Below are 113,149 nucleotides of genomic sequence, written 5' to 3' on the forward strand. Positions count from 1 at the left end.
TTGATGGTGTGGGTGTGCCACTATTCGATATGCCTCGTCATCCGCATGGCGCCGAAAAAAGTGTAGTCGCTCGGCATTGAGCGCGTCGACGCGGCGAAACGAACGGTCGATCATCAAGACGACATCGTGCGCATAGCTCACATCGGTCGCGGCGCGCACATGCTGCAGGTACTCCCGAAATCCGATGCGCTGGCAAATTTCAAAGGGCTTGATGGCGAGCGCAACACGGCGTGTGTCACTGAACCGAACGAGATAATCATAGAAATGCAGATGGACGCGCCCTTGACCATCGCGAAACGTGATGCCCGGCGGCTGATCTCAGATATCATGGACGTCCCGGCGAGCGAGAAGCAGATACAGGATGTGGTGTTCGAGCTTGCTCTCATACTGAATCCGGCGTGGGTGACTGTCTGCTGGCAACTGCGCCACGACGATGCCGCGGCTGCTCGCCTTCGAACGTACAGGTATTTTCCGCGTGGCTCTGCTAACCTGGGGCGGGCTGAAAGGTTTGTTCTTAGGGCTCATTTATCCAATGCCCATAGCGTCCGGCCGCAACAGGCCGTTCGCCCAAGGGCGCTCCTTTGCTGATGGAAACATGCGCGACAAGCCGTCCCAAGAGGGCGGTCAGTCTTGACACGCGGTGAAGGTTGGAGGACAAAGGAGCATCGACCGGCAAAATCGATATTCCCGACGGCCGCGAAAGTTCCAGCTTTCGTGGCTCTCCTCGTTTATGGGAATGGTCTATGTCATTTTTCATCCTCCTCTTCGTCGTAGCGGTCAGGCCAGAGGGCTTCGGGCGAAGTGCCCAGCTTACCAGCGATAGCCTCTTCCACACGTCGCGATTTGCAGCGACCAAGCGATGCGGTCACCACGGTCGTTGGGGTGATTGCCAATTCACGTGCGATTTTCAAGAACGATGACCCCGAAGCACGCAGTCGCCGTCGAATTTCTCTATGCTGCGTTTGATCAACAACCACACTCACGGATATTGATTCCCCATGCCCGACAATTATCGATATCTCAGGCGCGCCCGTGCGTCAAATTTTAGCCTAATAAAACAGTTGGTTATGCGGAATTCATTCCTAAACCTTGGAGATTTGAAAGTTATCACAGAATTGAATTTTGGGATGCCTAGGACCGGATGCACCGATGCGCGTTGAGGGAGATGGAATCTGGGTTGAATCCAAGTCTGTTGGCTATTGGTTATCGAAACCCAGGCTCCAGGCCCTATTCGATAGCAAGGAATGGCTCTCGGAAATGCGCCAGGTGCATGACCTCAGCCCGCGCCTCATGATTAAAGCACTTACGGCTGCCGGTTGCGATTTCGACGCGCGCGTTGCCGAGCAATATCAGGCAGGGGCCTTGGTATCGGAACTAATGCGCAAGCACGGCTTGTCGCACGGACGCGTTCAAAAGGCGCTTAAGGGCCACGGAATAAAAATCTCTCCTGGTAACCATCTGCGCAGAGCAACCGATGAGGAGTTCGTGGCGGCATTCGGGACAGGCAAGAACGACGTTCAGATCGCTAGGGAGATGAACATAGACCGCGGAACGGTGAGCAAGCGTCGTGCAAGGTTAACGGCAAGAAGATGAGAACAGCACCCCAAGGGCGGGGAGCTGCCGTTCGCGGCGCGCTGGATCAAAGTCTCCTTTGGAAGAACCCACCTATTTTACCGCGTCGGAAAAAGTTTGCTTTCAGAGAACTTTTTTCCTTGAAAGCTGACAATGCCATTCCCACATCCCTCCTGTGTAACAACGGAAGAAGTTCCTCATACCCAGCTTGGACTTGTTCAAGCGCGGAGGGGTTTTCCCCTCTACCACTTCTACCGCACACGGCCCGGAGGCCCCGGAGGGGGACGAGGGGACGGCGGCGGGCGAAGCAGACGCGATAGCAAGGACAGCTATCGCGTCTAGGCAAAGGGTTTAGTCGTCGGTTTCCGTTTTCTGTTGGGTGAGGACCCTTGTTTAGTGGCATCCGCTGTGGATGTTGCGCCGGGGCCAACAGAAAGGAGGAGCAATATGGCTCTCTCTGAAGATACACACCGACGGCGGCGGCGACGTCGGTTTTGGAGGAAACTCCGGAACCCTCGCACCGTGATGGTCATCCTTAGGGTGGCTATCTTCATCTACCGGCTTGTCCGGTGGTTGATGGCGATTTTCGGATCGCCCGGCTAATCGCCGCCCGCCTAATGTCTAAGCGGGAAAGGCAAACGGGATGAAACGATGATCCATGAAGCACTAAGGTTGATCCGAGTGTTCCATGACTTGAAACAGGTCGAATTGGCGGAAAAACTCGGCATCTCGAAGTCCCATATTTCAGAGATCGAAAAGGGTAACAAATCTCCCTCTCTCGATCTGATCCAGAGATATGCGACAGAGTTCAAAATTCCGGTTTCGTCTATCATGTTCTTTGCGGAAGAGCTGCCGAACGCCAAGTCTGGCGACAAAATCCGTTCAAAAATTGCGGGCAAAGTCATCGACATTCTGCGTTTCGTTGAAAGGAAAGCAGATGCCGAAGACGCAACCTGAAGAGGGTTACCAACTCAAGGACAGCCCGTTTTTCCGCCTCAGAAGCCGGAAGCAACTGGCCAAGATTCTCAGAGTGTCCGCCGACACGTTGGACGAGATCAGCCACCGCAATGACCTCTACGTCCGCCGCTGGAAGCACAAGAGGCTAAAGGATAATGAAAAAGGCGCGTGGCTGAAGCAGCCTCCAACGCCGGAACAGGCTGAGAACTACCGCCCTATCGACATTCCCGACCCGCAGCTCAAAGCGATGCAAGGCCGAATTGGTGATCTTCTGGGGCGTGTCAAAGCCCCAGAGTTCCTTTTCAGCCCGGTAAAAGGCCGCTCATACGTCGAAAACGCAGCGCACCACAAAGAGGCCAAGGCGTTCTGGCTACTGGACGTCGCGGACTACTTCCCAAGTTGTTCAGCCAACAACGTCGCCCGATTTTTCCATCGGGAGCTTGAATGCTCTCCGGACGTAACCGCCGTTTTGGTTCACGTCGCAACTCTGGGAGGATGCCTGCCTCAAGGCTCGCCATGTAGCCCGATCCTAGCTTACTACAGCAACAGCCATATTTGGCTTGCCGTCGAAAAACTGGTGAAGGCGAGAGGGTGCAAACTAAGTCTCTATGCTGACGACATAACGATTTCCGGCGACATCGTGCCCAAAGCGCTAATCTGGGAGATCAAAAAGATCGTCATTGGCAACGGGCTACGGCTCAAGGCGTCGAAGGAAGTCAGCTTGATAAACGCTCCTGCTGATATCACAGGAGTCATTGTAAAGGATGGGGCTACACACCTTCCTAATCGCCAACTGAAGCGACTTGCCGAGCTAAAGCAAGAGCGCGCTAGGACGACGAACCCAAAGCTCCAGCAGCGGATCGACAATCAAATCGCGGGGCGCCTTTCTCAGCGAAAACAAGTTGAAAACCCGAAGACTTGAACAACGTAAAGCCGACCGTTGTTTGGCGCCGATTGAATGACCGATAAGGGCCGAAATTTCCGCGACAGTGCAGCAAAGGGTAGGCTCGTTTTGTCAGCTATTAGCCTTGTCGGCAACCTTAGGGTTCCAGGCAGATCCCACGTTTTCATGAAGCGGCGCACCCGCGCTGCGGGTGCAAATGAGATGTTTGCCCTCTAGCGGCGGGCAAACCGAGCCAGGGCGCAGCGGCACCCAAAGGGCATTTCGTGACCCGAAAGGGCAAATGCCCTGACTATCGACAATTGGGAAATGGTCGGAGCGAGAGGATTCGAACCTCCGACCCCCTGCTCCCGAAGCAGGTGCGCTACCAGGCTGCGCTACGCTCCGACCGTGGAGGGGCAGGTAGCGCGGGGCGGGGGTGAATGCAAGGGGATTCTTGGAGAGAGGCGTTTTCAGTGATGCGAATTGCCGCGCTGGAACAGGATTCGGCCCAGAAGCGTGGATTTCGGCGTGGTCACGCCATCCATCCGCATCCGTGCCGCGATCACCGGACGGTTCGACGCCCCGCCCCGGGTGCGCTCTCGCCAGACGATGTAAAGGCCCGACAGGATGATCACGCCCGCGCCGATCACCGTCGGCAGGTCCAGCCTTTCGCGGAAGATGAACCAGCCATAGATCGTCGCCCAGATCATCTGCGAATATTGCATCGGCGCGACGATGGCGGCCTCGCCCGCGCGATAGGCCAGGATCGACAGGAAGCCGCCGATCAGCCCCAGGACCGAGATCATCCCCGCCAGGGCAAGATCGGGAAGCTGCATTGGAACATAGGCCAGGCTCAGCGCCGATCCGGTCAGCAGCAGATTGCCCAACATCGGCCACATCAGCAGAACCAGCGGACGCTCGGATCCGCCGATCTTGCGGGTGACCACGGCGGCTGTGGCGCTGCACAGCGAGGCACACAGCGCCGAGAGATGGCCCAGCGACAGTGCCTGCCCGGCCCCCGGACGCAGCACGATCAGCACGCCACACAGGCCAAGTACGACCGCCAGCCACCTGTGAAAGCCCACGCGCTCTCCCAGGATCGGGATGGACAGCAGGGTGATCAGCAGCGGCGTCGCGAACAGGATCGCATAGACCTGCGCCAGCGGCAGGACCGAAAAGGCATAGAAGGCGCAGACCCCGGACATCATCGCGCAGACCGAACGCAGGGCGACCCATCCCGGCTGATGGGGGCGCAGGGTGCCGGGTGTCTTTTCCTGCATCAGGATCAGGGACACCAGCGGGAAGGACATCAGCGAGGAAAAGAACAGAATCTGCAGCGACGGATATGTAGCGCCAAGCAATTTGATGATGGTGTCATGGGTCGCAAAGACGCCCATCGACGCCAATGCGAAACCGATACCCTTCAGATTGCCCGGCGCGGCCACGCTCAGCCCGCTGCCAGGGCGGCAACGATCCTGTCGCCCATGTCGGAGGTCGAGACGGGCGTGCCGCCTTCCGGTCCCATCAGGTCGGCGGTGCGGACGCCATCGGCCAGCACCTTCTCGACCGCGGCTTCCAGATCGCCGGCGGCCTGACCTTCGTTGAAGGAATAGCGCAGGGCCATCGCGAATGAGAGGATGCAGGCGATCGGGTTGGCCTTGCCCTGACCGGCGATATCGGGGGCAGAGCCATGCACGGGCTCATACAGCGCTTTGGGGCGGCCATTCGCCATCGGGGCGCCCAGGCTGGCCGAAGGCAGCATCCCAAGGCTGCCGGTCAGCATTGCGGCCGCATCCGACAGGATGTCGCCGAACAGGTTGTCGGTCACGATGACGTCGAATTGCTGCGGCTTGCGGACCAGCTGCATGGCGCCGTTATCGGCATACATATGGGTCAGTTCGACATCTGGATATTCGTTGTCATGCACCCATTGCACCTCTTCGCGCCAGAGGATGCCGGATTCCATCACATTGGCCTTTTCCATCGAACAGACCTTGTTCTGACGCTTGCGGGCCAGTTCAAAGGCCGAGCGCGCAACGCGGCGGATCTCTCCGCTGGTATAGCGCTGCGTGTTGATGCCGACGCGGCCTCCCTCGTTATCGGGGTTGTTGTTATCCTCATGGATGCCGCGCGGCTCACCGAAATAGACGCCGCTGGTCAGTTCGCGCACGATCAGAATGTCCAGCCCGGCCACGACCTCGCGCTTCAGCGAGGAAAAATCCGCCAGCGCGTCAAAGCATTGCGCTGGGCGCAGGTTGGCGTAGAGGTCCATTTCCTTGCGCAGGCGCAGCAGGCCACGCTCGGGTTTGACGCTGAAATCCAGATCGTCATATTTCGGCCCGCCGACCGCGCCCAGCAGCACCGCATCAACCGCCTGCGCCTTTGCCATCGTCTCATCCGCCAGCGGCGTTCCGTGCTTGTCATAGGCCGAGCCGCCTACCAGATCGTGGCTGACCTTGAAGGACATGCCGCGATTGGCCTGGAACCAGTCGATGACCTTGACCACCTCGGCCATGACCTCGGGGCCGATCCCGTCGCCGGGCAGGATAAGAAGCGAATAGCTGTCGGACATGTCTTTCCTCCTTGGGGCGGCGGCCAGCGCGCCGCGCGCGTTGCGTTCGGGTTAGACGCCACGGGACCAAGGGTCAAGTTGGGCTGTGACAGATCCCGGCGGGGTGATAGTTTGGCCGGGTTTTGGATCGGGCGGATGCGGCGATTGCGTGCATGGCGCAGGCGGCGGCACCCCGGCACAGCGAGGTATTTCGATGACCAATGAAAACGCCACCCCGGATGTTGCCATCAAGCGGGCCTATGCCCCTGCCTCACCGGATGACGGGATGCGCATCCTTGTCGACCGGCTGTGGCCGCGTGGGGTCAGCAAGGAACGGGCCGCGCTGGACGACTGGATGAAGGATGTCGCGCCCAGCACCGAATTGCGCAAATGGTTCGGCCATGATCCGTCCCGCTGGTCCGAATTCCAGCAGTGCTACAAGGCAGAGCTTGAACAGCACCCCGAGGCGCTGGACAAGCTGCGCGCCCTGGCGCGCGATCACAAGCTGACGCTGATTTATGGCGCCCGCGATACCGCGCATAACGAGGCGGTCGTGTTGCAGGAATTGCTGACTGCGGGGTGATCCGAGGCCGTATTGCGGATGGAATGACCGCGCATGGGCGACGCAGGGTCCCGAGAGCGTGATCTTCTTTTCGGGCATCTTGTCTTGTTTGCAGGGGGAACATCAAGGATACCCTTAATCTATCCTATCCAGTGCAGACGTGATCATCCGATGACCCTAGAACCGACCCCCTCCGCCGCAGACTATCTGCGATTCGTGGCTGAATGTTCGGCGCTTGAGCCGTGTTGGCAGCAGCTTTGTACGGACTTGGCCTCTTTCGGCTTTACCCGGATGCTGTATGGCCGCAAGGCGGATGCAAGTGCCGAGAACTTCTTCGAGCTTTGGGATACGCTGATCCTGTCGACTCTAGGGCCCGAGATCGAGGCCTTTTTCGTCAATGATCGCGGCTATGCCACCACGAAAACCGTCAGCTGGGTGGTCGATAATGCCGGGCCGCTCAGCTGGGGACATGCGCAGGAAATGCATCGGCTGGGCAGGCTGACGCCGGCCGAAAGCCGGATGCACCTTGCGGCGCGGGCATTTGGGCTGCACGCAGGCTATAATTTCGGCATGCCCATCAGGCCATGCGGGCTGCGGTCGGGTTTTGCAATCTGGTGTCACGGTGCACAGGAACAAACCGTCGCGGATGAGGCCTGGGCGACCGCGCATGATCAGATTATCCCGCGCCTCTATGCCTTTGATATTGCGGCCTCACGCTATCGCTACACACCCAAGGGGCAGGAGCTGACGCAGCGAGAGCGCGACGTGCTGCAATTCGCGGCCAAGGGCAAGACGATCCTTGAGATCGCGCAGGTGTTGGAGTTGCACCGCCGGACCGTCGAAGACGCGATGAGCCGGGCTCGCGATAAACTAGAGGTTGCAACGACCCTGCAGGCCGTTCTCCGTGCGGAACAGCAAGGTCAGCTATAACTTAGGCTGATACGTGTAACCTCACATTTGACGGCATGACTTTGCCGAAATTAACATTAATTCGACTTCCAGAGATCAGAAACTCAGTGTCAGTTTTGGGTTTCATTTCGGCCTGCATGTTGTGTCTTAAATTGCGTGCTGGATATTTCTGAGTGGCAGATCGAAATGTGTTTAGTTCTCGATTTCTGGAAGTCACAATTCCCCTTCTTTAACCGCGCTTTAACCCCTCTAACCCGTTGAATACAGGTGATATCTAGCCTTGAAATTCTTAAGAAAGCGTTAACGTCAGCCGACCTTTCGAGATGTAAGGTTTTCTGACCAATATTATTTTTTCTAACATGTTATCTGATAGCTGAAACGGCAGGTAATTTCCAGAAGAAATTTACCTTACGTAAACGTTATAAATATCGCTGTATTTTGCATGCATTCGTAAAGGCTTGACCGCATTTCCGCGCCCGGCGCGCCTGTCTGACGATCACGATCCCGTGCATGCCTCCCCCGGAATCACCCGCGACAAGTCCCGCCTACCCTTGGACCATGGCCTTCGTTATGCTGCGCATGTTCTTCCTGATCCCGCTGGCGGTCGGGGTCCCGATCTACCTTTTGACGCCCGAGGTCGAACATGGCTGAGACACCGCTGGTCATCGCCCCCAACCTGAAGCGCCGCCTGTCGGGCGTGACGGCCACCGTGGTCCGTCTGATCCCGATTCAGGCGCGCATGATCGCGATCCGCGCGACCGGTCCCGGCCTGCCGCCCGAGGTGCCGCATATCCCGCTGATCCAGGCGGCGACGCTGCCGCGGGATCGCTGGCGGGTCTGGCACGCCCGGCGCAATACGGAGATGGCGCTTGGGCTGATCCTGCGGCATCTGCTGCGGCGCAAATACCGGCTGCTGTTCACCTCGGCCGCGCAGCGTCGCCATACCGGCTTTACCCGCTGGCTGATCCGGCAGCAGGATGCGCTGGTCGCGACCTCGCAGAAGGCGGCCAGCTATCTGGAGCGTCCGGCCACGGTCGTCATGCATGGCGTCGATACCGATATCTTTCAGCCCGCCGCCGACAAAACCGCGCTGCGGCGCGAATTGGGCCTTGATCCCGATGCCGTTCTGATCGGCTGTTTCGGCCGCGTCCGCGAACAGAAGGGTGTCGATCTGCTGGTCCGCGCGGGTCTGCGGCTGCTGCCTGACCGACCCCGCGCACAGATCATCTTTACCGGGCGCATCACCGCCGACAATCAGGCATTCGCCGATGGTCTGCTGGCCGAGATCAGGGCGGCCGGGCTTCAGGACCGCATCCGCTTTCTGGGCGAATTGCCCTGGGATCAGGTGGTCAGGCATTATCAGGCGCTGGATCTGTTCGCCGCGCCCGCCCGGTGGGAGGGTTTCGGCCTGACCCCGCTGGAGGCGATGGCCTGCGCGGTGCCCGCCATTGGCGCCCATGTCGGCGCCTATGAAACGCTGATCAGGGATGGCGTGACCGGTAGTCTGGTCGAAACCGGCGATCTGGATTCGCTGACCGACGCGCTGCGCCATTGGCTGGACGATGATGCCGCCCGTCAGGCCGCAGGCATCGCCGCGCGCCAGCATGTGCTGGCCAATCACGCCATCGAAGGCGAGGCGCGGGCGCTGGTCGGGATCTATAACCAGCTGTTGGCCCGCCCATGAACAAGCTGCAATTCTATACCGCCCGCGCGTTTCGGGATGAGGCGACCATCGCCAGCCTCTCGGCGCCGCAAAGCGATCTGCTGGATGCGCTGAACGGCAAATCCGTGGCGCTGGTCGGCAATGCGCGGGCGCTGGCGCAATCGGATCAGGGCGCCGATATCGACGCCGCCGACGTCGTGATCCGGATCAATCGCGCGCCCATGCCGGAAGCCCGCAGCCATGGCACGCGCACCGATTGGCTGGCGCTTGCGGTCCGGTTGTCGGATGAGGATCTGGACAAGATCGCCCCCCGCAGCACCCTGTGGATGTCACCCAAGCGCAAGCGGCTGCGCCACCGGATCGCCACCGGCGACGGTTTCTACCTGCATCCGCTGGCCGATTACGAGGCGCTGAGGGACCGGCTGGCCGCGCCGCCCACGACCGGTGCGATGATGATCGACCTGCTGCTGCGCTCGGATCTCAGCAGCCTGACGCTTTACGGTTTCGATTTCTTCGCCAGCCAAAGCCTGTCAGGCAGCCGCACCGCCCAGCAGGTGCCACATGATTTCAGCGCCGAGGCAGCCTGGGTCGCCGATATGCAGCGCCGCGATCCGCGCCTGCGCGTGATCCGGCCCGGCTCTGACTGATGACGGGGCCGAAACCAGCCGCCGCTTTCTCCACGGACGAAAAGCAGGCCGTCTATCGCGCCATCCGTACCCGCCGCGATGTGCGCAGCAACTTCCTGCCCGACCCGATTGCGGATGACATGTTGAATCGCCTGCTGCTGGCGGCGCACCACGCGCCCTCGGTCGGGTTCATGCAGCCGTGGAATTTCATCATCATCCGCAGCCCTGCGGTCAAGACGCAGATCAAATCCGCCTTCCTGCGCGCCAATGCCGAGGCCGCGCAGATGTTCCCCGAACGTGAACGCGCGCTTTATTCCAAGCTGAAACTGGAAGGCATCACCGAGGCGCCGGTCAATCTGTGTATCACCTGCGACCGCCAGCGGGGCGGGCCTGTGGTGCTGGGGCGCACGCAGAATAGGGATATGGATCTGTATTCCACGGTCTGCGCGGTGCAGAATCTGTGGCTGGCCGCCCGGGCCGAGGGGATCGGCGTCGGCTGGGTCAGCATCTTTCATGACGAAGATCTGCGGCGGATCCTGAGCCTGCCCGATCACGTCACCCCGGTGGCCTATCTGTGCCTTGGCCATGTCGATGAGCTGTGGTCGGAACCGGAACTGCAGGCCAAGGGGTGGCGGGACCGCCTGCCGCTGCAGGATCTGATCTTTACCGATGGCTGGGATCAGAAATCCGGGGACGACAGCCAGTCACCGGCTGAGGCTGACTGAAAACACGTCATTTCGGGCCACGCGATGCCATCCCCCCTTACATCGCGCGGCTCCGGCCGAGGCGACGGCCCTGTCGGCGCCATGCATCACATTGCCGGGGCAATCTGCCGCCCCTCTTTCATTTGTCCCATGCCTGCGCTAAAGGCCTGTGACCGCAAAAAAGGAGTCCTCCCGAAATGGGTTACAAAGTCGTCGTCGCAGGCGCTACGGGTAACGTGGGCCGCGAAATGCTGAACATCCTGGCCGAGCGCCAGTTCCCGGTGGACGAGATTGCCGCTTTGGCTTCGCGTCGCTCGCAAGGCACCGAAGTCAGCTTTGGCGACAAGACCATTAAGGTGAAGGACATTGAGCAGTTCGATTTCACCGGCTGGGACTTCGCGCTTTTCGCCATCGGCTCGGACGCGACCAAGAAATATGCGCCCATCGCGGCGGCGGCGGGTTGCGTGGTGATCGATAACAGCTCGCTCTATCGCTATGACCCGCAGATCCCGCTGATCGTGCCCGAGGTGAACCCGGACGCGATCGAGGAATACAAGAACAAGAACATCATCGCCAACCCGAACTGCTCGACCGCGCAGATGGTGGTGGCGCTGAAGCCGCTGCATGATCGCGCCCGCATCAAGCGCGTCGTCGTCTCGACCTATCAATCGGTCAGCGGCGCGGGCAAGGATGGCATGGATGAGCTTTGGGACCAGACCAAGGGCATGTACGTGCCCGGCCAAGAGGTCGCGCCGAAGAAATTCCAGAAGCAGATCGCCTTCAACGTGATTCCGCAGATCGACGTCTTCATGGAAGACGGTCAGACCAAGGAAGAATGGAAGATGGTCGCCGAGACGAAGAAAATCGTCGATCCGTCGATCAAGGTCACCGCCACCTGTGTGCGCGTGCCGGTCTTTGTCGGCCATTCCGAGGCGATCAATATCGAATTCGAGGATTTCCTGGACGAGGACGAGGCCCGCGATATCCTGCGCGAGGCCCCGGGCATTCTGGTCGTCGATAAGCGCGAGCCGGGCGGCTATGTCACCCCGGTCGAAAGCGCGGGCGATTTCGCCACCTTCATCAGCCGCATCCGTCAGGATTCGACCATCGAGAATGGCATCAACCTGTGGTGCGTCAGCGACAATCTGCGCAAGGGCGCGGCGCTGAACGCGGTTCAGATCGCCGAATTGCTGGGCAATCGCGTGCTGAAAAAAGGCTGAGGCTGACCTCGTGTTCGACTGGATCACCGGTATTTTAGAGAGCGGCGGGGCCTGGGCCATCGCCGCGCTCATGTTTCTGGAAAACGTGTTTCCGCCGATTCCGTCGGAACTGATCATGCCGCTTGCGGGGTTCAACGCCGCGCGCGGCGGTACGCCGATCTGGCTGGCCATTCTGGCCGGCGGTCTGGGATCGCTTGCCGGGGCCTATTTCTGGTATCTGATCGGCCGCGCCTTCGGCCCCATCCGCATGCGCATGCTGGTCATGCGGCATGGCCGCTGGCTGACCATGAACCTGTCGGAACTGGATCGGGCCGAGGCCTGGTTTCAGCGTCACGGCGCTGCCATCGTGTTCTTTGGCCGCTTCATCCCGACGGTGCGGACGCTGATCTCGATCCCCGCCGGGATCGAGCGGATGCCGCAGATCCCTTTTCTGATCTTTACCGGGCTTGGCAGCATGATCTGGTCCGGGGCGCTGGCGCTGGCCGGTTACGTGCTGGAAGACCGCTATGAGCAGGTCGAGCAATGGGTCAATCCCGTCTCGACCGCCGTGGTTCTGATCATCGTGGCAGTCTATATCTACCGCGTCATCCGCTGGAAACCCGATGCCTGAGGCGTGATTGCGCCCAAGGGCACAAGTGACTTGCCATCATATGCCGCCTCGTTGATCCTCTGACCAAACCCTGGTCGGAGGCCCTCCCATGCGCCCTGTTCTTCCCGCGATCCTCTTCGGACTGATCGCCGCGCCCGCCCTGGCGGACCGGATTGAGGCGGATCTGGTCGCGGATCGTGTGACGCTTTATCCCCGTGGGGCGCAGATCGGCTGGCAGGTCAGCCTGCCCGTCATGACCGGCAGTCATCAGATCGTGCTGCCCGGCCTGCCCGCCGATATGGCCGACGGCCTGCGCATCAGCTCCGATGCGGCGACCATCGGTGCCATCAGCACCCAGTCGCAGGATCCCGCCGCACCCGATGCCGTCGAATCCCCCGCCATCATCACGGCCCGCGAGCGGCTGGAGGAGGCGCGCACCGCCCTGCGCGCGCTGGAGGGCCAGATTGGCGGCAGGCGCGCCGAAGCCGCCGCCTGGCAAGAGCGTGCGGACATGGTTCGCGACCTGATGCGCGGGGACAGCCGGGTCGATGCCGAAACCCTGCCCGCCACGGTCGAGGCTGCGGGTCAGCTGATCGCAAGCTATCTTCAGAATGAGGCGCTGGCCATTGCCGCGGCCGCGCAGATGACCGGCCAGCTAGAGGCGCAGAACCGCAAGGTCCAACTGGCCGAAACCGATCTGGCGCGGGAGATCGAACAGGCCGGGTCGCTGGACAGTCTGACCGTGACCGTCGAGATGTCCGGCCAGCCCGCGACCCTGCAGATCAGCGGCTTTACCGATGCGGCCGGCTGGCGACCGGTCTATGATCTGATGCTGGATCGCGACAGCGGCCAGATCCGCATGGATCGCGCAGTGATGGTGTCGCAATCCAGCGGCCTGGACTGGCGCAATGTCAGCCTGACCCTCTCGACCGCCCAGACCCACGGCCAGACAGAGGCGTCTGAGGTGACATCCTGGTTCCCCTATCTGGACGACCCCTCGGCCAAGACGACCAGCCGCAGCCGCGGCATCGGTGCCGGGGCAATGGGGATGATGGCGCAGGATGCGCCGATGATGGAAGCGGCACCCGTCATGATCGCCCAGGCCGCGCGGCAGGGGATTACCGTGGTCTATGATTATCCGCAGCGGGTCGATCTGCCCGACAGTCGCGGCAGCCTGCGCCTGTCGCTGGATCAGAAGACCGTCGAAACCACCGTCTTTGCCGAGGCCGCCCCGCGCTATGACAGCACGGCCTTTGTCATGGCCGAGGGTGACAATACGCTGGGCGAACCGATCCTGCCCGGACAGGCCAGCCTGCGGCTGGACGGTGCGCTGATCGGAACCACCCATCTGCCGTTGATCGCGGCGGGGGACAAACTGCGCCTTGGCTTCGGACCGATTCTTGGCATGACCGCCGAACTGCGCCTGCCCGATGATACCCTGGGCGAACGCGGGCTGATCAGCCGCAGCAATCAGCAGACCCGGACCTATCAGTTGATCGTCGAAAACCTGACCTCAGAGGACTGGCCGCTGCGCGTTGTGGACCGGGTGCCGGTGTCGCGCCAGAAGGATCTGGAAATCGCCTATGATGCCGAACCAGAGCCGACGACCACCGATCCCGACGGTCGCCGCGGCGTCCTGTATTGGGAAGCTCCGCTACCTGCCGGTCAATCACGAGAGATCGCGGTTTCGACCGACCTGCGCTGGCCGGAGGGCAAATATCTGCAAGGCGCCGATCCGCGCTGACGCCGGATCCCGCCGCTTAGACCTCGATCCAGCCCGCGCCGCCGGTGTCGGCCTGAACCAGCGTGCCTTCGCTGATATCATTGACCAGCCCGTGCAGGGTCATGGTGCCTGCCTCGACCGCCGCGCGGACGAAGGGGAAGGTCAGCAGGTTCTCGATCGAGACCAGAACCGCCTGACGTTCCAGCGCGGGGATCTGTTCATCCTCGGGCAGATCCTTGATGCGTTCATAGCCGGGGCGCAGAATATCCATCCAGCGGCCGACAAAGCTGGTCTTTTCCTCAAGCGCGGGGGCCTTGCCCGAACACATTGCATGGCAGCCTGCAACGCCGCCACAATTGGTATGGCCGACCACGATCAGATGCGCGACCTTCAGCGAATTCACCGCATATTCAATCGCGGCCGAGGTGCCGTGCTGCTGCCCGTCCGGCGCGTAGGGCGGCACCAGATTGGCGATATTGCGGTGGATGAAGAACTCGCCCGTATCCGCGCCAAAGATGCCGGTCACGTGAACCCGGCTGTCGCAGCAAGAGATGACCATGGCGCGGGGGTGCTGCCCTTCCTGCGCCAGACGACGATACCAGGCACTGTTGTCTTCATAGGATGTTGCCCGCCAGCCATGAAAACGGCTGACCAGATATTGCGGCAATGGGCGCACATTATGCATCGTTGACCTCGTGCTTTTCCGGCCCCTGATAGGCGGTAATTTCAGAAAATTCGAGGGGTTTCTTTCGCTTGGGTCAAGCAAATATTCATGGCTTGCGCCCATTTTCGGCCCTCAACGAAATGCAAAGGTGAGAGGTGCGACTTGGCAGAAATAAAGGCTTTGGCGATCTCCGAAGCCGTAAGGGTCGACGCAAAACGTGTCGGCGACATTGTCAGGGAGCTAGGAGAAACCGCTGCTCAAAATGTCATCGGAGTAGCTTTGGAACAGCTTGCGGGTGCTTTGACCGCAACGGATGAGGCCTATCGGGCAGAGGATCTTGGCGGTGCTGCGACACATGCCGAGAAACTGTCGCGGCTGGCATGGCAGATCGGGCTGCTGTCATTTGCGGGCGTGGCGATGGATCTGGGCGCCTGTATCGAGCGTCGGGACAGGGTCGCCACAATGGCCGTACATGCGCGGCTGATGCGGGTGGGCAACCGCTCATTGACGGTGATCTGGGATCGCACGCAAATGGCCTGATGGCTGGACTTGCAGGCTGCGCTGTAACGCGTAGTCTGCCGCCAGTCACAGACAGGAGCCGCGATATGTCCGCCAGTTTCGCCACCGATGCCACAGATGCCCTGCCGCTCTGGCCCCTCTGGTCGGGCGATGCGCTGCCCGATCAGGCGGGCACATGGCCTGACACTGCGGGGTTTGGCGCGAAGCTGGGCGAAATCTGCCTGCTGCCCGATGGGGATGGCGGGCTGAAAGGGGCGCTGATCGGCTTGGGTGACAAGGCTTCCGCGTCGCGGCGACGCTTTACGCTGGCCGCCGCGACCTCTTTGCCCAATGGCGTCTGGCAGGTCCGGGATCTGCCAGAGGGTATTGACGCCAATGAGGCTGCGCTGGCGCTGCTTCTGGGTCAGTATCGTTTTACCCGCTATAAGGGCAAAGCCTATGAAGGCCCGCAATTCCTCTGTCCCGAAGGTGCCGATTCCGACCGCGTTCAGGCTGCAGCGGCCGGCGAATTCATGACTCGTGACCTGATCAACACGCCGGCGGGCGACATGGGGCCTGCGCAACTGGAAGCCGCCGCCCGCGATCTGGCAGAGCAGATCGGCGCGTCGATCCGGGTGACATCTGGCGATGATCTGCTTGCGGCGAATTTTCCGATGATCCACGCGGTCGGTCGTGCCGCCGCCGATGCGCCGCGCCTGCTGGATATCCGGCTGGGCGAGGCCGGACCGATGCTGACCATCGTCGGCAAGGGGGTCTGCTTCGACACTGGCGGGCTGGATCTGAAACCGGCCTCTTCCATGGCGCTGATGAAAAAGGATATGGGCGGTGCCGCGACCTCGCTGGGCCTGTTGAAGATGCTGGCTCTGTCCGGCGCCGCCGAAGGCTATCGCCTGCGGGTGCTGATCCCGGCGGTGGAAAACAGCGTGGCGGGCAATGCCTTTCGCCCCGGCGATGTGCTGACCAGCCGCAAGGGCCTGACGGTCGAGGTCAATAACACCGATGCCGAAGGGCGGTTGGTTCTGGCCGATGCGCTGGCGCTGGCGGCCGAGGAAAGCCCGGATCTGGTGATCTCGCTGGCGACGCTGACCGGCGCGGCGCGGGTGGCGCTGGGCCCCGATGTGCCGCCCTTTTATTGCGATGACGATGCGACGGCGCAGGCGCTGGCCAAGGGTGCCGAGGAGGCCCGCGATCCGCTGTGGCGCATGCCCTTCTGGCAACCCTATGAGACCATGATCGAACCCAATATCGCGGATCTGGACAATGCGCCGTCGGGTGGGATGGCCGGGTCGATCACCGCGGCCCTGTTCCTGCGTCGCTTTGCTGAAGGGGCCGGGCGCTATGTCCATCTGGACATCTATGGCTGGCAGCCAAGCGCCGCCCCCGGTCGTCCCAAGGGTGGCGTCGGACAGGGCGCGCGCGCCATTCTGGCCGCCCTGCCGCAGATGCTGCCATGACGGCCATGGACCGCCGCCTGACCCCGGCCACGGATCGCGTCGCGCTGGACAGCCTGCGCGGCGTGGTCCAGCGGCCGGACTACACCCCCGGTCAGCCCGCGCGGCTGGCCGTTCCGCTGGCCGATCTGCGGGCCGCGCCTGATGGCGCGCGCGACCGGCAGCTGCTGTTCGGCGCCGACCTGACCGTGATAGAGCGGCGCGGCGACTGGGCCTTTGTGCAGGCTGCGCTGGACGGTTATTGCGGCTGGCTGCGGGCCGGGACGCTGACCGAAGAGATGCCCCGGATCACGCATCGCCTTTCCGCGCCGGCAAGCCATGTCTATGGCCAGCCCGATTTCAAGCGGGATGAACGCCAGCTTCTGTCGCTGGGCGCGCGGCTGTCGGTGCAGGGGACGGATGGCCGCTTCGCGCATCTGGCGACCGGCGGCTATGTGCCTCTGCAGCATATCAGCGACAGCCCCGCCACGGACCCGGTCGCCGTCGCCGAGACGCTGCTGGGCACGCCCTATCTGTGGGGAGGGAACAGCCGTTCCGGGATCGATTGCTCGGGTCTGGTGCAGGCGGCGCTGACGGCCTGCGATATCGCCTGTCCGGGCGATACGGATCTGCAGCGCAGGGCCTTTCCGCAGGTCGATCAGATCCAGCGCGGCGATCTGCTGTTCTGGCCGGGCCATGTGGCCATGGCGGCCTCGGCCGATCTGATGATCCATGCGACGGCCTGGCAGATGGCCGTCATCTGGGAGCCCATCGCGGATGCCATCGCCCGGATCGACGCGGCGGGCGAAGGGCCGCTGCTGGGCATCCACCGCCCGGATCAGAGGTTGAAGACGCGTTCCGGCTGAACCGTGCCGCCCTGATAGCGGCCAATGCAGACCGGCCCGTCGGCATCGGCGACCCAGACCAGTTCGCCCCATTCGGCCATGCCCGTCACCTCGCCCGGATTGCCGTTGCGGATGCGGCGCGCGCCCTCGGGCGTGGCGCGCAGCCCCGGCAGATCGGCCAGCGCGGTTTCCAGCGGCAGAAGATTGCTTTCGACCCAATCCTGCGTGTCGCGGTCGATGCGGGCGAATTCGACGGCATCCTCGACATCGAACGGCCCCGACCAGACGCGGCGCAGGTGATCGACATGGCCCAGACAGCGCAGTTGCCGCCCCAGATCGCGGGCAATCGCGCGGACATAGCCGCCCTTGCCGCAGACCATTTCGAACCGGGCCTGATCGGCATCGCTATGGGTCAGCATCAGGCTTTCAACGAAAAGAGGGCGGGCGGCCAGCTCCAGCTCTTCGCCCTCGCGCGCCAGATCATAGGCCCGTTCGCCATCGACCTTCACCGCCGAAAAGGCAGGCGGCACCTGCATGATATCGCCGATGAATTCCGGCAGGGCAGCGCGGATCTGATCGGCGGCCGGTCGTGTGTCAGACTGTTGCAAGACCTCGCCCGAGGCATCGTCGGTCGTCGTCTCGGCACCCCAATTGACGACGAAATCATAGCATTTCAGCGCATCGGTGATGGTCGAGACGGTCTTGGTCGCCTCGCCCAGAGCCACGGCCAGAACGCCGGTCGCGTCGGGATCCAGCGTGCCCGCATGCCCGGCCTTCTTTGCATCCAGCGCCCAGCGGACCTTGGCCACCACAGCGGTCGAGGTCACCCCGGCGGGTTTGTCCACCACCAGCCAGCCACTGATATCGCGACCCTTCTTGCGTCCCATCTGAACCTCTGTCTGCCTAGAAGGCCGGGGGCATAGCGGCCGCATCGTCACCCGTCAACAGCGGCGTTCAGCCGGCGCTGTCCACAAGCCCGATCATCGGTCCCAGACTGCGCCCGAAATCGGCCCGGTTGACCGAGGGCGCATAAAGCCGCGAAATGGATCCGTCGAAATACAGCGCGTCCCGGACGCCCAGGCCGTCGCGGAACAGGCGACCGAATTCATGGAAGGTGACGGGGCTGTCGGAAATCGCGAACCAGGCCGTCTGGCCGTCGGGCGACACGCCCACGCCGTTGCGGATATAGCGGCTGTCGCTATCGACCAGAAAGCGCGGATGCAGATTACCGTCGATCACCAGCATCGGGCCCGATTGCGTGGCCAGTCGGCATTCGGGGCGGGCCTGCGCAAAGGCGCGGCTTTCGATCACCTGAAACGGCCGCGCGCCGCCGGTGCAGAACACCCCATTCGGCAGCATGCCGAAATTGTCATTGCTGCCGCCGGTCACGATCCCGGATTGTTCGCGCCCCTCCACGACCAGCAGCCCGACCGGCTTGTAATCGGGGTGGAACATGCCGGCATTCATGGCAAAGCTTAGCCCCTCGCCCTGTTTCAGCACCTTGCGGATATTGCTGAAACTGCGCAGCGGCTGGCCCGCATCATCGTCCATCCAGATCCGCAAGGCGGGCTCTTGTGCCGCGCTGACCTCGCAGATGACATAGCCCTGACCATCGTGCTTGATCCGCCCGCAGCCATCGGCGGCGGCGGGGATCGCCATCGCCAGCAGCATGCCCACGGCAACGCCCAGATGGCGCCGCAGATCAATCCTCATCGCTATCCTCATCCGGCGCCTCGACATCGCGGCGCACACGCTCATCCGCGAACATGCGGCGGGTGTCGTCCAGACGGTCGAAGGTTTCGTCCAGCTGAAAGCGCAGTTGCGGCGCATATTTCAGCGTCATGCCCTTGGCGACCAGATGGCGGATTTCCGGCGCATTGCGGCGCAGCGCCTCTAACGCGCCCTCGGCATCATTGCCGCCCAAGGGCAGCACATAGGCCGTGGCGACCTTCAGATCGGGTGAGGTCCGCACCTCACCAACGGTGATCGAGTGGCGATTCAGGTCCGGGTCATGCACATCGCCGCGCAGCAGCACGTCGGAAAGCGTCCGGCGAATCAATTCCCCCACACGCAGCTGGCGCTGCGACGGGCCTTGTCCATGTGAAAAGCGGTTCTGAGCCATGTTCTCCGATGTAGGGGGTCGCGGGCCGCGCCGCAACGGGATATGACACGGCAATAACAGAGGTGACGCATGAGTGACTTTGAAATGACGCCAGAGGGTGATTTGCCGGGCATCGTCGTGACCGGCGCGTCGGGACGTATGGGCCAGATGCTGATGCGGCTGATCCTGCAAAGCGATAAGGCCCGGCTGGTCGGCGCTTTGGACCGCGAGGGCAGCGACTGGATCGGCCGCGATGTGGGCGAGGCGATGGGCGGCACGGCGGTCGGCGTGACGGTCAGCGACGATCCCGTGGCCACGATTGCGCGGGCGCAGGCGGTGATCGACTTCACCTCGCCCGCCGCAACGGTCGCCTATGCGGAACTGACGGCGCAGGCGCGGGCGGTGCATGTGATCGGCACGACTGGCATGGATCAGGCGCAGCTGGATTATCTGGCCGCCGCCGCCCGCCATGCCCCGATCATCCGCGCGGGCAATATGAGCCTGGGGGTCAATCTGCTGGTCGGGCTGACGCGCAAGGTCGCGGCGGCTTTGGGCGAGGATTGGGATATCGAGGTGGTCGAGGCGCATCACCGCCACAAGGTCGATGCCCCCTCGGGCACCGCGCTGATGCTGGGCGAGGCCGCGGCCGAGGGTCGGGGTCAGCCGCTTGCGGATCTACGCACGCCCGCGCGCGAGGGCATCACCGGCGCGCGAGAGCCGGGCAGCATCGGGTTTTCAGCCATTCGCGGCGGTGATGTGGTGGGCGAACATGACGTGATCTTCGCGGGCGAGGGCGAGCGTCTGGTGCTGCGTCATCTGGCCACCGATCGCGCCATCTTCGCCCGCGGCGCCATCCGCGCGGCGCTTTGGGGTCAGGACAAGGGGCCGGGCGAATATGACATGGCCGACGTTCTGGGCCTGACCTGATCGGGATTGCCGTAGTTGACATCCTGGACGGTCGGCCATTCGCTGGACAGGATAACCATTTAGAGAGTTCCCAACGAAATTAACACGTGAGGTGTGGGCGAGCTTTTCCGCTTCGGCTCAGAAGGAAGCGGACGCAGATATCGCGGCAACCTTCAGAGAGCGCAACGCAATTGAGGTTGCGCATCTGAGCGATGACGAACTGATGGCCGCAATCAAGGAGGCCCGCGGAACTGCCGTAAGCCTCGGGATCACCGCATCAAACCTGCGGATGCGCTTCATCATGCTCGGCGTGTTCCGGCTTCCGGGCTTCTGGAAGGAAGCGGAAATCTGGCAAATGCTGACGGCCAATACCGGAACCCCGGACATGCGATTTGGCGATGTCTGCGCCCTTTTGAAAGTTGGGGCGGGACGTGAGGCAAAAGCAAATTATGTGTGGTGGTGATGAGCAAACTCAAACCTGTTGCTGAATTATTGAAAGCCACCGGACAGGCCATCGGAAACGCTTTCCGCGGCCCGTTGCCACAGCCGCGCCCGGCTCCGCCCAGCATTCCGCGACCTGAACCTTCGGCACCCCGGCCCGCGCCACCCGGACCCCAGCCACAACCGCCACGCCAAGAACCGCCCTCGCCTCAGCCGCGCCGCCCCATCTTCTAACCTGAGGCGCATGCTGGGCCGCGAGCGGAACCAGAGCCGCTGGCAGAGCCCGATCCTGAGGCAGAAGGCCAGACTGAAACAGACAATGCCTCGAAGGCCAAAGACGAACAGCAGTGTGAGCCCTGCACAGAATGCGTGGCAAGGGATATCGGAACACTGGCAGATCGCCCGGCACCTCAGGCACCTCCAGCAACCAAACGCGGCTATGATTACCAGCATTTCGTTTGCCCATGGCATTAGTATACCCCTACGACGGCCCGCATCGGGGAATGGAATTTCATGGGGGTGGACTTCGACGGCCTGCACATGGCGGAATGCCACCTTTACGAGGCCAAGCACGGTTATGATGGATTTCTCAGGCAGGACGACTGGTCTGCTGGGGGCAGGCCGGAGCCTCACTTATGGGCCAGAGGCGCTTTCGATTCGATGTTCGATCAGGCAAGACGCCAACAAATCTTGGTCTTACCCAATTACCCTGATGTGCGCCTGACATGGGTATTTAGCAATATGATGACCAAACTCTACGTTTTCCAACGCTTCATTGACGAGGCTTGGGTTCCACCAATCGATGCCGAAGTCAGGCCATTCGTGAAAAGGGGATATGATGAGTAGGATTGATTTGGCTTTGAGTGTGAAGCTCACTCCACAGAATTACGAATTTGAAAAAGGCGCGGAGGATTTTCTTGCCCTTCTTATGGACCTTCGCCGGGTTCCCGGATTTGAAGTCGATTGGAATGCGCAGTGGGCGGAAGCCGGGCCGTCCTATAGCGCTTGGAATGACAAGGCAGACTACCTAAAAAAAATCCGAGAACATAACGGAAATCGCAGAGATGGATTCAGCATATGGGCCGACGAGGCAAGCAATCAAAGACTTTTTTACCTCGATTACAGTTGGAACAATCAGGCCCTATCATCCATCGATCGGCTATTAGGTGAAATCTACCATCCGCATCCGCAATACGGCACGCAGGCGCAGCTTTACATCGACCTGATCGAGGCGGTGACGACATGGAAGCGTCCGCAGCATCTGGCCTTCGGTCCGATGGTCTACATGCGCGATCATCACCCGCTCGACCGCGCCCGCGTGGGCATCCGCTGGATGGGCTGGCTGCCCTTTGCGCTGAATCCCTCTGACGTGCCGGAAGCCGAACTGGTGCGCCCGATGAATGGCGGCACGCTGGTGGTGACGCAATCGCAGTTCTGGCAGGCGTGGGAAGCCAACCCGGACCATTCCCGCGCAGCTATCGAGCGCGCCCAGGAGGTGGAAATCCGCCTCAACCTGCTTGGCGTCCTGCCCACAAATATCGAACTGGTGCGGGGCGACTGGGGGCAGCAGCCATGAACTTCTACCCTATGCCTCGATGTACGAGTGACATGGGATTTCAGCAGCACGATGATCAAGCTCTATGTGTTCCAACGCTTCATTGACGGAGTTTGGCTTCTATCAATGGATGCCGAAGTGAGAGCATTCGCACAAAGGGAATATGATGAGTAGGATTGATCTGGCTTTGAGTGCGAAGCTCGCTCCACAAAACTATGGCTTTGAGGAAGGCGCGGAGGATTTTCTTGCCCTTCTTATGGACCTTCGCCGGGTTCGCGGGTTCGATGTCAATTGGGATTCTCAGTGGGAAGAGAATGGGCCGCTTTTTGATGTGAGAGAAAATCGTGAGGGCTATCTGAAGAAGTTTCGTGAATACAATTCTCTAGACATAGATGTCTTCAGCATGTGGGCCTTCGAAAACAGCGAACATAAATTGTACGAATTAACATACCGCTGGAACAACTGGCGGCCTGATCACCTTTCCGGCGAAATCTACCGCCCACACCCGCAATACGGAACGCAGGCGCAGCTTTACATCGACCTGATCGAGGCGGTGACGACATGGAAGCGTCCGCAGCATCTGGCCTTCGGTCCGGGGATCTACATGCGCGATCATCACCCGCTCGACCGCGCCCGCGTGGGCATCCGCTGGATGGGCTGGCTGCCCTTTGCGCTGAATCCCTCTGACGTGCCGGAAGCCGAACTGGTGCGCCCGATGAATGGCGGCACGCTGGTGGTGACGCAGTCGCAGTTCTGGCAGGCGTGGGAGGCCAACCCGGACTATTCCCGCGCCGCTATCGAGCGCGCCCAGGAGGTGGAAATCCGCCTCAACCTGCTCGGCGTCCTGCCCACAAATATCGAACTGGCGCGGGGCGACTGGGGGAGCAGGTAATGTTTGTCGACATGGCTCTGTTTCTGCCAAATCATCTTTTTTGAGATTGTCTCAAAACGACCAGGATCGAGACCGTCATGATGCGTCGTTTCGGACCGGCCGCTACCGTTTTCGCGCCATCTGCGCCGTCGTAACGGCGCCTTTTCCCTGTGCTGTCGGGCGCGGCCGTTTTGGGTGTCAGGCCCCACAACCTGCACTTGCATTAGGCAGAAATAGGGCAAATAAAGGGAATCATAAAATTTTACTTGATTCTTACAAAATATTTATCTTTATAAATTCGCCCTTTTCCAAGGATATAAACCATGTCGACGACCACAACCACGGCTGTAGCCTTGAATGTAAGGGACTTCCAATATTGGGACGGAGGTAAATGGGTCAATGCCACGACTTGGGGTTCTGTACAGACAAAAGAATATATCCGGCTGAATCCCGCGTTTGATTATGCCACAGATACTTATACGGCTCAGATCACCGATGATGATCCCTCTCTGAATGACGTCAGCAATGGTGGCTCAAGCCCGGCAGGCGATGAGGAAACGGGAACTGCCTATAAACAGACGATTGTGATCCATGACAGCGCAGGTCGGCGGGTACTGGGCGGACCTAACAGCATCTTTTCGGCGGATTCCGGCACCATGAACTGGCTGAAAGCGGATCAGACGGCTGTGACGGATCCCTCTGATGCCAGCTATACCTATACGCCAAGCGGGATGGATACATTTACCGTCGCGCTTTATGGGGGGTGGACATATGGATCATATCAGGGTGTCAGCAACTATATTCTCGTCGGTGATTATCTGCCTCAACCGGGAGAGATTTTCCATAATCCCAATGGCCGGGTCAATGACGCTTCGGAAAATGATACGACAGGTTATGATCCCTCATTGGGCGACGGATATTCGTTATCGCGCCTGATCTGTTTCGCTGCGGGCACGTTGATCGAGACGGCGGACGGTCCCCGTTCGGTTGAAAAACTTGGTCAGGGTGATCTGGTGCGCACCAAGGATAACGGCCTGAAGCCCATCCAATGGATTGGCGTCAGGACCCACAGGCTTGATGCGACCGCCGAAAAGCAGCGGTTCCTGCCCGTGCGGATCAGGGCCGGCGCTTTGGGCAAGGGCATGCCCGCGCGCGATCTTTACGTGTCGCAACAGCATCGGATCCTGGTGAAATCAAAGATTGCCGCGCGGATGACCGGTCTGGATGAGGTTTTGGTTCCGGCCAAGAAGCTGGTCGATATGGATGGCATTGCGCTGGTGATCGATTGCGATGAGGTCACCTATGTCCACTTCCTTCTGGACCAGCATGAGATCGTCTATTCGAACGGGGCCGAAACGGAATCGCTGTTTGCCGGGCCAGAGGCGCTGAAATCCGTCCCTGCCGAGGCGCGTGACGAGATCCTGACGATCTTTCCCGAACTGAGCGATGTGAACTATCTGCCGAAACCGGCACGGACGATCCCGTCAGGCAAGATCGTCAAGCAGTTGGTCAGCCGCATCAAGAAGAACCAGAAGCCGCTTTACATGCACTGACCGCGCGGCACGGCAGACCAGTTACCCTTGTGACGGGGCCGTCACGCCCCCTTTTCCTTCAGCCAGTCTTTGATGATCTCGGTCAGCCTTGGGCCAGCGAAGGACGGGAAATGCCCGCCGTGAACCACCCGCACCGGCAGGCGCAGCAGACGTTCCATCGAGCGGATGTAATCGCCCATATCGGAATGATAGGTATCTTCGATCAGCGGTCCGTCATAGACGATATCGCCGGAAATCAGCACGCCGGTTGCGGCCTCCCACAGGGCGATCCCGCCGGGGCTGTGTCCGGGTGTGTGGATCACCTCGAAATGTCGATCGCCCAGTTCGATGACATCGCCATCCTCAAGCAGGCGCGTGGCGGGTGCGGCTGTGACGCTGTAGGTGGTCGAGCTATAGGGCACATCCGGCAGCGCCTCGAAGATCTCATCGGTGACATAGGGATCGGCCAGGGTGCTGGTGCGGCTTGGCCGGGCGAGGATGTCGGCCTCGGCGCTGTGACACAGGCGGCAGGGGAATTCGTGATGGCTGCCGATATGGTCGAAATGCGTATGGCTGGCCACCGCGTCCAGCGGTCGTTCACTGACCAGCGGCACCCATTCCCGCAATGAGACCACGCCCATGCCGCTATCGACCATCAGGTCGCGATCGCGCCCGCGCACATGCCAGATATTGCAGCGATAGAATTCGCGGATATGGGGTTCGTCGATCCAGGTGATCCCGTCGCCCGCCGGGCGCTGGCGATACCAATCCTGTGGCGGGATGCGGGTCATGCCGCCCCCTCATTCAGGACGACGGGGTGCGAGGCGAACAGTTCGACCTCTGCGCCCGGTTCCGGCTGGGTGCCTTGCGGCAGGTGGGCGACAAGCACCATCTGGGGCGCGGCGCTTGGCGAAAAATGGCAGCGGTGATGCGAGCCGAAAAAGACCGCATCGCGCAGCCGCGCCGGACCAAGGCTGAAATCCCCTGCCAGACCTATGCTTTCCGGGCGCAGGCATAACAGCCCCTCGGCAGGCGGAATGGCCAGCGCGCCCAGAGGTGAGGTCACGCCCGTCCCGTCAGGGCGGACCGGAATGCGGTTCATCTCGCCCATGAAATCGGCGGTGAACAGGGATCCGGGTTGCAGATAGACCTGTTCCGGGGTGCCGCAATCCTCGATCCGGCCCTGATTCATCACCACGATACGATCGGCGATGGCCATGGCCTCTTCCTGATCATGGGTCACGTGAACGAAGGTGGTGCCCACGCGGCGCTGGATCGCCTTCAATTCGTCCTGCATCTGGCGCCGCAGCTTCAGGTCCAGCGCGCCAAGCGGTTCATCCAGCAGCAACACGTCAGGTTCGACCGCCAGCGCGCGGGCCAGGGCTACCCGCTGACGTTGTCCCCCCGAAAGCTCATGCGGCTTGCGACCGGCCTTGTCGGCAAGCCCGACCATATCCAGCATCGCTTCGGCCCTGACATGGCGCATCCCGCGGCGTATCCCGCGCATGCGCAGCCCGAAGCCCACATTGTCGCGCAGGCTCATATGCGGAAACAGCGCGTAATCCTGAAACATCGTGGTGGTGGGGCGGTTCTTTGGGGCGACATGGGTCACATCCGCCCCGCCGATCAGAACCTCGCCGCTGGTCGGGGTCAGAAATCCGCCAATGATCGACAGCAAGGTGCTTTTGCCGCAGCCCGAGGGGCCAAGCAGCACGATGAATTCGCCCGCCGCAATCGCAAGGTCAATGTCGCGCAGGGCGACGAAATTGGCAAAGCGGTGTTCGGCAAGCTTGATATGCACATCGGCGGTCATTTCGATCCCTTTCGGAACAGCGTCAGTTCCAGCGCGACGACGATGAAGACGGAGACAAGGAAGACCAGCGACCCGACGGCGTTCGTCTCGGGCGAGAGGCCGGATCGCAGCATCGACCAGATCTCGACCGGCAGCGTCACGTCAAAGCGGGTCAGCAGGAAGGCGATGATGAATTCGTCCCAGGAGAAGGTGAAGGCCAGGAAAAACGCCGCTGCCAGCGCCGGAAACAGCATGGGCGCGGCCACGTGCCACAGCACCTGTATCTCGCCCGCGCCCAGATCGCGCGCAGCCTTCAGCGCGTTTTTCTGATGCTCGCCGATGGCGGCATAGATGATGGCAAAGCACAGGGGCAGGTTGATGACCACATGGCCAATCCCCGTCGCCAGAAGCGAAGGCCGTATCCCCAGCTTGCCGAACATCTGCAGCAGCCCAAGCGCGATGATCAGATAGCTGACGGTCATTGGCGCGATCAGAACGCCGCGCAGCAGCGCCGAGCCCGGCAAAACCACACGGGCAAGCCCGGATGCCGCCAGAAAGCCCAGCGTCAGCGCAACCAGCGATGACAGCGTCGCCACGATCAGCGAATTGACCAGCGCCTCCATCATGGCCCGGTCCGAGATGACCTTGCCATACCAGTCCAGCGTCAGCCCCTTCAGCGGCGGCACCGGCAGCCGCCCGTCCTGAAAGGAAAACACCACCAGCACCACCACAGGCAGCAGGATGAAGGCGAACATGGCGATCAGGTAGATCCAGGACAGGTAGCGCATCACATCCGGTCCATCTTCAGCCAGCGCGCCGAGGCCGCATAGGCCAGCGTCACAATGGCCATCAGCACCACCGACAGCGCCGAGGCCATGGGGTAATCGCCGCGCCGCCCCAGTTGCAGCATGATCAGCTGCGGCATGGTCAGCTCGTTATTTCCGCCCAGGATCTGCGGCGTGATGTAATCGCCGATGCACAGCACAAAGGTCAGAAACGCCCCCGTCATCACGCCGGGCAGCGTCAGCGGCAGCACCACCAGCCGGATCACCTGCCATCTTGACGCACCCAGATCCTCGGCCGCGCGGGTATAGTTCGGCGATAGTTGCACAAGGTTCGAATAGATCGTCAGCGTCAGCAGCATGACAAAGAAATGCACGAAGCCGATCACGGTCGCGGCGCGGGTGGCCATGATCTGCACCGGCTCGGCCAGGATGCCCAGCCCTGTCAGCGCCTTCATCACCACGCCCTGTTCGCCCAGCACCAGCGCCCAGGAATAGGACCGCACCACGTAAGAGGTCCAGAAGGGCAGGACGGCCAGCAAAAGCGTCATCCGGCGCCAGCGGGCAGGGACGCGGGTGGCGATGATCCAGGCCAGCGGCCAGGCCAGCAGGACCGAGATCACGGTGACTGTCGCCGTAATCTGCAGCGATACGACGATGGCGCGCCGAAAGGACGGATCGGTAAAGATCTTGCGGTAATTGCCCAGATCGTAATCCTGAACGACCGCGCGCCCTTCCAGATGGGCAAGGCTCATCAGCGCCATGGCCCCGAAAGGCAGGATGAAGAAGATTAGCGTCCAGATCAGCGCCGGCGCAACCAGCGCCGCCGCCTGCCGTCTTGCCGGGGCCTCGATGCTCATGCCGATCTCAGTTCTGCAGCATATCGGTCCAAAGGTCCTGCATCGCCGCATCCGTATCACCATCGGGGACCGGGTAAAGCTGGGCGCGCGACAGGTAGTTGGGCTGATCATCCCACCGCAGGATCGCCTTTTGCGCGTCGCTCAAGACGTCGCCTGCGGCCTTGTTCGCGGGCATGCCCCAATAACAGGACGAGGTCGCAAGCCGGGCCTGACCCTCGGGCGAGGTGATATATCTGATGAATTCCAGCGCCAGTTCCGGCTTTTCGGTGCCCTCGACAATGGCCAGCGATTGCGCCCATAACAGGCCGCCCTGCTGCGGCAGGGTCCAGGTCAGGTCGGGGTTTTCGGCATTCAGCACGGCGGTCAGCCATTCGCCGCCGCCGATCAGGATATCCACCTCTCCGGTGGCAAGGGCGGTCTGGCTGCCGACCACATCGGACACCTGCTTGGACGCCGATTTCAGCTTCATCAGCGGGCCGCGCAGATCCGTCAGCGCCTCTGCATTCAGATCTTTGGTCGCCACCCCGGCCTGAAGCCCGACAAGCCCCAGAACCGGCAGGTAGTAATCATAGATCGCGATGCGGCCGTCATATTTTCCCGACCACAGGGTCGAAAGATCATCCATATCCGCCGGATCGACCGCCGCCTTGTTGAAGGCCACGGTGTTATAGCCGAATTTCTCGGTCACGGCATAGGTCTTGCCATCGACGGTGGTGTGATCGGCCAGCACGGCCTCGGGGAAGAAATCATCGGTCGAAATCGCGCCTTCGGGCAGCGGCTGCAGCAGCCCGCGTTCCACCGCACGGCCGACATCCACAGCATCGATCACCATGACGTCCCAATCGCCGGGGCGCGACTGTTCCAGCAGGGTCAGCCCGGCGGCCGTGCCCTCGTATTCCTTGACGTTGACGCGGACATCATTCGCCGTCTCGAACGGCTCCAGCAATTCCCGATCCGCATGGTCACACCAGATCAGGGCATTAAGGTCTTCGGCCTGAACCGCAGGGGCGAAGCCTGTCAGAAAAGCTGCGACGGCGCAGCCATGCTTGAAGGTCATAAGTCTCTCCTGTCGTGTTTGAGCGCGTTTTTCCGCTTCGTATTAAAAAAACTTGAATGCGTTCAATTTTAAAGTCAATAATAATATTAGAGTTGCTTTGGGGCGTATATGGCCGGACTCCGGGAAAAGCAGAAAGCAAGGCGCAACCGCGCGATTATCCAGGCTGGCAGCGCGCTGCTGAAACAGTCCGGTTATGAAGCCGCGCGAATCGAGACGATTGCCGAAATGGCCGAAGTCTCGGTCGGGACTTTCTACAATTACTTTGAAAGCAAGGCGGATCTGCTGCTTGCCATCGTCTCGATGGAGGTCGAAGAGGTGCTGCATCAGGGCGAGGCTGTGCTGACCGCGCGCTTCGACACCGCCGCCGAGGCGATCCGTCAGCTTGTCTTCACCTATTACGATCATTCGCTGGTCTATCTGACCAAAGAGATGTGGCGTACCGCGATGTCACTGACGATCCGCGGGCCTGACACGCCCTTTTCGCGTCGCTATCGCGCCTTGGATGCGGCGCTGTCCAATCAGGTCGTGGCCCTTGTCAATCGGTTGGCAAGGGAAGGGCTGCTGCCCAGGGATATCGATTCGAAAAGCCTTGGACAGGTGATCTTCCTGACCCTGAACGGTCTTTTTGTCGAATTCACGACCGATGAGGCCATGACCTCGGAAGAGCTGAATGAAAAGGCCTCGGCCTGCGTGGATGTCCTGGCGCCCCCCGCCAGATCGAGGGCCAGACGGCAGGCAGCCTCCGGGGCGTGACGGGGCGGGGGGTTTTCGTATCCGGGGCAGGTTTCCCATCGCCCTGCTCTCCGGTCGGGGAGGCCGGGATCACCAGCGCCGTCTGCCCCGCCCGTCTGACGCCGCCCGGTTACAGATCCAGATCGACCAGCGTTTGCCGCATGATCTGGGGATCGACGTCAACACCGGTCCACAGCTTGATCGCGATCACGCCCTGATTGACCAGCATCCCCAGCCCATCTGCCGTCTGGCATCCGGCCTGCTGCGCGGCGCGCAGGAATTTTGTCAGCGGCGGGTTTGGAATCCCATCGGCCACCACCATCCCGTCCTGCAGGGTCGAAAACTCGATATCGGGCATGTCGTCAACATTCGGAAACAGCCCGATAGAGGTCGCGTTGATCACGATATCCGTGCCCTCGGGGATCGCATATGTGCCGTTCCAGCGGTGATAATCCGCGCGGGCGGGCGTCTGATCCGTGATCAGGCGGGCCAGATCCTCTCCCCGCTGGGCCGAGCGGTTGACGACCGTGATCTGCGCAGCGCCTGCCAGCGCCATCTCGACCCCAACAGCACGGGCTGCACCGCCCGCGCCCAGCAGGACGACGCGCTTTCCCTGCGGATCGGTGATCCGCTGCAGCGCGGTGACAAAGCCCTTGCCGTCGGTATTCTCTCCGATCAGCTTGTCGCCTTGCCGTCGCACGGTATTCACCGCGCCGATGATCCGCGCGGAATCGGCCAGCCCATCCAGATGCGCGATCACCGCGACCTTATGCGGGATCGAGCAGTTGAACCCCGCCCAGTTCATCGCCCGCGCGCCCTGCACGGCCGCGCCCAGATCATCCGGGGCGACCTCGCAATTGATATAGCGCCAATGCAGGCCATGATGGCGATAGGCGGCCTCGACCATGGCGACGGTCGGGTTTTCGGCCGCCGGCTGTGCGAACGAACCGGTCAGGCGGGGAAGGAAGTCATGGGCCATGGTCTCTCCTGTCATGGGGCTGTCTGGTCATGCCGCCAGGCGTCGCGCAGATGCGCGCCGACCCGCAGCGCCTGCGCGCAGACGGTCAGGGCGGGATTGAGCGCGGCAGAGGACGGGAAAAACCCCGCATCCACCACGTAAAGATTCGGATGATCATGCGCGCGGCACATCGCGTTCAGGGCCGAGCTGTCAGGATCCTGACCCATCCGCACGGTGCCGCATTGATGCGATGGCGCCTCGATCCCGAAATCATGGCGCAGCACCAGGGGGAAGATCCGCCGCAGCCGCGTGCGGACGTGGCGGACAAAGCGGTCATGGGCCGGGCGGGCACCGGGGCGATAGTCGATCCGGACGCCGCCATCGTGCAGGGCGGTGACCCGGCTGTCGCGGTTCGGCAGATCCTCGGACATGCACAGCCAGTCGACACTGTGCCGCGCCAGCAGATTGGCCAGCGGGCGGGGCATGACGGGATAGGCGGCGCGGATCATCGGGCCCTGGATCTTGCCCAGCATCTGGATATTGCCGCGCGCGCCGCTATCCTGCGGCAGCCCGTGGTAGAAGTCATTGACCGACAGTGTCTTGGGGAATTTCGTGTCATTCCTGCCGGGCATCAGGCCCATCAGCCCAGTCAGGTGGTGGTTCATCAGATGGCGCCCCACCACGCCGGACCGGTTCGCCAGACCCTGCGGATGCGCCGCATCGGCGGATCGCAGCAGGATCAGCGCCGAATTGATCGCGCCCGCCGAGAGCACGAAAGTCCTTGCCGAGACGCGCAGACGCTGATCGCCCCGCTGCAGTTCCACCGCCGTGATCCGGCCACCCTCGCCCGCGATCAGCCGCGTGACCCGCGCATTGGTCCACAGGGTCACATCGGGATGGTTCAGCACGGGCCGGATCAGCCGGGTTTCGCCATCGCCCTTGGCGCCGAAGCGGCAGATGAAGGCGTCGCAGGTGCCGCAACGGCGGCAGCTGCCGCCTGGACCGTAATCCACCGCAGAGGGCATGTGAAAGGGGCGCAAACCCTGCCTGCGCAGGGCATCTGCCATCCGCGCGATGACCGGCTCATGCGGGATTGGCGGATGCGGATAGGCGTCGCGCGGCGGATCGGTCGGGTCGTGCCCGGCCTGTCCGCGCACGCCAAAGATACGCTCTGCCTCGGCATAAAAGGGTGCGAGATCGCCGTAAGAGATCGGCCAGGCGGGCGCCGTGCCATCCTCGCGCCCCCGGAAATCGCTTTCACGAAAGCGGAACATGGCGGTGCCGTAGAATTTCGTATGCCCGCCGACATAGTAATATTGCCCCGGACGATAGCGGCGGCCGGTGGGGTCCTGATATTCCTCGGTGGTCTTGTAGCGGGCTTGCACGAAAACCGCCTCGGCATCGGCGTTTTGCGGCTCTTCGGGCAGGAAATCCCCGCGTTCAAGGATCAGAATGCGCGCGCCCGTGCCCGCAAGCTGCCGGGCAATCGTGCCGCCTCCGACGCCTGATCCGATGATCACCACATCGGGATTGAGTGTTTCCATCGCGCAATGTCCCTGCTGTTCGTCGGATCAGCATATCGGCGAGCGTCGGTTTCCTCATTCTCAGAAGCCGCATCTTCTTGTATGATTGCCGCATCCTTCAGGCGATATCAGCAGATGCAACCCTGGTTCGAGACCGTTTCCATCCCCGCCGACCGATCCTGGCTGCTGTTTGACCGGCAATTGCCGGAATTCCCCTTCAACTGGCATTATCACCCGGAATTCGAACTGACCCTGACCGTCAACAGCCGTGGCATGCGGGTGGTGGGCGATCATGTCGAACAATATGGCGATGGCGATCTGGTGCTGTTGGGGCCTGACCTGCCCCATGCCTGGCAATCGCGCGAATTGCTGGGGCCGGGCCTGCATCGCGCCATCGTCTGCTGGTTCACGCGCGATTGGGCCGAGGCGCTGTTGGCGCTGATCCCGGAATTTTCTCCGGTCGGGACTTTGCTGGCAGAATCGGGGCGCGGGCTGGTTTTTGACCGCGAGACGGTCGCGCAGCTGCGACCGAAGATGCTGGCGCTTGGCACGCTGCCCCCGGCACGGCAGGCGCTGCAGTTGCAGATGATCCTGCTGGATCTGGCCGGGGCCGCGCACAGGCCGCTATCCTCGGGTCAGGTGGCTGTCAGCGGCATGCCCCGCGATCAGGCGCGGATGCGGCGGGTGCTGGACTGGCTGCACGCGCATTACGATCAGCCCCTGCGACTGGCGCCGCTTTGCGCGCGGGCGCATCTGACGGCCAGCCAGTTGCAGCGTGTGTTCAAGCGCAGCACCGGCATGTCGATCAGCCGGTATGTGCTGCATTTGCGGATCGGCAGGGCGTGCCAGATGCTGGCCCAGACGGATCTGCCGCTGACCCGGATCGCGGTTGACTGCGGCTTCAGCGATGCCGCGCATTTTTCGCGTCAGTTCCGGGCGGTGCGCGGGATGCCTCCGTCACGGTTTCGAAGCGGTTTCCGGGGAATCAACGATCCTGCAGACGCGCAGGGCAGGGCCCATCGGGAAAATAAGTGAAGCTAATAAATTTCTGTCGCAATTGCGGCCGAAACATGAGGATCGCAAAAAATGCTACATCGGCGACAATTGCACGGCGGCCAAGCGCCGTTTGCGACTGAAAGCTGATTAAGGAAGCGTTAATGATTCCATGTTCCCAGAAGGAACAATCACTTTGCCCTGTCGGCAATAGCCCCCGGACGCAGCAGCGAGTTGCGATAATCTGAGGGGCTCTGGTTGTATTTCTTGCGGAACGCTTTCGAAAAATGCGCCGCATTCTGAAAGCCCCAGCCATAGGCGATATCCGCGATTCCCTGAAAGCGCCCCTCTTGCGACGCAAGCTCCGAGGCGCAGTTCTGCAGCCGCAGAGACTGGATGGTCTCGTGCACGCTTTCACCGTTCTGCTGAAAGATCCGGTCCAGATAGCGCCGCGAGATGCCCAGATGGTCGGCGACAAGCTCCGAGGACAGGTCCGAATCCGCGACATGCCTGTCAATGAAGGTCAGGGCGCGGGCATAGATCCCGCCAATATGGCCCGCCGCCGTGCCACTGCGGTTTTCCGCCATGTCCGAGACATGGCCGTTGAAGAGATCGAAGGCATTGTCGATGGCGCGCTCCAGCTGCGCGGGGGGCATTTCATTGGCAAGACCGGCCATCGCGCGAATATTGGCGCCCAGCAGCCGGGTCATCGGATCGGTGCCGGCTTTCAGGTGGAAAGAGCCCCTTTGTTCCAGCGACTGCCAGCGATCGCGCAGCTTATAGCGAGGCACGCGAATTGCGATATGGTTGAAATGGGATTCGAAGATCAGCTGATGGTTCTGCCGACCGTCATAGATATACAGGTCATTCGGCTGCAGTTCGAATTCGGTGTCGTTGAAACTGACGCCCATCGGGCCTTCCAGCTGATAGAACAGGACGAAGAAATCGTCGCCATGCTCTCGTCTGGCCTTTTCGGTGCGGATCGCGCGATGGCGGCTGCCGGACAGGCGGGCAATGATGTGATCCTCGGTCCGGTTGGCGACCAGGCGGGCATTGAAGGGCGTTTCATCCGGGCAGCGACAGGTGATCCCGTTCAGATTCCGGCAGACGGCATCGCGCCAATAGCTCAGACGATCCTTGGCGCGCAGGTGCGAGGTTTCGAATTTTTCGTGCATTTCTGCCTCTTCGAACAGGTTTTTTGCCCAGAATAACAAGCATAACAGGAAAAACCCCACCGACATTATATGCTTCCGGGGCAATGTCATGTAAAGCAGAACCCGGTAGTTCACTTTTTTTACATGAGGGTGCAGATTCGTGATTGCCCTGCCAGAGGTACGGCAAAATTGATTTTGCGGCTTTCTGCCCCCAAGGAATTTTCGATGACGAAATTATTTAATTACCCCGCTCATTTGATCCGCCGCCTTCACCAGATTTCAGTCGCCATTTTTGCGGCCGAAGCGCGGGCAACGGGATGTGATCTGACCCCGGTGCAATATGGCGTGCTGGTCACCCTGCGCGAACATCCGGGCGTCGATCAGGCAACGCTGGCAGGGCTGATCTCGCATGATCGGGTCACCATCGGCGGGGTCGTGGCGCGGCTGGAGGCGCGCGGATATGTGCGGCGCAAGGTTCGGGCCGATGACCGCCGCGCCCGCAGCCTGACCCTGACCAAGGCCGGCGAGGCGTTGCTGCAGAATGTCGAACCGGTGGTGATCTCGGCGCAGGATCGGCTGATGTCGCCCCTTGACGATGCCGATCAGCAAGAGTTCCTGCGCATGATCCGGATCATGACAGAGACCAGCGACAAATTCGGGCGCGGCGCGTTGCACCAGCAGATGCTGAGGGCCGAGGACTAAGGGCGCGCGGACGATCCGGGGCAGGGTTTCAGGATGACCGGCTGCCCTGCCCGGGCCGCCAATGTCACGCATTCCGTGCCGCATAGCCGCCAGCCGTCTCCGGTCGCGCCGGATGCGGCCAGAACCAGCTCTGGTATCGGCGGCAGTTGCGGTTCCCAGACCAGCCAGCCATCGACCAGCCTTGCATCCGGTCCCGGCTCCATCCCCGCGCCGGATCCCCTGACCGCCGCACCGGTCAATTGCAGCCCCTGCGGGGTCAGTTCCCAGCTTTCATGCCAGCCGATCTTTTCGACCGAATGGGTCCATGTCAGCGCGAAATCCTGGCCCGGGCCAAGCGCGATGGCCAGTGCCCCGGCCATCAGGCAACCGCTCATGCCTGGACCTGCGTGCGGCGGAACCACAGCACGGCGGCAAAGGCGGCAAAGAGGGCAAAGCCGATCTGATCGGTCATCGGCATGGCAACGACCAGCGTGAAGGCCGCGATCATCGCCAGCGCCCGTTCCCAGATCGCCAATGGCCGCCCCATCCAGCCAATCACCGCTGCGCCCCACAGCGACAATGCGATCAGCGCCTTGGTCACGATGTAGATCACCGCGGGAATATAGCCGATGGCGCCGGCCAATGGCCCGCCATCCTGCAGCATCAGCGCGGGCGTATAGACCGCCATGAAGGGCACCACAAAGCCCGCCGCCGCAACCTTGACCGCCTCGAAGCTGATCTTCAGGCCGCTTTCCTTCGCGATCGGGGCGGCCGCGAAACAGGCCAGCGCGACGGGCGGTGTCAGATCGGCGAGAATGCCGAAATAGAAGACGAACATATGGCTGACGATCAGCGGCACGCCCAGCGACAGCAGCGCCGGACCGGCAATGGATGAGGTGATGATATAGTTCGGGATCGTCGGTATCCCCATGCCCAGAACGATGCAGGTGATCATGGTCAGGACCAGCGACAGGAACAGGCTGTTCTGGCCCACGCCGACGATATACTGGCCGAAGGTATTGGCGATGCCGGTCAGGGTCATCACGCCGATGATCACGCCGACAAGGGCACAGGCGATACCGACGGGCAGCGCAGTGCGCGCGCCCTCGGCCAGGCTGTCGCGACAGATGGCCAGCGTGGCGCGCCCGCCCTGCGACAGGGCGCAGATCACCACCAGCACGATCAGCGCCGCCGCGATGACGCCGATCCCGTAGCGAAAGAAGGCGGCTGCGACGAAGCCCAGAATGATCCAGAAAATCGTGCGAATGACGCCGGACGGCAGGCCCAGCACGACCGAACTGCCCAGAATCAGCAGGACCGTCAGCGCCAGCCCCACGGTTCCCGCGAAAAGCGGCGTGTAGCCGGTGAACAGCAGATAGACCAGCACCGCCAACGGCAGCAGCAGATACCAACCCTGCTTCAGGGCCGCCCGGGCCGAGGGAAGCTGATCGCGGTCCAGACCGCGCAGGCCGCGTTTACCGGCCTCCAGATGGACCATCCAGAAGACACCCAGGAAATACAGCACCGCAGGGATGGCCGCAGCCTTGATCACTTCGGCATATTCGACATTCAGGGTCTCGGCCATGATGAAGGCCACGGCCCCCATGATCGGCGGCATGATCTGCCCGCCCATGGATGAGGTCGCCTCGACCCCGCCGGCAAAAGCCGGACGATAGCCGAAGCGCTTCATCAGCGGGATGGTCAGCTGCCCGGTCGTCACCACATTGGCCACGCCCGATCCCGAAATCGTGCCCATCATCCCCGAGGACAGCACCGACACCTTTGCCGCACCGCCGGTGAAGTGGCCGACCAATCGCAACGAGACATCTGTGAACAGGCGGATCATCCCGGCCTGTTCCAGGAACGAACCGAACAGGATGAACAGAAAGATATAGGTCGATGAGACATAGATCGGGATGCCATAGATCCCCTCGGTCCCATAGGTGATATGCTCGATCACCTGCGAAAAATCATAGCCTCGGTGATTGAAGGGCGATGGCAGGTACTGACCGAACAGCGCATAGGCCAGAAACAGCCCCGACAGGATCGGCAGGGCCGGACCCATCAGCATCCAGGCGGCGGCAAAGACACCGATCAGCGCGATGACGCCAAAGACGATATCGCGCGGCAGCGGCTCGCCCGCCCGCAAGAGCAGATCGTAATACTCGATCCACTGATAGGCCGCGACGGCCACGCCCCCGGCCGCCAGCGCCAGCGCCAATGCGCGACCAAGAGGCCCCATCCGCCGGGCATAGGCCAAGAGCGGAAAGCCCAGCGCCATCAGAAAGCCCACATGTACCGCCCGCGCGACCTGGCTGGGCAGGCTGATCAGATGCGCGGCCAGCGCGATCTGAAAGACCGAAAAGGCGACGGCCAGCCAGAACAGGAAGCGACCCCATTGGCCGGGTGGAAAGCCCGCGCCAAGCGGATCGTGCATATCCGGCGCGGCCGGGGCAGTGCGGGTGGTTTCTGCGGTCTCTGTCATGGTCGCCCCTTGCATAAGGTCAGCGCGCGGCCCGGATGCCGGACCGCGCCATGTCTGATTATTCGCTCAGCATGCCCTGCTCGCGATAGTATTTTTCTGCGCCGGGATGCAGCGGGACCGGCGAATCCTTGGCCGCGTTTTCCAGCTTGATATCAGCGGCGGCGCTGTGGGCGGCACGCAATGTGTCGAGGTTTTCGAAGATCAGCCTGGTCATCTGATAGGCTGTCTCGTCCGAGACATCCTCATGCGTGACCAGGAAATTGACCACGGCTGCGGTCGGCACATCCTTGTCCTGCCCCTTATAGGTGCCTGCCGGGATCACCCCTGCGATATAGGGCGCGCCAAGTCCCGTGACCACATCTTCCGGCACCGAGACGATGGTGATGTCCTGCGAGGATGCCAGATCCTTGATCGCGGCATTGCCCAGGCCAGAGGATTGCAGCGTCACCTCCAACTGGCGGTTCTTCATCAGTTCGACGGATTCGGCGAAGGGCAGATATTCGACCTTGCCCAGATCCTCATAGCTCAGGCCGACACCGCCCAGAATCGCGCGGGCGTTCAGTTCGGTCCCCGATTTCGGCGCGCCAACCGACAGCGATTTGCCCGCCAGATCCGCGGCAGTGGTCACGCCCGCTTCGGACAGCGCGGCGATCTGGACATAGTTGGGGTAGATCGCGGCAATCGCGCGCAGCTTGTCCAGCGGCTTTTTAAAGCCGACCTCTTCATTGCCTTCCCACGCATATTGCACGGAATCGCCCAGGGCAAAGCCCAGTTCGCCCTTGCCCTGCTGCAGCAGGTTCAGGTTCTCGACCGAGGCCTTGGTGGATTGCACCTGAACGCGGGCGCCTTCGATATTCTGGCCATAGATCTCGGACAGTGCGACGCCCATCGGGTAATAGACGCCCGAGGTGCCGCCGGTCAGGATGTTGATGAATTCCTGCGCCTTGGCGACAGGGGCTGCAAACACCATCGCACCGGCAATCGCCGCCGCACAGGTAAAGCGGATGGTCATGGGGTCTCCTCCGTTGTTTATACCCACATCATGGCAGGTCTGTGGCGATACTGTCGCAAGTTTCACAGCGACGACAACCTCCATCACAACGATCTTGCGGAAATTACGCCGATATCCGGGCCGCGACAGGCATGGCAGGAACCCCGGCCTGCGGGCCGCGTTATCACCGCGATTAAGAAAGGTTAATGATGCAGAAATTTTCCGACAAAGCCGCGGCGGTGCAGCCGGACGGGACTGCCGGTCGTCGCGCGCTGCTGAAGGCGCTGGTTGCCGCGCCTGTCGCCTTGCCTGCGCTGACCACCGGCGCCGCCCGGGCCGGGGCCGAGATTTCCCCCGATCTTGCGCTTGCCGCAGCAAGCATGGGCCTGATCAGCAGCAATGTCTGTGCCGTGATGCCCGAAACGACCGAGGGGCCCTATTATCTGGATCCCGAGCTGGTGCGGCAGGATATTACCGAGGGCAAGCCGGGCATTCCCTTGCGGATGCAGATCCAGGTCGTGACCGCCGATTGCCGCCCGGTGGGCGGTGCGCGCGTCGATCTGTGGCAATGCGATGCGCAGGGCGATTATTCGGGCTATGCGAATATGGGCTCTGACCGCGATGGCAATACGGTCGGGCAGACCTTTTTGCGCGGCACGCAAATGGCCGATGAAAACGGGGTCGTCACCTTCGACACGATCTATCCCGGCTGGTATCGCGGCCGCACGACCCATATCCATTACAAGGTCTTTCTTGATGACAGTACCGTGCTGACCAGCCAGACCTTCCTGCCCGACGCGCTCAGCGAATATGTCTATCTGCGCCACCCGGCCTATACCCGAGAAGGTCAGCGCGACACGGTGAACAGCGTCGATGGCATTGCTGCGCAGGCGGGCGAGGGCGCCTTTGCCGCGATCCGCGAACAGAAAGATCGCTACGTCGCCGCGCTGGTCGTCGGCGTCGATCCCGAGGCCGAATGGGACGAGGCCGGTCAAGGCATGGGCCGCCCGCCACGCCGCGACGGGCAAGAGGGTGGCCCGCCACCCCAAGGCGGCCCCAACGCCCAACGCGACGCCGATCCCGCGATGTTCCCCGGCCCGGCCGCGCCGACCGAATAATCCGATCAGCCCCCGCCGCGATCCCTGTCGCGGCGAGGGTGATTTCGGCGCGGATGCCTGTCCTGCAGGGCTGGTTGTCTGATCGAAGGCTGTGATGGCTGGTGCTTTCCCATGAATGGACACAAGCCCCCGTGGAGTAAGTTCGTCACGGCATCGCAACGACGACGCATGCCGACAGAAAGACAGCCCGGGAATTCCTCCAGCACATGCTTGAAGCCCTGTCCCGTCAAGCCTGCAACTTGCCGGTGACACTGAGATCCGGTTCGTAGAGCAACCGCGGAACCGTAGTACAGCCCGCTCCCGCCCAATGCGCTTCGAGATGATCTGCAAGGCAAACGGGTCCTGACCCAGGTAAATATATGGCTTGTTTGGTTAAACACAGAAGAAGATTGACCGGTCCTGAATGTTCACTCACCCAATCCCAGATAGGCCTTCAAACCGGCCGGAGGGTTCTGCAGCAGTAACTCTGTGGCAACCGGCTGATGGGCGACCCCTTTGTCTATCAGGATCGTACCTGGTGTCAGCGCGCGGGCGTCGTCGGGGTCATGGGTGACCATGAGAACCGTCGTCCCCATATCGTCTGCGATCTGGTGAAGCAGGGCCAGCATTTCTGATTTCAGGGCGGGGCCAAGTGCGGCGAAGGGCTCATCCAGCAATAACAGCGGACGGGCGCGCAGAAGCACCCTGGCCAGCGCGACGCGGCTTTGTTGACCGCCGGAAAGATTGGCGGGCCTCCGATCGGACAATCCGTCGAGTCCGACTTGTGACAGAACCTTCGCCACCCGCTCCTGCTGCAGATCGTCCAGCCGCAGGTCGGGTCTGAGTCCCAACCCGACATTCTGGGACGCGGTGAGGTGCGGAAACAGGTTCTGATCCTGAAACAGGATCGAGATCGGCCGCTTGCCGGGTGCGATATCGGTCAGATCGACGCCATTCCAAAGCACTCGGCCCGCTTTCGGGGCAAGGAACCCGGCGATGACGGATAGAAGCGTCGATTTTCCTGATCCCGATGCGCCGATAACAGCGTTGCGGGTGCCTGCTTCGACGGTGAGGTTGGCCTGGAGGGAAAAATCGCCTCGGGTGACCTGGATATTGCGAAGCTCAAGCAAGGCGGCCTCCTCGGTCGAACAGCCAGAACAGCCCGAAGCTGAGCGCCATCAGCAGAACGGCACAGGCCGAAGCATCGGCGATCCGGTAAGAATTCATCAATTGGTACAGCTTCAGTGGCAAGGTGGGAATGTCGGTGGGGAAAAGCGCGATCACGCCCAGATCGCCCATCGCCAGCGCGGCGGATAATCCCGCGGCAAAGCCCAGCGGACGGGCCAGTTGCGGCAGGATCAGAAGGCGCAGCCGTGCCGTTCCGTGCATGTCCAGTGAATCTGCCAGCCGACCGTAGTTCTGGCGAAGGTCGCGGGCGGCGGGGATCAGCGCGCGAAGGCCGAAAGGCAGCGCCATGATCGCGTTGATTGCGACGGTGACCGGCAGGGCCATTGCCTGCGGGCTGACGCTGCCGCGTAGCAGGATGAACAGGCCGGTGCCCAGAACCAGGGGGGACGCGACCAGGGGCAGCATGCCCGCGATCTCGATCAGCCGAGACCGGTTGGCCGCGATGCTCAGCGCCAGGGTCAGTGACAGCGTGACTGCCAGACAGGCGGAAATCAACGCCATGATGATCGAGCGCAGGGCCGCTGACCAGACCTCGGCGGGCAGTTGCGGGATCTGTGGCAGGCCGCGCAAGGTGACGGCCAGCATCGGCCACAGCAGAAACAGCGCCGCCAGGATGATTGCCGCATTATCCAGCATCCGCCGCCAGCCCGGCGGACCTGAAATCTGTCGGCCAAGGTCCAGACCCGATCCGAATTCCGAGGGGATCGCGATCCAGCGCGACAACAGCATCGCCAGAACACAGATCGCGATCTGCACCATGCCCAGTGTCGCCGCGCGCCCCAGATCGAAATCGAAGCGAAACGCCTGATAGATCGCAAGCTCGACCGTCGTGGCCTTCGGCCCGCCGCCAAGCGCCAGCGCGACGGTAAAGGATGTCAGGCAGATCAGGAAAACCGCCAGCCACGCACCGGGCAGGACCGCGCGCAGCATGGGCCGTTCCAGATGGCGGGCGATATCGCGGGGCCCGAAATCAAGGCTTTCGGCCAACCGGAACCGCTCGGCCGGGATGGATTGCCAGCCCTGCAGGATCAGGCGCACCGAGAGCGGCAGGTTGAAGAACACATGCGCCAGAATCACCCCTTGCCAGCCATAGATCGACAATTCCGGCAGGCCCAGGGCGCGGATCGCCTCATTCAGCAGACCATTGCGGCCAAAGACCGAGATCAGACCCATGATGGCAACGATCACCGGCAGGATAAAGGGCGCACCCAGCAGCGTGACCAGCAGCGCCCGGCCCGGAAAGCGCCGACGGGCCAGCGCGCGGGCCACCGGCACGGCCAGCAGCGCCGACAGGCTGGCCGAGACGATGGCCTGCCAGATCGTGAACCAGATCGCGCGCAAATCCCAGGGGCTCAGCGCCGAAAAGCCGCGCGCCTGCCAGGCGACGGCGGCCAATGTGCCAAGGATCAGCACAGCCAGCGCGGCGGCGATCAGCGCGCCGCCCGCCCCGCGCCTTATTGCGAGAACGCCCGCAGCCATTCGTCCAGCGCCGGTTGCCGCATCGCTTCGGCCTCATCCTCGGAATAGAACAGGGTCTTTTCGGGACGCGGCAGATCGCGCATGACCTGCGGCCAGTCCTCCTGCGGCAGATTGGCGGGCAGGGACCAGTTGGCCAGCGGGATCACCTGCTGGAAATCCGGCGTCAGCACCCAATCCATGAAGCTTTGCGCCAGCTCTGGCTGGTCGGTCGATGCGACCTGCGCGACCAGTTCGGCCATGAAATAGTGACCCTCAGGGAAAATCGCGGCCTTCTTGGTTTCATCACCCTCGGCGGCGATGTGGTAGGCGGGTGAGGTGGTGTAGGACAACACCATATCGGCCTCGCCCTCGGTGAACATGCCATAGGCTTCTGACCAGCCCTTCGTCACCGTCAGGACTTTCGGCGCCAAACGGGCCCAGGCTTCCGGCGCGTCGTCCCCGAAGGCCGCCTTGACCCACAGCAGCATGGCCAGACCCGACACCGAAGAGCGCGGATCCTGAATCACGATTTTCAGATCCTCGGGCGCGTCCAAGAGCGCCTGAAAGCTGTCGGGCGGGTTTTCCAGCCGGGTCGTGTCATAGACGAAGGCGGTTTCGCCCCAGTTATAGGGCAGGAAAATCTCATCATCCCAGCTTATCGGCAGCGAGAGGCCGGATGTATCCTGTCCATGCGGCGCGAACAGGCCCGAGGCGCGGGCCCGCGCCGTCACGTCCGTGTTCAGGCCAAGGACGATATCGGCCTGCGTGCCCGATCCCTCCATCAGGATGCGCGGCAGCAGATCGCCGGTCACGAATTGCAGATCGCAATTGCAGAAGGCCTCGAACCCCTCTTCGATCCGGGGGCCGGGGCCCCATTCGCTGGTCACGGAATCGCCCGCATAGACGGTCAGGACGGGCTTGTCCTGCGCCAGTGCGGGCGTGGCGGCCAGACAGGCCAGCGCAAACAGGCGGAATTTCATCGCTGCGGCTCCTTTCTGTTGGGTTTCGAAAGAAAGGACAGCGAAACCTTCCCTCCGCCGGGATCAACCGGTTCAGGTTCAACGGGTCCGCTTGCGCGTCTCAGCCCGGCTGGGCACCCCGAGGTAAGGGGAAACATAATCCCCCTGCCGCCCGCTGCAAGAAGAAACCGAGGTTTCCAAGGCGCGCGCGGGCCGCTAGAACTGCCGCTGCAGGACAGGCGAAGGACAGGCATGAGCGATCAGCCCACACCGATGATGGCGCAGTATCTGGCGATCCGGGATGCGAATCCGGGGGCGCTGCTGTTCTATCGTATGGGCGATTTCTACGAGATGTTCTTTGACGATGCGGTGCAGGCCGCCGCCGCGCTGGATATCGCGCTGACCAAGCGCGGAACGCATCAGGGCCAGCCGATCCCGATGTGCGGTGTGCCGGTCCATGCCGCCGAAAGCTATCTGCTGACGCTGATCCGCAAGGGGTTTCGCGTCGCCATTGCCGAGCAGATGGAAGATCCGGCCGAGGCCAGGAAACGCGGGTCGAAATCCGTGGTTGCCCGCGATGTGGTGCGGCTGGTCACCCCCGGCACGCTGACGGAAGAGGCGCTGCTGGAGGCGCGGCGGCACAATTTTCTGGCCGCCTTTGCGCAGGTTCGCGACGACGGGGCGCTGGCCTGGGTCGATATCTCGACCGGGGTGTTTCAGGTGATGGACTGTTCCGCCACGCGGCTGGCACCGGAACTGGCGCGTCTGGCACCGCGCGAATTGCTGGCGGTCGATGGATCCGGGCTGGACGATCTGGCGCTGGATGCGGGCACGGCGCTGACCGATCTGCCGCCCGGCGCCTTTGACAGTGGCGCGGGCGCACGACGTCTGGCCGTGCTTTACGGTGTGGAAACGCTGGACGGGTTCGGCAGTTTCACCCGGGCCGAGCTGTCGGCCATGGGCGCGATCGTCGATTATCTGGAACTGACCCAGAAGGGCAAACTGCCCCTGCTGCGCCCGCCGATGCGCGAACGCGCTGGCGGCGCGATGCAGATCGATGCCGCGACGCGGCGCAATCTGGAACTGACGCAGGCCCTGTCTGGTGGGCGAGAGGGCAGCCTGCTGGCCGCGATTGACCGCACGGTGACGGCGGCGGGTGCGCGCCTGCTGGAACGCCGGATCAGCGCGCCCTCCCGCGATCTTGAGGTGATCAAGGCCCGTCAGGACGCCGTCGCCCTGCTGGTCGAGGATCCGCGTCTGGCCGCCGATCTGCGCGAGGCTTTGGCCCGCGTGCCCGACATGGATCGCGCCTTGTCGCGGCTGGCGCTGGACCGTGGCGGGCCGCGCGATCTGGCCGCGATCCGGGCCGGGCTGACCCAAGGCGCCGCGATTGCCGAACGCCTGCCGCAGGATGCGCCCGCCGTGCTGCGCGACGCGGCGCGCGATCTGAACGGGCACGAGGATCTGATCGACCTGCTGGATCTGGCGCTGGTGGCAGAGCCGCCTTTGCTGGCGCGCGATGGCGGCTTTGTCGCGCCCGATTACGATGGCGATCTGGACGATACCCGTCGCCTGCGCGACGAAGGCCGGGGCGTGATAGCCGGCATGCAGGCCGATTATGCCGCCCGTGCCGGTGTGCAAAGCCTGAAGATCAAGCATAACAATGTGCTGGGCTATTTCATCGAAACCACGGCCACCCATGCCGAAAAGATGATGGCCCCGCCCCTGTCCGAGGTCTTTATCCATCGTCAGACCACGGCAAACCAGATCCGCTTTACCACGGTCGAACTGTCGGAACTGGAAACCCGGATCCTGAATGCCCGCGACCGCGCGCTGGAGATCGAGCGTGGGATCTTTGACCGCCTGCGCGCTGCGGTTCTGGACCATGCGGCGCCCATCGGGCAGGCCGCCCGCGCATTGGCCGAGATCGATCTGGCCAGCGCCTTTGCCGATATCGCCACGGGCGAAGGCTGGACCCGGCCCCGTGTCGATGCCAGCCGCGCCTTTCAGATCACCGGAGGCCGCCACCCGGTGGTAGAGCGCGCCCTGAAACGCAAATCCGAAGCTTTCGTCGCCAATGATTGCGACCTGACCAGCGGCGATACCCCGGCAATCTGGCTGCTGACCGGTCCGAATATGGCGGGGAAATCGACCTTTCTGCGCCAGAACGCCCTGATTGCCGTGCTGGCGCAGGCCGGGGCATTCGTTCCTGCGGCGTCGGCCCATATCGGCATGGTCAGCCAATTGTTCAGCCGTGTCGGTGCCGCCGACGATCTGGCGCGAGGCCGCTCGACCTTCATGGTCGAGATGGTGGAAACCGCAGCGATCCTCAATCAGGCCGACGATCACGCGCTGGTCATTCTGGACGAGATCGGGCGCGGCACGGCGACCTGGGACGGCCTGTCCATCGCCTGGGCGGTGATGGAGCATCTGCACGGCGTGAATCGCTGCCGCGCCCTCTTTGCCACGCATTATCACGAAATGACTGCGCTGACGGCCAAGCTGGACGGGGTAGACAATGCCACCGTCGCCGTGCGCGAATGGGAAGGCGACGTGATCTTTCTGCACGAGGTCCGCAAAGGTGCCGCAGATCGCAGCTATGGTGTGCAGGTGGCGCGTCTGGCCGGTCTGCCCGCCAGCGTCGTGGATCGCGCGCGCGCCGTTCTGGAAGCGCTGGAATCGGGCGAACGCGAGGGCGCCAGCCGCCCAGCCGCCCTGATCGACGATCTGCCGCTGTTTCGCGCAGTGCCGCCTGCGCCCGCGCCCGCCAAGCCACGCGACAGCGCGCTGGACCTGCGGATGAAAGACGTGCATCCCGATACCATGTCCCCGCGTGAGGCGCTGGACCTGATCTATGAATTGAAATCCCTGACCGGAGATCCCGCATGAGCTATAACACCTTTGGCCGCGAATTCCGGTTCACCACCTGGGGCGAAAGTCACGGTCCGGCCCTTGGCGCCACCGTAGACGGCGTCCCCCCCGGTGTGCCGCTGGACGAGGCATTTATCCAGCAATTCCTGGACCGTCGCCGTCCGGGCACCAGCAAGCACACCACGCAGCGGCGCGAGGCGGATCAGGTTCGCATCCTGTCGGGCGTGTTCGAGGGCAAGACCACCGGCACCCCGATCCAGCTGATGATCGAAAATACCGATCAGCGCAGCAAGGATTATGGCGAGATCGCCCACAGCTTTCGTCCGGGCCATGCCGATATCACCTATCACCTGAAATACGGCATCCGCGATTATCGCGGCGGCGGGCGCTCCAGCGCGCGTGAAACCGCGGCGCGGGTGGCGGCGGGCGGCGTGGCGCTGGCCGTGCTGAACCATCTGGTGCCCGATCTGCGCATCCTCAGCTATATGGTGCAGATGGGGCAGATGCATCTGGACCGCGCGCGGTTCGACAGTTCGGCCATCGCTGAAAACCCGTTCTTCCTGCCCGATGCGGGGGCGGTAGACGCCTGGTCGGATTATCTGGATGGCATCCGCAAGGATCAGAACAGCGTCGGCGCCGCGCTGGAGGTGCTGATCGAGGGCTGCCCGCCCGGTCTGGGCGCGCCGGTCTATGCCAAGCTGGACACCGATCTGGCCGCCGCGATGATGTCGATCAATGCCGTGAAGGGGGTCGAGATCGGCGAAGGCATGGCCGCCGCCGCCCTGACCGGCACGGAAAATGCCGATGAGATGCGGATGGGCAATGACGGGCCGATCTACAGCTCGAACCATGCCGGCGGAATTCTGGGCGGGATCTCGACCGGGCAGCCGATCGTGGTGCGTTTTTCGGTCAAGCCGACCAGTTCGATCACCACGCCGCGCAAGACCATCAATCAGATGGGGCAGGAGATCGACCTGATCACCAAGGGCCGTCACGACCCCTGCGTGGGCATTCGCGCCGTTCCCGTGGCCGAGGCGATGGCCGCCTGTGTCATCCTTGACCATCTGCTGATGGACCGCGCGCAGACCGGCGGCCTGCGCGGAAAAATCGGTTAGGCAATCAAAACACACATAATTTTGAACCAAAACCGCGCCCGATCTGTTGGCTTACCGTGATCGGGTGACGCAACGTCATCTCGTGGTCTGAACAACCAGGGGGCAAAATGACTGAGAACAGCAATAGCGAACAGGACGACCGAGTCCTGGATTTCGACACGGAATACGAGGTCGGCCAGGATAATATCCGACCCTGGGGGCTGGATATTCACAATCCGGTTTTCGTGATTTCGGCCAGTGTGATCATTCTGTTCGTGCTGGTCGCCCTGACCAATCAAGAGGCCGCTGCCGCCTTCTTTGGCTGGCTGCGCCCCTTCCTGACCAGCACCTTCGATTGGTATCTGATGATGTCGATCAATATCCTGCTGCTGTTCAGCTTTGCGCTGGCGATCTCTCCGCTGGGCAAGGTCAGGATCGGGGGCAAGGATGCGCGGCCCGATTACAGCTATGCGGGCTGGATCGCGATGCTGTTTTCGGCGGGGATCGGCATCGGTCTGCTGTTCTTCAGCGTGCTGGAGCCGATGTATTACACCCTGCCACAGCTTGATGCCTGGCCGCTGGGCAAGGATCCCTCGGTCCCGGGGAATGAGACGATGGGCATCGTCGGCACGGTGTTTCACTGGGGGCTGAACGGCTGGGCGGCCTATGTCGTGGTCGGGCTGGCGCTGGCGATCTTTCACTATAACCTGAAACTGCCGCTGACCCTGCGGTCGGCCTTTTATCCGATATTGGGCGAGCGGGTCTGGGGCTGGTGGGGCCATGTGATCGATATTCTGGCGGTGTTTTCGACGCTGTTCGGGCTGACCACGACGCTGGGCCTTGGGGCGCAGCAGGTGGCTGCGGGGCTGAACGATGTGTTTGGCATCCCGACCTCCGAAACGCTGGTCGTCGTGCTGATCGTGGCGATTACCGCCGTGGCGCTGGTCTCGGTCCTTCTGGGCATGGATGCGGGCGTCAAGCGCCTGTCCGAGATCAATATGATCATGGCCGTGATCCTGTTCCTTTTCGTCCTGCTGGCGGGGCCGACGCTGTATCTGCTGACGAATTTCGGCGCCGTGATGCGCGATTACATGATCGAGCTGGTGCCGCTGTCCAATCCCTTCGGTCGCAGCGATGATGGCTATATGCATGGCTGGACGACCTTCTACTGGGCGTGGTGGATCGCCTGGTCGCCCTTTGTCGGCATGTTCATCGCCCGGATCTCGCGCGGGCGGACGGTGCGGGAATTCATCCTGTGCGTGCTGATCGCGCCGTCCTTTGTCTGCGCCCTGTGGATGTCGGTCTTTGGCGGGCTGGTGCTGGAGCAGATGGCAAATGGCTATCAGGGCGTGGCGCAGGCCGTGGCCGATTACCGGCCCGAGATCGCGCTGTTCCGGATGCTGGATCAACTGCCGCTTTACAGCATTACCGCGCCGGTCTCGCTGGTGCTCATCGTGATCTTCTTCGTGACCTCATCCGACAGCGGATCGCTGGTGATCGACACGATCACGGCGGGCGGCAAGATGGATGCGCCGGTGGCGCAGCGGGTGTTCTGGGCCTCGTTCGAAGGGCTGGTCGCCATCGCGCTTTTGCTGGGTGGCGGGCTGAACGCGCTGCAGGGTGCGGTGGTGTCGCTGGGCATTCCCTTCACGCTTGTCGTGCTGGCAATGGCCTGGTGCCTGTATCTGGCGCTGCGATCCGAACGCTACAAATAACCGTCACAAAAGCGGGTTTTTCCTGGGCGGGGGCCGTGCGATTGCGCGGCCCTTTCGCATATCCTGACGCTTTTTCAGGCGCTTGCGCACTGTCACAAAACCGTCGCATAAATTTTGCATTGGTGTCACCTGATCCGTCTAGGTCTGCGGCAGCCCCCAGAGGGAACAGACCGACTCAGGAGAGATCCATGACCACTGTGAAATTTACCGTCTCGGCCCTTGCCATGATCGCCGCCACGGCCACTGCCGCTGCCGCCCGCGATCAGATCCAGGTGTCGGGCTCTTCGACCGTGTTGCCCTATGCCACCATCGTTGCCGAACTTTTCGGTGAAAACATGGACTTCCCCACGCCGGTGGTGGAATCGGGCGGATCATCGGCCGGATTGCAGAAATTCTGCGAAGGTGTCGGCGAAAACACCATCGACATCGCCAATGCCAGCCGCGCCATCAAGGACAGCGAGCGCGAGGCCTGCAACGCCGCAGGCGTCAGTGAGATCATCGAGGTCCGCATCGGTTACGACGGCATCGTTTTCGCCAATGCCGCCAGCGGCCCGGATTTCGTCTTTACCCCCGCCGACTGGTTCAACGCGCTGGCCGCCAAGGTCGTCAAGGACGGCAAGATGGCCGATAACACGGCGATGAACTGGACCGAGGTCAATGCCGACCTGCCCGACCAGGAAATCCTGGCCTTCATCCCGGGCACCAAGCATGGCACCCGCGAAGTGTTCGAGGAAAAGGTGATCCTGGCGGGATGCGAGGAATCGGGCGCGATGGAGGTGTTCAAGGCCGAACTGGGCGATGAAGATGCCGCCGAAGAGGCCTGCATGACCCTGCGTACCGACGGCAAGGCGGTCGATATCGACGGCGATTACACCGAAACGCTGGCCCGTATCGAAAGCGCGCCCAATGGCATCGGCGTCTTTGGTCTGTCCTTCTATGAAAACAATACCGACAAGCTGAAGGTCGGCACGATGAGCGGTGTCACCCCCTCGACCGAGACCATCGCCTCGGGCGAATACCCGGTGTCGCGCCCGCTGTTTTTCTATGTGAAGAAAGCGCATATCGGCCAGATCGACGGGCTGAAGGAATTCGTTGAATTCTTCGTCTCGGACGAACTGGCAGGCCCGGGCGGCCCGCTGGCGGAATACGGTCTGGTCTCGGATCCCGAACTGGCCTCGACGCAAGAGGCCGTCGCCAACGAAACCACCATGCAATAACGCCGGATCGGGCGGCGCGCCGGTCGTGCCGCCCGTCACCTGTTCGCCCTTTCCCGATGGAAGGAAGCTTCATGCCGCTGTCCTGGGCCTTTTTCGCCAGTATCCTGCTTGCCCTTGCGGGCTATCTTCTGGGCCGCAGCCGCGCCCTTGCCGCCGCGGGGTCCGACATTCGCCAATTGCACAGCCGCCCGATCTATCACGGCGCGATGGTGGGGCTGTCAGCCCTTCTGCCCGCGCTTCTGGTGATCATTCTGGCCTCGTTCCTGCGGATGACGGGCGCGATCCCGGCCGAGGCGGGGCCTGTCATCGGTCTGATCGCATTGGGCGCGGCCGTGGCCGGTCTTGGCTGGGCCGTGACCCGGATCGAGACCGGATATCAGGCCCGCAATATGGTCGAGCGGATCGTCATGGGGCTGCTGATCCTCTGTTCGCTGATCGCCATCGCCACCACCGCCGGGATCGTGCTGTCGATGCTGTTCGAAAGCGGGCGTTTCTTTCAGATGTATGACTGGACGCGCTTCTTCTTTGGCACCGAATGGACGCCGCGCTTTCAGGGGAATTCCGAACTGGGCATTCTGCCGCTGCTGTGGGGCACGCTTTATATCTCTTTGATCGCGCTGCTGGTTTCGGTTCCTATCGGCCTTTATGCCGCGATCTACATGTCGGAATATGCGGGCAAGCGCCTGCGCAGCATCGCCAAACCCGCCATCGAGATCCTGGCAGGCATCCCGACCATCGTTTACGGCCTTTTCGCGCTGGTGACGGTGGGGCCGATGCTGCGGGATTATTTTGCGCAGCCGATGGGGCTGGGCAATTCGGGATCCTCGGTGCTGACCGCCGGGCTGGTCATGGGCATCATGCTGATCCCCTTTGTCAGCTCGCTGTCCGATGACATTATCAACGCGGTGCCGCAAAGCCTGCGCGACGGTGCGCTTGGGCTGGGTTCGACGCAATCGGAGACCATTCGCAAGGTGGTCCTGCCCGCCGCGCTTCCCGGGATTGTCGGTGCGGTCCTGCTGGCCGCCAGCCGTGCCATCGGAGAGACGATGATCGTGGTTCTGGGCGCGGGCGCGGCTGCGCGCATGGGGCTGAACCCGTTCGAGGCGATGACCACCATCACCGTCAAGATCGTCAGCCAGTTGACCGGCGACAGCGATTTCAACTCTCCGGAAACGCTGGTTGCCTTTGCCCTTGGGCTGACGCTGTTCGTTATTACCCTGGGCCTGAATGTGGTCGCGCTCTACATCGTGCGCAAATATCGCGAGCAATACGAATGACCGATATGCCCCTGTCTCAATCCAATGCCGCGGCATCCTCGCTGCTGGTCGTGGATGAACATACCCGCCGCCGCAACGCCGCCGAGAAACGCTTTCGCCTCTATGGGGCGACGGCCATCGGGATTGCGCTGCTGGCGCTTGTGGTGCTGTTGTTCACCATCATCCGCGACGGATCGGGCGCCTTTCGCCAGACCTATCTGGCCATTCCCGTCGAACTGAACGCCCAGACGCTGGATCCCAAGGGCAACCGTAATCCAGAGGAAATGGCCAAGGTTCTGACCCTGTCCTATGGCAAGGTGCTGGACGCCGCCATCGCCGAAACCGTCGCGCGCGAGGATATCCGGATCGAGGGGCTGGAGGATGACGATATCGCGGGCCTCGTCTCTCGCGAGGCCTCGGCGCAGGTGCGCGACCGCGTGCTGGCCAGACCGGATCTGATCGGCCAGACCATTCAGGTAGACGTGCTGGCGAATGGCCGGGTGGATGGCTATTTCAAGGGCCGCGTCACCATGGACAGCGCGGCGAATGACAAGAATACCTCGCCCCAGCAATTGCAACTGGCCGAGGCGCTTCGTGACCGTGGCCTGCTGGTGACGCGGTTCAACTGGAAATTCCTGACCAATCCGGATGCATCCGACCAGCGCCCGGAAGCTGCCGGGGTCGGAATCGCGATCCTTGGTTCGCTGTACATGATGCTGGTGGTGCTGTTTCTGGCCGTGCCCATCGGCGTCGCCGCCAGCATCTATCTGGAAGAATTCGCCCCCAAGAACAAATGGACCGATATCATCGAGGTGAATATCTCGAACCTTGCGGCGGTGCCGTCGATCGTCTTCGGCATCCTTGGTCTGGCCGCCTTCATCAACTTTGCGGGCCTGCCGCAATCGGCGCCGATTGTCGGCGGTCTGGTGCTGACGCTGATGACCCTGCCGACGATCATCATCTCGACCCGCGCGGCGCTGAAGGCGGTGCCGCCCTCGATCCGCGATGCGGCGCTTGGGGTGGGGGCGTCACGGATGCAATCGGTCTTTCACCACGTGCTGCCGCTGGCCATGCCGGGGATCCTGACGGGCACGATCATCGGTCTGGCGCAGGCCCTGGGTGAAACCGCGCCGCTGCTGTTGATCGGCATGGTCGCATTCGTGAAAAACTACCCGGCCGCCCCGCCCGAGGGTCTGTTCGATCCGGCCTCGGCCCTGCCGGTCCAGATCTACAACTGGACGCAGCGTTCCGACCCCGCCTTTATCGAGCGCGCCTCGGGGGCGATCATCGTGCTGCTGATCTTTCTGTTCTGCATGAACCTGCTGGCCATCTTCCTGCGCCGCAAGTTCGAGCGCCGCTGGTAATCCGGCCCAAGGAGGCCAAGATGTACGATATGAATGTAGTGGAGAACGCCGTGACCCAAGGTGACATCAAGATCTCGGCCCGGGATGTTCAGGTCTATTACGGCGAAAAACATGCGATCAAGGATGTCAGCGTCGATATTCTGGACAAGACCGTGACCGCCTTTATCGGGCCGTCGGGCTGCGGAAAATCGACCTTCCTGCGTTGTATCAACCGGATGAACGACACCATTCCGATTGCCCGGATCGAAGGCGATATCCGGCTGGATGGCGACGATATCTATGATCGCCGCGTCGATCCGGTCCAACTGCGGGCCAAGGTCGGCATGGTGTTCCAAAAGCCGAACCCCTTCCCCAAATCCATCTATGACAATGTGGCCTATGGGCCGCGTATTCACGGGCTGACCCGCAACCGGGCCGAGCTGGATGAGATCGTCGAAAAGGCGCTGCAGGGCGCTGCGCTTTGGAATGAGGTCAAGGACCGCCTGCACGAACCCGGCACCGGCCTGTCGGGCGGGCAGCAACAGCGCCTGTGCATCGCCCGCGCCGTCGCGACCGAGCCAGAGGTTCTGTTGATGGACGAACCCTGCTCGGCGCTGGACCCCATTGCCACCAGCCAGGTCGAGGAACTGATCGACCAGCTGCGCACCAATTATTCCGTGGTCATCGTGACCCATTCAATGCAGCAGGCCGCCCGCGTCAGCCAGAAGACCGCCTTCTTCCATCTGGGCAATCTGGTCGAATATGGTGAAACCGAGGATATCTTTACCAAGCCGCAGGACAGCCGCACGGAAGCCTATATCTCGGGCCGTATCGGCTGACGATCCACGCAAGGAGTTGGACAGTGAACCGCGACAAACATATTGCATCGGCCTTTGACCGCGACCTTGAGACGATTCAGGCGCAGGTGGTGAAGATGGGCGGCATGGTCGAAACCGCGATTACAGATGCCGCCGCCGCGCTGGAAGGCCGGGACGAGGAGCTGGCCGAACAGGTGCGCCGCGGCGACAAGGCGATTGACGCGCTGGAGGCGCAGATCAACGAAGAGGCCGCCCGGCTGATCGCCCTGCGTGCGCCCACCGCGACCGATCTGCGCATGGTTCTGGCGGTGATGAAAATCGCGGCCTCTCTGGAACGGGTGGGCGATTACGCCAAGAATCTGGCCAAGCGCACCTCGGTCCTGTCGCAATTGCCGCAGATCAACGGATCCGGCATGGCGCTGCGGCGCATGGCGCAGGCGGTCAGCAAGATGCTGCAGGATGCGCTGGACAGCTATATCCGCCGCGACGCCGATCTGGCCGAGGATGTGCGTCAGCGCGATCTTGAAGTGGATCAGATGTATAACGCGCTGTTCCGCGAATTCCTGACCTTCATGATGGAGGATCCGCGCAATATCACCTCTTGCATGCATCTGCATTTCATCGCCAAGAATATCGAACGGATGGGCGATCACGCGACGACCATTGCCGAACAGGTGATCTATCTGGTGACCGGCGACATCCCCGACGATCCCCGACCGAAATCCAGCAGCGTTCAGGCCGAAGCCGACCTGACCGCAGGAGGGTAAGTCATGGTGCATCAGGCCCCTTGCGTTCTGGTCGTCGAGGATGAGGGCGCGCAGCGCGAGGTTCTGCAATATAACCTTGAGGCCGAGGGCTTTACGGTCGTGGTCGCGGATAATGGCGAAGACGCCCTGCTGCTGGTGCAGGAAGAGCAGCCCGATCTGCTGGTACTGGACTGGATGCTGCCCAAGGTTTCCGGGATCGAGGTGTGCCGTCAGGTGAAATCCGATCCGGCCACGCGGTCGATCCCGATCATCATGCTGTCGGCCCGCAGCGAAGAGGGCGACCGCGTGCGCGGCTTGGAAACCGGGGCGGATGATTACGTCGTCAAACCCTATTCCGTGGTCGAATTGATGGCGCGACTGCGCACGCAGCTGCGCCGGACCCGGCCCGCCACGATGGGCGAGCGGCTGAGCTTTGAGGATATCATCCTTGACGCCGCCGAACATCGCGTCTTTCGCGGCGGCCATCCGCTGCATCTGGGTCCGACCGAGTTCCGGCTGCTGTCGACGCTGATGGAAAAGCCGGGCCGCGTCTGGACCCGCGAACAGCTTCTGGACCGGGTCTGGGGGCGCGATATCTATGTGGATACGCGGACCATCGACGTCCATGTGGGCCGTTTGCGCAAGGCGCTGATGCAGCATGGCGGCGATAATCCCGTGCGCACCGTGCGCGGAACGGGCTACGCTCTGGGCTAAGGTGGATCAGGCCTGTTTGGCCAGAAAGCCGACAACCTCTTCCAGCATCGGGATGGCATCGCTGGCGCCATAGCGTGTCACCTGCAACGCGGCCGCGCCTGCCGCCAGACGCAGCGCATCTGGGATGGTATCGCCACGATCCAACGCGGCGGCGAAATAGCCCGCGAAGGTATCGCCCGCGCCGGTCGTATCAACCGCGCGAACCGGAAAGGCGGGCTGGCGATAGGTCTGACCCGTGCGCAGGTCGCGATATTCGGCCCCTTCGCCGCCCAGCGTGATCAGCAGACCCTCGACCGGAAGATCGCCGGGGATTTCCGCGAAAAGCTGCGCAGCCTCGCCCGCATTCATCGCCAGGATATCGGCATGGGGCATGATGGCGCGCAGCGGGCCTATCTCGAAAGGCGCGGCGGAATAGATCACCCGCGCGCCAACCCGTTTGGCGGCCTTGGCGGCCTCGACCTGACAATTGGTCTCGTTCTGGATCAGCAGGCTGTCCTGCGGCTTGATCCGGTCAAAACAGCTTTGCAGCGCCGCCTTGGTCAGCATCCGGTTGGCGCCCGGATGGATGATGATCGAGTTTTCGCCCTGCGCATCCAGCAGGATGATCGCATGGCCGGTCGCGGTCCGATCCAGCCGCAGGATATTTCCGGTGCAGATGCCAGAGGCGGCCAGCCGATCGATCACCCATTGATCGCCCGTTCCCATCGCGCCCAGATGGCAGGTCTGGGCGCCCGCGCGGGCCGTGGCGACGGATTGATTGGCCCCCTTGCCGCCCAGCCCCTGCGTGACCTCTTGTGCGCTGATGGTTTCGCCCGCATCCGGCAGATGATCCAGCCGGTAGATGTGGTCAATATTGATCGAGCCCAGATTCCAGATCGCCATGATGCCCCCGTCTTTACCCGGATTGTGCAGCGCCCGTCGGAATTGTCCAGCAACTGCCGCAAGCCGGAATGCAAAACGCGCCCCGGAGGGCGCGTTTCAAAGCCATTGGCAGGTCCGGATCACTGCTTGTGAAGATCCTTGCCCTTATAGGGCGCCCACAACCGCTTGTTGGTGTAGTAGAGCAGACCGCTCAGCACCAGCAGCATCAGAACCGAGACGAAGCCAACTTTCTTGCGTGCCATCATCTTCGGTTCGGCGGTCCACATCAGGAAGGCAGACAGATCGGTCGCCATCTGATCGACGGTCGCCTCGGTGCCATCCTCATAGGTGACCAGATCATCCGACAGCGGCGCCGGCATCGAGATCTTGCCGCCCGAGAATGCCGTATTCACGTAAAGGAAAGAGCCGGCCTGTTCGACCTCTTCCCCGGTATAGCTGGTCAGGATCGCATGGATATATTCCGGGCCGCCGATGCCGTTGATCAGCTGGCTGATCCCGGTGCCCACGGGACCGTGGAAGCCGGCACGCGCCTTGGCCATCAGCGACAGATCCGGGCCCATGCCTTCGCCGCTGACCGCCGGGAAGTGGTCGGTCGGAAGGCGCGGACGCTCTTCTCCGGTCTCGGGATCCACGACCGGGGCCAGATTGGCCGCATAGGCGCGGACCTGATCTTCGGGCAGGCCGGGGCCGCCGTCATCCGCCAGCGTGCGGATCGGCACGTAGCGCAGGCCGTGGCAGGCCGAGCAGACCTCGGTATAGACCTGCAGACCGCGCTGCAGCTGGAACTGGTCAAAGGTGCCAAAGGGGCCTTCGAAGCTGAAATCGACATCTTCGATATGGCCGTAGCCGCCTTCTTCTTCCTCGCCCTCTGCTTCGGCTTCAGCTTCGGGATCGCCTGCGGCGGCCTGTTCTTCCAGCGCCTCTTCGGGCGTGCCCTCGATCACGGTGACTTCGGGCGCGGCTTCGGCCTGAACGGCGGTTTCTTCCGCAGCATCGGCGGGCGCTGCCTGTTCGGCCTCGCTTTCCTCCACGGCGCTCTCCGCGGGTTCCGGCGTTGCCTGTTCGTCCAGCACTTCCTCGGTCGCGGTTTCAGCGGCCGGATCGTCCTGCGGCGTCGCATCCGATGCCGGAGCATCGGTCGCGGTTTCACCTTCGGCGGCGTCTTCGGCCACAGTCTCGGTCTCGGCTGCCGGATCGGTATCGGCGGCATCCGTGGCCGTGTCTACCGCGTCAGCCACCGCATCCTGGGCATCCTGCGCCGCGCCTTCCAGCGCGGCACCGGCATCCTCTGCCGCCTCTTCGACTGCCTCGGCGGCAGAGGATGCCGCTTCGGAAGCGCTGTCGGCTGCGGGGGCTTCCTGTGCCTGGACGGGCTGTTCGGCCTCGGCCTCTGGCGCGGCGGTTTGTGCGAAGGCAAAGCCTGCGGCAGAGATCGTCAGGGCCGCAACAGCCGTGAGCGTCTTGGTTCTCAGGGTCATTGATGGCTCTCCTTACTCGGCCGGATGCGCTTTTGCGCCGTAGTGCTCGTTGAAGTCTTCCTCGATGGTCTCGGGCATCGGCAGCGGCTTCTCGATCACGCCCAGCAGCGGCAGGATCACCAGGAAATAGCCGAACCAATAAGCTGTCGCGGCCAGCGAAATGGCGGGGACATAGCCGTTGAGGTCATCGGGGGCCAGACCGCCGGTCCACATCAGGATCATGAAGTCCAGCGCCAGCAACCAGAACCACCACTTGAACTGCGGACGGTACTTGCCCGAACGCACGCGCGAGGTGTCAAGCCAGGGCACAAGCGCCATGACCAGAATGGCGCCGAACATGGCCAGCACGCCGAAGAACTTGGCGTCGATGATGCCGAAGGACAGCCATTCCACCACCATCACGATCCACACATCGGAGGTGAAGGCGCGCAGGATCGCGTAGAAGGGCAGGAAGTACCATTCCGGAACGATATGCGCGGGCGTCACCAGCGGGTTTGCTTCGATATAGTTGTCGGGGTGGCCCATATAGTTGGGCATGAAGCCGACCACGGCAAAGAAGACCACCAGAATCACGGCCAGCGCGAACAGGTCCTTGATCACGAAATAGGGCCAGAAGGGCAGGGTGTCTTTCTGGGCCTCTTCCTTGCTTGTGCGGCGCACCTCGATCCCGGTCGGGTTGTTGTTGCCGGTGGTGTGGAAGGCCCAGATATGGACGATCACGAGCGCCGCGATGATGAAGGGCAGCAGATAGTGCAGCGAGAAGAAGCGGTTCAGCGTCGGGTTGCCGACCGCCGGGCCGCCCAGCAGCCAGGTCTGGATCGATTCGCCGATGCCGGGAATCGCGCCGAACAGGCCGGTGATCACGGTCGCGCCCCAGAAGGACATCTGACCCCAGGGCAGAACATAGCCCATGAAGGCCGTCGCCATCATCGCCAGATAGATCAGCATGCCGATGATCCAGGTCACCTCACGCGGGGCCTTGTAGCTGCCGTAATACAACCCGCGGAAGATGTGCAGATAGACGGCAAAGAAGAACAGCGACGCGCCGTTCGCGTGCAGATAGCGCAGCATATAGCCGCCATTCACGTTGCGCATGATATGTTCGACGCTGGCAAAGGCCATGTCGACATGCGGCGTGTAATGCATCACCAGAACGATGCCGGTGACGATCTGCAGCGCCAGGCAGAATGCCAGAACGATGCCCCAGATCCACATCCAGTTCAGGTTCTTTGGCGTGGGGATCATCAGCGTGTCATAGATGATGCTGACCACCGGAAGACGGCGGTCAAGCCACTTTTCGAAGCCCGTCTTGGGCTCGTAATGGTCGTGCGGAATACCGGCCATGTGCGAAGCCCTCCTCAGCCCAGCTTGATGGTGTTGTCGTCGACGAAGACGGCGACGGGAATATGCAGGTTTTGCGGTGCGGGACCGCGGCGGATACGCCCCGCCGTGTCGTAATGCGAACCGTGACAGGGGCAGAACCAGCCGCCGAAATCTCCGGCGCCATCGCCGATCGGCACGCAGCCCAGATGGGTGCAGACGCCGACCATGACCAGCCATTCACCGGCTTCGTCCAGCGTGCGGTTTTCATCGGTGGCGGGCTCACCCGGAATATTCTGGTTTTCGGCGTCCTGGTCGATCAGCTCGTTCAGCTGAACGGCGCGGCCTGCCTCGATCTCTTCGGCGGTCCGGCGGCGGATGAAGACCGGCTTGCCCAGCCATTGCACGGTCAGCTGCGTCCCGACCGTGACGCCGCTGATATCGACCCGGATCGAGGACAGCGCCTGAACGTCGGCCGAAGGGTTCATCTGGTTCACAAGCGTCCAGCCGGCGGCTCCGGCGGCCACCGCACCGGCGCCCGCTGTGGCGTAATAGAGGAAATCCCTCCGGGTGCCTACGTGATCATCTGCGTGGGACACGGGTCATACTCCAATTCAGGCCGAAAACTCGGCCGATACGACATTTCGGGCCGCGTTCCGCAACGCAGCCATGTGTCGCGGTTCTAGCGTTCAATTATCTGTCAGTCCAGACGATATGCCTTTGATGCAAGATGCAAGCCCCGAACGCTGTTGGATTTATGTCGCGCGCGTGCCATCCGGCGGCAGGTTCCCGGACCGGCGCAGGCTTGTTGCTGGCTGGCAAGGGGGCAAATGCCGCCCAATTGCGACCTTCCGTCGCAGGTAAAGATGAAAATGGGTGCCTTGCGGTCCTGGATCGGGCGCTGAGGGTCGCTTTACAGCAGCCCTTCTGACCTGAAACTAAGCTCTCGCGATTTCCCGATGATCAGGTGATCGTGAACCGTGATTCCCATGCAATCCGCCGCCTGCGTGATCCGCGCCGTCATCGTGATGTCCGAATCCGAGGGTGTGGGATCGCCGGACGGATGGTTATGGACCAGAATCAGGGCCGAGGCGTTCAGTTCAAGCGCGCGGCGAATGATCTCTCGCGGATAGACGGGCACGTGATCCACCGTGCCGCGGGCCTGTTCCTCATCCGCGATCAGCACGTTCTTGCGATCCAGATAGAGCACGCGGAACTGTTCGATTTCGCGATGCGCCATGCTGGTATGGCAGTAATCCAGCAGATCCTGCCAGCCCGACAGCGCCGGTCGGTGCAGCACCTTGGCGCGGGCCATGCGCTGTGCCGCCGCCTCGACGATCTTCAATTCCTGAACGACGGCTGGGCCCGCGCCCTTGACCTGCTGCAGGCGGGCGGGCGGGGCGGCCAAGACACGGTTGAAATCGCCAAAAGCCTCGATCAGCCGCCGTGCCAGCGGTTTGACATCCTGCCGGGGGATCGCGCGGAACAGCACCAGTTCCAGCAATTCATAATCCGGCATCGCGGTCGCCCCGCCCTGCATGAAACGGTCGCGCAGCCGTGCCCGGTGATCGGCCAGATAAGACGGGATGGCGCCTTTCCGAGGTGAGGGCAGCGGCGCAACGACATCATCAGCCGCAGGCTGAAATAGCGGCATGGGCATTTCGTTGAAGGCGCGATTCCGGTCCATGCGGCCAGCATGACAAAAAAGGAATGAACAAAAAATTAAGCGCCGCCCGAATTGGACGGCGCCTGATCAGAAATCCGCCATTGATCAGCTGGTCATGTCATCCCAGAAGGATTTGACCTTGCGGAAGAAACTGGTGGATTGCGGACTGTTATCGACCTTTTCGGCGGCAAATTCCTGCAACAGCTCTTTCTGGCGCGCGGTCAGGTTGACCGGCGTTTCGACGCTGAGTTCGATCAGCATATCGCCGTAATCGCCGGACGCCCCGGGACCGTGGCGCAGCGGCGGCATGCCCTTGCCGCGCAGACGCATCTGGCGGCCCGACTGGCTGCCTGCCGGAACCTTGACCCGGGCGCGGCCGCCGTCGATGGTCGGCACCTCGACCTCTCCGCCAAGCGCGGCCGAGGCCATGCTGACGGGCACCTGACAGGCCAGCATCTTGCCGTCGCGCAGGAAAATCTCGTGCTCCTTGACCTCGACGAAGATATAAAGATCGCCCGCAGGACCGCCGCGCATCCCGGCCTCACCCTCGCCCGCAAGGCGGATCCGGGTGCCGGTTTCGACGCCTGCCGGAATGTTCACCGACAGGGTGCGCTCGCGCTCCATCCGTCCGGCGCCGTGGCAGGATTTGCAGGGATTCTTGACGATCTGGCCCTGACCGCCACAGGTCGGGCAGGTGCGTTCCACGGTGAAAAAGCCCTGCTGCGCGCGGACCTTGCCCATGCCCGCACAGGTCGGGCAGTTCGACGGCTGCGCCGCCCCTTCGGCACCGGTGCCCTGACATTCCTCGCAGGCGACAGAGCCGGGCACCTTTATGGTCTTTTGCTGGCCGCTATAGGCCTCTTCCAGAGAGACGCGCAGATTATAGCGCAGGTCCTGACCGCGTTGGGCGCGGGACCGGGGGCCTCCGCCGCCACCGCGACGGCCCATCATATCGCCGAAAAGATCTTCGAAAACATCAGCAAAGGTTGCGCCGAAATCGCCCGATTGCCCGCCGCGACCGCCGCCGAAACCGCCCATTCCGCCGTCAAAGGCCGCATGCCCGAAGCGGTCATAGGCCGCTTTCTTCTGATCGTCCTTCAGGCAGTCATAGGCTTCGTTGACTTCCTTGAAGCGCGATTCGGCGCTGGCGTCATTCTTGTTGCGGTCGGGATGAAGCTCTTTCGCCTTCTGGCGATAGCTTTTCTTGATTTCATCCGGGGAAGCGCCGCGGGAAATCCCCAGAACTTCGTAGTAACAACGCTTTGCCATCATCGTAGTACCTGTTCAATTTCCCCCCAAAAGCAGTGGCCGACCCGCAGGTTATCGCGAGCCGGCCACAGGGGTACGGCTTCGCTTAGCCGCGTTTTTTGTCGTCGCCGAGATCTTCGAAATCGGCGTCCACGATATCGTCATCGACATCGCGCGGGGCATCGGCATCATCGCTGCCGCCGTCATCCGAGCCTTCCTGCTGCGATTTGTAGATCGCTTCGCCCAGCTTCATGGAGGCGTCCATGACGTTCTGGATGCCGGAACGGATCTTGCCCGCATCGTCGGATTTCAGCGCCTCTTCCAGGGCACCGATCGACAGTTCGATCGCCTCGACGGTCGAGCCGTCGACCTTGTCGCCATGTTCCTCCAGCGACTTCTTGGTCGAGTGGATCAGGCTTTCGCCCTGGTTCTTGGCCTCGATCACCTCGCGGCGCGCCTTGTCGGCATCGGCATTGGCTTCGGCATCCTTCACCATCCGGTCGATATCCTCGTCCGACAGACCGCCCGAGGCCTGAATGGTGATGTTCTGCTCTTTCCCGGTGCCCTTGTCCTTGGCGCTGACCGACACGATGCCGTTGGCGTCGATGTCGAAAGTCACCTCGATCTGCGGCAGGCCGCGCGGGGCCGGCGGGATGTCTTCAAGATTGAACTGGCCCAGCATCTTGTTATCTGCGGCCATTTCACGCTCGCCCTGGAAGACGCGGATGGTCACGGCGTTCTGATTGTCTTCCGCGGTCGAGAAGATCTGCGACTTCTTGGTCGGGATCGTCGTGTTGCGGTCGATCAGGCGGGTGAAGACACCGCCCAGCGTTTCGATGCCCAGCGACAGCGGGGTCACATCCAGCAGAACCACGTCCTTCACGTCGCCCTGCAGCACGCCGCCCTGAACCGCAGCACCCAGTGCCACGACTTCATCGGGGTTCACGCCCTTATGCGGCTCTTTGCCGAAGAATTTGGTGACTTCCTCGACCACCATGGGCATGCGGGTCTGACCGCCGACCAGGATAACCTCGTCGATTTCGTCCTTGGACACGCCGGCGTCTTTCAGGGCGTCCTGGCAGGGCTTCATGGTGCGCTTGACCAGATCGCCGACCAGGCTTTCCAGCTTGGCGCGGGTCAGCTTCATGACCATGTGCAGCGGGGTGCCGCTGTCCTTGTCCATGCTGATGAACGGCTGGTTGATCTCGGTCTGCGAGGACGAGGACAGCTCGATCTTGGCCTTTTCAGCGGCTTCCTTCAGGCGCTGCAGGGCCATCTTGTCCTTGGTCAGGTCGACACCGTTTTCCTTTTTGAACTCCTCGGCGAGGTAGTTCACGATGCGCATGTCGAAATCTTCGCCACCCAGGAAGGTGTCGCCATTGGTCGATTTGACCTCGAACAATCCGTCGTCGATTTCCAGAATGGTAATGTCGAAGGTGCCGCCGCCAAGGTCATAGACCGCGATGGTTTTCGATTCCTTCTTGTCCAGACCATAGGCCAGTGCGGCTGCGGTCGGCTCGTTGATGATGCGCAGGACTTCCAGACCGGCGATCTTGCCGGCGTCCTTGGTGGCCTGACGCTGGGCGTCGTTGAAATAGGCCGGAACCGTGATGACGGCCTGCGTCACCTCTTCGCCCAGATAGCTTTCCGCGGTTTCCTTCATCTTGCCAAGGATCATCGCGCTGATCTGAGCGGGGGAATAGTTTTCGCCACGCGCTTCGACCCAGGCATCGCCATTGCCGCCATCGACAATGGAATAGGGGACCAGCTTCTTGTCCTTTTCGACCTCGGGGTCGGTCAGGCGGCGGCCGATCAGGCGCTTGACGGCAAAAATGGTGTTGGTGGGGTTGGTCACGGCCTGACGCTTGGCGGGCTGCCCGACCAGACGCTCATTCTCGGTGAAGGCCACGATCGAGGGCGTGGTGCGCGCACCCTCGCTGTTTTCGACGACCTTCGGCTGGCTGCCATCCATCAGCGCAATACAGCTGTTGGTGGTGCCGAGGTCGATTCCGATGACTTTTGACATAGATAAACCCTTCTTAAGGCGATTTTTCAGGGCGACGGGTCCGTTATGGCCCCCGCAGCCAGATCCCATATCTTATTGACCGCCCCGGACAAAGCCGGGTGCTTCGAGGGTGTATATAGGGATGGTTTTCGGGGTCGCAAGCGCCCTGGCACCGCAATTTTGACGGCATCGGCACGGTTTTGCGACGAAATCTATTCGCTGGCCGTCCAGCTGATCGATTCGTATTTCCTTGTGGTGAAGTTGATCAGCAGCCCCACCACCATCATCGCCAGCGAGAACCAGAGCGCATAGTAGGGATCGGTCTTGTGCGGGCTGTAATTGATGAAGACGAAACCACGCATCTGATCGATGATATGGAACAGCGGGTTCCACAGGAACCATGCGATGAAGGCATTGGGGATCAGGTTGGCGACGAACATCTTGCCCGAGCCGAACATATTGATCCGCTGGAAGATCGTGGTCAGCAGCTTCGATCCGCGCGGGCTCCACGGGCGGATGCCCAGAAAGATCAGCCCCATGCACATGCCCGAAAACCAGGCCATCAGATACATGGCCAGCACCCCCGGCCAGCTTTCGATGCTGACCGGCGAGACCAACACGTGATAAAGCCACAGGATCGCGATGTAACTGATCGTCTGGCGATACAGCACCGCCAGCGCGGATGAGGCGATCAGGATCGCCGGGCTCAGTGGCTGATGCTTGTTCAGTGCGCCGCTGATGGAATGGCTGCCCGAGACCGCACCCGCCGTCTGCACATGGACCATGAACAGGAAGATCCCGCTCATCATATACAGCATGAAATCGCCGCGAATGGGCGAGTTTCGGATGCCAATGATGAAATAGATCAGCAGGAAGGCCATCAGGAAAATGGCCGTTTGCAGGATCGTCAGCAACAGACCGACAATCGGATTGCGATGCTCTGTTCGCAAATTATAGACGGTTTGGTGATAGATCAGCGACAGCGTGGCGCCGGCGGCCTGAACAAAATTCCGATTTTGGCGTTGATCGAACAAATGCCACGGCTCCGTGCGGGTTTCGCGGTCGGGTTCTTGCCGTCGCCGCTTTGCCCTAGCATAAAAGACCGAAATCTGTGCGACAATCGCGGTGATGCGACCTGGGGCCTGCGATGAAGGGAAAACTAGATGGAATTTGATCGATTGACCACCGAGATGCGCCGCCTGGCGTTGCAGGCCGGTGCGAAAATCATGGAGATTTACGAGGCCGACGATTTCGACGTCCGCTCAAAATCCGACGATTCTCCGGTCACCGCCGCAGATGAGGCCGCCGATGCGCTGATCTCTGCCGGTCTGCGCGCGGCGTTTCCCGATGTGACGCTGGTGACGGAAGAGCAATCGGCCACCCATGACATGACGGCCAGCACCTTTCTGATCGTGGATCCGCTGGACGGGACCAAGGAATTCGTTCAGCGCCGTGGCGATTTCACCGTGAATATCGCCTATGTCGAGGATGGCGTGCCGCTGCGTGGCGTCGTTTACGCGCCTGCCAAGGGTCGGCTGTTCTACACCACCGCCGATGGCCGCTCGGTCGAGGAAAAGGGGCCGTTTGGCGATCAGCCGGGCGAAACCAGCCCTATCGGCGTCAATCCGATGCCCGACAATCGCGGGCTGATGGTGGTGGCCTCGAAATCGCATCGTGATGCGGCGACCGACGATTATATCGGCCGCTATGCCGCGCGCGACATGACCAGTGCGGGCTCGTCGCTGAAATTCTGCCTGGTCGCGACGGGCGAGGCCGATCTTTATCCGCGCCTTGGCCGCACGATGGAATGGGACACGGCCGCGGGCGACGCGGTGCTGCGTGGCGCGGGGGGCGAGGTCGTTCGTTTCGACGATCACACGACCCTGAAATATGGCAAGCCCGGCTATGAAAACCCGTTCTTCATCGCCTTTGCGCCGGGCGTGCTGCTGGTGAAGAACTAGGATGTCGGTGCTGATCGCCATTCCCGCCCGCTTTGCCTCGACCCGCTATCCTGGCAAGCCGCTGGTGGAACTGCGCGGCGCCTCGGGTCAGGCGCTCAGCCTGATCCGGCGCAGTTGGGAGGCCGCAATGGCCGTCAAGGGCGCCGATCGCGTGGTGGTGGCAACCGATGACGACCGCATCCGCCAGCATGCCGAAGCCTTCGGGGCCGAGGTCGTGATGACCAGTCCCGAATGCCGCAATGGCACCGAACGCTGCGCCGAAACCGTGGCAAATCTGGGCATTACGCCGGAAATCGTGGTGAACCTGCAGGGCGACGCCCCACTGACCCCCGCCTGGTTTGTCGAGGATCTGGTGGCCGGTCTGCGCGCCGCACCGCAGGCCGAGGTCGCAACCCCGGTGCTGCGCTGCTCGGGCCGGATGCGGGCAGATCTGATCGCGGATCGCCGTGCGGGCCGCGTCGGCGGAACGACGGCGGTCTTTGGCCATGACAGGCAGGGGCTCTATTTCTCGAAAGAGGTGATCCCCTATGCGGCGGGCGATTATGCCGATGATGAACCAAGCCCGGTCTTTCACCATGTCGGTGTCTACGCCTATCGCCCCGACGCGCTGGCCGCCTATCCGACATGGCCGGAAGGCGTGCTGGAAAAGCTGGAGGGGCTGGAGCAGTTGCGCTTTCTGGAACGCGGCCGCCAGATCCTGTGTGTCGAGGTCGAATCACGGGGCCGCCAGTTCTGGGAATTGAATAATCCCGAGGATGTTCCCCGGCTTGAGGCCATGATGAAGCAGATGAATCTGGACTGAGGATGGCGCAAAAAGCGGCTTAATTCTGCTTTTTGTGCGCATTTTTAGGCGAATCTATTGCTTGGGGTTGGCGTGAACTTGCTGATCGCGGTATTTTATCCGCGAAACAATGCGGCTAAACCGCCACAGAAGAGTTAAGCCGTAACGATGCGAAGACGCGTCGTGTTTGTGATGTTGAACGAAAAGGTGTCTGCGAAATGACTCGTAAGGTGACTAAGGCCATTTTCCCGGTGGCCGGCTTGGGGACGCGCTTCCTTCCCGCGACCAAAAGTATTCCCAAGGAAATCATGACTCTCGTTGATCGTCCGCTGATCCAGTACGCGATTGACGAAGCACGGGCAGCCGGGATCACCGAGTTCATCTTCGTCACCTCTCGCGGCAAGGGTGCGCTGGAAGATTACTTCGATCATGCGCATGAACTGGAAGCCAGCCTGAAAAGGACCGGCAAGACCGAGCTTCTGGAAACGCTTCGCGGCACCAATATGGAATCCGGCGCCATCGCCTATATCCGTCAGCACAAGGCGCTGGGTCTGGGCCATGCCGTCTGGTGTGCCCGTCGCCTGCTGGCCGATGATGAGCCCTTCGCGGTCATCCTGACCGATGACGTCATCAAGGGCGAGCCGCCCTGCCTGCAACAGATGATCGAAGCGCATGCCGAAACCGGCGGCAGCATGGTCGCCACGATGGAAGTATCGCCGGAAAAGGCCTCGGCCTATGGTGTTCTGGACGTGGCCGAGGATATGGGCGCCGTGGTCAAGGCCAAGGGCATGGTCGAAAAGCCCGCCCCGGGGACCGAGCCGTCCAACCTGGCCGTGATCGGCCGCTATATCCTTGCGCCGACGGTGATGCAGAACCTGAACAAGCTGCGTGCCGGTTCGGGCGGGGAAATCCAGCTGACCGACGCGATTGCCGACGACATCGCGGCGGGTCAGAACGTGTTTGGCCTGCGCTTCCGTGGCCAGCGCTTTGATTGCGGTTCGAAAGCGGGCTTCCTGCAGGCCACCGTGGCCTTTGGTCTGGACCGTCCGGAACTGTCGCAGGAATTCGGCGACTATCTGCATAATCTGATGGCGGTGCCCCGGGCGGCTGAATAATCCATGACGGATAAGGTTCTGGTGACAGGCGGCGCGGGCTATATCGGCTCGCATGCCTGCAAGGCGCTGGCGGCTGCCGGTTATATCCCGGTAACGCTGGACAATCTGTCGACAGGCTGGCGCGATGCGGTCAAGTTCGGTCCTCTGGTGCAGGCCGATCTGCTGGACCGCGCGGCGCTGGACGCTGCATTTGCAGAGCATAAGCCGGTTGCCGTTCTGCATTTCGCCGCGCTGAGCCAGGTGGGTGAGGCGATGGCCGAACCCGGCAAATACTGGCGCAACAATGTCAGCGGCTCGCTGAACCTGATCGAGGCGGCGATCGATGCGGGCTGCCTGAATTTCGTCTTCAGCTCGACCTGCGCGACCTATGGCGACCGCGATGGCGAGGTGCTGGACGAAGACACGCCGCAGGCGCCGCTGAACGCCTATGGCGCCAGCAAGCGCGCCATCGAGGATATGCTGACCGATTTCCGCGCCTCGCACGGGCTGAACAGCGTGATCTTTCGCTATTTCAACGTGGCGGGCGCCGATCCCGAAGCTGAGGTCGGGGAATTCCATCGTCCCGAAACGCATCTGATCCCGCTGATTCTGGATGCCGTGGATGGCAAGCGCGCGGCGCTGACGATTCACGGCACCGATTACCCGACCCCGGACGGCACCTGCATCCGCGATTATGTCCATGTGATGGATCTGGTCGATGCCCATGTTAAGGGGCTGGAATGGCTGCGCGCGGATAAGGGCAGCTGCGTCTTTTGCCTTGGCACCGGGGATGGATTCTCGGTCCGCGAGGTGGTGGATGCCACCCGCTATGTCACCAATCGCGAAGTCCCGATGGAGGATGGGCCGCGCCGCGGTGGCGATGCGGTCAAGCTGGTCTGCGGCAGCACCCGCGCCAAGGCCGAACTGGGCTGGACGCCGGATCGTTCGACCATGAAGCAGATGATCGGCGACGCCTGGCGCTGGCATCAGAACGGCCATTATCAGGCGTGAGCCGGGGGCGCGACTGGCGGCAAAGCCCGGCAGGGCGCCTGTGGCTTGGCTATCGCCTGCGCTGGAAACGGCGAGAGCTTTTGTGGCGGGGCATCCGCGCCGGTCGCGCCATGTCGGCCCTGATCGACCGGACCGCCGCAATCGGGCCGAAATCGATCCTGTGTTTCGCGGTGGTTCGGAACGAACGGGCGTTGCTGCCTGCCTTTCTGGACCATTATCGCGGCCTTGGCGTCGATCATTTCCTGATCGTTGATAATGACAGCGAGGATGGTTCTGCCGAATTCATGGGCCAGCAGCCCGATCTGTCCCTGTGGCACCGGCCGGGCTGTTATCGCGATGCGCGCTTTGGCATGGACTGGCTGACTTTCCTGCAGATGCGCTATGGCCACGGGCATTGGTGCGTCACCGTCGATGCGGATGAGTTCCTGATCTATCCCGATTGGGACCGGCGCGGGTTGTGGGATCTGACCCGCTATCTGGACGGGAAGGGGATCGACGGCATGGGCGCGCTGATGCTGGACCTGTATCCCAAGGGGCCATTGGATCAGCCCGAGGCGCCCGAGGATGCGCCGATCACCACAAGACTGCCCTGGTTTGACGCAGGCCCCTATCGCAGCCGGACCATTGCACCGCGCCGGAACCGCCTGGTTCAGGGCGGCGTGCGGGAACGGGTGTTCTTTCAGGATGATCCGGCGCGCGGTCCGACCCTGAACAAGCTGCCGCTGATCCGATGGAACTGGCGGCATGTCTATGTGAACTCGACCCATTCCATGCTGCCGCCCGCGATGAACGATCTGTATGACGGTCCGGGTGACCCGCGCCTGTCCGGCGTGTTGCTGCATGCCAAATTCCTGCCGCAGATCGTCGCCCGTTCAGCCGATGAACTGTCGCGCCGACAGCATTTCAACGATCCGGACGCCTATCGCGATTATCACGAACGGCTGATGCGCGCGCCGGTTCTGTGGCATTCGCAGTCGCAGCGATATGAGGGTTGGCAGCAGCTGTGCAATCTGAAGTTGATGTTTGGCGGAGATTGGCTTGCAGATTCCGCGTGATCTGTGTGATTGTAAGGAAAACCCATAGCAGGCAACGTTCGTGACACGATGATGGAAATGCCGGTCGCCTGGCCAGATGCGGGTTGCCAATGCTGGGATTGAACCGCCTGCACTGGCCCGCTCAGATCCGCCGCCGGGCCATCCGGCAATGGCTGATCGGACGTGCGATCCGTCGGCGCAGGCTGTTGCGCGCGGTCGTCGACCGGACATCCGTGATCGGCAAGCGCGATATCCTGTGCTTCGTGACCCTGCGAAACGAGCGGGATCGGCTGCCCTTTTTCCTGGAATATTACCGCGAGCTGGGCGTCGATCATTTCCTGATGGTCGATAATGACAGCGATGATGGCAGCAGCAGCTTTCTGGCCCGGCAGGACGATGTTTCACTGTGGCACACCACGGCCAGTTACAAGAAATCGCGCTATGGGATGGATTGGCTGAACTGGCTGCTGTTCCGCTATGGGAACCGGCACTGGTGCCTGACGGTCGATCCTGATGAGTTTCTGATCTATCCGCATTGGGATACGCGACCGCTGCCCGCGCTGACGAAATGGCTGCATGCAACCGGAAAGCGATCTGTGCCTGCCATGCTGCTGGACATGTATCCACGCGGCGCGATCGAGGATCAGACCTATCGCGAGGGACAGAACCCGTTCGAGGTCGCCCGCTGGTTCGATCCCGCAAATTACATCATCCGGAAGAACCCCTTCTGGGGCAATCTGTGGATTCAGGGCGGGCCGCGCACGCGGGCTTTCTTCAGCGACAATCCGGTGAAAAGCCCGGCCCTGAACAAGATCCCGCTGGTCAAGTGGAGCAGGCGTTTCGCCTATGCCAGTTCAACCCATATGCTGCTGCCGCGCGGTCTGAATCAGGTCTATGACGAGGATGGGGGCGAGACGTTTTCAGGCTGCCTTCTGCATGCCAAGTTCCTGCCCGGCTTCGTCGAGAAATCGGCCGAGGAACTGGACCGGAAACAGCATTATGCCAACAGTCAGGAATACCGCGCCTATCACGCCTCGATGCGGACAGGCACGCAGCTGTGGTGCGATGAATCGCGGGAATATCGCGACTGGCGCCAATTGGAGGAACTTGGCCTTATCGCGCGGGGGAACTGGGCATGAGCGGTCAGGTCCGGCTGGGCGTCATCCTTTTGTGCCATTCCGAACTGGACATGGCGGCCCGCATGGCCCGCATCTGGGCCGAAGGCGGCGCGCGGGTGGCGATCCATGTGGATGCCAAGGTCTCGGGCAAGCTGATGAACCAGTTCAAGGCCGGGCTGGGTGATCTGGACGAGGTCATCTTTGCCCCGCGCACGCGTTGTTCCTGGGGACGTTTCAGTCTGGTCAAGGCGACGCAGGATGCGGCGACGGTGCTGCTGCAGAAATTTCCCGATCTGACCCATGTCTATCTGTGCTCGGGAACCTGCCTTCCCTTGCGCCCGATCTCGGACCTGCGCGCCTATCTGGCGCTGGATCCGGATTGCGATCACATCGAAAGCGTGACGGCCAGCGATGTCGGCTGGACGGTTGGGGGGCTGAACGAAGAGCGGTTCACCCTGTATTTCCCCTTTGACTGGCGCAAGCGCCGGAAGCTGTTTGACCGCTTTACCGCGCTGCAGCGGCGCTACAATGTCAATCGCAGGATCCCCAAGGGTGTCTGGCCGCATCTGGGATCGCAATGGTGGTGCCTGACGGCGCGCACGCTTCGCGCGATCCTTCAGGATCCGCGCAGGAAAGAGTTCGACCGCTATTTCCGGCTGAGCTGGATCCCCGATGAAAGCTATTTCCAGACGCTGGTGCGGCGGCATTCGACCCGGATCGAAAGCCGGTCGCTGACCCTGTCCCGCTTTGACCACCGGGGCCGACCCTATCAGCTTTACGACGATCATATTGCGGTCCTGACCAGCACCTACAGCTTTGTCGCGCGCAAGGTCTGGCCCGGCGCCACGAAGCTGCTGGCGCATTTCCCGCGCCCGGCTTCCGATCGGGTCGATCTCAGCGCGCCGCAAAGCAATCGCTTTGATGCGATGATCAATCGCGTGGTCACGCGCCGGACGCTGGGCCGACCGGGGCTGTATATGCAAAGCCGCTTTCCGCGCAAGGACGCCGAAAACGGCAAGACCTCTGACCCTTATGTGGTCTTTCAGGGGCTTGGCGACATCTATCCCCGCTTTGAAAGCTGGCTGGCCGATCATGTCCACGGCGATATTCACGGCCATCTTCTGGGGCCTGAACTGGTCGAGTTTCAGGGGCGGCCGAAGGTCGGTCCGGGCGGCTGGCCGGCGAACGCGCTGGTCCGCGATCTGGATACCAAGGGGTTTCTGGCCTCGCTGATCCGCATCACCGACCGGACACAGATCTTCCAATATGGTCCGCGCGACAACCAGTCGCTGAACTGGTTCATGGCGACAGATCCGAATGCCCGCATGCTGGTGGTGACAGGCGCCTGGGCGCTGCCGCTGCTGCATTCGGGCATGCCCTTCGACGATATCCGCCGCATCTTTGCCATGCTGCAGAGGACGGAACTGGCGCAGCTTTCCGTGTTGAACTCGGTCTGGGTCAAGGCGCAGGTCGAGATGTATGATCTGGGAGAGTTTCTGGTCAGCCCGCGCTCGATCCTGAATGATTTTCTCCGCCACATCGACCCGCAGGCGCGCCCCGCGATCAATCTGCCGGAAATGCGCAGCCTCAGCGGGCTGGCCGAACTGTTGCGCGAATTGCGCGATTCCGGTCTGCTGCCGCGTCTGACGGGCGATAATCTGCCCCCGGCCGAGGAATTCCAGATCACAAGGACCGCCGCCGAATGACCCCCGATTTCCGCAGTTTCGTCATTTTTGCCGAAATGCGTACCGGTTCGAACCTGCTGGAGGCGACGCTGAACGCGATCAAGCGCGTCACCTGTTTCGGTGAGGCGTTCAACCCCTATATGATGGGCTGGCCCAATACCGATGCCCTGCTGGGCGTCACCCAGGAGGAACGCGAGGCCGATCCCCTGCCGCTGTTGGAAAAGCTGACCGGCAAGGAAAACCATCTGCCCGGCTTTCGCTATTTCCACGACCATGATCCGCGGGTGTTGGAGGCGATCATGGCCAATCGCAGCTGTGCCAAGATCATCCTGACGCGGAACCCGCTGGAAAGCTATGTCTCGACCCGTCTGGCATGGGAAACGAACCAGTGGAAGCTGAACGAATCCGAGGTGCCGATCCAGACGCAGATTACCTATGATTCCGCCGAGTTTCGCGAAAACCTGTTCGCGACGCAGGAATTTCAGCAGCGCGTGGTGCATCAGTTGCAGGTCAGCGGGCAAAGCTATTTCGCGATCACCTATCAGGATCTGCGCGATGCCGATGTGCTGACGGGCCTGCTGCACTGGCTGGGCCGGACGGATCTGGAGCGCGTCGAGCCAGCCACCGATCAGGTGCCGCAGAATCCGCAGGACATGGCGCAGAAGGTCCGGAATTTTGACGAGATGCAGGCCGATCTGCATCAGCTGGACCCGTTCCTGCTGCATCACCTGCCCAATTTCGAGCCCCGCCGGGGTCCTGCCGTGCCGGGCTTTTCTGCCTCGGGTGCGGGGCGGGGGCTGATCCACATGCCGCTGCGGGGCGGGCCGGTCGCGGCGGTGCAGGACTGGTTGCAGCAGCTTGGCGCGGTGCAGGGCGATTTCACCCAATCCAGCCTGCGGCAATGGAAGCGCGCGCATCCCGGCCATCGCAGCTTTACCGTGCTGCGCCATCCGCTGCACCGTGCCTGGGACGCCTTCCGGCATCTGCTGACCGGCGCCCCGGAAGAGCAGCGGCGCCTGCTGCGACAGGTGCATCGGCTTGATCTGCCGCCCGTGGCCCAGGCGGCGGGGCTGACACCGGATCAAACCGCCGATCTGTTCCGCGATTTCCTGCAATTCCTGCGCCGCAATCTGAACGGCCAGACGACCCTGCCCACCCATCCCAACTGGGCCACGCAATCGGCGGTGGTGGCGGGCTTCGCGCGCTTTTCCTCGCCCGATCTTCTGGTGAGAGAGGACCAACTGGCCGAGGATCTGGATTTCCTCTGCCGCGCGGCAGGTGTGGAAAGCCCGCAGCTTCAGGCGCCCGGCCAGGCGCAATGGCCCGATCTGCTGTCGGACAAGAAGCTGCAACAGGCGGCGCAGGCCGCCTATCAGCGCGACTATATCGCCTTTGGTTTCGACCGGGCGCCGTGACGCCCGACCCTTAGCCCTGCAGCAGCGCGGCCAGTTCCGCCTGCTTTTCCTGCACCAGCGCCGCATCGCCGCGCGATTCGACATTCAGACGCACCAGCGGCTCGGTATTCGATTTGCGCAGGTTGAAGCGCCAGTCGTCGAAGCTGAGCGAAACCCCGTCCAGATCGTCGCGCTCATTGGCCTGACCGGCATAGGCGTCAACGACCCGCGCGATGGCGGCATCGGCATCCTCGATCACGTAATTCTTTTCGCCCGAGGACGGGTAAAGCCGGATCCGCTCGGACAGCAGTTCGGCCAGTGTCTGCCCCTTGCGGGACAGAAGCTCGACCATCAGCAGCCAGGGGATCATGCCGCTGTCGCAGAAATAGAAATCGCGGAAATAGTGATGCGCCGACATCTCGCCGCCATAGATCGCGCCGGAATCGCGCATCTTGCGCTTGATGAAGGCATGGCCGGTCTTGCTGACGACGGCCTCGCCCCCCGCCTCGGCAATCATCGCGCGGGTGTTCAGCACGACACGCGGATCGTGGACGATCTTTTCGCCGGGGGCCTTTTCCAGAAAGGCAGCGGCCAGCAGGCCGACGATATATTCGCCCGGAATGAAACGGCCATCCGCATCAAAGAAGAAGCAGCGGTCGAAATCGCCATCCCAGGCGATGCCAAGGGCGGCCTGTTCCTGTTGGACCCGCTGCGCGGTCACGGGCTGGTTTTCGTCCAGCAGCGGATTCGGGATACCATTGGGAAAGGTGGAATCGACCTGATGATGCATGCGGATAAAGGTCAGCGGCGCCCCGCGTTTGTCCAGTTCGGCGGCAATGGCATCAAAGGTCGGACCCGCCGTGCCATTCCCGGCATTCACCACGATCTTCATCGGGCGCAGTGCGCCGATATCGATGAAATCGGCCATCGCGGCGGCGTATTCCGCCCGCCCGTGGCTGAAATCGGTGATCTTGCCCTTGCTGGCCGGGGCGAAATCGCCCGATTCCGCCAGCGCAAGGATCGGCGGCACCTCGGTCGCAGGATCCAGCGGGGCAGAGCCCGCGCCGACGATCTTCATGCCATTGTAATTGATCGGATTATGCGAGGCGGTGACCTCGATCCCGCCATCGGTGCCCTGTTTGCCGGTGTGGAAATAGACCTCTTCCGTGCCCGCCAGACCCAGATCCAGAACATCGGCGCCGCCATCGGTCAGCCCCTCGATCAGCGCCGCCGCCAGCGCCGGAGAGCTGGCCCGGCTGTCGCGACCGACCACCACCGATTTCGCGGCCCGTGTCTGTGCAAAGGCGCGGCCGATGCGATAGGCGATGTCGGGATCAAGGTTCTTGTCCAGCTCTCCGCGCACGTCATAGGCCTTGAAGCAGGTGATGTCGCGATGGCCAAGCTGATCTGATCTGTTCATCGGCCGTTCCTTTCTGGGCTGATTGTGCCGTAGCGCTATCAATTTCCCGCGAAAATACAACCTTTGCCGCCATGACCATTGCGGAACCGGCGAAATTGCGAAAATCAGGATCGAAAGATGCGATTTCCGCGTCAAATTTACGATTTCATAAGTGATTTGGCTTTATTTGGGGGCGAAACGGTCCATATTTTGGGGTATGCTATACGTTACAGACAACATCGCTATTGAGGAGTGGGAGCTTTCCGAACAATTCACCCGCGCTCAGGGGCCGGGCGGGCAGAATGTGAACAAGGTCTCGTCGGCTGTGGAATTGCGCTTCGAGGCGGCGCGTTCCCCCAATCTGGCAGAGCCGGTGAAACGCCGCTTGCAGCGGTTGGCAGGACGGCGCTGGACCAGTGATGGGGCCATTGTAATCCTGTCGCAGGAAACGCGCAGTCAGGCCCGCAACCGCGAAATTGCGCGGGAAAGGCTGGCGGATCTGATCAGGCGGGCATCCGTGGCCCCCAAACGGCGCATTGCGACGCGCCCGACATTGGGAAGCCAGCGCCGAAGACTGAAGGCAAAAACAATACGCGGCGAAGTGAAGGCGCGAAGAGGCAGAGTGGAAGCCGAGGAATGAAGGCGTTTTACAGACTTGTCGGGATGCTGCTGGGGCGGCGCCCGATTTCATTACAGGTCGCGGCGCTGTGCCTTGACGAGCGGACGGGCAAGGTGCTGCTGATCACCAGCCGCGGCACCGGTCGCTGGGTGATCCCGAAAGGCTGGCCCATGGGCGGGCGCACGCTGGCCGGCGCGGCCGAGCAAGAGGCCTGGGAAGAGGCCGGCGCCAGGGGCCGTATCAGCCATGAAGAACTGGGGCGCTATCGCTATGACAAGGATCAGGACAGCGGCTTTTCCGTGCCGGTTGAGGTGCGGGTTTTCGCGCTGACTGTCGATTCCCTGGAAAATGCCTTTCCCGAAGATACGGAACGCAGCCGCGCGTGGTTTTCTCCGGAAGAGGCCGCCGCCCGTGTGCACGAGCGCGGATTGAAGAAGATCCTGCTGAACCTGCCCCGGCATCAATCCGGCAGAGCAGAGCCTTTGCCTCCGCTGCCCGACGCACATCAGGTCAGTCGCTCGACCGCCTGAAGGGCATGCCATGGTAAGCAGACAACGCAGCTATCACACGCTGGACAAGGATCTGGGACGCATCACGCATACCGAGGTCGCCCAGGCCCATGCTTTCCGTCCTGTTCGCTGGCTGGGGTTGGCGGTGCTGGCTGTGGTGGTATTGCTGATCCTGGTCATTCCGCTGACCGGACATGAGATGCGCTATACGGCATTGGGCGCGGGGCTGGTCGTGGCCGCATGGCTGGGCATCTCGATCGGCTCGAACGATGTCGCAAATTCCTTGGGGCCGGCGGTCGGCGCAGGGGCGATCGGCATGTTGCCGGGCCTGCTGCTGGTCGGTGCGGCGCAGATTGCCGGCGCGTCGCTGGCCGGTGGCGTCGTGACCGAACGTCTTGCCAGCGGGATCTTTGATCCTGCCCTGCTGGCATCCGGTGTCCGGGCGCAGTTCGTCATGCTGTCGGCGCTTCTGGCGGCGGCCGTCTGGATCACCATGGCAACCGGGATCGGCCTGCCCGTTTCGACCTCGCATTCCATCGTGGGCGGCATTGCAGGGGCGGGCCTTGCCGCGCTTGGCGCCGGCGCGATCCATTGGGACACGCTGTCGCTGATCGCGGTGACCTGGGTGATCACGCCCTTTGTCTCGGGCGCTTTGGCCGGTGCGATCCTGATTTTCCTGCGCCTGCGCGTGCTGGAGGCCGAGGATCGCGCGCGCGCGGCACGCCGCTGGTTGCCGCTGATGGTGGGGCTGATGACGGGCGCCTTTGCCGCCTATCTGGCGCTGCTGGCGCGGTCGCATCTGCATGGCGCAGCGGCGTTTCCGCTTGTGGCGCTCGCGGCCTTGCTGGGCGGGTGGTTCACCCTGATCCGTCTGCGCGAAGAGCTTGACGAGGATGCCAGCAAGGTCAGCACGAAAAAGATCCTGCGCCCGGCACTGGTCATATCGGCTGTGATGCTGGGATTTGCGCATGGGGCCAATGATGTCGCCAATGTCGCCGGTCCGTTTTCCGTCATTCTGGGCAATGCCACGCCCGATGCCCCCGCCACGGTGCCTCTGATCGCGCTGCTTGGCGCGGGCAGCGCGATTGCCCTGGGCACCGTGCTGTTCGGGCGGCGTCTGGTGCGGATGGTGGGCAGCGGCATCACCCGGCTGAACCCCGGACGGGCCTTCTGCGTCTCGCTTGCCACGGCGGGGACGGTGTTGCTGACGACCTGGTTCGGTCTTCCCGTCTCGACCACGCATGTCGCGATCGGGGGGATCTTCGGGGTCGGTTTTACCCGTGAATGGCTGGATCGCAGGCGGGCAAAGCAACGCGCGGCGCTGCCTGCCGATGAAACCCGCCGCCGCATCCTGATCCGGCGCAGCCATGTTGTCACGATCACCACGGCCTGGCTGGTGACGGTGCCTGCGACGGCGCTGATCGGGATGGCGATCTGCCTTGGGATCCTGGGTCTGACCGGGGTCTGAGGGGCCTTAGACGACGACCTTCTGGGCCACCTGCTCTCCGACATCGAAGACGCGTTTATAACGCTCGATCTCGGCTGCGGGGCCGGTGGCCTTGCTGGGATTGTCCGAGAGTTTGACGGTCGGACGGCCATTCGCGGCCACGGCCTTGCAGACAAGGCTGAACGGCGCCAGCCCGTTATCGGGCACCAGATCGCGGAAATCATTGGTCAGCAGCGTGCCCCAGCCAAAGCTGACCTTCACCCGGCCGTGGAACTGGTGATACAGTGAGACGATCTTGTCCACATCAAGCCCGTCCGAGAAGATGATCAGCTTGCGGCGCGGATCCTCGCCCCGGTCCTGCCACCATTTGATGGCCAGTTCCGCGCCTGCCGCCGGATCGCCGCTGTCGATGCGGATGCCGGTCCAGCCGGCCAGCCAGTCGGGCGCCTGTTCCAGAAAGCCCTTGCTGCCATAGGTGTCGGGCAGGATGACGCGCAGATTGCCCTCGTGCTCCTCATGCCAGTCGGCCAGCACCTCGTAGGGGGCTTCGCGCAGGTCCGCGTCATTCTCGGCCAGCGCGGCATAGACCATGGGCAGTTCATGCGCATTTGTGCCGATGGCCTCGATATCGCGGCGCATGGCGATCAGACAGTTCGAGGTGCCGATGAAGCGATCGCCCAGCCCCTCGATCATGGCCTGCACGCACCAATCCTGCCACAGAAAACTGTGCCGCCGACGGGTGCCGAAATCGGCGATCCGCAGATCGGGCAATTGCCGAAGGACCTGGATCTTTTCCCACAGACGGGTCATGGCGCGGGCGTAAAGCACCTGCAATTCGAACCGGCCCATATCCCGCAATACGGCGCGGGACCGCAATTCCATCAGAATTGTCAGGGCAGGGATTTCCCACAGCATCACCTCGGGCCATTTGCCTTCAAAGGTCAGCTCGTACTGGCCGTCACGCTTTTCCAGATGGTAGGCGGGCAGCCGCATCCCTTCCAGAAATTCCATGAAATCGGGCCGGAACATCTGGCGCTTGCCATAAAAGGTATTGCCGCGCAGCCAGGTGCTTTCCCCGCGCGACAGCGACAGCCCGCGCACATGGTCCAGCTGTTCGCGCAATTCGCCCTCATCGATCAGATCGGCAAGGCGAATGTCTTTCGAGCGGTTGATCAGGCTGAAAGTGACGGTGGTGTCGGGCCGGTTGCGAAACACCGACTGGCACATCAGCAGCTTGTAGAAATCGGTGTCGATCAGGGACCGCACGATCGGGTCGATTTTCCATTTGTGATTATAGACGCGCGTGGCGATATCGACCATGGGTTGTCACTCCAGTTGAACACCGGCGGCGCGCATATCGGCGCGCGCCCGGTCGCGGCTGCCATCAAGATCAATGGCGCGGGTCGCCTCTTCGATCACGGTGGCGGTAAAGCCCTGCCGGGCCGCGTCCATCGCACTCCAGGCGACGCAGAAATCATGGGCCAGCCCCACGAAGGTCAGATCGTCAAGCCCGCGGTCGCGCAGATAGCCTGCCAGCCCGGTCGATGTCTTGTGATCGTTTTCGAAAAAGGCGGAATAGCTGTCGATCTGCGGGTTGAAGCCCTTGCGGATCACCATATCGGCGCGGGTCAGGTCCAGCCCGGCGTGAAAATGTGCGCCTTCGCTGCCGATCACGCAATGGGCGGGCCACAGCACCTGCGGGCCATAGGGCATCTGCGTCATGCTTAAGGGCTGGGCGCCCGGATGGTTGTCGGCAAAGCTGGCATGATCGGCGGGGTGCCAGTCCTGCGTCAGGATCACCGCGTCGAATTGTGTCATCAGCCGATTGATCGGCTGGACGATCTGATCGCCACCCTCGACGGCCAGCGCCCCGCCGGGACAAAAATCGTTCTGCATGTCGATGACGATCAGCGCGCGGCTCATGTCTGGCTCCGTAGCAAGTTCATCAATGGGTAGAAAGTGCAGGGGCCGGGGTCAATGCCTGTGGCTATTTCATGTGCAATTTCCGCCGTGGTGCTTTCGCGGGCGGCAGTCTAACCTGCCAGTATCGTAAAGGTTGAACGCATTGTCATTTTTCAAAGAGAGTCCGCATGGATCTGAACGACGATTTTCATCAACAAGGAGAACTGGCCGAGGAAGAGCTGAACCGCTCTGCCCGGGCGATCTGGGGCTTTCGCGCCTTGGGTGTCGTCGTGGCCCTGCTGGTCTGGCTGCTGCTGGGCGGATCCGAGGGGCTGTCGGCTGACGCGCGGGTCGTGGCCGCCATCGGGTCGCTGATGGCGATCTGGTGGATGACCGAGGCGATCCCGCTATCGGCGACCTCGCTTCTGCCCATCGTGCTGCTGCCCGCCCTGACCGAGCGCACCGTCTCCGAGGCAACGGCGCCCTATGCAAGCTCTATCGTCTTTCTGTTCCTGGGCGGTTTCCTGATCGCCATCGCGATGGAGAAATGGAACCTGCACCGCCGGATCGCGCTGCTGACGCTGCACCGCGTGGGGGTCCAGCCCAAGCGGATCGTGCTGGGCATGATGCTGGCCACGGGTTTTCTGTCGATGTGGGTGTCGAACACCGCCACCACGCTGATGATGCTGCCCATCGGCCTGTCGATCCTGACCCTGGTGATCGAGCGCAGCCACCACACCGATCAGGGCGCCGAGGTGGGCGAGCAGATCGCCGCAGGCGGTCGCATCAGCGATCTGGTCGAGGATCCCAATATCAGCAAGTTCGGCGTCTGTCTGGTGCTGGCCATCGCCTGGTCGGCCACGATCGGCGGTCTTGGCACGCTGCTGGGCAGCCCGCCCAATGCCATCGTCGCGGGATATGTCGCGGATGAGCTGGGCCGCGATATCGGCTTTCTGCAATGGATGATGATCGGCCTGCCGCTTGCCATCGTCTTCGTGCTGATCGCGTGGTTCCTGCTGGTCAACCTGCTGTTCCGCTTTGATCTGGACGAGGTTCCGGGCGGCAAGGCGATGATCGAGGATGAGATCGCCTCGCTTGGCCCGGTCAGTCAGGGAGAGCGGATGGTGATGATCGTCTTCATCTCGGCCGCCTTCCTGTGGGTGGTGCCGGGGCTGTTCACCAGCCTCAGCGGCATGTCGCTGGGCCCGCTGGACAAGCTGAACGATACCGCGATTGCGATTGCGGCGGGGGTGATCCTGTTCATCCTGCCGGGCAAGGGCAAGACGCAGATGGTGCTGAACTGGAAGGACGCGGAAGAGGGGCTGCCCTGGGGGGTGCTGCTGCTGTTCGGTGGCGGCCTCAGCCTTGCGGGCGCGGTTGCGGCCAGCGGGCTGGATCAGTGGTTCGGCCAGCAGGTGCAGGGTCTGGGTGCGCTGACGCCGATCCTGCTGATCGCGGCGGTGACCACGATCATCCTGTTCCTGACCGAAGTCACTTCGAACACCGCGACGGCCGCGACCTTCATCCCGATTCTGGGCGGGGTGGCCGTGGGCATCGGTGTCGATCCGATGGCGCTGCTGATCCCGGCGGCCTTTGCCGCGACCTGCGCCTTCATGCTGCCGGTGGGCACGCCCCCCAACGCCATCGTCTTCGGCACCGGCGCCGTGACCATCCGCCAGATGGCCCGGGGCGGCTTTGTCCTGAACGTGGTGGGCATTATCCTGATCACGATGTTCGTCTATCTTCTGGGCGGCATCGCGCTTGGGATCACATTCGGCTGATTGCACCGGATGCCCGGCCATTCATGGCCCTTTTCGCCGCGACATCCTGACGGGGTCGCGGCGTTTCCGGTTGAATCCGCCCCGTCGCATCTTGCGTCCTGCCCGCGCTTGGCTATAACCCCGGACGATTTACCTGCCGCCAGCCGCCCGAAGGATCGCACCATGCCCAAAAGAACCGATATCAAATCCATTCTGATCATCGGGGCAGGGCCTATCGTGATCGGGCAAGCCTGCGAATTCGATTACTCCGGCGCGCAGGCCTGCAAGGCCCTGCGGGAAGAGGGGTATCGCGTCATTCTGGTCAACTCGAACCCGGCGACGATCATGACCGACCCGGAAATGGCCGACGCCACCTATATCGAGCCGATCACCCCCGAAATCGTCGAAAAGATCATCGCCAAGGAACGCCCCGACGCGCTGTTGCCGACCATGGGCGGGCAGACCGGGCTGAACACGGCGCTGGCGCTGGCTGATGCGGGCGTGCTGAACCGCTATGGTGTGGAACTGATCGGCGCGCAGCGCAGCGCCATCGAGATGGCCGAGGATCGCAAGCTGTTCCGCGAGGCGATGGACCGGATCGGGCTGGAAAACCCGCGCGCGACCATCGTGTCGGCACCGAAACATGCCAATGGCAAATATGACGTCTCGGCCGGGGTCGCGCTGGCGATGGAGGCGCTTGAGGATATCGGCCTGCCCGCCATCATCCGCCCCGCCTTCACCCTGGGCGGCACCGGCGGCGGCGTGGCCTATAACCGCGACGATTACGAACGGATCGTCCGCTCGGGTCTGGATGCATCACCGGTCGCGCAGGTGCTGGTCGATGAAAGCCTTCTGGGCTGGAAGGAATACGAGATGGAGGTCGTGCGCGACCGCGCCGACAATGCGATCATCGTCTGCTCCATCGAAAACGTCGATCCGATGGGCGTGCATACGGGCGATTCGATCACCGTCGCCCCGGCCCTGACCCTGACCGATCGCGAATATCAGATCATGCGCAATGGCAGCATCGCCGTGCTGCGCGAGATCGGCGTGGAAACCGGCGGCTCGAACGTGCAATGGGCGATTAACCCCGCCGATGGCCGCATGGTCGTGATCGAGATGAACCCGCGTGTGTCGCGCTCCTCGGCGCTGGCCTCGAAAGCGACGGGCTTCCCGATCGCCAAGATCGCCGCGAAACTGGCCGTCGGCTATACGCTGGACGAGTTGGACAATGACATCACCAAGGTGACGCCCGCCAGTTTCGAACCCAGCATCGACTATGTCGTCACCAAGATCCCGCGCTTTGCCTTCGAGAAATTCCCCGGCTCCAAGCCCGAACTGACCACCGCGATGAAATCCGTGGGCGAGGTCATGGCCATCGGCCGCAGCTTCCATGAATCGCTGCAAAAGGCGCTGACCAGCATGGAAAACGGCCTGACGGGCCTGGACGAGATCGCCATTCCCGGTGCCGCGGATGAGGGCAAGCCTGCCGTCATCAAGGCGCTGTCCAAGGCAACGCCCGACCGGCTGCGCGTCATTGCCGAGGCGATGCGCTTTGGCCTTTCCGACGATGAGATCCAGCGCATCACCCATTTCGACCCCTGGTTCCTGTCGCGCCTGCGCGAGATCGTCGATGCCGAGATGCAGGTCCGCGACGCGGGCCTGCCCCTCGATGCCGAGGGCCTGCGCCGCCTGAAGATGATGGGCTTCACCGATGCTCGTCTGGCCCATCTGACGGGGCAAGAGGAAACCGCGATCCGCGCCGCCCGCCGCGCCCATGACCTGCACCCGGTCTTCAAGCGCATCGACACCTGCGCCGCCGAATTCGAGGCGCAGACCCCCTATATGTATTCCACCTATGAAGCCCCCGCGATGGGCGAGGTCGAATGCGAAGCCCGGCCCAGCAATGCGAAAAAGGTCGTCATTCTGGGCGGTGGTCCGAACCGGATCGGGCAGGGGATCGAGTTCGATTACTGCTGTTGCCACGCCTGCTTTGCCCTGACCGAGGCGGGCTATGAAACCATCATGGTCAACTGCAACCCCGAAACGGTAAGCACCGATTACGACACCTCGGATCGCCTCTATTTCGAGCCGCTGACGCTGGAACATGTGCTGGAGATCCTGCGGGTCGAGAAGGAAAACGGCACGCTTCATGGGGTGATCGTGCAATTCGGCGGCCAGACGCCCCTGAAACTGGCCAACGCGCTGGAGGAAGAGGGCATCCCGATCCTGGGCACCACCCCCGATGCCATCGACCTGGCCGAGGATCGCGAGCGGTTCCAGAAGTTGCTCAATGATCTGGGTCTGAAGCAGCCGATCAACGGCATCGCCCATAGCGACGATCAGGCCATCGCGATTGCCGAGAAAATCGGCTTCCCGCTGGTCATTCGCCCCTCCTACGTGCTGGGCGGCCGCGCGATGGAGATCGTGCGCGACATGGACCATCTGCGCCGCTACATCACCGAGGCCGTCAGCGTCTCGGGCAAGAACCCGGTGCTGCTGGACAGCTATCTGACCGGCGCGATCGAGGTTGATGTCGATGCGCTCTGCGATGGCGAAACCGTCCATGTCGCGGGCATCATGGAACATATCGAGGAGGCCGGCGTCCATTCCGGCGACAGCGCCTGTTCCCTGCCGCCGCATACGCTGGACGCGGCCACCATCACCGAATTGAAGCGCCAGACCGAGGCCATGGCCCGCGCCCTGCAGGTCAAGGGGCTGATGAATGTGCAATTCGCGCTGAAAGACGGCGCCATCTATGTGCTGGAGGTCAATCCGCGTGCCAGCCGCACCGTGCCCTTCGTCGCCAAGGCCACCGACAGCGCCATCGCCTCGATCGCCGCGCGGCTGATGGCGGGCGAACCGATGGCGAATTTCCCTGCCCGCGACCCCTATCCCGAAGGCGTCGGCCCCGAGGATGACCTGCCCTTCGCCGATCCGCTGACACTGGCCGATCCGAACACGCCCTGGTTCTCGGTCAAGGAGGCGGTGATGCCCTTCGCCCGCTTCCCGGGCGTCGATACGCTGCTGGGACCCGAGATGCGCTCGACCGGAGAGGTCATGGGCTGGGACCGCAACTTCCCCCGCGCCTTCCTAAAAGCGCAGCTGGGCGCGGGCACCAATCTGCCGCATGAGGGCCGGGTCTTCATCTCAATCAAGGATATGGACAAGACGGCCGAAATGGCGGCTGCCGCCCGCGATCTGGTGCAGATGGGGTTCCAGATCGTCGCCACCAGCGGCACGGCTGATTTCCTGTCAGGCGCGGGCGTCGGGTCCGAGCGTGTGAACAAGGTCTATGAGGGCCGCCCGAATATCGTCGACCGCCTGAAAAACGGTGAAATCGCGATGGTTCTGAACACGACCGAAGGCGCACAGGCCATCACCGACTCGCGCGAGATCCGGGCGGTGGCGCTGTATGACAAGATCCCCTATTTCACCACCGCCGCAGGCAGCATTGCTGCGGTTGCGGCGATCAAGTCGCGGGAAGAGGGTGAGGTCGGGGTCCGCAGCCTGCAAGCCTGAACGAACGATCGGCGAAGCGTCTGTAGGGTGCGTGCTTGCACGCACCTTTCGCAAAGCTGGTTCCGCGCGCCAAGGTGCGTGTGAACACGCACCCTACGGGTTGGGTCGGATTGGCCATCGAAAAACCCCTCCGCGGCCGGGTATGGCTGCGGAGGGGTTGGTTGTCCTGTGAATTTCTGCCTGTCAGGTCGTCACTTCACGCTTTGGCAGCACCCAGTCGGGGCGGGGGAAGTGGCAGGTGTAGCCATTCGGAAAGCGCTCCAGATAATCCTGATGCTCGGGCTCGGCCTCCCAGAAATCGCCCACAGGCTCCAGTTCGGTGACCACACGGCCCGGCCAGATGCCTGATGCGTTCACATCCGCGATCGTGTCCTCGGCCACCTGCTTCTGCTCGTCATCGACATAGTAGATGGCCGAGCGATAGCTGGCGCCGCGGTCGTTGCCTTGTCGGTTCAGCGTTGTCGGATCGTGGATCTGGAAGAAGAACTCCAGCAGTTTCCGATAGCTGATGATCGCTGGATCATAATTGATCTCGATGGCCTCGGCATGGTTGCCGTGATTGCGATAGGTCGCATTGGGGTGGCTGTCATCGCCGGAATAGCCGACGCGGGTCGAACTCACACCCGGCAGGCGCCGGATCAGATCCTGCATGCCCCAGAAACATCCGCCGGCCAGTACTGCACGATGGGTCATCTTAGGCTCCTTCCACCTGATCGATATAATCGCCATAGCCCTCGGCCTGCATCTGGTCCAAAGGCACGAAGCGCAGCGAGGCCGAGTTGATGCAATAGCGCAGGCCGCCCGCATCCGCAGGCCCGTCCGGGAAGACATGGCCCAGATGGCTGTCGCCATGTTTCGAGCGGACCTCGGTGCGCACCATGCCGAACGAGGCGTCACGATGCTCGGTCACATTACCGTCGATGGGCTTGGTAAAGGCGGGCCAGCCGCAGCCGGAATTATACTTTGCCGAAGAGGCGAACAGAGGCTCGCCCGAGACGATATCGACATAGAGTCCCGGCTCGAAATGGTGGTCATATTCGCCGGTAAAGGCGCGCTCGGTGCCGTTTTCCTGCGTGACGCGGAACTGTTCGGGCGTCAGCCGGTCAAGGGCATCCTGCGATTTCTGATAGGCCATGATCTTCTCCACTTGTCGGATCGTCACGGCCTATATGGGGATGCGGATGCCCGGCGAAAAGGTCACCCGAGGTCAAGCCTTTCGCGCGCGGCCGCATATTCATCAGCCAGTTGATCGATGCGTTCGGCCGCCGGGGTGATGCCCTTGACCGCGCCGATGCCCTGACCCGATCCCCAGATCGTGCTCCAGGCCTTGGGCTTTGACGATCCCTGGCCGAAATTCATGCTGCTGGCATCGGCTGTGGCCAGTTGATCGGGGTCAAGCCCGGCATTGCGGATCGAGGGCGCCAGATAATTGCCCGACACACCGGTGAACAGCGACGAGGTCACGATATCCATGGCGTCGGAATCGACGATCATCTGCTTGTAATCCTGCGGCGCATTCGCCTCGGCCGTGGCGATGAAGGGGCTGCCGATATAGGCCAGATCCGCCCCCATTGCCTGCGCCGCCAGAACCGCGCCGCCGGTGGCGATAGAGCCTGACAGCAGCAGCGGGCCATCGAACCATTCGCGGATCTCCTGCACCAGTGCGAAGGGGGATTGCGGACCGGCATGGCCGCCGGCACCGGCTGCGACGGCGATCAGGCCATCGGCGCCTTTCTCGATCGCCTTTCTGGCAAAGACATTGTTGATGATGTCATGCAGCGCGATCCCGCCGCAATCATGGGCAGCGGCATTCACCTCGGTCCGCGCGCCCAGCGAGGTGATCCAGATCGGAACCTTGTGGCGGTGGCAGATCTCAAGATCCCGTTCCAGACGGGCATTGCTGCGGTGAACGATCTGGTTGACGGCGAAAGGCGCTGCCGGCCGGTCGGGATTTTCCTGATTATGGCGGTCCAGCTCTTCGTTGATGCGGGTCAGCCAGGCTTCCAGCTGGATCGGCTCACCATCCTTTTCGCGGGCGTTCAGGGCCGGAAAGCTGCCCACGATCCCGGCCTTGCACTGGGCGATGACCAGTTCGGGGCCCGAGACGATGAACATGGGCGAGGCCATGACGGGAATACGCAGATTTTGCAGAATTGGCGGCAGCATGAGTGGTTCCTCCCTTTAGGCGTTAACCGAATATGCGGAGCGCGTCCTGATGGGGCAAGTACTGACGCGGGGGCATTGCATCGCCGGAAATGCCGGGTAACGTAGGGTCATTATCCCACATCGGAGAGAATGATGACCGCCGCCCGCCTGTTGACCATGTCCGCCAGTCTGTCCCTGATCGCGCTGAGCGCCAGCGCCGAAGAGGCCTCGCGCATCGCCGTGATGTCGGCCTTTCCGCCCGAATGGGTCAGCCTGCAGCAGGATCTGCAGGGCGCCGAGACGCAAAAGATCAACGGGGTCGAATTCATCACCGGCGAGTTGGGCGGCAAGGATGTGGTGCTGTTCCTGTCCGGTGTGTCGATGGTGAATGCGGCCATGACGACGCAGCTTGCGCTGGATCATTTCAAGATCGACTCCATCGTCTTTTCCGGCATCGCAGGCGGGGTCGATCCGTCGCTGAATATCGGCGATGTGGTCGTGGCCCAGCAATGGGGCCAGTATCTGGAAACCGTCATGGGACGCGAGACGGATGAGGGCTTTGTCATTCCCGGCTTTCTGGAATCGCCCTTTCAGAATTACGGCATGATCTTCACCCGGGCCAGCACGGTGGCCTCGGACCGGGGCGATGCGGAAACCCATTTCTGGTTCCAGTCGGATCCGAAGCTGCTTGAGGTGGCGAAAGACGTCGCCGCCGAGGTCAAGCTGGCCGAATGCAATGCCGAAAATTCCTGCCTCTCAAAGCCGCCGCAGATCCGCGTCGGCGGCAATGGCGTTTCGGGATCCTCCTTCGTCGATAACGCCGGCCTGCGCGAATGGATATTCGACACGTTCGAAGCTCAGGTCGTCGACATGGAATCGGCAGGCGTTGCGCAGGTGGCCTGGGCCAATCAGGTGCCCTTCATTGCCTTCCGGTCGCTGTCCGATCTGGCCGGGGGCGGGGATGGCGAGAATGAGATGGGCGTCTTCATGTCGCTGGCCTCGACCAATTCGGCCGAGGTGGTCAAGGCCTTTCTGGCCGCGCTGCCCGAGGAATAGGGTCTAGCTTGCCCGGGGTCCGGGGGTGAAATCCGATGGGCTGAAACTGTCGGGCAGCAACTCGATCTCCCAGGCAGGGGGGCCGGGGAACGCATCGGGCATCGTGGCTATGGCAAGGGCCTCGAAGACCGGGGTCGGATTGCCGGGGAAGCTGACGACCTGCGGCTTCCCCTGACGCACGATCCGCATGAAGGCCAGATCGTAGCTGACAAGCGACAGCAGCCAGGGATCGTCCTCGCCCTGCCGGATCAGGTAATCGGCGAAACTTTCGGCCTCCAGCGGCGCGAAAAGCCGGGGCGCCTCTGCGGTGTGGAACTGCGACAGCAGCCCGTCCACGCTTTCCCCGTCGCGCAACAGCAGATAGCGTAGCGTGCGCGGCATCGCGCGCACCAGGATCGAGCCGCGAAAGCTGCGGGCCAGACGGGCATAAAGCTTTAGCGCCGGGGCATCCTTGGGCCAGGGGTGCTGCGCAGGGTCATCCTGCCAGACCGCGCGGGTGGCGCCGTCTTCCCATTCCGCAGGGGTCTGCGCGGGTTCCGGCCGGGGCCGGTCCGGCACGTCCCGCAGCGGCGGGGCGTCCGAGAGGCTTCGGCCCGCCTGCTGCCAGATCTCTCGCAGGGCATCCACGGTGCGGTCCAGATCTTCGGCGGGCATGCGTTCCAGAAAGGTGTCATAGACCTCGAAATTCAGCGCGCCCAGATTGGGCAGGCTCTGCACGATTTCGCGCGACATCGCGGCCAGATCCTCGGGCATCGTGCCGGAATGGGAATCCAGCCAGTAGCCATCCATCTCTTGTCCGCCCGCAAGATGGATTTCCCAGACATGGTCCAGCGGGATCTGGGACAGGAAATCAGACATGCTGATCCGCCCGTTCCTGTCATTGCAATAGATGTTATGCAGATCCAGCAGGATGCCGCATCCCGTCTGCCGGACGATCTGCGCGACGAACTCTCCGTCGGGCATTTCAAAGTGCTTGCGGGCGAAATAGGCAACGCCGGTTTCAATCGCGACCGGGCGGCCGACGCCCTTTGCGAAACGGCGGATATTGTCGCAGACGACTGCCACGCCCTCGTCGGTTTGCAGCGGCGGCAGCAGGAAACCGGCCGCCTTATGCGGCGTGCCCGCGACCGACAGATGTTCGCTGACCCAAGGGCTGTCCAGCCGCCGCGCCACATCCTGCAGCAGCGCCAGTTGCGCCGGATGGGGCTTGCGCGTGCCGCCGATGGGCATGCCGACCGAATGGACCAGCTTGCGCTGCGGCAGATCGGCGAACATCTGAATCGCCGGGCTATATTCGAAATAAGGGCCATCGAAGGGATCGTCGGCCAGCCACAGGGTCTGCGGCTCTATCTCCAGCACATCAAGGGCATCGGGACGGCGCTTGAGAAAGGGCCCAAGCGCCGTCGAAAAGATCATGCCGATCCCAAGCTTCGGAGCCTGGAAAGCGGCCGTATCAGCCACGGAGTCCGACGCCTTCGCGAATGGATCCCATCATTTCGTTGATCTTCAGCCTTTCATCCAGAACCAGCACCCGTTCCAGCCGGAAGCGGAAATCGCAACCCGTCGCGCAGGCGGTATGGCCGGTCAATCTCGCGACCCTGTCGATGGCGTCAAAGACATTGTCCAGCTTGCCAGCGCTGTCGGGGTTGAGATCGACCTCGACCACCTTGCGGCCCTTGCCGATCCCCTTGGATGGCACGGCGAAATCGCTGCGGAAATCCTTCTGGAAGACGATTTCGCGCTGCAATTCGAACAGGATATCGTGGCCCGAACAGCAGGCCTGACAGCCCAGATGTTCCAGAACGCTGCCGACTGCTTTCTTGAGACTTCCAATATCGGCCGCAACACTTGCCGGAAGGGAAACCCGAACCGGGTTATTCTCCTTATTAATCATAACAAGACCTCCTGAGTCGTATGAGGGAAGCGAAAGGAAGTCTCTTTCTTATAACATGCCTCTCTTGTTCGAACAATTTAGTTCGTTATGGGCCTGCATCGCGCAATAAAAGAAAAAGCCCCGGCGGACCGGGGCTTTCGTGACCTGTGTAGAGATGGCTGATCAGTGCAGCGTGTCGGGCTTTGGCCCTTCGCCGACCGCGCCCAGCTTGTGACCGGCGGTGCCGACATGGTTGCCGACCAGCAAGCCCTGGTCATTGGCGCTGACCTTGACCGTCTGGCCATCGAGGATTTCACCCGACAGCAGCATTTCCGACAGCGGATCCTGCAGGGCGCGCTGGATCACGCGCTTCAGCGGACGGGCGCCGTAAACCGGATCATAGCCTTCATCCGCCAGCCACTTGATCGCCTTGTCATCCAGATCCAGCGTGATCTTGCGATTGGCCAGGCGGGCTTCCAGCAGCAGCAGCTGGATCCGCACGATGCCGTCCATGTTCTCGCGCGTCAGGCGGCGGAAGATGATGATCTCATCCAGACGGTTCAGGAATTCGGGGCGGAAATGTGCCCGCACCGCTTCCATCACATCCTTGCGCGCCGCCGTGCTGTCGGCATCGTCGGGCAGCGTGGACAGCGCCTGGCTGCCAAGGTTCGAGGTCAGAACGATCAGCGTGTTCTTGAAATCGACCTTGCGCCCCTGACCATCGGTCAACTGCCCGTCATCCAGCACCTGCAGCAGCACGTTGAAGACATCCGGATGCGCCTTTTCGACCTCATCGAACAGGATCACTGCATAGGGACGCCGACGCACAGCCTCGGTCAGCACGCCGCCTTCGTCATAGCCGACATAGCCCGGAGGCGCCCCGATCAGCCGCGCGACCGAGTGCTTTTCCATGAATTCGGACATGTCGATGCGGACCATCGCGTTCTGATCGTCGAACATGTATTCCGCCATCGCCTTGGTCAGTTCGGTCTTGCCGACACCGGTCGGGCCAAGGAACAGGAAGCTGCCCAAGGGACGGTTTTCGTCGTTCAGCCCAGCCCGCGCACGGCGCACGGAACGAGAGATCGCCGTCACCGCCTCGGTCTGGCCGATGACACGCTCGCCCAGGATTTCCTCCATCTTCAGCAGCTTGTCACGCTCGCCCTCCAGCATGCGGCTGGTGGGGATGCCGGTCCAGCGTTCGACGACTTCGGCGATCTGTTCCGGGCCGACGGCCTCTTCCACCATGACGCCATCGCCACGCTCGGCATCGTCGGCTTCGGCCAGTTGCTTTTCCAGATCGGGAATGATGCCGTAAGACAGCTCACCCGCGCGGGCCAGATTGCCTTCGCGCTTGGCCTGATCCAGTTCGGCGCGGGCCTTGTCCAGCCGCTCTTTCAGATTGCGCGAGCCTTCCAGCTTGTCGCGTTCGGCCTGCCAGCGGGCCGTCATGGCGCTGGCCTTGTCGGTGATGTCGGCCAGTTCCTTTTCCAGCTTTTCCAGCCGGTCCTTGCTGGCGGCGTCATCCTCTTTCTTCAGGGCTTCGGCCTCGATCTGCATCTGCAGGATCTGGCGGTCCAGCGCGTCCAGTTCTTCGGGCTTGCTGTCAACCTCCATCCGCAGGCGGCTGGCGGCCTCATCGACCAGATCGATCGCCTTGTCGGGCAGGAAGCGGTCGGTGATATAGCGGTTCGACAGTTCCGCCGCCGCGACCAGCGCCGCGTCGCCGATACGCACACCGTGGTGCAGCTCGTATTTTTCCTTGATGCCGCGCAGGATCGAGATCGTATCCTCGACCGTGGGCTGTTCGACCAGAACCGGCTGGAAACGACGGGCCAGAGCCGCGTCCTTTTCGATATATTTGCGATATTCGTCCAGCGTGGTGGCGCCGACGCAGTGCAATTCGCCACGGGCCAGCGCGGGCTTGATCAGGTTGGCAGCATCCATCGCGCCATCGGTCTTGCCGGCGCCGACCAGCGTGTGCAGCTCGTCGATGAACAGGATGATCTCGCCCGAGGCGGCCTCGATTTCCTTCAGGATCGCTTTCAGACGCTCTTCGAATTCGCCGCGATATTTCGCGCCGGCGATCAGCGCGCCCATATCCAGCGCCATCAGTTTCTTGTCGCGCAGGCTTTCGGGCACATCGCCATTGACGATGCGCAGCGCCAGACCTTCGGCAATGGCGGTCTTGCCGACGCCGGGTTCACCGATCAGGACCGGGTTGTTCTTCGTGCGGCGCGACAGGACCTGCATGGCGCGGCGGATCTCTTCATCCCGGCCGATGATCGGATCGATCTTGCCTTCGCGGGCGGCTTCGGTCAGGTCGCGGGCATATTTTTCCAGCGCCTCATAGCTGTCTTCGGCACTGGCCGAATCCGCCGTGCGGCCCTTGCGGATATCGTTGATCGCGCTGTTCAGGTTCTGTCCGGTGATACCACCGGCAGTCAGCGCATCCCGGGCATTGGTGTTCACGATCGCCAGCGCGGTCAGGATCCGTTCGGCCGGGACAAAGCTGTCGCCCGCCTTCTTGGCCAGTTGCTCGGCCTCATCCAGAACGCGAATCAGCGAGGGGTCCACATAGACCTGACCATTGCCGCCGCTGACCTTGGGCAGCTTCGAAACGGCCTGATCCACGGCCTCTTTCACGCGCCTGGCGTCGCCGCCCGCGCGGTTGATCAGATTGGCGGCCAGCCCCTGATCGTCATCCATCAATGCCTTGAGCAGGTGTTCCGGCACAACCCGCTGGTTTTCTTCGCGGATTGCGATGGTCTGCGCCGCCTGCATGAAGCCACGCGACCGCTCGGTGAACTTTTCCATGTTCATCGTAAATCTCTCCTTTACATAGCACCCGTCTGTAAGACACCCCTCTGATGAGGCAGCGTCCTGTCGAGGGTCTCGGGTGACAGTTGGGTATTGGAAAGGAGCGTTTCAATCCCGAAATGACTGCGTTTCCCGAGCTTTGCCGCATTCATGATTGCGCAACTCTTGCTTGCATTCAACGGGGTCTTTGGGCGATTGGCCAGAAGCCACCACCCGGCAGATTTCGCAGCGGATATTCTGTCCTAATCGCTTGGCTTTGCGTGGGGTTTCGTGGCAGATGAGGGTGTTTTCTGCAGGGGTGGACAAGATGGATGACAGGCTGATCGTGGCGCTGGATGTGCCGAATGCGCTGGCGGGGCTGGATCTGGCGCAGAAGCTGGGCGACTCTGTCGGCTTCTACAAGATCGGACTGGGCATGCTGACCGGGGGCGGGCTGGCGCTGGCCAATGAGCTGAAGCAGGACCACGGCAAGCGCATCTTTCTGGACATGAAGCTGTTCGATATCGGCGCCACGGTCGAGGCTGCGGTCCGCGGTCTGGCCCAGTTCGATCTGGATTTCCTGACCGTGCATGGCGATCCGCATGTGGTGCGTGCCGCCAAGGAAGGCGCGGCGGGCAGCGATCTGAAGATCCTTGGCGTCACCATCCTGACCTCGCTGGATCGTGGGGATCTGGATCTGGCGATGATCCAGCCCGGCGATATGGCCGAGATCGTGACCACCCGCGCCGCCCGCGCGCTGGAGGCCGGGGCCGATGGCGTCATCGCCAGCCCGCGCGAGGCTGCCCTGATCCGCGCGCTGCCGCAGGCACGGGATCGTCTGATCGTCACGCCGGGCGTGCGTCCGGCGGGCAGCGATAGCGGGGACCAGAAGCGCATCGAAACGCCTGCGACCGCTATTTCCAATGGTGCAGATCACATCGTGGTGGGCCGCCCGGTCTGGCAGGCAGCGGACCCGCGCAGCGCGGCGCAGCAGATTCTGGACAGCCTGCCGCGCGCCTGATCAGCCCATGTCGGGGCTGAAATCCCGGATCGGCTGTTCGCCTGCCAGTACGGCGGCACTGTCGCGATAAAGCCCCACGATCCTGTCGATCAGCCGCCGCATCTGCGGGCGATGCCGGTCATCCGCATGCATGACCAGATATTGATCCTCGGTCAGATCCTGAATGATCGGACCGGCCCGCGCCAGTGCAGGATCGCGATCCCCGATCATGCAGGGCATGATGCCGATGCCCGCGCCAGCCCGGACCAGCTGATGCACCGTTGCGACCGAATTCGCCAGAAACCGGATCGGCAGGTCCTGCGCATTCAGCCAATGGGTCGCCGGATGGCGGGCAAAGGCCGGGTCCATGCCCACCCATTCCAACTGGTCGGGCTGCTGCGCGGTCCAGCTGCGATAGGGGGCAAAGCGCAGCGTCGCCAGCCTGCGCGAGGCCAGGTTGCCTGCCTGCGCGGGACGGTTCCGAATCCCCAGATCGGCCTCTCGATGGGCGATATCCAGCGTTGTTTCCGTGGTCAGGAAATTCAGGCGAAACCCATCGTCGCGGCGGACGAGCCGGGAGATATTGTCCGACAGGAAGAAGACGGTCCCGGTGCCGGCCGTCAGCCGGATGATCGGCGTCTCGGCCTGTTCGGTCAGAAATTCATGCACCGGCATCGCCGCCGCCCGCATGGCGCGCACCCTGCTTTGCAACGCCTCTCCGGCGCGGGTCAGACCATATCCGCTTTGGGACCGGTGAAACAGCGTCTGGCCGGTCTTCTGCTCCAGCGCCAGCATGCGCCGCCCGATCGTGGCCGCGCTGAGGCCGGTCGGCGCGACCGCCCCGGACAGGCCGCCAGTATCGGCGACGTGATAAAAGATCTGCAGGTCTTCCCAATCCAGGTTTTTCATAAATGAAATACTACCTGCATAAATCGCGCTCTGAACAGCCAAAGAATAATCCTATCGTTTCATAGTTGAAATGGTAAGGAAATGAAGATGATCCCGCTGACGCCCCTGCCGCCACAGCGCAAGATGGATGAAGAGGAATTCTATGCATTGGGCGATTATGGCCCGCGCCTGCTGGTTCTGTCGCTGCTGGCGCGCCTGTCGCGACAGGATGCGCCGGGCACAAAACCCCAGACCAAGCCATATCGCCAATTGCGCCCGATGCGCCATCCGCTGTGACCGTGAATTCAGCAGATGAATTGTCTGCGCTATTGACCTTGGCCCCGTCCTCGCTTCACCCTGACGCGAAACGGTCGGAGGGAAAGATGCAGGACGATCATGGTCTCACGCAAAAGACGCATAATGATCTGGTTTTGTCATTCCTCTCGGTGCGCCGGGCCATTGGCGGGCTTGGCTTTTTCCTGCCGCTGGCGCTGATCGCCTATGGTATTGCGGTCGAGGATATCCCTGACAGCATCTCCTTGTCCTATTACTCGCCGATGCGGGATGTTTTCGTCGGCACGCTGATCGCGCAGGCCGTGTTCCTGTGGAGCTATGAGGGTTTCCGCCCCGAGGCCGGGGACGTGATCTCGGACAAGGGGACGGCGCGGGTCGCGGCCCTCTGTGCGGCGCTTGTGGCGCTGGCGCCGACGACCGATGCCGGTCTGCCCGCCGATCCGCGGACGGTGCTGCAATATCTGTTGGGCGTGAAGGCGGCAGGGGTGCTGCACATCCTGGCGGCGGCGGGCTTTTTCGCCGCGCTGGCGGTTTATTGTCTGGTCCTGTTCGTGAAGGGAGAGGTCGATGGACCGGAAAAGCGGGCCTCGAACATCATCTACCGGATTTGCGGCTGGCTGATCGTCGTCAGCATCTCTTTGGCCGGGCTGCTGCTGCTGACCGGCATCGCGGATCGGTTGGCGGACCTGAACCCGGTCTTCTGGCTGGAAACCATCGCCAGCTTTGCCTTTGCCACCAGCTGGGCGGTCAAGGGCGACGCGATGCGGCCCTTGGTTCAGGGAGTGGCGGCGCTGCGATAAGGCTGTCGCGGATCCAGTTCTGGAAATCCGGGATGGCGCGTGGATGGGCCAGATATTCCGCGACGGGCATCATCCGCCAGTCCTGCCCCTCATCGCCAAAGCGGATGGCGGCGATCTGGGTGCGGGTCAGCCGCCCTGTGAACAGCCAGGACACCATGCCGGGTCGGCTTGCCGAGGGAAATTTCCGCCCCGTCAGCCGATCCGGGGGCAGGTGAAGGCCGAATTCCTCGGCCAGTTCGCGCAGGGCGCAGTCCAGGGGGCTTTCGCCGCCCTCTCTGCCGCCGCCGGGCAGATCCCAGTGACCGGGAAAGGGCAGGCCGAGGGTGTCATCGCGCAGATAGGTCAGCAGATTGGGCCCATGGGTCAGCAACAGCTTGGCACCGTGAAAAGGGCGATGCGTCATCCTGTGCGCGGCTTATTCGGCCGCAATGCCGCTATCCGCCGCGATGCTGCTGCCAAAGGTCGCCAGATTGCGCACGACCCGAGAGATTGCCGTCACGAACTGATCGAATTGCGGCAGCGGGGTGATGGTCTTTTCATCCATGTAAAGCGCGCGATTGATTTCAAGCTGCACGACATGGACATTGCGCCCCGGACGGCCATAGGCCGAACAGATATAGGCGCCCGAGAAGGGGGAATTGACGCGGACCTTCCAGCCTTCCTCTTTGGTGGCCTGTATCACCGCCTCGGTCACGCGGGCCGAGGCTGACAGCCCGTGCCGGTTGCCCAGAACGATATCGGGGCGCGGATCGCCAAGATGGCTGAGCGCATCGGCGGGCATCGAATGCATATCGATCAGGATCGCCTGCCCGAATCGGGCGCGCGCCTCGGCGATCAGGGCCGAGAGGGTGTGATGATAGGGGCGCCAATAGGAATTGATTCGCCGGTCGGCCTCGTGCCGGTCCATGGGACGGTCGTGAATCGTGCGCCCCTGAGAGACGACGCGGGGAATCACCCCAAGCCCCGCAAGGGTGCGCTGATTCAGCGGATGGCGTGGCACGCCACGCACCACAAGCGGGTCGATCTCATCCGCGCCGCGATTCAGATCGACGATGCAGCGCGGCACCTGTGCGCGGATCGTCGCAGCGCCATATTCCGGTGCATCTTCGATAAAACGGTCAACAAATGCGTCCTCTGACGAGCGCACGACCTCTTGCGACAGCCGGGTTCCGGCCATGAACCAGTCGGGATATATGCTGCCCGAATGGGGCGACGCAAAGATGACGCCGCTGGCCCAGTTCCTGGGCTTCGTCATCAGGACGGGCATATCAGATTGATCGCTCACGGGCAGACTCGGACAGGCAGTTTCACCCCGGTAATATAAACCAGATATTTCTTGCTCCAATAGGCCTTGAATCCATCAGATCACGCCTATATAGACACCCGGACCACGGCGATTTGGGCTTGTTTCCTTCCGGGAAAGGGCAGAATCACCAGGGAACGGGCGGTTAGCTCAGCGGTAGAGCACTACGTTGACATCGTAGTGGCCACTGGTTCGATCCCAGTACCGCCCACCATTATTTCGCCGCCCCCGGCCATGTCGGGGGCATTTCGTTTTCCAAGCGGCTGCGATGCGCCGCGACGATGGAGAAGACCGATGAAGGTTCGCAACTCGCTCCGCTCGCTCAAGAGCCGGCACCGCGACTGCCAAGTCGTGCGCCGCAAGGGCCGCATTTACGTGATCAACAAGACCAATCGCCGCTTCAAGGCCCGTCAGGGCTGATCGGCGGGATCACCGCGAAAACGAAACAACCCGCCGCGTGGCGGGTTTTTTCATGGCCTGCGCGATGCTGACCAGAACCCATGAACAGGATGGCACCAGATCCACCGCGATCTATTCGGATTGCGGGCTGTACCGTTATGCGCTGACGCGGGAATGGGGCGCGGGGCGGCGGATGATGTTCGTGATGCTGAACCCCTCGACCGCCGATGAATTGCGCAACGATGCCACGGTCGAGCGTTGCGAAAGGCGCGCGCGACAGCTGGGATGCGGTGCTTTTCGGGTGACGAATCTCTTTGCCTTTCGCGCCACCGATCCGCGCGATCTGAAGCGGGCGGAATCGCCGGTGGGCCCCGGCAATGATGCGGCCCTGACCGAGGGGGCCGATTGGGCCGATCTGGTCCTCTGTGGCTGGGGCGCGTATGGCGCCCATCGCGGCCGCGATGCCGAGGTCGCGGCATTGCTGCGCGGGACCTGCCGCGATCTGTGGCATCTGGGCCTGACCAAGGCCGGTGCGCCGCGCCATCCGCTGTATATTTCCTATGCCGTGCAGCCTGCTCTGTGGTGTTAACCCTTTGCTAAGAAAATGATTCTTTAGCACCGCTCTTGCCTGTATGAATCCGGACAGGGATTGTTTCTTGCTTCATGCGAAAGGCGCAGCAGATGCTGATGATCGCGGGTTTGATGGCACTGGTCGGGATCGGCATGGCCGTCGATTTTTCCAGCGGTGGCAATCAGGCCCTGCCCGATGATGACGATACCCTGCCAACCGACGAGGACCTGCCGCGCAGCATGCCCGGTATCTCGGATGTCAGCAATTTTTCCGAAGGCGGCAACACCGGGGAAGAGCCTCCCGGGACCGCATCGACGGGTCAGATCCTGACCGGCGGCGAGGGCGCGGACTTCCTGATGGGCGGTGCCGACGCCGATACGATCACCGGCGGCGGCGGGGCCGATGATCTGCGCGGCGGTCAGGGCGCCGACAGCATCATGGGTGGCGATGGCGATGACTGGATTCAGGGCGACGGCGATTACGGCATCGGCGGCGATGATGAAATCCACGGCGGCGCTGGCAATGATTCGCTGGCCGGTCAGGGCGGCAATGACCTGATCTGGGGGGATGAGGGCGACGATACGCTCCTTGGCGGCGATGGTGACGACACGCTGTTTGGCGGCCCCGGCAATGACTGGCTTTCGGGCAATGCCGGTGACGACCTGCTGGTGTCGGGCGGCGGTGCCGATGATCTGGATGGTGGCAAGGGCAATGACACGCTGATTGGCAGCGATGACGCACAGACGGCTTTCCTGCGCGGGGGCGAGGGCGATGACATCCTGATGCCCGGCGCGGGCGATTTCGCCGAAGGTCTGGAAGGCGCCGACAGTTTCGTGCTGAAACAGGTGGATGGCGCGATTCCCACCGTTGCGGATTTCGATGCGCAGGAGGACCGGGTTATCCTGCATCTGCCCGAATCCATGGCCGATGATGCCCGGCTTGATCTGCAGGAAGATCAGGACGGCACCTCGGTCCTGTCGGTGAACGGCCAGCCGGTCGCGCGCTTCCTGCAGGTCGGAGGGCTGCAGACCCGCGATATCGCTATCCAGCGCCTGCCGGGCTAGCGCCAGAAACCCCTTTCTTTCCACAGTCACATCGCCTATACGCCCTCATCCGCAATCGCGGATACTCCACGGGCCTGTGCTGGACGACATCCCGGCCTGCGCCATAACCATCCTACTCTGAAAGGAGACCCCGATGTCGATCACGGTTGAAGAAAAGAACCGCCTCATCAAGGAATTCGGCACCAAAGAAGGTGACACCGGCTCGCCGGAAGTGCAGGTCGCTATCTTGACCTCGCGCATCACCACGCTGACCGAGCATTTCAAGACCCATGCCAAGGATAACCACTCGCGTCGTGGCCTGCTGAAGCTGGTTGCTCAGCGCCGCAAGCTGCTGGACTATCTGAAAGGCAAGGAAGAAGCCCGCTATCAGGACCTGATCAAGCGTCTGGGCATCCGCCGCTGATCAGCGCGGACTGGTAAGATTGAACGCCCGTGGCAAAAGCTGCGGGCGTTTTTTCATGCGCGGCACAGATGCCAGGCGCGTTCAGCGCGGATGCGAAAAGCCGATGACATGACCATCCGCATCTACCTGACACAGGTGGCGGCGGTTGCCATCCATCGTCTCGACCGTGGCGATGCCGTCGGTTTCGGACAGCCAGCGCGGCCGAATGTCGAGGATCGAGCGGTTGATATGGGCGGCAATGGCTGCGGTGCAGGCGGCATTCTGGCGTCCGCGCAGATCCTGTACCGAGGCGGTCCGTTCCACGGGTTTTTGGCAGCCCGTCATCAGGACCAAGGGGATCGTCAGCAACAAGATGCGCATCGCGGGCCTTTTTCCGTGGCGATTCGCCACAAGGGTAGCAGCCCTGCCCCCGCGATCAAGCCGGGCCCGCCGCGAGGTAGTGTCTCAGTTTGAAATTTTGCCGCGGATTGACATGTCATTATTGCGTCACCAGCTTAACCTTCTGTTAGGCCCGGATCGGGCAGTATGTGAACTGCCGTGATCTGGGCGGGCTTGCATCGGTGGAGAAAATGTCCACAACTCGTGACAACCATGATAGAATCCCTTACAGGGCGCGCGAGCGCCGAGGGAGGAAAGGACGACCATGCCACAAGGACCACAGGGCCAGAAGCGCCCAGCGGACGTGATCGGCAACGCTGTCCACATTGCCAGGATCGCGACCGGCGAAGAACAGGAAACGAGCCTCAAGCAGCCCGCCAAGCGGGCGAGCGGAAAGGCGGGTGCTTCCGCGCGTCAGGACAATACAACGAGCGCCCAGCGCAGCGAGATCGCGCGCAAAGCCGCAGCAGCGAGGTGGGGGTGATGACTGTTCGTACCATTGATGCAGCGCGTTATCTTAGCATTCTTTCAGGATGGAAGCTGTCGAACCTACAAATGCAAAAGATTCTATATATGGCGGATATGAATTTTGTAGGTCAGACGCAGCAACGCCTGCTGGATGAGGATTTTGAGGCATGGGATTATGGTCCGGTGCTGCCTTCACTTTATCACAAATGTAAAGCGTTTGGGGCAAAGCACGTCCCAGATGTTTTTTGGGGTGCGACAGACATATCCGGCACACCTGAGGGTAAGATGATCGAACTGGCTTGGAAAAATCTTAAGTCTGCATCGCCTGGTCAGCTTGTGGAGGCTACTCATTCAAGTCTGGGCGCTTGGATAACTCGATATGTTGCTGGTGCCAAGCAAATCAAGATTACTACGCAAGATATGATTGGCGAGTATGCAAGACGAACTGCCAAGACAGCAGCCTGAATTTATTGGAGTACCTGACACGAAGGATGTCGTGTCAAGCGATGTTGCAGCCCTCTCGAACAATATAGCACGACTCGAAACAGAACTTGACGCCGAGCGTGAGCAACGCCTTGAAGAGCGCTTCCGATGGATCTGCGCTATGTCTTTGGTTCTTGACGTCTTGGCCGTTTCCGCGCTGGACGGCTCTTGGTTATTTGTGCCGATTTTTATGCTGCAACTGATTGTTATGATCGGCTTCGCAAAAGCATACGGCGTTGACTGGGCGGAGCAGCTGATTGGGCAACTGCTGCACCATCTTTCACGGCAGGACTTGAACAAGCCAAAAGACTAAAATGAACTTTTTGCTTGCTAAATGACTTCATGCGCCCTACATTGGGGGCATGAACAAGTTGCCCCTTCATAAGCGCGTCATGATCCTCAACATGCTAGTTGAGGGTATGTCCATGCGCTCGATCAGCCGCACCGTTGGCGTTTCCATCAACACCGTAACCAAGCTGCTGGTTGAAGCTGGCGAAGCCTGCGCCGCATACCACGACGAGACTGTGCGAAACGTGAAGGCAAACCACATCCAGTGTGATGAAATCTGGTCCTTCTGCTATGCAAAGGACAAGAACGTCAAAGCCGCGAAGGCCGCTCCGGAAGGCGCTGGCGATGTGTGGACGTGGACGGCGATTGAACGCGACAGCAAGCTGATCCTGTCGTTTGAGGTTGGCGACCGTTCCAGCGCAACGGCCATCGAGTTCATGGACGATTTGCTCGCCCGTCTGGCCGATCGCGTTCAACTGACCACTGAGGGTCACAAGGCGTATCTGGAAGCCGTTGAGGGCGCGTTCGGTGGCGACATTGACTATGCCATGCTGGTGAAGCTGTATGGCGATCTTGGCGGCAAAACGGCAGAGCGTAAATATTCCCCTGCCGAGTGCATCGGGTCACGCAAGGAGCCGATCAGCGGATATCCGGTCAAAGAGATGGTCAGCACGTCACACGTTGAGCGCCAGAACCTGACGATGCGTATGGGGATGCGCCGGTTCACTCGCCTGACCAACGGTTTCAGCAAGAAGCTGGAAAACCACCTGCACATGCTGTCGCTGTATTTCGTGCATTATAACTTCGTGCGTATCCACAAGAGCCTGAAAATGACCCCGGCCATGGCTGCTGGCGTCAGCGATACGTTGCACGATATGGAATGGATCGTCGGTCTGATCGATGCCCGCGCGCCTGAGCCTGCGAAGCGCGGCCGTTACAGGAAAAGAAATTCAAACTGAGACACTACCCCGCCGCGAAGCCCACTTTCCAAAAGCGTAATTTTCCTGTATGGCCGCCGCTATCTGTGACGTGACGCCCTTGCCCCGGGGCACATGCACAAGGATAGGGGCGGCGGCAATGGGGCCGCCATATGACAAGAGGCGACCGGAGGGCCGGATCGCACTCAGAGGAAATCAGATGAAATTTGATGAAGTGAAGAAATCCATCCAGTGGGGGCAAGAGACCCTGACGCTGGAAACGGGCAAGGTTGCCCGTCAGGCTGACGGTTCGGTTGTCGCCACTCTGGGCGAAACCAGCGTCATGGCCAACGTGACCTTCGCGAAAGAGCCGAAGCCGGGCCAGGACTTTTTCCCGCTGACGGTTCATTATCAGGAAAAATACTATGCGGCCGGCAAGATCCCCGGCGGCTTCTTCAAGCGCGAGGCGCGCCCGACCGAGAAAGAGACGCTGACCGCGCGTCTGATCGACCGTCCGTGCCGCCCGCTGTTTGCGCCGGGCTTCAAGAACGAAGTGCTGGTGATGTGCACCGTGCTGAGCCACGATCTGGTCAATGATCCCGATATCGTCGCGATGATCGCGGCCTCGGCCGCGCTGACCATTTCGGGCGTTCCCTTCATGGGTCCGATCGGCGCCGCGCGCGTCGGCTTTGCCGATGGCGAATATGTGTTGAACCCGGAAGTGGCTGACATGGATCAGCTGCGCAACAACCCGGAACAGCGTCTGGATCTGGTCGTCGCCGGCACCAAGGACGCCGTGATGATGGTCGAATCGGAAGCCTATGAGCTGACCGAGGAAGAGATGCTGGGCGCGGTGAAATTCGGGCATGAGCAGATGCAGCCGGTGATCGACCTGATCATCGATCTGGCCGAAGCCGCCGCGAAAGAGCCCTTTGACTTCCAGTCGCCCGATTACAGCGCACTCTTCGCCCGCGTCAAAGAGCTGGGCGAGGCTGATATGCGCGCCGCCTATGCCATCCTTGACAAGGGTGAGCGCCGCGACGCCATCGACGCCGCCAAGGACAAGATCGTCACTGGTCTGACCGAGGATGAACTGGCCGATGCCAATCTGGGCTCGGCGCTGAAAAAGCTGGAATCCTCGATCCTGCGTGGCGATGTGGTTGCCAATGGCAAGCGCATCGACGGCCGCGACACCAGCACGGTGCGCGCCATCGACAGCGAGGTTGGCGTGCTGCCCCGGACCCACGGTTCGGCGCTGTTCACCCGTGGCGAAACGCAGGCGCTGGTCGTGACCACGCTGGGCACCGGCGATGACGAACAGATCATCGACGCGCTGCATGGCAATTTCCGCTCGAACTTCCTGCTGCATTACAACTTCCCCCCCTATTCGGTGGGCGAGGTTGGCCGCGTGGGCAGCCCGGGTCGTCGCGAAATCGGCCATGGCAAGCTGGCATGGCGCGCGCTGCAGGCCGTTCTGCCTGCCGCGACCGACTTCCCCTATACCATCCGCGTCGTCTCCGAGATCACCGAATCCAACGGCTCGTCCTCGATGGCCTCGGTTTGCGGTGGTTCGCTGTCGATGATGGATGCAGGCGTTCCGCTGAAAGCGCCGGTCGCGGGCGTGGCCATGGGCCTGATCCTGGAAGATGACGGCAAATATGCGGTCCTGACCGACATTCTGGGTGACGAAGATCACCTGGGTGACATGGACTTCAAGGTTGCGGGTACCGCCGAGGGCATCACCAGCCTGCAAATGGACATCAAGGTTGCCGGTATCACCCCGGAAATCATGCAGCAGGCCTTGGCGCAGGCCAAGGATGGCCGTCTGCATATCCTGGATGAGATGTCCAAGGCGATCAGCGAAGCGGGTTCCTTCTCGGCCCATGCGCCGCGGATTGAGACCATGCAGATCCCGACCGACAAGATCCGTGAAGTGATCGGCTCGGGCGGCAAGGTCATCCGCGAAATCGTGGAAACCTCGGGCGCCAAGGTCGATATCAACGACGACGGCACGATCAAGATCGCCTCGGCCAATGGCGATGCGATCCAGAAGGCCTATGACATGATCTATTCGATCGTGGCCGAGCCGGAAGAGGGCAAGATCTATACCGGCAAGGTCGTCAAGCTGGTCGATTTCGGCGCTTTCGTGAACTTCTTCGGCAAGCGCGATGGCCTGGTCCATGTCAGCCAGATCGCCAACAAGCGTCTGGGCCATCCCTCGGAAGTCCTGAAAGAGGGCCAGGAGGTCAAGGTCAAGCTGCTGGGCTTCGACGATCGCGGCAAGGTGCGCCTTGGCATGAAGATGGTCGATCAGGACAGCGGCGAAGAGATCGTTGAAAGCAAGGAAGAAACCGACGCATAGGCGTTCTTTCTCCGAGACAGGAAAGGGCTGCGGAACCTCCGCGGCCCTTTTTTATTGGTCTTTACGCGCGGTCAAGTTTTGGGAGACGGAATTTTCAATGTTAGGATTTCGCCATTCAAGGGAGGAAATCACATGCGTTCAAGAATATTCGGGGCGGTCTCTGCCGCCGCCCTATCGGTTTTGATGGCGGGTCAGGCCGCTGCGGCAACGATAGCGGATGCCTATTCCAGCTATTGGGCACTGGGCGACAGCCTGTCGGATAATGGCAACCTATCCTTTCTGGCCTATGCGGTCGGGACGGAATTCAACTATACCGATCAGACCGGCACCAACAGCTATTACACGGGCCGCTTCACCAATGGTCGGACATGGGCGGAATATGTGGCCGACGATTTTACGGCTGCCGGGAAAGCCACGGGCAATCTGGCCTATGGCGGGTCCGAGGCGCTGGAGCCGGATGTCTTCTGGGATCTGACACCGGGTCTGGACTATCAGCGCAAGAAGCTGCTGAACGAAAACAGATCCGATTTCGGGACCAATCCGCTGGTGTCCATCGTGATGGGCGCAAATGATCTGCTGCAGGCGATGGGCGACAGCGATATCCTTGATGTCGCCGTTCGGGCTGCGAACAAGATCACCAGCACGGCCCGCACGCTGGCCAACAACGGGGTCAGCGATTTCCTGATCGCCAACCTGCCGGATTTCTCGACGATCCCGCGCTATAACCTGTTTCAGACATCGCTGAAATCGACGGCGAAGGCCGCGACCGACGCGTTCAACGCGCAGCTTTACAGCAATATCCTGGGCATGCGGGCCGATGGGCTGAACGTCGCGACGCTGGATCTGCACGGCATTCTGGCCGATCTTCAGGCTGACCCGGCCTCTTATGGGCTGACCGACGCCGTCCGCCCCTGCCTCTATCCAAGCCAGGCAGAGGCCAGCGCGAACGGAGACGCGCAATCCTGCAGCGATTCCGAGTCGCTCAGCCGCCTGTTCTTTGACGACGTGCATCCAAGCGCACGGATCCATGAGGCTTTTGGCGATGCCGTCCGCGAGGCGCTGGCGCCTGCGCCCGTCCCCTTGCCCGCAAGCCTGCCCCTGATGCTGGGCGGCGTGGCGATCCTTGGCTTCATGCGGCGCAAGCTGGTGGCCTAAGCGTTGATCCGATGGCATATTCGGGCGGCCATGTCGGCTGGCATGGCCGCCTTTTATGACCAGGGATGATCTGATGCAGAGATGGCCGATCTTCGTATTGACGCTGCCCGGCGATGAAGAGCGGCGCGCACCGCTACTTCGCCGCCTTGACGGGTTCGGCCTTGATTACGAGTTGTTCATGGGGGTCGATGGCCGGGCGGGATTGCCTGACGACTATCGCGGCATGGTCGATCCGGATGCGGCGCGCGACAGGCTGGGTTACAGCATGACGGATGGCGAATTCGCCTGCGCGCTGTCCCACAGGGCCATCTATGCAAGGCTGTGCGACGATAATCTGCCGGGTGCGATTATTCTGGAGGACGATGCACAACTGGCCGATGGCTTTGCGGATTTCATCCGCTCTGACTGCTATCAGAAACTGCCCATGACGCTGATCGACTATGCGTTCGGGCGGGCGCTTCCCCTGCTGCGGCATCGGCCGACAGGTGGACAGCCCTGGGTCTTGCGGCGGGCGGTGCAGGGCACCGTGACGACGGCTTACACCCTGCGTCAGGATGCGGCCCGCAGGCTTCTGGATGCCACAACCCCCGTCAGCCATCCGGCGGATTGGCCGGTCGATCTGTTCCAGGTCGGCGCCTGGATGTGCGTGCCGCGCCTTGCATGGCACGACGCGCCGGGTCAAAGAGTGTCGCATCTGGACAAAGAGCGACAGTCGGACAAGGTTCCGAAACGACAACAGCGCGGCTTCTGGGGCACTATCCGGTCACGGATATCGGTGCGGGTCGGACGAGCGAAGGGGCAAAGATGACTGAGACAGTTCATATCCTGACGATGAAATGGGGCACGCTTTACAGCGCCGATGATGTAAACCGGCTGGCCGCTCAGGTGCGGCGTCACCTGCCCTTGCCGCATCGCTTCATCTGTTTCACCGACGACGCCTCGGGGCTGGATGAGCGGATCGAGGCGCTGCCGCTGCCCGAACTGGGCCTGCCCAGCGGCCATGGCGACACGCGCTGGCGAAAGCTGGGCGTCTTTCGCCGCGATCTGGCGGGGCTGTCCGGCACGGCGCTGTTTCTGGATATCGACCTTGTGGTCGTGGATGATCTGACCCCGTTCTTCGACCTGCCGGGCGATTTCCATATCATCCGCGACGACGATCTGTTCCGCGCAAAGCCCCTTCGCAAGATCAACCCCGAACGGGACAAGTTCCTGCATGGCGTCGGCAATTCCAGCGTCTTCCGCTTCGAGATCGGGCAGCACGGCTATATCCTTGACGCCTATCTGGCCGACCCTTCGGCCGCGACCGAGAATTACGAGATCAGTCAGCAGTTTCAATCCACGCAACTGGCAAAGCATGGCAACCTGCATTACTGGCCGCGCGGCTGGTGTGTCAGCTTCAAGAATGACTGCGTGCCGCGCAATTTCGCCAGCTATTTCCGGGATCCGACCCTGCCCGAGGGGGCAAAGATCGTGCTGTTCGCGGGCGCGCCGAAAATGGCCGATGTGTTTTCGGGTCGCGGGCATAAATGGTATCGCCGCATCGGCAATATCGACTGGCTGCGCCGCGCATGGGAAAGCCCGTGATTTCGGACCTGTTTCGTCAGTTCAAGCATCGCCGCCGTCTGGCCCGGGCGCGGGCAGAGCTTCAGAGTCGCGATCTGGCGCAGGGGCGGGCGCATGGCCTGCCTGCGCCGTTGATCGTGTCCGTGACCAGCTATGCTGCGCGGTTCGGGACGCTGGCTTTGACGCTGCGCGGTCTTCTGGGACAAAGCGTCCGGCCCGATCGGGTCATTTTGTGGCTGGCTCAAAACGATCTTTCCAGCCTGCCAGCTGAGGTGAGGGCGCTGGAGGCACATGGCTTGCAGGTGCAGCCTTGCCCGGACTGGCGATCCTACAAGAAGATCGTTCCGGCGCTGCTGGAACATGGTGACAGCTATATCGTGACGGCGGATGATGATGTGTATTATCCGCATGACTGGCTGGAAGGGCTGGTGCTGGCCGCACGATCCGGCGCGCAGGTGGCCTGCCATCGCGCGCATCGGGTGACGCTGGACGCTGCTGGTCTGCCGCGTCCCTATGGCGAGTGGGACCACAACATCACCACGCCCGACAGATCGCCGCTGGTCTTTCTGACCGGGGTGTCGGGGGTGATCTATGCGCCCGGCGCGCTGCATCCCGATGTGACCAATGCCGATCTCTTCACCCGGCTGGCGCCACGTTCCGATGATGTCTGGCTGTATTGGATGCATCGCCTGAACGGGGTCGAGGCGCAGAAGATCGGCGGCAAGGCGCGGATTCTGGAATGGGAAGGCAGTCAGGCCCAAAGCCTGCGATCCGAAAACCTGCATGGGACCGGCAATGATCAGGCCATCGCGGCGATGCTGGGTCACTATGGCTGGCCGGGGCGGGCGGAATGAGAAAGCCCCGGCACGGGCCGGGGCTTAAAGCGTCGATCAGGCCGGATCCTTGGCAAAGCGCAGATAGGGCAGCTTGATATCCAGCGCGCCATATTTCTCTTCTGCGGCCTTGTCATCCAGTGCCAGCGCCACGATTACATCCTGACCCGGCACCCAGTTGGCAGGCGTCGCCAGCGGTGCGCCATCGGTCTTGCGCACGGCGTCCAGCGCCCGCAGAATCTCGGCAAAGTTCCGGCCGACGGACATCGGATAGGTCATGGTCAGCCGCACCTTCTTGTCCGGTCCGATGATAAAGACGGTACGGACGGTCGCGGAATGCTGCGGCGTGCGGCCTTCGCCGGGCAGATAGTAATCCGCAGGCAGCATGTCATAGGCTTTGGACACGACCAGCTCCCGATCGTCGATCATCGGGAAATTGGCGGGCGAACCGGCGACCTTCTCGATATCGCTTTTCCATTTGCCGTGATCCTCGACCGAATCGACCGACACGCCGATGACCTTGGTGCCGCGCTTTTCGAATTCCGGGATCAGCTGCGCAACCGCGCCGAATTCGGTGGTGCAGACGGGTGTGAAATCGCGCGGATGGCTGAACAGAATGGCATAATCGCCGCCCAGCCAGTCGTGAAAGTGAATCTTACCCTCGGTCGAATCGGCTGTGAAATCCGGTGCCACATCGTTGATGCGCAAAGACATGGTGCATCCTTTCGGTTGGTTGCGTCGCCGCCAACATAAGACCGGCCTGCCAAATTGCCAGCCCCTTCGTCGGCGCATCGAGCCGCAGTTTCGCCGGATATTTTCAGCTTGCGTCGCCCTTCACGCCGCATCACCCTGTCGGCAAGCTGAACATGGAGGACGCGATGAGCACGCTGCAGGACAAGCGCAAGTTCTATATCAACGGCCAATGGGTGGATCCGGTCAAGACCAATGATCTTGAGGTGATCGACCCTTCGACCGAGGACCCCGTGGCGGTCATTTCGCTGGGCGATCAGGCCGATACCGATGCCGCCGTTGCCGCCGCCAAGGCCGCTTTCCCCGGATGGTCCCAGACCCCCCCGGCCGAGCGGTTGGCGCATATCGAAAGGATCCTTGAGGTTTACGAAAAGCGGGCCAAGGACATGGCCGCCGCCATCACCGATGAGATGGGCGCCCCGCAGGATATGTCGCTGGACGATCAGACCGGCGCGGGCAGCTATCACATCCGGAATTTCATCACCGCCTTCAAGAATTTCGAATTCGTGAAGCCGCTGGGCGATCACGCTCCGACCTCGATGATCTCGTGGGAGCCTGTCGGCGTCGTCGGTCTGATCACGCCCTGGAACTGGCCGATGAATCAGGTGACGCTGAAGGTGATCCCGGCCCTGTTGGCGGGTGATACCTGCGTGCTGAAACCGTCCGAGATCGCGCCGCTGTCCTCGATGGTCTTTGCCGAGATCGTGGATGAGGCCGGTCTGCCGCCGGGTGTTTTCAACCTGGTGAATGGTGACGGCCTGGGGGTGGGGACGCAGCTCTCCACCCATCCGGATGTGGCGATGATCAGCTTTACCGGTTCGACCCGTGCGGGGATCGCGATCAGCAAGGCGGCCGCAGATACGTTGAAGAAAGTCGCGCTGGAACTGGGCGGCAAGGGCGCCAACCTGATCTTCGCCGATGCCGACGATCAGGCCGTGGTTCGCGGCGCAACCCATTGTTTCTACAACAGTGGTCAGTCCTGTAATGCACCGACGCGGATGCTGGTCGAACGCTCGGTCTATGATCGCGCGGTGGAAACCGCGGCCCGGGTGGCCGAGGAAACGCCGGTCGCCACGGCCCATCAGCCGGGCGCCCATATCGGCCCGGTCGTCAGCAAGCAGCAATGGGACAAGATCCAGGATCTGATCCAGAAGGGAATCGACGAAGGCGCCCGTCTGGTCGCCGGTGGCACGGGCCTGCCCGAAGGCGTCAATCGCGGCTATTACGTGCGCCCGACGGTCTTTGCCGATGTCAGCAATGACATGACCGTGGCGCAGCAAGAGATCTTTGGCCCGGTTCTGTCGATCATCCCCTTCGACAGCGAAGAGGAAGCAATCCGGATCGCGAATGACACACCTTACGGTTTGACGAATTATGTCCAGACTCAGGACGGCCAGCGGCGCAACCGTCTGGCCCGCAGCCTGCAATCCGGCATGGTCGAGATGAACGGCGTCTCACGTGGGGCAGGGTCGGCCTTTGGTGGGGTGAAGATGTCGGGCCGCGCCCGTGAAGGCGGTCTGAGCGGCCTGGAAGAGTTCATGGATTCCAAGGCGATCAGCGGTTGGGATCGGGAAGCATAAGCTACTGATCTGATGATGAAAAAAGGCGGTGGCAGGGCGAGCCTGTCACCGTTTTTTCTTTGGCCGACAGCATTTGTGCGGAAAGGAATAGGCAGGTTTTTATCCATTAACTTGTTTTGCACCGCCGCTGGGGCAAAATTCCGCGGGTCTTTGTTGTGCGAGGTAGCCCGATGGCTGAGGGAAATGGATCGACCGGACCGCTTGTGATTATCAAGCGCAGTTCCGGCGCGGCTGAAGAAGGCCATCACGGCGGTGCCTGGAAGGTCGCCTATGCCGATTTCGTGACCGCGATGATGGCGTTTTTCCTGCTGATGTGGCTGCTGAATGCGACCACCGAAAAGCAGCGCGCGGGGCTGGCGAATTACTTCAACCCCACCGTCGCCAGAATGCCCGGTGCCGAAGGTGACGGCGTGGAAGAGGGCGTTCGCTACAGCGTGACGGATCCTCTGCCTGACAGCGAAAAGGCCGGTGATTTCGACCAGATCGCGCAAGAGATCCAGAACCAGTTGACCGGAACCGGCGCCGAATCGATGCAGCTTACAAATCTGCTGAAACATGTCGTCACGCGCATGACGGATGAGGGGCTGGTCATCGAACTGACCGATCTGACCGACGAATCGCTCTTTATCGAAGATACGGCGCAGGCGCGGCCCGTTCTGCGCGAATTGGCGCGCATATTGCCGCCGATTCTGGGCAATATGCGCAATGACATCGCGATTTCCGGCCATGTGCGCGCCTATCCCGAAGTACTGAAAACCTCGCCCGTCTGGGCGCTCTCGGACGCGCGGGCGCATGCGGTCCGCAACCTGCTGGAGCAGGCAGGCTTGGATGCAAAGCGCGTCCAGCGTGTGTCCGGCTATGCCGATCGCAAGCAGCGTTCGGGCAATCCGATGGACCCGGTGAATAACCGGATAGAGGTGATTTTACTGAGATAGGGCCGATGGATGGCCGGGCATTAGCCGAATTTTAATCCGTCTTCCCGATGATGAAGGACAACGACAGTCAAGAAAAGGTCTCTCCATGTCTATGTCCTCTGCAATGAATGCCGGGGTGTCCGGGCTAGCCGTCAATTCGACTCGATTGGCAACGATCTCGGACAATATCGCGAATTCCGGCACCTACGGCTATAAGCGGATGGAGACGGAATTCAACGCGTTCGTGCTGAACCAGCATCGGACTGCAGGGGTCCATTCAGCCGGCGGCGTTCGCGTATCGACCTATCGCGTGGTCGACGACGATGGCGCATTGGTGACCACGACACACCCGTTGGACCTGGCGGTTTCTGGCAGTGGGATGCTGCCGGTGACCTCGGCCGTCGATCTGGACAATGGCTTTGAAGAGATGCCCTTCATGATGACCAGAACCGGGTCTTTCCGGCCTGACAATAACGGTGTTCTGCGAACCGACGCTGGGTTGGTTCTGATGGGCTGGCCTGCATCCTCGGATGGCACAGTGCCGCTCAGCTCTCGCGACGCGGTTGGCGCTTTGGAGCCGATCCGACTGGCCGTGAACCAAACCGCCGGCGACCCGACAACGCGGGTCAATCTGGGCCTGAACCTGCCCGCGACCGAAACGGAGCCGACGGCAAGCGGCGATCCTTATTCGCTGAAGGTGGAATATTTCGGCAATCTCGGCACGGCTGAGACGCTGGAAATGACGTTTACACCCGACACCAGTGACCCCACGGGCATGTCCAGCAGATGGACCATGGAAATCCGTGATTCTGCCGCTGACCCAGCGTCGAATCTGGTCGGATCCTATCAGATCGACTTCGATGAAACGGCGGCCAATGGCGGAAGCATCGCAAGCGTCACGACGCTTACCGGTGGCGCCTATGATCCGGCGAGCGGGACCCTTCCTCTGACGCTGCACAATGGTGCGATCGATCTCTTTATCGGAACGCCGCTGGGAACAACGGGTGTGCGACAGCTTTCGGCCAGCTTCTCGCCAACCAATATCAGCAAGAACGGGTCCCCGGTGGGGCAGCTGGCTGGCGTCGCCGTGGATGAAGACGGCTTCTTGAAGGCGACCTACGATACAGGCTTTATCAAAACCCTCTATCAGATCCCATTGGTCGATGTGCCGAACGAAAATGGCCTGACCTCGGTGGACGGTCAGGCCTTCAAGATCTCGACGACGTCGGGCGGCTTCTTCCTGTGGGATTCGGGCGACGGTCCGACCGGCGCGATCCAGGGTTATGCAAGAGAATCCTCGACCACGGACGTGGCGCAGGAACTGACCCATCTGATCCAGACCCAAAGGGCCTATTCCTCGAATGCGAAGATTATCCAGACCGTCGACGAGATGTTGCAGGAAACAACCAACATCAAACGCTGATGCCGCATCTTGATAACGGCAGGAGATTGAAATGAGTATCGCAAAAGCACTGTCAAACGCGGTGTCCGGCCTGACGGCAACGGCGCGAGGTACCGAAACCGTTGCAGCAAATCTCGCGAATGCGATGACGCCGGGCTACGCGCGACGAGAGATGGCCGTATCTGCACAGACCCTTGGTGGCAGTGGTGGCGGCGTGCGCATTGACGGGATCGCGCGGATCGTCAACGCCAGCTTGATGGCTGAAGCGCGATCAGCAGAAGCAGCCCGCGCCAATGCGGCCACTCTTTCGACTTATGCG

The 113,149-nt window shown here is 62.0% G+C and carries 110 protein-coding genes, 2 tRNA genes and 1 riboswitch (1 of these 113 only partly in view); of the genes, 68 read left to right on the top strand and 44 right to left on the bottom strand.

Annotation, left to right across the window (positions count from 1 at the left end; genetic code table 11):
• Positions 1-159: 159 nt before the first annotated feature.
• Positions 160-588 (top strand): hypothetical protein, encoded by a 429-nt coding sequence (locus JHX87_RS12680; protein WP_271884059.1) that lies wholly within the window; start codon positions 160-162, stop codon positions 586-588.
• Positions 589-746: 158 nt separating this feature from the next.
• Here JHX87_RS12680 and JHX87_RS12685 read toward each other — a convergent pair whose 3' ends face one another.
• Positions 747-983: a helix-turn-helix domain-containing protein gene (locus JHX87_RS12685; protein WP_271884060.1), complete on the bottom strand. Its 237-nt coding sequence runs from the start codon at positions 981-983 to the stop codon at positions 747-749.
• A gap of 166 nt (positions 984-1,149) precedes the next feature.
• Between JHX87_RS12685 and JHX87_RS12690 the strand changes: the two genes are divergently transcribed.
• The 3 genes from JHX87_RS12690 (at position 1,150) to JHX87_RS12700 (ending at position 3,451) form a co-directional block, all read left to right on the top strand.
• Positions 1,150-1,593, top strand: coding sequence for a hypothetical protein (locus JHX87_RS12690; protein WP_271884061.1), 444 nt, complete (start codon positions 1,150-1,152; stop codon positions 1,591-1,593).
• A gap of 630 nt (positions 1,594-2,223) precedes the next feature.
• The gene (locus tag JHX87_RS12695) at positions 2,224-2,529 is read left to right on the top strand and encodes a helix-turn-helix transcriptional regulator (RefSeq protein ID WP_271884062.1); all 306 of its coding nucleotides are present in this window, start codon (positions 2,224-2,226) and stop codon (positions 2,527-2,529) included.
• Positions 2,510-3,451, top strand: coding sequence for a reverse transcriptase family protein (locus JHX87_RS12700; RefSeq protein WP_271884063.1), 942 nt, complete (start codon positions 2,510-2,512; stop codon positions 3,449-3,451). The genes JHX87_RS12695 and JHX87_RS12700 overlap by 20 nt, the downstream gene beginning before the upstream one ends.
• A 289-nt stretch (positions 3,452-3,740) precedes the next feature.
• Here JHX87_RS12700 and JHX87_RS12705 read toward each other — a convergent pair.
• The 3 genes from JHX87_RS12705 to leuB all read right to left on the bottom strand — a co-directional run bounded on the left by JHX87_RS12705 (position 3,741) and on the right by leuB (position 5,984).
• Positions 3,741-3,817: transfer RNA gene (locus JHX87_RS12705), tRNA-Pro, on the bottom strand.
• Between the two features lie 65 nt (positions 3,818-3,882).
• Positions 3,883-4,857: a DMT family transporter gene (locus JHX87_RS12710; protein ID WP_271884064.1), complete on the bottom strand. Its 975-nt coding sequence runs from the start codon at positions 4,855-4,857 to the stop codon at positions 3,883-3,885.
• 2 nt (positions 4,858-4,859) lie between these two features.
• Complete coding sequence (gene leuB, locus JHX87_RS12715) at positions 4,860-5,984, bottom strand: 3-isopropylmalate dehydrogenase (RefSeq protein WP_271884065.1); 1,125 nt, start codon at positions 5,982-5,984, stop codon at positions 4,860-4,862.
• A gap of 193 nt (positions 5,985-6,177) precedes the next feature.
• Here leuB and JHX87_RS12720 point away from each other — a divergent pair, with 193 nt between their 5' ends.
• The 8 genes from JHX87_RS12720 to JHX87_RS12755 all read left to right on the top strand — a co-directional run bounded on the left by JHX87_RS12720 (position 6,178) and on the right by JHX87_RS12755 (position 13,980).
• Entirely contained in the window at positions 6,178-6,546 is a 369-nt protein-coding gene (locus JHX87_RS12720) for a DUF488 domain-containing protein (protein WP_271884066.1), read from the top strand.
• Between the two features lie 150 nt (positions 6,547-6,696).
• On the top strand, positions 6,697-7,455 hold the full coding sequence (locus JHX87_RS12725) for a helix-turn-helix transcriptional regulator (RefSeq protein WP_271884067.1): 759 nt from the start codon (positions 6,697-6,699) through the stop codon (positions 7,453-7,455).
• 622 nt (positions 7,456-8,077) lie between these two features.
• Positions 8,078-9,118, top strand: coding sequence for a glycosyltransferase family 4 protein (locus JHX87_RS12730; RefSeq protein ID WP_271884068.1), 1,041 nt, complete (start codon positions 8,078-8,080; stop codon positions 9,116-9,118).
• Positions 9,115-9,744: a glycosyltransferase family 29 protein gene (locus JHX87_RS12735; RefSeq protein ID WP_271884069.1), complete on the top strand. Its 630-nt coding sequence runs from the start codon at positions 9,115-9,117 to the stop codon at positions 9,742-9,744. The genes JHX87_RS12730 and JHX87_RS12735 overlap by 4 nt, the downstream gene beginning before the upstream one ends.
• Entirely contained in the window at positions 9,744-10,448 is a 705-nt protein-coding gene (bluB, locus tag JHX87_RS12740; protein ID WP_271884070.1) for a 5,6-dimethylbenzimidazole synthase, read from the top strand. The genes JHX87_RS12735 and bluB overlap by 1 nt, the downstream gene beginning before the upstream one ends.
• A 176-nt stretch (positions 10,449-10,624) precedes the next feature.
• Positions 10,625-11,647, top strand: a complete 1,023-nt coding sequence (locus JHX87_RS12745; RefSeq protein ID WP_271884071.1) for an aspartate-semialdehyde dehydrogenase — start codon at positions 10,625-10,627, stop codon at positions 11,645-11,647.
• A 10-nt stretch (positions 11,648-11,657) separates the two neighbouring features.
• Positions 11,658-12,257, top strand: a complete 600-nt coding sequence (locus tag JHX87_RS12750) for a DedA family protein (protein ID WP_271884072.1) — start codon at positions 11,658-11,660, stop codon at positions 12,255-12,257.
• An 88-nt stretch (positions 12,258-12,345) separates the two neighbouring features.
• Positions 12,346-13,980, top strand: a complete 1,635-nt coding sequence (locus tag JHX87_RS12755) for a DUF4139 domain-containing protein (RefSeq protein ID WP_271884073.1) — start codon at positions 12,346-12,348, stop codon at positions 13,978-13,980.
• A gap of 16 nt (positions 13,981-13,996) precedes the next feature.
• Here the strand turns inward: JHX87_RS12755 and JHX87_RS12760 are convergent, their stop codons facing one another.
• Complete coding sequence (locus JHX87_RS12760) at positions 13,997-14,644, bottom strand: carbonic anhydrase (protein WP_271884074.1); 648 nt, start codon at positions 14,642-14,644, stop codon at positions 13,997-13,999.
• Between the two features lie 258 nt (positions 14,645-14,902).
• On the opposite strand from JHX87_RS12760, the gene JHX87_RS12765 reads away from it, so the two are divergent.
• From JHX87_RS12765 to JHX87_RS12775, 3 genes are all read left to right on the top strand, one after another.
• Positions 14,903-15,163: a hypothetical protein gene (locus JHX87_RS12765; RefSeq protein ID WP_271884075.1), complete on the top strand. Its 261-nt coding sequence runs from the start codon at positions 14,903-14,905 to the stop codon at positions 15,161-15,163.
• Positions 15,164-15,228: 65 nt separating this feature from the next.
• Positions 15,229-16,596, top strand: coding sequence for a leucyl aminopeptidase family protein (locus tag JHX87_RS12770; RefSeq protein ID WP_271884076.1), 1,368 nt, complete (start codon positions 15,229-15,231; stop codon positions 16,594-16,596).
• Between the two features lie 5 nt (positions 16,597-16,601).
• Complete coding sequence (locus JHX87_RS12775; protein ID WP_271884293.1) at positions 16,602-17,438, top strand: C40 family peptidase; 837 nt, start codon at positions 16,602-16,604, stop codon at positions 17,436-17,438.
• Here JHX87_RS12775 and truB read toward each other — a convergent pair.
• The 3 genes from truB to rbfA form a co-directional block, all read right to left on the bottom strand.
• The gene (truB, locus tag JHX87_RS12780; RefSeq protein WP_271884077.1) at positions 17,411-18,304 is read right to left on the bottom strand and encodes a tRNA pseudouridine(55) synthase TruB; all 894 of its coding nucleotides are present in this window, start codon (positions 18,302-18,304) and stop codon (positions 17,411-17,413) included. The two genes, JHX87_RS12775 and truB, sit on opposite strands and share 28 nt — an antisense overlap.
• A gap of 67 nt (positions 18,305-18,371) precedes the next feature.
• The gene (locus tag JHX87_RS12785) at positions 18,372-19,130 is read right to left on the bottom strand and encodes a phosphodiester glycosidase family protein (RefSeq protein ID WP_271884078.1); all 759 of its coding nucleotides are present in this window, start codon (positions 19,128-19,130) and stop codon (positions 18,372-18,374) included.
• Positions 19,120-19,539, bottom strand: a complete 420-nt coding sequence (rbfA, locus tag JHX87_RS12790; RefSeq protein ID WP_271884079.1) for a 30S ribosome-binding factor RbfA — start codon at positions 19,537-19,539, stop codon at positions 19,120-19,122. The genes JHX87_RS12785 and rbfA overlap by 11 nt, the downstream gene beginning before the upstream one ends.
• 84 nt (positions 19,540-19,623) lie before the next feature.
• Between rbfA and dapB the strand changes: the two genes are divergently transcribed.
• From dapB to JHX87_RS12820, 6 genes are all read left to right on the top strand, one after another.
• Positions 19,624-20,445, top strand: coding sequence for a 4-hydroxy-tetrahydrodipicolinate reductase (gene dapB / locus JHX87_RS12795; protein ID WP_271884294.1), 822 nt, complete (start codon positions 19,624-19,626; stop codon positions 20,443-20,445).
• A 91-nt stretch (positions 20,446-20,536) separates the two neighbouring features.
• Positions 20,537-20,887, top strand: coding sequence for a hypothetical protein (locus JHX87_RS12800; protein WP_271884080.1), 351 nt, complete (start codon positions 20,537-20,539; stop codon positions 20,885-20,887).
• Positions 20,888-21,378: 491 nt separating this feature from the next.
• Positions 21,379-21,711: a Tox-REase-5 domain-containing protein gene (locus JHX87_RS12805; RefSeq protein ID WP_272833687.1), complete on the top strand. Its 333-nt coding sequence runs from the start codon at positions 21,379-21,381 to the stop codon at positions 21,709-21,711.
• Positions 21,704-22,441 carry an Imm52 family immunity protein gene (locus tag JHX87_RS12810; protein ID WP_271884081.1) on the top strand — a complete coding sequence of 246 codons (738 nt, stop codon included), beginning with the start codon at positions 21,704-21,706 and terminating at the stop codon, positions 22,439-22,441. The genes JHX87_RS12805 and JHX87_RS12810 overlap by 8 nt, the downstream gene beginning before the upstream one ends.
• Positions 22,442-22,586: 145 nt before the next feature.
• Entirely contained in the window at positions 22,587-23,312 is a 726-nt protein-coding gene (locus JHX87_RS12815; RefSeq protein ID WP_271884083.1) for an Imm52 family immunity protein, read from the top strand.
• 302 nt (positions 23,313-23,614) lie between these two features.
• A complete protein-coding gene (locus JHX87_RS12820; RefSeq protein WP_271884084.1) occupies positions 23,615-24,844 on the top strand; it encodes a Hint domain-containing protein in 1,230 nt (409 codons plus the stop codon).
• Between the two features lie 41 nt (positions 24,845-24,885).
• On the opposite strand, the gene JHX87_RS12825 is transcribed toward JHX87_RS12820, so the two are convergent.
• From JHX87_RS12825 to JHX87_RS12850, 5 genes are read right to left on the bottom strand one after another with little or no spacing between them, the layout of a single operon-like run.
• A complete protein-coding gene (locus JHX87_RS12825; protein WP_271884086.1) occupies positions 24,886-25,614 on the bottom strand; it encodes an MBL fold metallo-hydrolase in 729 nt (242 codons plus the stop codon).
• The gene (locus tag JHX87_RS18525; protein ID WP_377776075.1) at positions 25,611-26,636 is read right to left on the bottom strand and encodes an ABC transporter ATP-binding protein; all 1,026 of its coding nucleotides are present in this window, start codon (positions 26,634-26,636) and stop codon (positions 25,611-25,613) included. Before JHX87_RS18525 ends, JHX87_RS12825 begins: the two co-directional genes overlap by 4 nt.
• Positions 26,633-27,403 (bottom strand): ABC transporter permease, encoded by a 771-nt coding sequence (locus JHX87_RS12840; protein ID WP_271884088.1) that lies wholly within the window; start codon positions 27,401-27,403, stop codon positions 26,633-26,635. The genes JHX87_RS18525 and JHX87_RS12840 overlap by 4 nt, the downstream gene beginning before the upstream one ends.
• Positions 27,403-28,257, bottom strand: a complete 855-nt coding sequence (locus tag JHX87_RS12845) for an ABC transporter permease (RefSeq protein WP_271884089.1) — start codon at positions 28,255-28,257, stop codon at positions 27,403-27,405. Before JHX87_RS12845 ends, JHX87_RS12840 begins: the two co-directional genes overlap by 1 nt.
• A gap of 7 nt (positions 28,258-28,264) precedes the next feature.
• A complete protein-coding gene (locus tag JHX87_RS12850) occupies positions 28,265-29,314 on the bottom strand; it encodes an extracellular solute-binding protein (protein ID WP_271884090.1) in 1,050 nt (349 codons plus the stop codon).
• A 108-nt stretch (positions 29,315-29,422) separates the two neighbouring features.
• Between JHX87_RS12850 and JHX87_RS12855 the strand changes: the two genes are divergently transcribed.
• A complete protein-coding gene (locus JHX87_RS12855) occupies positions 29,423-30,067 on the top strand; it encodes a TetR/AcrR family transcriptional regulator (RefSeq protein ID WP_271884091.1) in 645 nt (214 codons plus the stop codon).
• A 109-nt stretch (positions 30,068-30,176) separates the two neighbouring features.
• Here the strand turns inward: JHX87_RS12855 and aroE are convergent, their stop codons facing one another.
• A complete protein-coding gene (aroE, locus tag JHX87_RS12860) occupies positions 30,177-31,025 on the bottom strand; it encodes a shikimate dehydrogenase (protein WP_271884092.1) in 849 nt (282 codons plus the stop codon).
• 11 nt (positions 31,026-31,036) lie between these two features.
• Positions 31,037-32,548: a GMC oxidoreductase gene (locus JHX87_RS12865; RefSeq protein WP_271884094.1), complete on the bottom strand. Its 1,512-nt coding sequence runs from the start codon at positions 32,546-32,548 to the stop codon at positions 31,037-31,039.
• Between the two features lie 114 nt (positions 32,549-32,662).
• Between JHX87_RS12865 and JHX87_RS12870 the strand changes: the two genes are divergently transcribed.
• The gene (locus tag JHX87_RS12870) at positions 32,663-33,562 is read left to right on the top strand and encodes an AraC family transcriptional regulator (protein WP_271884095.1); all 900 of its coding nucleotides are present in this window, start codon (positions 32,663-32,665) and stop codon (positions 33,560-33,562) included.
• Positions 33,563-33,711: 149 nt separating this feature from the next.
• Here JHX87_RS12870 and JHX87_RS12875 read toward each other — a convergent pair whose 3' ends face one another.
• The gene (locus JHX87_RS12875; RefSeq protein WP_271884097.1) at positions 33,712-34,695 is read right to left on the bottom strand and encodes a helix-turn-helix domain-containing protein; all 984 of its coding nucleotides are present in this window, start codon (positions 34,693-34,695) and stop codon (positions 33,712-33,714) included.
• 204 nt (positions 34,696-34,899) lie between these two features.
• Here JHX87_RS12875 and JHX87_RS12880 point away from each other — a divergent pair, with 204 nt between their 5' ends.
• Positions 34,900-35,376, top strand: coding sequence for a MarR family winged helix-turn-helix transcriptional regulator (locus JHX87_RS12880; RefSeq protein ID WP_271884098.1), 477 nt, complete (start codon positions 34,900-34,902; stop codon positions 35,374-35,376).
• On the opposite strand, the gene JHX87_RS12885 is transcribed toward JHX87_RS12880, so the two are convergent.
• From JHX87_RS12885 to JHX87_RS12895, 3 genes are read right to left on the bottom strand one after another with little or no spacing between them, the layout of a single operon-like run.
• Positions 35,373-35,750, bottom strand: a complete 378-nt coding sequence (locus JHX87_RS12885) for a DUF1850 domain-containing protein (protein ID WP_271884099.1) — start codon at positions 35,748-35,750, stop codon at positions 35,373-35,375. The two genes, JHX87_RS12880 and JHX87_RS12885, sit on opposite strands and share 4 nt — an antisense overlap.
• Positions 35,747-37,840 (bottom strand): TRAP transporter permease, encoded by a 2,094-nt coding sequence (locus JHX87_RS12890; RefSeq protein WP_271884100.1) that lies wholly within the window; start codon positions 37,838-37,840, stop codon positions 35,747-35,749. The genes JHX87_RS12885 and JHX87_RS12890 overlap by 4 nt, the downstream gene beginning before the upstream one ends.
• Positions 37,841-37,898: 58 nt before the next feature.
• Entirely contained in the window at positions 37,899-38,852 is a 954-nt protein-coding gene (locus tag JHX87_RS12895) for a TAXI family TRAP transporter solute-binding subunit (protein WP_271884101.1), read from the bottom strand.
• A gap of 185 nt (positions 38,853-39,037) precedes the next feature.
• Between JHX87_RS12895 and JHX87_RS12900 the strand changes: the two genes are divergently transcribed.
• Positions 39,038-39,949, top strand: a complete 912-nt coding sequence (locus JHX87_RS12900) for an intradiol ring-cleavage dioxygenase (RefSeq protein WP_271884102.1) — start codon at positions 39,038-39,040, stop codon at positions 39,947-39,949.
• 407 nt (positions 39,950-40,356) lie between these two features.
• On the opposite strand, the gene JHX87_RS12905 is transcribed toward JHX87_RS12900, so the two are convergent.
• Genes JHX87_RS12905 through JHX87_RS12915 form a run of 3 tightly spaced genes read right to left on the bottom strand, consistent with a single transcriptional unit; the run spans position 40,357 to position 43,554 of the window.
• Positions 40,357-41,058 (bottom strand): thiamine ABC transporter ATP-binding protein, encoded by a 702-nt coding sequence (locus JHX87_RS12905; protein WP_271884104.1) that lies wholly within the window; start codon positions 41,056-41,058, stop codon positions 40,357-40,359.
• Complete coding sequence (locus tag JHX87_RS12910; protein WP_271884105.1) at positions 41,051-42,595, bottom strand: thiamine/thiamine pyrophosphate ABC transporter permease ThiP; 1,545 nt, start codon at positions 42,593-42,595, stop codon at positions 41,051-41,053. Before JHX87_RS12910 ends, JHX87_RS12905 begins: the two co-directional genes overlap by 8 nt.
• Positions 42,571-43,554, bottom strand: a complete 984-nt coding sequence (locus JHX87_RS12915; RefSeq protein ID WP_271884106.1) for a thiamine ABC transporter substrate-binding protein — start codon at positions 43,552-43,554, stop codon at positions 42,571-42,573. Before JHX87_RS12915 ends, JHX87_RS12910 begins: the two co-directional genes overlap by 25 nt.
• Before the next feature lie 32 nt (positions 43,555-43,586).
• Positions 43,587-43,685, bottom strand: a riboswitch (TPP riboswitch).
• A 100-nt stretch (positions 43,686-43,785) separates the two neighbouring features.
• On the opposite strand from JHX87_RS12915, the gene mutS reads away from it, so the two are divergent.
• The 9 genes from mutS (at position 43,786) to phoB (ending at position 55,307) form a co-directional block, all read left to right on the top strand.
• Positions 43,786-46,422, top strand: coding sequence for a DNA mismatch repair protein MutS (gene mutS, locus JHX87_RS12920; RefSeq protein ID WP_271884107.1), 2,637 nt, complete (start codon positions 43,786-43,788; stop codon positions 46,420-46,422).
• Positions 46,419-47,519 (top strand): chorismate synthase, encoded by a 1,101-nt coding sequence (gene aroC, locus JHX87_RS12925; RefSeq protein WP_271884108.1) that lies wholly within the window; start codon positions 46,419-46,421, stop codon positions 47,517-47,519. The genes mutS and aroC overlap by 4 nt, the downstream gene beginning before the upstream one ends.
• A gap of 107 nt (positions 47,520-47,626) precedes the next feature.
• The gene (locus JHX87_RS12930; RefSeq protein WP_271884109.1) at positions 47,627-49,213 is read left to right on the top strand and encodes a BCCT family transporter; all 1,587 of its coding nucleotides are present in this window, start codon (positions 47,627-47,629) and stop codon (positions 49,211-49,213) included.
• Between the two features lie 188 nt (positions 49,214-49,401).
• Positions 49,402-50,430, top strand: a complete 1,029-nt coding sequence (locus JHX87_RS12935; RefSeq protein ID WP_271884111.1) for a substrate-binding domain-containing protein — start codon at positions 49,402-49,404, stop codon at positions 50,428-50,430.
• Positions 50,431-50,501: 71 nt separating this feature from the next.
• Positions 50,502-51,707 carry a phosphate ABC transporter permease subunit PstC gene (pstC, locus tag JHX87_RS12940; RefSeq protein ID WP_271884112.1) on the top strand — a complete coding sequence of 402 codons (1,206 nt, stop codon included), beginning with the start codon at positions 50,502-50,504 and terminating at the stop codon, positions 51,705-51,707.
• Positions 51,704-53,050, top strand: coding sequence for a phosphate ABC transporter permease PstA (pstA, locus tag JHX87_RS12945; RefSeq protein WP_271884113.1), 1,347 nt, complete (start codon positions 51,704-51,706; stop codon positions 53,048-53,050). Before pstC ends, pstA begins: the two co-directional genes overlap by 4 nt.
• A gap of 20 nt (positions 53,051-53,070) precedes the next feature.
• Complete coding sequence (gene pstB / locus JHX87_RS12950) at positions 53,071-53,868, top strand: phosphate ABC transporter ATP-binding protein PstB (protein WP_271884115.1); 798 nt, start codon at positions 53,071-53,073, stop codon at positions 53,866-53,868.
• Positions 53,869-53,891: 23 nt separating this feature from the next.
• Positions 53,892-54,614 (top strand): phosphate signaling complex protein PhoU, encoded by a 723-nt coding sequence (phoU, locus tag JHX87_RS12955; protein ID WP_271884117.1) that lies wholly within the window; start codon positions 53,892-53,894, stop codon positions 54,612-54,614.
• Positions 54,615-54,617: 3 nt separating this feature from the next.
• Entirely contained in the window at positions 54,618-55,307 is a 690-nt protein-coding gene (gene phoB, locus JHX87_RS12960; RefSeq protein WP_271884119.1) for a phosphate regulon transcriptional regulator PhoB, read from the top strand.
• A 6-nt stretch (positions 55,308-55,313) separates the two neighbouring features.
• Here phoB and JHX87_RS12965 read toward each other — a convergent pair whose 3' ends face one another.
• The 8 genes from JHX87_RS12965 to JHX87_RS13000 all read right to left on the bottom strand — a co-directional run bounded on the left by JHX87_RS12965 (position 55,314) and on the right by JHX87_RS13000 (position 64,940).
• The gene (locus tag JHX87_RS12965) at positions 55,314-56,189 is read right to left on the bottom strand and encodes a ribokinase (RefSeq protein ID WP_271884121.1); all 876 of its coding nucleotides are present in this window, start codon (positions 56,187-56,189) and stop codon (positions 55,314-55,316) included.
• Between the two features lie 119 nt (positions 56,190-56,308).
• Complete coding sequence (locus JHX87_RS12970) at positions 56,309-57,106, bottom strand: cytochrome c1 (RefSeq protein WP_271884297.1); 798 nt, start codon at positions 57,104-57,106, stop codon at positions 56,309-56,311.
• 573 nt (positions 57,107-57,679) lie between these two features.
• Positions 57,680-59,011 (bottom strand): cytochrome b, encoded by a 1,332-nt coding sequence (gene petB, locus JHX87_RS12975; RefSeq protein ID WP_271884122.1) that lies wholly within the window; start codon positions 59,009-59,011, stop codon positions 57,680-57,682.
• Positions 59,012-59,025: 14 nt separating this feature from the next.
• Complete coding sequence (gene petA, locus JHX87_RS12980; protein WP_271884123.1) at positions 59,026-59,586, bottom strand: ubiquinol-cytochrome c reductase iron-sulfur subunit; 561 nt, start codon at positions 59,584-59,586, stop codon at positions 59,026-59,028.
• Between the two features lie 314 nt (positions 59,587-59,900).
• Entirely contained in the window at positions 59,901-60,674 is a 774-nt protein-coding gene (radC, locus tag JHX87_RS12985) for a RadC family protein (protein WP_271884124.1), read from the bottom strand.
• An 84-nt stretch (positions 60,675-60,758) separates the two neighbouring features.
• Entirely contained in the window at positions 60,759-61,922 is a 1,164-nt protein-coding gene (dnaJ, locus tag JHX87_RS12990) for a molecular chaperone DnaJ (protein WP_271884126.1), read from the bottom strand.
• Positions 61,923-62,007: 85 nt separating this feature from the next.
• Positions 62,008-63,927, bottom strand: coding sequence for a molecular chaperone DnaK (dnaK, locus tag JHX87_RS12995; protein WP_271884128.1), 1,920 nt, complete (start codon positions 63,925-63,927; stop codon positions 62,008-62,010).
• Positions 63,928-64,118: 191 nt separating this feature from the next.
• A complete protein-coding gene (locus JHX87_RS13000) occupies positions 64,119-64,940 on the bottom strand; it encodes an ABC transporter permease (protein ID WP_271884129.1) in 822 nt (273 codons plus the stop codon).
• Positions 64,941-65,069: 129 nt separating this feature from the next.
• Here JHX87_RS13000 and cysQ point away from each other — a divergent pair, with 129 nt between their 5' ends.
• The 8 genes from cysQ (at position 65,070) to JHX87_RS13040 (ending at position 74,005) form a co-directional block, all read left to right on the top strand.
• Complete coding sequence (gene cysQ / locus JHX87_RS13005; RefSeq protein ID WP_271884130.1) at positions 65,070-65,867, top strand: 3'(2'),5'-bisphosphate nucleotidase CysQ; 798 nt, start codon at positions 65,070-65,072, stop codon at positions 65,865-65,867.
• Position 65,868: 1 nt separating this feature from the next.
• Entirely contained in the window at positions 65,869-66,669 is an 801-nt protein-coding gene (locus tag JHX87_RS13010; RefSeq protein WP_271884132.1) for a 3-deoxy-manno-octulosonate cytidylyltransferase, read from the top strand.
• A gap of 197 nt (positions 66,670-66,866) precedes the next feature.
• Positions 66,867-67,763 carry a UTP--glucose-1-phosphate uridylyltransferase gene (locus tag JHX87_RS13015; RefSeq protein ID WP_271884134.1) on the top strand — a complete coding sequence of 299 codons (897 nt, stop codon included), beginning with the start codon at positions 66,867-66,869 and terminating at the stop codon, positions 67,761-67,763.
• Between the two features lie 3 nt (positions 67,764-67,766).
• Positions 67,767-68,753 carry a UDP-glucose 4-epimerase GalE gene (gene galE, locus JHX87_RS13020; RefSeq protein ID WP_271884136.1) on the top strand — a complete coding sequence of 329 codons (987 nt, stop codon included), beginning with the start codon at positions 67,767-67,769 and terminating at the stop codon, positions 68,751-68,753.
• Positions 68,750-69,808 (top strand): glycosyltransferase family 2 protein, encoded by a 1,059-nt coding sequence (locus JHX87_RS13025; RefSeq protein WP_271884139.1) that lies wholly within the window; start codon positions 68,750-68,752, stop codon positions 69,806-69,808. Before galE ends, JHX87_RS13025 begins: the two co-directional genes overlap by 4 nt.
• 89 nt (positions 69,809-69,897) lie before the next feature.
• Complete coding sequence (locus JHX87_RS13030; RefSeq protein WP_271884140.1) at positions 69,898-70,926, top strand: glycosyltransferase family 2 protein; 1,029 nt, start codon at positions 69,898-69,900, stop codon at positions 70,924-70,926.
• Positions 70,923-72,611, top strand: a complete 1,689-nt coding sequence (locus tag JHX87_RS13035; RefSeq protein ID WP_271884142.1) for a DUF5927 domain-containing protein — start codon at positions 70,923-70,925, stop codon at positions 72,609-72,611. Before JHX87_RS13030 ends, JHX87_RS13035 begins: the two co-directional genes overlap by 4 nt.
• Positions 72,608-74,005, top strand: a complete 1,398-nt coding sequence (locus JHX87_RS13040) for a sulfotransferase family 2 domain-containing protein (protein ID WP_271884144.1) — start codon at positions 72,608-72,610, stop codon at positions 74,003-74,005. The genes JHX87_RS13035 and JHX87_RS13040 overlap by 4 nt, the downstream gene beginning before the upstream one ends.
• A 10-nt stretch (positions 74,006-74,015) precedes the next feature.
• Here the strand turns inward: JHX87_RS13040 and JHX87_RS13045 are convergent, their stop codons facing one another.
• Positions 74,016-75,404, bottom strand: a complete 1,389-nt coding sequence (locus JHX87_RS13045) for a phosphohexomutase domain-containing protein (RefSeq protein ID WP_271884145.1) — start codon at positions 75,402-75,404, stop codon at positions 74,016-74,018.
• Between the two features lie 196 nt (positions 75,405-75,600).
• Between JHX87_RS13045 and arfB the strand changes: the two genes are divergently transcribed.
• The 3 genes from arfB to JHX87_RS13060 are packed head-to-tail and all read left to right on the top strand — an operon-like array spanning position 75,601 to position 77,979.
• The gene (gene arfB, locus JHX87_RS13050) at positions 75,601-76,023 is read left to right on the top strand and encodes an alternative ribosome rescue aminoacyl-tRNA hydrolase ArfB (RefSeq protein ID WP_271884147.1); all 423 of its coding nucleotides are present in this window, start codon (positions 75,601-75,603) and stop codon (positions 76,021-76,023) included.
• Positions 76,020-76,532 carry an NUDIX hydrolase gene (locus tag JHX87_RS13055; protein ID WP_271884148.1) on the top strand — a complete coding sequence of 171 codons (513 nt, stop codon included), beginning with the start codon at positions 76,020-76,022 and terminating at the stop codon, positions 76,530-76,532. The genes arfB and JHX87_RS13055 overlap by 4 nt, the downstream gene beginning before the upstream one ends.
• Before the next feature lie 10 nt (positions 76,533-76,542).
• On the top strand, positions 76,543-77,979 hold the full coding sequence (locus JHX87_RS13060; RefSeq protein ID WP_271884149.1) for an inorganic phosphate transporter: 1,437 nt from the start codon (positions 76,543-76,545) through the stop codon (positions 77,977-77,979).
• A 6-nt stretch (positions 77,980-77,985) separates the two neighbouring features.
• Here JHX87_RS13060 and pncB read toward each other — a convergent pair whose 3' ends face one another.
• Positions 77,986-79,278 (bottom strand): nicotinate phosphoribosyltransferase, encoded by a 1,293-nt coding sequence (gene pncB, locus JHX87_RS13065; RefSeq protein ID WP_271884150.1) that lies wholly within the window; start codon positions 79,276-79,278, stop codon positions 77,986-77,988.
• Between the two features lie 6 nt (positions 79,279-79,284).
• A complete protein-coding gene (gene pncA, locus JHX87_RS13070) occupies positions 79,285-79,881 on the bottom strand; it encodes a bifunctional nicotinamidase/pyrazinamidase (protein WP_271884151.1) in 597 nt (198 codons plus the stop codon).
• 167 nt (positions 79,882-80,048) lie between these two features.
• On the opposite strand from pncA, the gene JHX87_RS13075 reads away from it, so the two are divergent.
• Positions 80,049-81,641: an SLC13 family permease gene (locus JHX87_RS13075; RefSeq protein ID WP_271884152.1), complete on the top strand. Its 1,593-nt coding sequence runs from the start codon at positions 80,049-80,051 to the stop codon at positions 81,639-81,641.
• A 162-nt stretch (positions 81,642-81,803) separates the two neighbouring features.
• Entirely contained in the window at positions 81,804-85,142 is a 3,339-nt protein-coding gene (gene carB / locus JHX87_RS13080) for a carbamoyl-phosphate synthase large subunit (protein WP_271884154.1), read from the top strand.
• Between the two features lie 183 nt (positions 85,143-85,325).
• Here carB and msrA read toward each other — a convergent pair whose 3' ends face one another.
• The 3 genes from msrA to JHX87_RS13095 form a co-directional block, all read right to left on the bottom strand.
• The gene (gene msrA / locus JHX87_RS13085) at positions 85,326-85,835 is read right to left on the bottom strand and encodes a peptide-methionine (S)-S-oxide reductase MsrA (protein ID WP_271884156.1); all 510 of its coding nucleotides are present in this window, start codon (positions 85,833-85,835) and stop codon (positions 85,326-85,328) included.
• A gap of 1 nt (position 85,836) precedes the next feature.
• Entirely contained in the window at positions 85,837-86,277 is a 441-nt protein-coding gene (gene msrB / locus JHX87_RS13090) for a peptide-methionine (R)-S-oxide reductase MsrB (protein ID WP_271884157.1), read from the bottom strand.
• Positions 86,278-86,339: 62 nt separating this feature from the next.
• Entirely contained in the window at positions 86,340-87,308 is a 969-nt protein-coding gene (locus tag JHX87_RS13095) for an NAD(P)H-dependent flavin oxidoreductase (RefSeq protein WP_271884158.1), read from the bottom strand.
• 132 nt (positions 87,309-87,440) lie between these two features.
• Between JHX87_RS13095 and JHX87_RS13100 the strand changes: the two genes are divergently transcribed.
• Positions 87,441-88,343, top strand: coding sequence for a 5'-methylthioadenosine/S-adenosylhomocysteine nucleosidase (locus JHX87_RS13100; RefSeq protein WP_271884160.1), 903 nt, complete (start codon positions 87,441-87,443; stop codon positions 88,341-88,343).
• Between the two features lie 3 nt (positions 88,344-88,346).
• Here JHX87_RS13100 and JHX87_RS13105 read toward each other — a convergent pair whose 3' ends face one another.
• The 3 genes from JHX87_RS13105 to clpB form a co-directional block, all read right to left on the bottom strand.
• Complete coding sequence (locus tag JHX87_RS13105) at positions 88,347-89,804, bottom strand: MbnB/TglH/ChrH family RiPP precursor modification enzyme (protein ID WP_271884162.1); 1,458 nt, start codon at positions 89,802-89,804, stop codon at positions 88,347-88,349.
• Positions 89,797-90,237 (bottom strand): hypothetical protein, encoded by a 441-nt coding sequence (locus JHX87_RS13110; RefSeq protein WP_271884163.1) that lies wholly within the window; start codon positions 90,235-90,237, stop codon positions 89,797-89,799. Before JHX87_RS13110 ends, JHX87_RS13105 begins: the two co-directional genes overlap by 8 nt.
• Before the next feature lie 162 nt (positions 90,238-90,399).
• Positions 90,400-93,039: an ATP-dependent chaperone ClpB gene (gene clpB, locus JHX87_RS13115; RefSeq protein ID WP_271884165.1), complete on the bottom strand. Its 2,640-nt coding sequence runs from the start codon at positions 93,037-93,039 to the stop codon at positions 90,400-90,402.
• 304 nt (positions 93,040-93,343) lie between these two features.
• Between clpB and pyrF the strand changes: the two genes are divergently transcribed.
• A complete protein-coding gene (gene pyrF, locus JHX87_RS13120; protein ID WP_271884298.1) occupies positions 93,344-94,036 on the top strand; it encodes an orotidine-5'-phosphate decarboxylase in 693 nt (230 codons plus the stop codon).
• Here pyrF and JHX87_RS13125 read toward each other — a convergent pair whose 3' ends face one another.
• Positions 94,037-94,924 carry a LysR family transcriptional regulator gene (locus JHX87_RS13125; RefSeq protein ID WP_271884167.1) on the bottom strand — a complete coding sequence of 296 codons (888 nt, stop codon included), beginning with the start codon at positions 94,922-94,924 and terminating at the stop codon, positions 94,037-94,039.
• An 87-nt stretch (positions 94,925-95,011) separates the two neighbouring features.
• Between JHX87_RS13125 and JHX87_RS13130 the strand changes: the two genes are divergently transcribed.
• A complete protein-coding gene (locus JHX87_RS13130; RefSeq protein ID WP_271884168.1) occupies positions 95,012-95,200 on the top strand; it encodes a hypothetical protein in 189 nt (62 codons plus the stop codon).
• A gap of 86 nt (positions 95,201-95,286) precedes the next feature.
• Positions 95,287-95,997, top strand: a complete 711-nt coding sequence (locus tag JHX87_RS13135; RefSeq protein ID WP_271884170.1) for a hypothetical protein — start codon at positions 95,287-95,289, stop codon at positions 95,995-95,997.
• Here the strand turns inward: JHX87_RS13135 and JHX87_RS13140 are convergent.
• Both JHX87_RS13140 and JHX87_RS13145 read right to left on the bottom strand, forming a co-directional pair.
• Positions 95,945-96,400: an NUDIX hydrolase gene (locus tag JHX87_RS13140; protein WP_271884172.1), complete on the bottom strand. Its 456-nt coding sequence runs from the start codon at positions 96,398-96,400 to the stop codon at positions 95,945-95,947. The two genes, JHX87_RS13135 and JHX87_RS13140, sit on opposite strands and share 53 nt — an antisense overlap.
• A 12-nt stretch (positions 96,401-96,412) precedes the next feature.
• Entirely contained in the window at positions 96,413-97,282 is an 870-nt protein-coding gene (locus JHX87_RS13145) for an N-formylglutamate amidohydrolase (protein WP_336391083.1), read from the bottom strand.
• A 157-nt stretch (positions 97,283-97,439) separates the two neighbouring features.
• Here JHX87_RS13145 and JHX87_RS13150 point away from each other — a divergent pair.
• The 5 genes from JHX87_RS13150 to rpsO all read left to right on the top strand — a co-directional run bounded on the left by JHX87_RS13150 (position 97,440) and on the right by rpsO (position 99,737).
• Positions 97,440-97,514: transfer RNA gene (locus JHX87_RS13150), tRNA-Val, on the top strand.
• Positions 97,515-97,594: 80 nt separating this feature from the next.
• Positions 97,595-97,720, top strand: a complete 126-nt coding sequence (gene ykgO, locus JHX87_RS13155) for a type B 50S ribosomal protein L36 (protein WP_042245282.1) — start codon at positions 97,595-97,597, stop codon at positions 97,718-97,720.
• Positions 97,721-97,784: 64 nt separating this feature from the next.
• Entirely contained in the window at positions 97,785-98,288 is a 504-nt protein-coding gene (locus JHX87_RS13160) for a DUF1643 domain-containing protein (RefSeq protein WP_271884176.1), read from the top strand.
• Between the two features lie 98 nt (positions 98,289-98,386).
• On the top strand, positions 98,387-99,334 hold the full coding sequence (locus tag JHX87_RS13165) for a calcium-binding protein (protein WP_272833694.1): 948 nt from the start codon (positions 98,387-98,389) through the stop codon (positions 99,332-99,334).
• A 133-nt stretch (positions 99,335-99,467) separates the two neighbouring features.
• The gene (gene rpsO / locus JHX87_RS13170) at positions 99,468-99,737 is read left to right on the top strand and encodes a 30S ribosomal protein S15 (protein WP_271884178.1); all 270 of its coding nucleotides are present in this window, start codon (positions 99,468-99,470) and stop codon (positions 99,735-99,737) included.
• A gap of 81 nt (positions 99,738-99,818) precedes the next feature.
• Here rpsO and JHX87_RS13175 read toward each other — a convergent pair whose 3' ends face one another.
• Positions 99,819-100,097 (bottom strand): hypothetical protein, encoded by a 279-nt coding sequence (locus tag JHX87_RS13175; RefSeq protein WP_271884179.1) that lies wholly within the window; start codon positions 100,095-100,097, stop codon positions 99,819-99,821.
• Between the two features lie 501 nt (positions 100,098-100,598).
• On the opposite strand from JHX87_RS13175, the gene JHX87_RS13180 reads away from it, so the two are divergent.
• The 8 genes from JHX87_RS13180 to JHX87_RS13215 all read left to right on the top strand — a co-directional run bounded on the left by JHX87_RS13180 (position 100,599) and on the right by JHX87_RS13215 (position 108,205).
• Entirely contained in the window at positions 100,599-101,048 is a 450-nt protein-coding gene (locus JHX87_RS13180; RefSeq protein WP_271884180.1) for a Panacea domain-containing protein, read from the top strand.
• On the top strand, positions 101,017-101,379 hold the full coding sequence (locus JHX87_RS13185; RefSeq protein ID WP_271884181.1) for a hypothetical protein: 363 nt from the start codon (positions 101,017-101,019) through the stop codon (positions 101,377-101,379). The genes JHX87_RS13180 and JHX87_RS13185 overlap by 32 nt, the downstream gene beginning before the upstream one ends.
• Before the next feature lie 49 nt (positions 101,380-101,428).
• Positions 101,429-102,313, top strand: a complete 885-nt coding sequence (locus JHX87_RS13190) for an IS1 family transposase (protein ID WP_271884182.1) — start codon at positions 101,429-101,431, stop codon at positions 102,311-102,313.
• Between the two features lie 178 nt (positions 102,314-102,491).
• On the top strand, positions 102,492-104,633 hold the full coding sequence (pnp, locus tag JHX87_RS13195) for a polyribonucleotide nucleotidyltransferase (protein ID WP_271884183.1): 2,142 nt from the start codon (positions 102,492-102,494) through the stop codon (positions 104,631-104,633).
• Positions 104,634-104,765: 132 nt separating this feature from the next.
• The gene (locus tag JHX87_RS13200; RefSeq protein WP_271884184.1) at positions 104,766-105,788 is read left to right on the top strand and encodes an SGNH/GDSL hydrolase family protein; all 1,023 of its coding nucleotides are present in this window, start codon (positions 104,766-104,768) and stop codon (positions 105,786-105,788) included.
• A 73-nt stretch (positions 105,789-105,861) separates the two neighbouring features.
• Positions 105,862-106,596, top strand: coding sequence for a glycosyltransferase family 25 protein (locus JHX87_RS13205; protein ID WP_271884185.1), 735 nt, complete (start codon positions 105,862-105,864; stop codon positions 106,594-106,596).
• Positions 106,593-107,372, top strand: coding sequence for a hypothetical protein (locus tag JHX87_RS13210; protein WP_271884186.1), 780 nt, complete (start codon positions 106,593-106,595; stop codon positions 107,370-107,372). Before JHX87_RS13205 ends, JHX87_RS13210 begins: the two co-directional genes overlap by 4 nt.
• On the top strand, positions 107,369-108,205 hold the full coding sequence (locus JHX87_RS13215) for a glycosyltransferase family 2 protein (RefSeq protein WP_271884187.1): 837 nt from the start codon (positions 107,369-107,371) through the stop codon (positions 108,203-108,205). Before JHX87_RS13210 ends, JHX87_RS13215 begins: the two co-directional genes overlap by 4 nt.
• Positions 108,206-108,241: 36 nt before the next feature.
• Here the strand turns inward: JHX87_RS13215 and JHX87_RS13220 are convergent, their stop codons facing one another.
• Entirely contained in the window at positions 108,242-108,898 is a 657-nt protein-coding gene (locus JHX87_RS13220) for a peroxiredoxin (protein ID WP_271884188.1), read from the bottom strand.
• 173 nt (positions 108,899-109,071) lie between these two features.
• Between JHX87_RS13220 and JHX87_RS13225 the strand changes: the two genes are divergently transcribed.
• From JHX87_RS13225 to flgK, 4 genes are all read left to right on the top strand, one after another.
• A complete protein-coding gene (locus JHX87_RS13225) occupies positions 109,072-110,514 on the top strand; it encodes an aldehyde dehydrogenase family protein (protein WP_271884299.1) in 1,443 nt (480 codons plus the stop codon).
• 170 nt (positions 110,515-110,684) lie between these two features.
• Positions 110,685-111,449 carry a flagellar motor protein MotB gene (locus JHX87_RS13230; protein ID WP_271884189.1) on the top strand — a complete coding sequence of 255 codons (765 nt, stop codon included), beginning with the start codon at positions 110,685-110,687 and terminating at the stop codon, positions 111,447-111,449.
• 103 nt (positions 111,450-111,552) lie between these two features.
• Positions 111,553-112,851 carry a flagellar hook protein FlgE gene (locus tag JHX87_RS13235; protein WP_334220880.1) on the top strand — a complete coding sequence of 433 codons (1,299 nt, stop codon included), beginning with the start codon at positions 111,553-111,555 and terminating at the stop codon, positions 112,849-112,851.
• Positions 112,852-112,882: 31 nt separating this feature from the next.
• On the top strand, positions 112,883-113,149 hold the start of the coding sequence (gene flgK / locus JHX87_RS13240; RefSeq protein ID WP_271884191.1) for a flagellar hook-associated protein FlgK. Its footprint extends 1,191 nt past the window's final position; 267 of the gene's 1,458 nt are visible here — the first part of the coding sequence; its start codon is at positions 112,883-112,885; the stop codon falls past the right edge of the window.

Origin of the sequence: Paracoccus fistulariae (assembly GCF_028553785.1) — a bacterium.
GTDB classification, from domain to species: domain Bacteria; phylum Pseudomonadota; class Alphaproteobacteria; order Rhodobacterales; family Rhodobacteraceae; genus Paracoccus; species Paracoccus fistulariae.

Bases quoted from the DNA above. Each gene is read 5' to 3' on its own strand.
- JHX87_RS12680 (WP_271884059.1), top strand. From the start codon at position 160: ATGCTGCAGGTACTCCCGAAATCCGATGCGCTGGCAAATTTCAAAGGG.
- JHX87_RS12690 (WP_271884061.1), top strand. From the start codon at position 1,150: ATGCGCGTTGAGGGAGATGGAATCTGGGTTGAATCCAAGTCTGTTGGC.
- JHX87_RS12695 (WP_271884062.1), top strand. From the start codon at position 2,224: ATGATCCATGAAGCACTAAGGTTGATCCGAGTGTTCCATGACTTGAAA.
- JHX87_RS12700 (WP_271884063.1), top strand. From the start codon at position 2,510: ATGCCGAAGACGCAACCTGAAGAGGGTTACCAACTCAAGGACAGCCCG.
- leuB (WP_271884065.1), bottom strand. From the start codon at position 5,984: ATGTCCGACAGCTATTCGCTTCTTATCCTGCCCGGCGACGGGATCGGC.
- JHX87_RS12720 (WP_271884066.1), top strand. From the start codon at position 6,178: ATGACCAATGAAAACGCCACCCCGGATGTTGCCATCAAGCGGGCCTAT.
- JHX87_RS12725 (WP_271884067.1), top strand. From the start codon at position 6,697: ATGACCCTAGAACCGACCCCCTCCGCCGCAGACTATCTGCGATTCGTG.
- JHX87_RS12730 (WP_271884068.1), top strand. From the start codon at position 8,078: ATGGCTGAGACACCGCTGGTCATCGCCCCCAACCTGAAGCGCCGCCTG.
- JHX87_RS12735 (WP_271884069.1), top strand. From the start codon at position 9,115: ATGAACAAGCTGCAATTCTATACCGCCCGCGCGTTTCGGGATGAGGCG.
- bluB (WP_271884070.1), top strand. From the start codon at position 9,744: ATGACGGGGCCGAAACCAGCCGCCGCTTTCTCCACGGACGAAAAGCAG.
- JHX87_RS12745 (WP_271884071.1), top strand. From the start codon at position 10,625: ATGGGTTACAAAGTCGTCGTCGCAGGCGCTACGGGTAACGTGGGCCGC.
- JHX87_RS12755 (WP_271884073.1), top strand. From the start codon at position 12,346: ATGCGCCCTGTTCTTCCCGCGATCCTCTTCGGACTGATCGCCGCGCCC.
- JHX87_RS12760 (WP_271884074.1), bottom strand. From the start codon at position 14,644: ATGCATAATGTGCGCCCATTGCCGCAATATCTGGTCAGCCGTTTTCAT.
- JHX87_RS12770 (WP_271884076.1), top strand. From the start codon at position 15,229: ATGTCCGCCAGTTTCGCCACCGATGCCACAGATGCCCTGCCGCTCTGG.
- JHX87_RS12775 (WP_271884293.1), top strand. From the start codon at position 16,602: ATGGACCGCCGCCTGACCCCGGCCACGGATCGCGTCGCGCTGGACAGC.
- truB (WP_271884077.1), bottom strand. From the start codon at position 18,304: ATGGGACGCAAGAAGGGTCGCGATATCAGTGGCTGGCTGGTGGTGGAC.
- JHX87_RS12785 (WP_271884078.1), bottom strand. From the start codon at position 19,130: ATGAGGATTGATCTGCGGCGCCATCTGGGCGTTGCCGTGGGCATGCTG.
- rbfA (WP_271884079.1), bottom strand. From the start codon at position 19,539: ATGGCTCAGAACCGCTTTTCACATGGACAAGGCCCGTCGCAGCGCCAG.
- dapB (WP_271884294.1), top strand. From the start codon at position 19,624: ATGACGCCAGAGGGTGATTTGCCGGGCATCGTCGTGACCGGCGCGTCG.
- JHX87_RS12805 (WP_272833687.1), top strand. From the start codon at position 21,379: ATGGGGGTGGACTTCGACGGCCTGCACATGGCGGAATGCCACCTTTAC.
- JHX87_RS12810 (WP_271884081.1), top strand. From the start codon at position 21,704: ATGAGTAGGATTGATTTGGCTTTGAGTGTGAAGCTCACTCCACAGAAT.
- JHX87_RS12815 (WP_271884083.1), top strand. From the start codon at position 22,587: ATGAGTAGGATTGATCTGGCTTTGAGTGCGAAGCTCGCTCCACAAAAC.
- JHX87_RS12820 (WP_271884084.1), top strand. From the start codon at position 23,615: ATGTCGACGACCACAACCACGGCTGTAGCCTTGAATGTAAGGGACTTC.
- JHX87_RS12825 (WP_271884086.1), bottom strand. From the start codon at position 25,614: ATGACCCGCATCCCGCCACAGGATTGGTATCGCCAGCGCCCGGCGGGC.
- JHX87_RS18525 (WP_377776075.1), bottom strand. From the start codon at position 26,636: ATGACCGCCGATGTGCATATCAAGCTTGCCGAACACCGCTTTGCCAAT.
- JHX87_RS12840 (WP_271884088.1), bottom strand. From the start codon at position 27,403: ATGCGCTACCTGTCCTGGATCTACCTGATCGCCATGTTCGCCTTCATC.
- JHX87_RS12845 (WP_271884089.1), bottom strand. From the start codon at position 28,257: ATGAGCATCGAGGCCCCGGCAAGACGGCAGGCGGCGGCGCTGGTTGCG.
- JHX87_RS12850 (WP_271884090.1), bottom strand. From the start codon at position 29,314: ATGACCTTCAAGCATGGCTGCGCCGTCGCAGCTTTTCTGACAGGCTTC.
- JHX87_RS12855 (WP_271884091.1), top strand. From the start codon at position 29,423: ATGGCCGGACTCCGGGAAAAGCAGAAAGCAAGGCGCAACCGCGCGATT.
- aroE (WP_271884092.1), bottom strand. From the start codon at position 31,025: ATGGCCCATGACTTCCTTCCCCGCCTGACCGGTTCGTTCGCACAGCCG.
- JHX87_RS12865 (WP_271884094.1), bottom strand. From the start codon at position 32,548: ATGGAAACACTCAATCCCGATGTGGTGATCATCGGATCAGGCGTCGGA.
- JHX87_RS12870 (WP_271884095.1), top strand. From the start codon at position 32,663: ATGCAACCCTGGTTCGAGACCGTTTCCATCCCCGCCGACCGATCCTGG.
- JHX87_RS12875 (WP_271884097.1), bottom strand. From the start codon at position 34,695: ATGCACGAAAAATTCGAAACCTCGCACCTGCGCGCCAAGGATCGTCTG.
- JHX87_RS12880 (WP_271884098.1), top strand. From the start codon at position 34,900: ATGACGAAATTATTTAATTACCCCGCTCATTTGATCCGCCGCCTTCAC.
- JHX87_RS12885 (WP_271884099.1), bottom strand. From the start codon at position 35,750: ATGAGCGGTTGCCTGATGGCCGGGGCACTGGCCATCGCGCTTGGCCCG.
- JHX87_RS12890 (WP_271884100.1), bottom strand. From the start codon at position 37,840: ATGACAGAGACCGCAGAAACCACCCGCACTGCCCCGGCCGCGCCGGAT.
- JHX87_RS12895 (WP_271884101.1), bottom strand. From the start codon at position 38,852: ATGACCATCCGCTTTACCTGTGCGGCGGCGATTGCCGGTGCGATGGTG.
- JHX87_RS12900 (WP_271884102.1), top strand. From the start codon at position 39,038: ATGATGCAGAAATTTTCCGACAAAGCCGCGGCGGTGCAGCCGGACGGG.
- JHX87_RS12910 (WP_271884105.1), bottom strand. From the start codon at position 42,595: ATGGCTGCGGGCGTTCTCGCAATAAGGCGCGGGGCGGGCGGCGCGCTG.
- JHX87_RS12915 (WP_271884106.1), bottom strand. From the start codon at position 43,554: ATGAAATTCCGCCTGTTTGCGCTGGCCTGTCTGGCCGCCACGCCCGCA.
- mutS (WP_271884107.1), top strand. From the start codon at position 43,786: ATGAGCGATCAGCCCACACCGATGATGGCGCAGTATCTGGCGATCCGG.
- aroC (WP_271884108.1), top strand. From the start codon at position 46,419: ATGAGCTATAACACCTTTGGCCGCGAATTCCGGTTCACCACCTGGGGC.
- JHX87_RS12930 (WP_271884109.1), top strand. From the start codon at position 47,627: ATGACTGAGAACAGCAATAGCGAACAGGACGACCGAGTCCTGGATTTC.
- JHX87_RS12935 (WP_271884111.1), top strand. From the start codon at position 49,402: ATGACCACTGTGAAATTTACCGTCTCGGCCCTTGCCATGATCGCCGCC.
- pstC (WP_271884112.1), top strand. From the start codon at position 50,502: ATGCCGCTGTCCTGGGCCTTTTTCGCCAGTATCCTGCTTGCCCTTGCG.
- pstA (WP_271884113.1), top strand. From the start codon at position 51,704: ATGACCGATATGCCCCTGTCTCAATCCAATGCCGCGGCATCCTCGCTG.
- pstB (WP_271884115.1), top strand. From the start codon at position 53,071: ATGTACGATATGAATGTAGTGGAGAACGCCGTGACCCAAGGTGACATC.
- phoB (WP_271884119.1), top strand. From the start codon at position 54,618: ATGGTGCATCAGGCCCCTTGCGTTCTGGTCGTCGAGGATGAGGGCGCG.
- JHX87_RS12965 (WP_271884121.1), bottom strand. From the start codon at position 56,189: ATGGCGATCTGGAATCTGGGCTCGATCAATATTGACCACATCTACCGG.
- petB (WP_271884122.1), bottom strand. From the start codon at position 59,011: ATGGCCGGTATTCCGCACGACCATTACGAGCCCAAGACGGGCTTCGAA.
- radC (WP_271884124.1), bottom strand. From the start codon at position 60,674: ATGGACCGGAATCGCGCCTTCAACGAAATGCCCATGCCGCTATTTCAG.
- dnaJ (WP_271884126.1), bottom strand. From the start codon at position 61,922: ATGGCAAAGCGTTGTTACTACGAAGTTCTGGGGATTTCCCGCGGCGCT.
- dnaK (WP_271884128.1), bottom strand. From the start codon at position 63,927: ATGTCAAAAGTCATCGGAATCGACCTCGGCACCACCAACAGCTGTATT.
- cysQ (WP_271884130.1), top strand. From the start codon at position 65,070: ATGGAATTTGATCGATTGACCACCGAGATGCGCCGCCTGGCGTTGCAG.
- JHX87_RS13010 (WP_271884132.1), top strand. From the start codon at position 65,869: ATGTCGGTGCTGATCGCCATTCCCGCCCGCTTTGCCTCGACCCGCTAT.
- JHX87_RS13015 (WP_271884134.1), top strand. From the start codon at position 66,867: ATGACTCGTAAGGTGACTAAGGCCATTTTCCCGGTGGCCGGCTTGGGG.
- galE (WP_271884136.1), top strand. From the start codon at position 67,767: ATGACGGATAAGGTTCTGGTGACAGGCGGCGCGGGCTATATCGGCTCG.
- JHX87_RS13030 (WP_271884140.1), top strand. From the start codon at position 69,898: ATGCTGGGATTGAACCGCCTGCACTGGCCCGCTCAGATCCGCCGCCGG.
- JHX87_RS13035 (WP_271884142.1), top strand. From the start codon at position 70,923: ATGAGCGGTCAGGTCCGGCTGGGCGTCATCCTTTTGTGCCATTCCGAA.
- JHX87_RS13040 (WP_271884144.1), top strand. From the start codon at position 72,608: ATGACCCCCGATTTCCGCAGTTTCGTCATTTTTGCCGAAATGCGTACC.
- JHX87_RS13045 (WP_271884145.1), bottom strand. From the start codon at position 75,404: ATGAACAGATCAGATCAGCTTGGCCATCGCGACATCACCTGCTTCAAG.
- arfB (WP_271884147.1), top strand. From the start codon at position 75,601: ATGCTATACGTTACAGACAACATCGCTATTGAGGAGTGGGAGCTTTCC.
- JHX87_RS13055 (WP_271884148.1), top strand. From the start codon at position 76,020: ATGAAGGCGTTTTACAGACTTGTCGGGATGCTGCTGGGGCGGCGCCCG.
- JHX87_RS13060 (WP_271884149.1), top strand. From the start codon at position 76,543: ATGGTAAGCAGACAACGCAGCTATCACACGCTGGACAAGGATCTGGGA.
- pncB (WP_271884150.1), bottom strand. From the start codon at position 79,278: ATGGTCGATATCGCCACGCGCGTCTATAATCACAAATGGAAAATCGAC.
- pncA (WP_271884151.1), bottom strand. From the start codon at position 79,881: ATGAGCCGCGCGCTGATCGTCATCGACATGCAGAACGATTTTTGTCCC.
- JHX87_RS13075 (WP_271884152.1), top strand. From the start codon at position 80,049: ATGGATCTGAACGACGATTTTCATCAACAAGGAGAACTGGCCGAGGAA.
- carB (WP_271884154.1), top strand. From the start codon at position 81,804: ATGCCCAAAAGAACCGATATCAAATCCATTCTGATCATCGGGGCAGGG.
- msrA (WP_271884156.1), bottom strand. From the start codon at position 85,835: ATGACCCATCGTGCAGTACTGGCCGGCGGATGTTTCTGGGGCATGCAG.
- msrB (WP_271884157.1), bottom strand. From the start codon at position 86,277: ATGGCCTATCAGAAATCGCAGGATGCCCTTGACCGGCTGACGCCCGAA.
- JHX87_RS13095 (WP_271884158.1), bottom strand. From the start codon at position 87,308: ATGCTGCCGCCAATTCTGCAAAATCTGCGTATTCCCGTCATGGCCTCG.
- JHX87_RS13100 (WP_271884160.1), top strand. From the start codon at position 87,441: ATGACCGCCGCCCGCCTGTTGACCATGTCCGCCAGTCTGTCCCTGATC.
- JHX87_RS13110 (WP_271884163.1), bottom strand. From the start codon at position 90,237: ATGATTAATAAGGAGAATAACCCGGTTCGGGTTTCCCTTCCGGCAAGT.
- clpB (WP_271884165.1), bottom strand. From the start codon at position 93,039: ATGAACATGGAAAAGTTCACCGAGCGGTCGCGTGGCTTCATGCAGGCG.
- pyrF (WP_271884298.1), top strand. From the start codon at position 93,344: ATGGATGACAGGCTGATCGTGGCGCTGGATGTGCCGAATGCGCTGGCG.
- JHX87_RS13125 (WP_271884167.1), bottom strand. From the start codon at position 94,924: ATGAAAAACCTGGATTGGGAAGACCTGCAGATCTTTTATCACGTCGCC.
- JHX87_RS13130 (WP_271884168.1), top strand. From the start codon at position 95,012: ATGATCCCGCTGACGCCCCTGCCGCCACAGCGCAAGATGGATGAAGAG.
- JHX87_RS13135 (WP_271884170.1), top strand. From the start codon at position 95,287: ATGCAGGACGATCATGGTCTCACGCAAAAGACGCATAATGATCTGGTT.
- JHX87_RS13140 (WP_271884172.1), bottom strand. From the start codon at position 96,400: ATGACGCATCGCCCTTTTCACGGTGCCAAGCTGTTGCTGACCCATGGG.
- ykgO (WP_042245282.1), top strand. From the start codon at position 97,595: ATGAAGGTTCGCAACTCGCTCCGCTCGCTCAAGAGCCGGCACCGCGAC.
- JHX87_RS13160 (WP_271884176.1), top strand. From the start codon at position 97,785: ATGCTGACCAGAACCCATGAACAGGATGGCACCAGATCCACCGCGATC.
- JHX87_RS13165 (WP_272833694.1), top strand. From the start codon at position 98,387: ATGATCGCGGGTTTGATGGCACTGGTCGGGATCGGCATGGCCGTCGAT.
- rpsO (WP_271884178.1), top strand. From the start codon at position 99,468: ATGTCGATCACGGTTGAAGAAAAGAACCGCCTCATCAAGGAATTCGGC.
- JHX87_RS13175 (WP_271884179.1), bottom strand. From the start codon at position 100,097: ATGCGCATCTTGTTGCTGACGATCCCCTTGGTCCTGATGACGGGCTGC.
- JHX87_RS13180 (WP_271884180.1), top strand. From the start codon at position 100,599: ATGACTGTTCGTACCATTGATGCAGCGCGTTATCTTAGCATTCTTTCA.
- JHX87_RS13185 (WP_271884181.1), top strand. From the start codon at position 101,017: ATGCAAGACGAACTGCCAAGACAGCAGCCTGAATTTATTGGAGTACCT.
- JHX87_RS13190 (WP_271884182.1), top strand. From the start codon at position 101,429: ATGAACAAGTTGCCCCTTCATAAGCGCGTCATGATCCTCAACATGCTA.
- pnp (WP_271884183.1), top strand. From the start codon at position 102,492: ATGAAATTTGATGAAGTGAAGAAATCCATCCAGTGGGGGCAAGAGACC.
- JHX87_RS13200 (WP_271884184.1), top strand. From the start codon at position 104,766: ATGCGTTCAAGAATATTCGGGGCGGTCTCTGCCGCCGCCCTATCGGTT.
- JHX87_RS13205 (WP_271884185.1), top strand. From the start codon at position 105,862: ATGCAGAGATGGCCGATCTTCGTATTGACGCTGCCCGGCGATGAAGAG.
- JHX87_RS13210 (WP_271884186.1), top strand. From the start codon at position 106,593: ATGACTGAGACAGTTCATATCCTGACGATGAAATGGGGCACGCTTTAC.
- JHX87_RS13220 (WP_271884188.1), bottom strand. From the start codon at position 108,898: ATGTCTTTGCGCATCAACGATGTGGCACCGGATTTCACAGCCGATTCG.
- JHX87_RS13230 (WP_271884189.1), top strand. From the start codon at position 110,685: ATGGCTGAGGGAAATGGATCGACCGGACCGCTTGTGATTATCAAGCGC.
- JHX87_RS13235 (WP_334220880.1), top strand. From the start codon at position 111,553: ATGAATGCCGGGGTGTCCGGGCTAGCCGTCAATTCGACTCGATTGGCA.